This window comes from Brevibacterium sp. LS14 (assembly GCF_012027885.1).
Classification (GTDB): domain Bacteria; phylum Actinomycetota; class Actinomycetes; order Actinomycetales; family Brevibacteriaceae; genus Brevibacterium; species Brevibacterium casei.
Genome location: NZ_SJXG01000031.1, coordinates 1 through 115,343 on the forward strand (window position 1 = coordinate 1; position 115,343 = coordinate 115,343).

The window sequence follows — 115,343 nt, forward strand, 5'->3', positions numbered from 1 at the left end:
TCCATCCTCGGAGGGCCTCGACCCCTATCCAGCGACCGACGCGCCCAACCCGACTACACTCTCAGCTGCGAAGAGCCGGAAAACTGTCGCTCGGCGAGATCAATTCGCTGGAGGAATTGCAAAAGAGTTTCGCTGAGAATGCGGTCCCGCTGACACTCGAGGAGACGACTGCTGCGAACTACCAGGAGTTCCTGGCCAATCGCAGAGCCACGATGGCCGAGTATATTCGCGACTACTACTTTTCACTTTGACAATGTGAGTTGCGACGCCGAGCGTCCGATCTCGTCAGCGTTCGACGACGACTCCGTCGGCATCGGCGAAGACCATCGCTCCGGGACGGATCGTCGCCCCGCCGAACTCGACGACGATGTCCTGCTCTCCGTCGCCGGTCTTCCCGCTCTTGCGCGGATTGCTCGCCAGGGCCTTGACGCCGAGGTCGAGGGTGGCGAGGACCTCGCGGTCGCGGACGGCGCCGTTGATGACGACGCCGACCCACCCGTTGCCCAGGGCGAGTTCGGCGATCATGTCGCCCATGAGCGCGGTTGCGATCGATCCGCCGCCGTCGACGACGAGGACGGAGCCGTCGCCCGGGCCCGAGAGGACCGACTTCACCAGCGCGTTGTCCTCGAAGCAGCGGACGGTGCGGGCCGGCCCCGAGAACGCGACCTTGTCTCCGAAGTCGATGAAGTTGAGCGCGATGGAATGGAGTTCGGGACCTCGTTCGTCCCAAAGGTCGGCGGTCGAGACGGTCACATGTCCTCCACAGTCATTCGGCGGCGCGGGCGGTCTGCTCATTGCTCACGAGCTCCCAGACGTGATCGTCGGGATCGTGGATGTAGGCGGTGTGCGAGCCGTCGAGGTCGACCGGCGGGTCGGCGCGACCTCCGGCGGCTGCCGCCCGCTGGGCGACGTCATCGACCTCGCCGGGGGAGGTGATCGCGCACGAGACGATGACCGCACCGGGAGCGGGGACGGCCGCGGTGCCGACACCCGCACGGTCGAGGTAGGTGCGGTACTCCGCCTCGGCGATGAGGAAGAGGGAGAGGTGGGGGAGTTCGAAAGCGACGATGATGTCGTCGGCGTCGGAAGGCTCGAGGTCGAAGCACTCCCGGTAGAAGCGCAGAGAGCGATCGAGGTCGGCGGCGGGCAGGCAGACGACGACGGCAGCGGGTCTCATGCCAGCACCGTAGCACGGGACCGAACCCCCTCACAGGGGCCCGGCGTGATTGGCCCAGGTCCCGGCGTTGTCGATAGAGTAGAGGGGTGCCTTCTTCCGTTTCGACCCTCCGGCAGTCCGTCCGCGACGCCGTTTTCCCGAAGTCGAAGCTCATGACGACTCTGTCGAACGGCACGAACGGGTGGATGAGTTCCTGGGGGACGAACGCCCACGGTGAGATCGCCGGCTGCCCGCCGCCGCGCCGCTGACACGCGGATCCGCCCTCTCGGGGTGGATCGACGCGCCCGCGCGCCCTCATCCCATCTCTGCGAAAGCGACCTCACCGATGTCTTCGGCCACCCCTGATTCCTCTGCTCCTGCTCGTTCCCTCCGCCAGACGATCGCCCGTGTGCTCAAGCACGACGCCGTCGGCGGCATCCTCCTGCTCGCTGCGACCGCAGCCGCGATCGTCCTTGCGAACTCCCCGGCGGCCGACTGGTACGAGAGCCTCCGCTCGACGAAATTCGGCCCCGAGTCCCTCAAGCTCAACCTCTCGGTGAACAGCTGGGCTTCGGACGGGCTGCTCGCGATCTTCTTCTTCGTCGTCGGCCTCGAACTCAAAGAGGAGTTCGTCGCCGGCAGGCTGCGCGACCCGAGGACCGCGGCGATCCCGGTGGCCGCTGCCATCGGCGGTGTCGCCGTGCCCTCGCTGCTCTACGTGCTCGTCAACCTCGATTCGGGCGGCGGTGCACTCAACGGCTGGGCGATCCCCGCGGCCACGGACATCGCGTTCGCCGTGGCGATCATCGCGATGGTCGGCAGATTCCTGCCGCCCGCGCTGCGGACCTTCCTCCTCACCCTCGCCGTCGTCGACGATCTCCTCGCCATCGCCATCATCGCGGTCTTCTACACCGACGATCTGGCATGGGCCCCGCTCGGCCTCGCGCTGCTTCCGCTGCTCGCGTTCGGCTTCGCCGTGCAGCGGGGGATCCACGCGTGGTGGATCCTCATGCCGCTCGCGTTCGCGACCTGGACCCTCGTCCATGCCTCCGGCATCCATGCGACGATCGCCGGCGTCCTCCTCGGATTCACCGTGCCGGTGGCAGCGAAGGCGCGTCGCGGGAAGGTGCGCCGCGGGAAGGCGGCTGAGCGCGGATTCCACGCCCATGACGGCATCCACGGCGCCGAGGGGCACGGGCCAGCCGCCCGCTTCGCCGATGCCTGGAGCATCCCCTCCGCGGTGATCGCGGTGCCGATCTTCGCGTTCTTCGCCGCCGGGGTCGACGTCGGCGGACTCTCGGGCCTCGCCGAATCACTGGTGAGCCCGGTCGCCGTCGGGATCATCCTCGGGCTCGTCCTTGGCAAGCCGGTCGGCATCGCGGTCTCGGCCTTCGTCGTCACGCGGATCCGAGGATTCTCCCTCGACCCCACGTTCCGGTGGGTCGACCTCATCGGCGTTTCGTGCCTGGCCGGAGTCGGCTTCACCGTGTCCCTGCTCATCGGCGATCTCAGCTTCGGCGAAGGCGACGACCGCGCGCAGATCGTCAAGGTCGGTGTGCTCTGCGGCTCCCTTCTCGCCGCGCTCATCGGGGCCGTCTGGCTCGCCGTGCGCAACCGGCACTACCGTCTGGCCGGTCGCACCCACGATCTCGTCCGCGACGGCGGCATGACGCGCTCGTCCGCCTGAGGGCGACGGTGCCCTCGCGGAGGTGACCGGTCACCGGTCGCCTCCGCCGACGGCGTGTCGGGCGCCGATTCCCGAATCGGCCAGGCTTCCTGTATCCGAATCCGTTCTCACCGGGCAAAATGGAGATGACACACTCATCACCGATGGAGGCACGCGATCATGTCCGAGACTTCCGAACCCGCAGACGAGCCCACCGAGACCACCGGCCCCACGGCCGAGGAGCTCGACGCCCAAGCCGCCGACCGCGCTCACCAGGACGAGCTCGTCGAGGAATGGGGAGACGAGTCGTTCCCTGCCAGTGACCCGCCGGAGAACTACTGATCCGATGAGCCGCTCTCGTCGTCGGACGGGGGCGGCTCTGTCTTTCGGGCCGAGCCGGAAACCGGGCCGGTCTCGTCGTCGAGGCGGCTGGGCGGGCGGCGGCGCACCGTCACCGACCACCGGCCGGCGGCGTCGAGGGCATTCGTCACCCGTGCCCCCACTCCCGGGCGAGGGCGAACTCGATGAGGGCCTCCACCCGTGCGGGCAGGGTGATGCCTGAGGGCCAGATGACCTCGACGCCGACCGGCTCGACCGCCGGCTCGATCTCCTTGATCACCAGGGGGTAGCCCTCATAGCTGGCGGGATTGCGCAGGCGCTGGACGAGCACTCCATAACCGAGCCCGCGACCGACGAGCGTGCGCACGACCTCGTAGCTCGTCGTCCGGTGCCGCACCTTCGGCTGGAGGCCGCGGTCATGGAACATCGAGAGCGTGTGCTGGCTCGACGGGGGCGAGTCGAGGAGGATCATGTCGCGCTCGACGAGGTCCTCGAGGCGCACCGTCTCCCGGTCGGCGAACGGATCGTCGGCGGCGAGGACGACATGGGCGGGGAGGTCGAAGAGGCGTACGTGGTTGGGGGTGCCGGGGATGAGCGTCTCGTAGACGAAGGCGACGTCGATCTCACCCGATTCGAGACGTCCCGCGAGGCGGTCCTGCGTGGTCTCGACGATCTCGAGGCCCACCCGCGGGTGCTGGTCGCCGAACTCGGCGAGGAGGACGGGGAGGATCACCGGCGCCAGGGTCGGATAGCAGCCGATCGTCACCGGCCCCGCGAGTTCGCCGTCGGTGGTCGTGAGTTCGCGCTGCAGTTCGTTCGCCTCGGCGATGAGGGTCTGCGCGCGGGCGACGACCTGCTTTCCTGCGGCCGTGAGGACGAGTCCCTGCGCCTTCCTCCGCACGCACAGATGGGATTGGAGCTGATGCTCGAGCGCGGTGATGGCGTCCGAGATCGCCGAGGAGGAGACATGGAGTTCCGCCGCTGCGGCTGAGATCGTGCCCAGGCGGGCTGCCGTGACGAGGTAGGAGAGCTGGCGCAGGCTGAAGTTGGGGACGAGGTCTGCATGCATATTCGACTTTTCCGAACTAGTAATGCGATTAATTCCGCTTTTCCTTTTCTTCCATTCTCCACATACTGGTCTGTGAACGCCATCACAGATCTCGAAGATGAGGGGGAGACAACGATGACTTCTCAGCTCCACGCCGACGCGCCGCAGACCGCGGACCAGGTTCCGGTCGCCGATTGGGTGACGATCCCCGACCTCTACGCGGACCCGTTCCCCATCTACGAACGACTGCGCGCCGAAGGCGGAGTCCACTGGGTGCCGTCGGTCAACCGCTACCTCATCACCAGCTATGAAGCGGTCAGCGAGACCGAGCACGACCAGGAGGTCTACTCGGCCAACGAGAAGGACTCACTGCAGATCCGTGCGATGGGCCACTCGATGCTCCGCCGTGACGATCCCGAGCACTATGCGCAGCGCCGCGCCTGGCAGCCCGTCCTCAAGCCGGGCTACGTCAAGCGGATCTGGACGAAGATGTATCGCGAGGTCGCCGAGGACCTCCTCGCGAAGCTCATCGAGAAGGGTCCGGGATCGGACCTCATCTGGGACTTCGCCGCCCCGTACGCCGCCGAGACGCTGCGGCGGATGATCGGGCTCTACAACGTCGGCCAGGAGGACATGCAGCGCTGGTCCCAGACGCTCATCGACGGCGTCGGCAACTACTCCGACGACCCCGTCGTCTGGGCGAAGGCCGAGCGGTCCTTCAACGAGGTCGACCTCGCCCTCGACGAGATGCTCGACCACCACCTCACCCACCGCGACGACTCCCTCCTCTCCGGGCTGCTCTCGATGCCCGGGGACAGGATGCCGATCGAGCAGATCCGAGCGAACATCAAGATGACGATCGGCGGGGGACTCAACGAACCCCGCGACGCCCTCGGAGTCGCAGCCCTGGCGATGTTCGAACACCCCGAACAGCGGGCCGCGGCCATGGCCAACCCTGCTCTGTGGGCGACGGTCTTCGAGGAGACCATCCGGTGGATCGCCCCCATCGGCATGTACTCCCGCCAGGTCACCCGCGACACGGTCCTCGCCGGCACCCCTCTGCCGGCGGGTGCAAAGCTCGGCATCTGCGTGCTCTCAGCCAACCGCGATGAGACCGTCTGGGCCGAGGCCGAGAAGTTCAACATCCATCGCGAGGTCAAGCCCCACCTCGCCTTCAGCAAGGGCGTCCACGTCTGCCTCGGCAACTGGGCGGCCCGAGCCGAGATCGCCGACGTCGCCCTGCCGCTGCTCTTCAACAGCCTGAAGGGCCTCGAGATCGACACCACGCAGGAGACGACAATCGGCGGATGGGTCTTCCGCGGCATGCTCACGCTGCCGGTGACGTGGACCGGGGCCACAGCCGGACCCGACTACGGTGCCGCCGTCACCGGGGGGACCACCTCGGCGGGGGAGTCGGGCACTGACCGCGGACCCGGACCCAAGGTCGCCGTCGTCGGCTCCGGACCGTCGGGCTGCTTCTCCGCGAAGGAGATCCTCCGTCAGGTTCCCGGCAGCTCCGTCGACGTCTTCGACCGACTTCCCGTACCGTACGGACTGCTGCGCTACGGTGTCGCCGCCGACCACCAGGGCACGAAGTCCGTGTCCACGCAGTTCGACCGACTCTTCGCCGACCCCCGGGCCCGCTTCATCGGCAACACCGAACTCGGCCGCGACATCTCGATGGACGACCTCAGGTCGAACTACGATGCCGTCGTCCTCGCCAGCGGACTCTCCCACGACCGCGACCTCGCGGTGCCCGGAGCCGACCTCGACCGGGTCTATCGGGCAGGCACCCTCACCCGGATCCTCAACGGTCACCCCGACGAGGCGGCCGCTCCTGCCGTGACCCTCGGCTCGCGTGTCGCCATCGTCGGCCAGGGCAACGTCGCCGTCGACATCGTCCGCCTCCTCACCAGTCAGGACGAGACACTCGAGGGCAGCGACCTCGACGACCGCGTCTACCGGCCGCTGCGCGCCGACATCTCCCGCCTCGACGTCATCGGCAGGTCGGGGCCGAGCGCGGCGAAGTTCGATCCGGTGATGATCCGCGAACTCGCCCGCGTCCGCGGACTCCGACACGTCCTCCACGGTGTCGACCTCGAGACCACCGCCCCGGGCAAGGACGCGAAGTTCGACGCGCTGCGCGACCTCCTCGATCCCGCGATCGACGGCCATGCCTCCGGTGCATCGATCGAGGTCCACTGGTGGTTCACCGCCGTTCCGGAAGCGATCACCGGAACCGACGGCGCGGTGTCCGGCATCGACATCGACGTCGCCGGGGAAGCCGTCCACCTCGAGGTCGATTCGGTGATCACAGCGATCGGCTTCGTCCGCGACACGGCCACCGTCGCCCGCCAGGGCATCTGCCCGGTCTCGCCGATCCCCGGCGACGGACGGATCAGCGATGGTCTCTTCGCGATCGGCTGGCTCAAGGGCAACGGCCGCGGCACGATCCCCGACCAGCGCACCGAGGCGAAGACGCTCGCGGCGTCGATGGCCGCCGAGGTCAACGCCGGGACGATCTCGACCGGCGCTGCGGGGCTCGACCCCGGTGCGCAGTCCACGGACTTCGACGGCTGGCGTCGCATCGACCTCCGCGAGCGCCTCGGCGCGGGTGTCGGGCGCTGCCGGTCGAAGATCACCGACCGACAGGAACTGCTCTCCGCCGCGCGGGATGAGAGCCTCGACGCGCAGCTCGAGACCTCCTCGGGCAGCGTCGGCCACGACCTTGCCCCCGACGTTCCGCTGACGATCCTCTTCGGCACCGAGTCGGGCAATGCGGAGCTCGTCTCCGAGGAGCTAGGGGCGTTCATCGGAGAGCGCGACGACCTCGTCATCGCCGACCTCGCGACGCTCAGCCCCGCCGACCTCGACCCGAACCGCTTCCACCTCGTCGTGTGCTCGACCTACGGCGACGGGGAGGTCCCGAGCTCGGCGAGGGAGTTCTACGCCCAGCTGCAGGAGGGCGACGTCGACCTCACCGGGGTGCGGTTCGCGGTGTTCGGGATGGGCGATGCGAGCTATACGAAGACGTACTCGCGCGGCAGCGAGCTCCTCACCGAGGCCCTCGAGGCCCGAGGCGCGACTCGGGTGGGCGAGTACGGTCGCCACGATGCCAGCGGCACCGTCCCCGCGGGGGAGGCCGCATGCGAATGGGCGGAAGGAGTGCTCTCGAATCTGACGACAGAACACTCTCCTGCCTGACCCGCGCCACGGGCAGGGCTCACTCCACGACCGCGTTCCACGAGCCCTGCCCGCCGGCGCTGTGCTCCACTCCACGGCCACAGCACTGCAATCACGATCGAACAAGGACGTTCTCATGACTGTCACTCACGGAACCACGCCGCAGGCGAAGCGGACTCAGCGGAAGGTCGCCTTCGCCACCGTCATCGGCACGACGATCGAGTGGTACGACTACTTCACGTACTCGACCGCCGCTGCCCTCGTCTTCGCCCAGCTCTACTTCGCGCCCGCCGGCGAGGCGGGCGCCCAGATGCTCTCCTTCGCGACGATCGGCATCTCGTTCCTCTTCCGGCCCCTCGGCGCGTTCCTCGCCGGGCACTTCGGTGACCGGCTCGGGCGCCGTTTCATCCTCGTCGTCACGCTTGTGACGATGGGTGTGGCGACCGCGCTCATCGGCCTCATCCCCACCTATGCGGCCATCGGCGTCGCCGCTCCGATCATCCTCATCCTGCTCCGCATCATCCAGGGGCTGTCCGCGGGCGGCGAATGGGGCGGTGCCGCGCTGCTCGCCGTAGAACACGCCGAGGTGACCCGGCGCGGCCGAGCCGGGTGCTACCCGCAGCTCGGCGTGCCCTTGGGCATGCTGCTCTCCTCGGGCGTCATCGCGCTCATGACCGGCGTCATCTCGCCCGGGGATGCGTTCCTCGAATGGGGATGGAGGATTCCGTTCCTCCTCTCCGTCGTCCTCATCGGCGTCGGCTACTGGGTGCGCCGCACGGTCGAGGACACGCCGGTGTTCCAGGAGATCCAGGAGGAGTCGGCCAAGCGCAAGGCGCCGATCCTCGTCCTCTTCAAGAAGCACCTTCCCCTCGTCATCGTTGCGGCCCTCATCTTCGCCGGCAACAACGCGAGCGGCTACATGACGACCGGCGGCTTCGTCACGAAGTACGCGACCGACCCCGTCGGCTTCGCCCCCATCGATGTGCTCCTGGCGATCACCTTCGGGTCGTTCGTGTGGCTGCTCTCGACGGCCGTCTCGGGTTACCTCGCCGACGCCATCGGGCGGGTGAAGACCTACGTCTTGGGCTTCATCATCCTCATCGTCGCCGCGTTCCCGCTGTTCTGGCTCATCAACACCGGCAACCTCGGGCTCATGTACCTTGCGCTCGGTGTCTTCTCCATCGGGCTCGGCCTCTCGTACGGGCCGCAGGCGGCCCTCTACGTCGAGCTGTTCCCCGCCTCGATCCGCTTCAGCGGCGTCGCGATCTCCTATGCCCTCGGTGCGGTCATCGGCGGAGCGTTCGCCCCGACGATCGCTCAGGCTCTGCTCGAGGCGACCGGGACGACCGCTTCGGTGTCGCTCTACCTCGTCATCATGGCCGGCATCTCGCTGTTCGCCGTCTCCCTGGTCAAGGACCGGCGCGGCATCGATCTGTCAGTGAACAACGAAGACGCCCAGACTGTGGGGGTGTGGCGCCGGGGCTGACCTCGCCGAGGCGGCCGTCGGACATCGACGGTCGCCTCGCCGGTCAGTTCGGAGGCCTCGTCGGTGCCCTGGGCCGGTTGCTCGGGGCATCGATCCGTGCGCAGAATCAACGACTTGCGTGTCGCCAGTCGGGGGTCCGCGCCATGACGAGGAATCAGGGGCCTGCTGCCGGCGGAGGGGCTCAGCCGGTCGACGGCGGTCGCATCGCCGGCAGCTGAGCGCGTTCGACGATGACGGCGATGTGGACGCGGTTGCTCGTGTCGAGCTTGATGTTGATCCGATTGAGATGCGTCTTCACGGTCGCCTGACTCATGAACATCGTGTCGGCGATCTCCTGGTTCGACAGGCCCTGCGCGACGTAGACGGCGATCTCGAGCTCACGTTCGGTGAGGTCGGCGAGCAGCTCCTCGGCTTCGCGCTGCATCGTGCGCGCTGAGCGGGACGTGGCGTTTCCGATCAGTCGTCTGAGGGCGACAGGGGAGACGAACGGCTCATCGGCGTGGACTCTGCGGATCGCCTCGGCGAGGGCGGAGGGGCCGATGTCCTTGACGAGGTATCCGGCGGCTCCGGCCTCCAGAGCGCGATAGAGGTAATCGTCGCTGTCGAAGCTCGTGAGCGCGACGACCTTGGGCGGGCGGACGCTGTTGGTGAGCCGTTCGATCGCCTCGATCCCGCCGATGCCGGGCATCCGGATGTCCATGAGGACGATGTCGGGGAAGTGGAGGGCGACCTGGTCGAGGGCGTCCTCACCGCTGAGCGCCGACCCGACCGTCTCGATGTCGTCCGTCGTGCTGAGGATCCCCTTGATCCCGGTGACGACCATCGGGTCGTCGTCGACGACGATGACGCGGATGGGATCGGCGGTCTGGGTCATGGACGACAGACTACCGGAGGGTGATGACACCGGTGACGACTGCGGTATCAGGCCGGGTCGGTCGGTTTCAGCCTCGGCGGGGGAAGGGCGGGAGGATCACCTCGACGACGAAGTCGCCGTCACGAATACCGATGTGCGCCTCGCCGTCGAGCATGACGGCCCGCTCGCGGATGCCCTCGAGGCCGGATCCCGAACCGGACGTGGACAGTGGACGGCTCGCCGGGGCACCGCCGCGGGAGAACGGCGGGGCCGACGGCCGGGCAGGAAGCACCTCGGCGCCGGTGTCGCGATGGCCGTGACGCGGACTCGGCACAGGCGCGGGATTGACGATGATGAGATGGCCCCCGCGGTCGGCGGAGACCGAGACCTCGACCGTCACAGGCGCTCCGGGGGCGTGCTTCATCGCGTTCGTCAGGGACTCCTGGACGATCCGGTACACAGCTCGGTCGAAGCTCGTCGATGCGCTCTCGACGTCCTGGATGATGATCGAGGGGCGCACGATCGTGCCGGTGGCCTGCACCGACGTGATGAGCTGGGGGATCGAGCGCATCGAGGCCAGGCTCGGGGGAGTCGACTGCTCCTTGTGCGGGCCGGCGCCGGCCAGCGTGCCCTCACGGACTCCGCCGACGAGCTCGCGCAGATCCTCGAGGGAGGCGTGCGCCTCCTGCCGAAGCGCCGAGGCGGTCGACGCGACATCGGCGCCGTCCTTGCTGCCGAGTTCGAGGGCACCGCTGTGGAGGGAGATGACGGAGAGGCGGTGGGAGAGCGTGTCGTGGAGTTCGCGCGCGAGCAGTTCGCGTTCGGACTGGCGCGCGAGTTCGGCCGAGAGCGATTCGTTGCGCTGTGCCTCTCGATCCGCGCGGGCTTCGACCGCTCTCATCCGCTGGGTGCGCCGGATGAGATACCCCAGTCCGAGGCTGAGACCGAGAGCTATGGTGCCGATGCCGATGGTCACGACGTTGACGGCGAGGACGGTGTCTTCCGGAGGTGTGGGGAGCGCGGGATTGCCCGGCTGCACCGCTGAGGAGATGACGAAGAAGCTGAACGGATTGAGTGCCGTCGGGGAAAGGCAGTGTCGCACTATCGAACCGATGACGACGACGGAGCCGGTCACTGCGGCGATGACCGCACTGCGGCGGGACCCCCGGATGATGAGGTGGAACAGTCCGATGAGCATGAGGAGGCAGTCTCCCCACGCCAGTGCCGGGACGAGCCCGACGAGGAAGGGCACCCACGGCCATCTGCGGCGCATGAACACGGTGCCCCACATCGGCAGGAGCAGGATGACGAGGAGGACGCCGATGACGCTGAGAATGCCGTCGCCGAATGCCAGTGTGTTCGCCGTCAGAGCCATCATCGAGGTGAGATAGCCGGAGACGAAGATGACGATCCCGATGAGGATGCTCCCGGTGATCCGCAGCCAGCGCGGGGTCGAGCCGCGCCGACCCGACGCCGAGTGGGTCGCCGATCGGCCGTGCTCAGCCGCCGACCGACTGGTCACGTTGCCTGCAGGAGGCGACCACTGGAGCTGCTGTCCGCTCGTCGCCGCGGGACCGTGCCCCATGGGTGTCGACTGGACGGGATGGCGGGGAGGTCGCGGAGGGATGTTGAGCGCAGGTCGGCGCACGTCCGAACCGTGGCGGCCCGGGGGTGCGCCGTCGCGATCATGCGGCAGCATGCTGCCGGGGTGCTGAGGAGCGCGCGGAGCCCGGGCCGGCTGCGGCGACTGAGCCGGCTGCGGCCGGTGCTGCTCCGGCGGGGGTGGTTGACCTGACACGGATGAATCGTATCGGCAGGGTCTGACACGCGTAGTCCACCGATCGGGTGAAGAGCATCAACCGATCGGCTCGCCTGTTCGATCCGATGGGCGGACGCGCAATCCTGAGAATTCCCCGAGGCTGAACGGGTCAGAATTATTCGCCCCTGCAAGGAGCATCATGTCGAATCCGCCCGACCCATATCCCCAGCAGTCCGGTCCTCAGCAGAACTCTCCCCAGCCGCCCGGTCCCCAGCATCCGGCAGGTCCCCAGCCATCAGGTCAGACTCAGTGGTCGCCGCAGTACGCGGCACCGCAGTACGCCGGTCAGCCGCAGCCCGGTCAGCCTCAGCCCGGTCAGCCTCCCCAGTGGGGCCTGCAGCCGCCGGCCGGCCCCGGCGGCTATCCGGGAATGCACCCGGGGCAGAAGCCTCCGAAGCAGAAGAAGCCCCTGCTCAAGCGCTGGTGGTTCTGGCTCCTCGTCGTCCTCGTCGTCATCATCTTCTTCAGTGCGATCTCCGGAGGCGGCGGAGACGAGACCGAGGACACAGGCTCGACCTCGTCGCAGGGTGGCTCCGACGGTGGTGCGGCAGAGGAGCAGGACACCGGTGTGAAGCCTGCGGAGGACAAGCCCGCCGAAGAGAAGGCCGAGGCCGCCCCCGAGTACGGCATCGGCGATGCCGTCACCGCCGATGGGTGGGAGATCACCGTGAACAAGGTCGAGGACGGAGTCTCGAGCGTCGGTTCGGAGTATCTGAACACTGAGGCGCAGGGCCAGTTCGTCACGGTCTCCCTGTCGGTGAAGAACACTAAGAGCTCACCCGAGTACTTCTTCGAGGACAACATCAAACTCGGTGACGACAAGGGCAACACGTACTCCTCTGACTCGGAGGCGGGCATCTACGCCGACGAGGACTCGATCCTCTTCCTCGAGGAGATCAACCCGGGCAACACCGCTGAGGGCGTGCTCGTCTTCGACGTCCCTGAGGACGTCACCCCGGACCGACTCACCTTCGAAGGCGGCATCTTCTCCGATCCCGTGGAGATCTCGCTCAAGTAGTCAGGCGGATCGGCTGCCGTGGGAGCTCGCAGTGGTGCCCGGTCCGATCGGGCCGGGCACTGCTGTTCTCCGTCGGTTCTCAACGGTGACAATCTGACCCGTGGTGAGGGCAGCTGTGCTCACGCCCCCAGTTCCACGCCACGATCGGTGACCTCCCTGGCCGCCCCGAGTGTCTGACCGAGGAAGCCGCGGCCGAAGAGCCTGACATGGGCGAGCAGAGCGAAGAGGTTGTGGGCCGGAAGGTCCGCGCGCCACGATTCGGGCATCGGATGGACTGTTTCGTACCCGGCGAAGATCTCGTCGAGGAACGGAGTGCCGAAGAGCGCGAGCATCGCGAGATCCTCGAGACGGTGCCCACCGTGGGCCGCCGGGTCGATGAGCGTCCCGCCGGCCGGCGTCCACATGAGGTTGCCCGACCAGAGGTCGCCGTGGACTCGAGAGGGGGATTCCGCGCCGGAGCCGGCGATGCCGTCGAAGGCTCCTGTCCCGACTGCTGTGATCGCCGAGGCGACCGTGGCATTCTCCTCGGGCGTGAGCTGATCGGCGATGTCGTCGGCCACCGGCTGCAGGCGCTGGTCCACCCAGAAGTCGGAGAACGACGACGTCGGCTTCACCGGCACCTCGAAGGGGGAGTCCAGGGGTCCGAACCATGCGGGTTCCGCCGGTGCCCACCCGAACGCCGGTGCGCCGGAGTCATGGAGGTGGGCGAGTCTGCGTCCGAACTCCGCAGCAGCCTCGGGGCTGGGCGGGACGGAGGTGAGCCGTTCGAGCCGGAGGACGTCCTCACCGACGTTGATGACGTCGACGACAGGGATGACCTCGGGTGCGGAGAGCCACTTCAGGCCGGCCGCCTCGGCGGCGAAGAACCCGTGCGGGGCACCTGAACGCTGTTTGAGGAAATCACTCATGGCCCCAGGCTAACGGGACGTGCCGGACGACCTGCACGGGTCCGGGTAGTCTGGCTGAATGTCCTACGCTGGCATCGATCTGGCTGCCGATCCTCGGCGCACAGGCGTCGCCGTCATCAGCTCGGGATCGCCGATCCGCGTTGAGTCCGTGATCGTCGGCGCTGACGACGACGATGTTCTCCACGTCATCGACTCAGCCGAGAAGGCCGGGGTCGACGTGCCCGTAGGCTGGCCAGACCCCTTCGTGCAACTGATCAGCGACCATGCCGAGCACGGACTTACGGTACCGTCCTCGACGGGTCCCGACTGGCGTCGGAACCTCGCAATGAGGACGACCGACATCAAGGTTCGTGAGCGAACCGGCCGAGTTCCGCTGAGCGTGTCGACGGATCGCATCGCCTACCCGGCTCTTCGCTGGGTCGGAATCGAAGCACGCCTGCGCGCGGAGGGAGTCGACGCAGCCAGGGACGGCTCCGGTCGGGTCTGCGAAGTCTACCCGGCAGCAGCACTGAGCTGCTGGACCCTGCCGAGCAGAGGATACAAGGGGACGGGCAGTGAGCATCGTCGCACGGAGATCGTCGATCGACTTTCTGTGTTGTTTCCCGAACTCTCATGGAACGGCCACGACCATGAGTGCATCCGCGATGACAACGCCCTTGATGCCGTCGTGTCGGCCCTCATGGCACGAGCCGTCGCGACCGGCAAGGCTGTGGGGCCACCGGAGGGTATCAGCGAAATCGTCCGCCGAGAGGGCTGGATCTGGCTGCCGATGCCGTGACAGTCGTCCGGTACCGCGCTCTCATCCTCTCGGCCCGGTGCCCAACTGCTCCCGCGCCGCCGCCAGATGCTCCTCATCGTCCGTCTCGAGCGCGAAGAGTCCGAGGTCGACGGCCGCCGTCGAGAACAGGTGCGCGCAGTGTTCGGCGAGCTTCGGCCACACCTTCCCGCCGTTCTCGACGTAGCGGTCGACCGTGAGGTCGAAGGCCTCCGGCGACACGCTGGCCTGGTGGAAGGCGAAATCGCGGGCGGGGTCGCCGACGGCCGCCGTCGTCCAATCGAGGAGTCCGAGGATCGTCGGGCCCTCCATGACCTGGTGTGCGGGATAGATCTCACCGTGAGTCACGGTCGTCCACGTCGGCCAGTACCGGTCGTCGGCGAGCCAGGCCCTCCACCTGTCGAGGAGTTCTTGCGAGACCTCGAACTCGGCGGCGACGGCGGCGATCTCCTCGCGTTTGCGGGCCCTCACCTCGGCGGGGGATTCGATGGGGATGCCGGAATCGGCCACGATCTCCTCATCGACGGCGTGGAGTTCGGCGAGGACGTCGCCGAGGGAGCGTGCATAGTCCGCGGATTCGAGGTCGAAATGCCACCGAGGCTGTCCCGCGTCATCGATCGACAGCCCCGGAGAACCCGGGAGCAGGGGATAGGCGATGAGGTCATCGGTGTGGATCTTCCAATCCGGGACCGAGAAGCTCAGCTCAGGGCCGATGGCAGCGAGCAGGCGTCCTTCGACGCGGGCGCGGTCGGCGGCATCCGAACGGCGGGGGATCCGCATCACCCACGAACGGCCGTCGGCCGCCTCGGCGATGGCGACACGGAAGTCGAGGCCGAGTTCGCTGACGACGATCGTCGACGGGTCGATCTCGAGGCCGTGGGCGGCGGCCAGGTCGCTGATGGGGATGGTGGGGGCGGGGCTGGGGTGCATCCCACCACTGTCGCTGACCCGCGACACGAAGTACAGCAGACTGGCGGAAAGATGCCTGGCTGTGACGAAGTTGTGTCATACGGCAAGACATATTCGCAAATACACTTGCCGGTATGGAGGTGCCGTGCAACGATGAGAGGAGCACCGATGTAGTAGTCGAGCCGGCCGAAGAGGGTCGACCGCACTGAAAGGAATTGGGCGCATGAATGGATCCACCATCCTCTGGATCGTCGTCGCAGCTGTCGTCGTCATCGTCGCCATCATCGTCATCGTCGCGGTGAGCCGGAGGGCGGCGGCGAAGAAGCGCGAAGCTCAGCGTCAGGAGGCAGCGCAGATCCGCCAGAATGTCGCCGAGTCCAGCCCGCGCACCGAGGCCTACGAAGCTGAAGCCGGAACCGCCCGCTCCCGCGCCGACCAGGCATACGCGGAGGCCGAGGCGAAGGCGGCGGAGGCCCGTCAGCGCGAAGCCGAGGCACAGGAGGCCGCGGCCAAGGCCGAGCAGTACGACGTCTCGGCCAGCCACCTCGAACAGTCCGCAGAGAAGTCGCGGCTCGAGCAGGAGCGCGACCTCCGCCGCGCCGACGAGCTCGACCCCGATGTCGATGAGCGCACAGGAGAGCGCAGGACCGACCGCGACGCCGACGCTCGCGACTGGGACGTCGATGACCGCGATCAGGACGGTCGCAATCTCAATGACCGCGACGGCCGCGGCTGGGACGACCAGAGCACCCGTGACCGGGACGGCCGCGGCTGGGATGACCAGAGCACCCGTGACCGGGACGGCCGCGGCTGGGATGACCAGAGCACCCGTGACCGGGACGGCCGCGGCTGGGACGACCAGAGCACCCGTGACCGCGACGGCCGCGGCTGGGACGATCGTGATCAGGACGGCCGCGACGGACGCGGCTGGGGCGACCGCGATCGCGACGGCCGCGGCGTCGGAGCTGCCGGTGTGAGCGATCGCGACGACCAGTACGACCGCGACGCGGGCGGTGCCGGCAGGTACGACCGCAACGCCGGTTACGGCAGCACCGACGGCCTCGCCGCCGACGGCGTCGATGGTCGTGATCCCCGCGCAGCACAGGGCGTCGGATCCGATCGTTACGATGGCCGCGACCCGCGCGGTGCCGACCCGTACGAGTCGAACCGATACACCGGTGATCAGGACCCCGACCGCCGGTTCGCCCCGAATCAGGGCGATGTCAACGGAGACGGACGGTACGCCGGGCACCAGGGCGACCCGAACCAGGCCGACCCGTACGCGGCCGACCCGGACCAGGGCGACCTGAACGCAGTCGACCCGACCCGTCCGCGCCGTCTCGACCCGAATCAGCCCGACGTCGACGGCCGCAACCCGAACGCCCCCAGGCACTGAGACCCCCGCGCACCACAACGAAAGGAAGTCATCATGCTCGCCACAATCCTCTGGATCATCGCCGCGATCCTCGTCATCTCAGGAATCTTCGCCATCTTCCGGAAGCAGATCCTCTGGGGTGTCATCCTCATCGTCGTCGGACTCCTTGTCGGACCGGGTGGGGTGAGCATCTTCGCCTAGCCGGGCCCTCCGCTCACGGCGCCCCGATTCCCCTCGGATCGGGGCGCCGTGCTGTGAGCGCGACACCGATGAGCAGCTCCCACGCGATGATCGCGTAGAACCCGATCCGCTCCCACACCCCGTCGGCGAGGATCGTGCCCGCCACCACCCGCACGTCGATCTCGAGCATGACGATCCCGAGGAATCCGACGACTCCGAGCGCGATGCTCACCGCGCCGAGGCGGACGTCGGTGGAGGTCCGCCCGCGACGGCGGAGAAGTGCTGCGCCGGCGACGATCACCGCTGCCTGACCGCCGAGAAGCGCGAGCCCGGCGCCGAGGAGGTGGACCCACCCGAGCCCGGCCGCGATGGTCGCCTGACCGCCATGGACGGCGGCGATGACGACCATCCCGAGCCCATGGACGAGCGCGAAGACGACGAACACACGACCCAGCGGCTGTCGGGAACTGCGGACGGCGAGCACCGCCCCGAGCGCGAAGAGCACGCCCTGGACGCCGAAGCCGAGCGTCATCACCGGCCAGAGCGGGGAGTCGATGCGGCGACCGGCGAGGACCTCGACATCGGGGACGCCGAGGTCGCTGACGTAGTTGACCGCGTACGAATAGTTCGGGAAGGCCGACGCTGCGGCCGCCTCGGCGAGGAGATAGACCAGACCCGCCCCCGCCCAGCAGATTCCGGCGATCCGCAGTTGGCGTTCCGGCACAAGGAGACTTTCCCTCATGCCGACCATGGTAGACCTGCCGGCGCGCCCCTATCGTGTGGCTGCGGCCAGGGTCTCCGGATCCGCCGAGGCGGTCGGACGACTGCGCCCTGTCGCCGTCATCATCGCCGTCCGCAGGGCTGCCGCCGGATCCACCGGGCGGACTGCGCAGTTCCACGCGATGATCCGGTCGGGTCGGACGAGGAGGGCGCCGGAGTCCGTGAGGTCGCTGATCGCCGCCCACCGGTGGAGGACGTCGTTGCACTCACCGCCCATGCTCACCTGCGCGGTGCGCAGGGAGACTTCGAGCTCGCCGGCGACCGTCTCGGCAGCCTCTGCCCAGCCGGAGTCGTCGTGGCCGGTGATGAGCGTCCACCCGCCGGAGCCGACGAGATCGAGCGTCGAGAGCCGCTGCCGGTCGCGATCGACCCAGGCGTGGGGCAGCGGCGACCCGGGTCGGGTCGAGGGTACGTGGTCGAGGTCAGGGTCGGGAGCTGCGGCTGAGGAACGAGCCCCCGCCGAGGCGGTCGTTGGCTCGGAGTCGGACCGGCCCCGTTCATCGTCGTCGGCTTCGGCGGGCACGATGCCATCGGAGACGTAATACTGGCCGAGTTCGATGCCGAGGGCGTTGAACTGGTAGTTCTGCAGTTCGACGGCTTCGATGAGCTCGCGGCGCCGAGCCGGGTCGTCGAAAAGTCCGTTGAGGCTCGCCCACCCCTCCTCGGCGGTCTGACCCGGCGCGAAGCCGAGCGCCTGCGCGATCGGTCCCATGTCGACGACGCTCTTCATCGCCCGGTCGACGACGCGCCGCCCGACGGGCTGACGCTCCTGACTGTAGGTCTCGAGCAGTCCCATCTCGGCCTCCCCGCGCAGCTCCGCCGAGAGCTTCCACCCGAGGTTGTACGCGTCCTGGATCGAGGTGTTCGTTCCCAGGCCGTTGGCCGGCGGGTGCCGGTGGGCGGCGTCGCCGGCGAGGAAGGCCCGGCCCTTCCGGTACTCGTCGGCGACGACGTGGTTGATCTGCCACTTCGAGACCTGCTTGATGCTCACCTCGACGTCGGGGTCGCCGATCGTCGACTGGGCGAGCGCGACGAGCGCCTCGTCGCTCGTGTCAGGTTCGCCCTCGGCGGGGTCGTACATGCACAGGAGGACCCACTCGGTGAAGGGCCTGACGTTGATCCACGTCCCCGAGCCCACCCAGTAGTCGTTGCCCGGCTGCGCCATCCAGTAGAGGGTGCCGGGCCGGTAGTCGCAGTACTGCGTGAGGTCGGCGTCGAGCCAGATATTCAGCGCCGCGCCGAGCCCCGACTCCCCGGTGAAGGAGAAGTCGAACTCCTCGGCGACCGTCGAGCGACCGCCGTCGGCGCCGACGATGTACTGCGCGAGGATGAGCGACTCCTCCCCGGTGTCGCGGTTGCGCACGGTCGCCTCGACGCCCTCGGGCGTCTCGACCGCGGAGACGAGCTCCGTGGAGAACCGCAGGTCGGCCCCGAAACTGCGGGCCGCCTCGGCGATGACGGGTTCGAGGATGTGCTGAGGGATGTTGCACATCGCGCTGGGACTGGCGATCTCGTAGTCACCCGAGCGGGCGCTGCCGGTGCCCCACGTCTCGAGACGGGCGATCTCCTGCCCGGCGAAGCTCGTCGCCCAGACGTTGTTGCGCATGAACGCGTTCGGGGTGGCCACGGCGATGACGTCGTCCTCGATGCCGAGATCGCGGAAGACCTCCATCGTGCGCTGGTTGGTGATGTGCGCCCGGGGCGAGTGCGCGGTCGTCGGATAGCGGGTGATGGTGATCGCGTCGATGCCGTCGCGGGCGAGGATCGCCGCGAGCGTGAGTCCGGTCGGGCCGGCCCCGACGACGAGGACATCGGTGCGGGAGGGAGCGGGAGGAGGGGTCATTGCTCGTTCTCCTTCGGACGAGAATGCGGACGGGGCGACCGCCTCGGCGAGGGCGGGACACCGTCGCGCCGATTCGGTATAATTAATCATGATGAATTTGTGGCTTCAAGAGTGCCCGGTCAGGGACCGTGATGTCAAGCACGTCGGGTAACCTCGTGCCAGGCACTGTCGAGCAGAGGGGAGAAGGACGATGACGAGCGAGACCAGAGCCCTGACGACCTCGCCGGTGGACAGGGCCGTCGCGCTGGTCTCGGACCGCGCGAGTCGCCTCGAGCCGGGACAGCGACTGGGGACGAAGGGCGCCCTCCAGGTCGAGTGCGGCGTCTCGAAGGGGACATTCAACGAGGCCCTGCGCCTGCTCCAGCATCGGGGGATCATCACCCTGCGCCCCGGGCCCGGAGGCGGACTCTTCGCCGCCGAGCCGACGCCGATGGCCAGACTGGGCAACTCGCTGCTCGCCCTCGACGCCGACTCGACGACCGTCGAGGACGCGATGCGGGTGCGCGACTCGCTCGAACCCCTGCTCGCCTCAGATGCCGTCGACCACGGCTCGCTCAAGGACGTCCGGGATCTCTGGGAGCACATCGGGCAGATGCGCGCTGCCGTCGAGGCCGAGGACGCCAACCGGTTCCTCGAGGCGAACTGGGGACTGCACCGGCGCATCGCCGAGATCACTCCGAACCAGTTGCTGCGCTCGATCTACCTCAACCTCATGGCGATCATCGACGACCACACGCTCGACGTCCTGCCCGTCGCCGACACTCCGCTCGAGTCATTCATCGCCGAGCGCCTGCAGCTGCACATCGACATCGTCGAGGCCATCGAGGCCCGCGACCATGACCGAACCGCCGAGCTCATGCGGGTGCACGCGGGAGGCTGAGCGCCACCGCACCGGGCGCACCGGTCGCGACCGGGGCCGACCAGCGGTCCTGACCGGGGCTGAAGGCGGACCGGGACGGACCCCTCGATAGACTGGCTGGCATGTCGAGGATCTCCTGTCCGACCCTCTCCACTCGGGTCGTCACCGCCGCCGAGGCGGCCGCGTACATCACCGACGGCGACCGCGTCGCCATGAGCGGGTTCACCGGCTCCGGCTACCCCAAGGCCGTGCCCGGCGCGCTCGCCGAGCACGCGCGGGCCGAGCATGGCGCCGGGCGCGACTTCCGCGTCGAACTGTGGACCGGGGCATCGACGGCACCGGAGCTCGACGGGGTCCTCGCCGAGGCGGGGGCGGTGAGCAAGCGCCTTCCCTTCCAATCCGACCCGGCGATGCGGCAGTCGATCAACGACGGGAAGACCGAGTACATCGACACCCACCTCAGCCATTCCGCGCAGCAGGCGTGGTTCGGCTTCTACGGCAACCTCGACGTCGCCGTCGTCGAGGTCGCAGCGATCCTGCCCGGCGGTCTGCTCGTGCCCGGCAGCTCTGTGGGCAACTCGAAGACGTGGCTCGACCTCGCCGACAAGGTCATCCTCGAGGTCAACTCGTGGCACCCGCGTGCGTATGAGGGATTCCACGACGTCTACTACGGCACGAGGCGACCGCCCGAGCGCCTGCCGATCCAGCTGCTCGAGCCCATGCAGCGCATCGGCGATCCGTATCTGCGGGTCGACCCGGCCAAGGTCGTCGCCGTCGTCGAGACGCACAGCCCGGACCGGAACCTCCCGTTCAAGCCCGTCGACGAGGACTCGAAGGCGATCGCCGCCCACCTCGTCGACTTCCTCCGCCATGAGATCCGCGCCGACCGTCTGCCGCCCTCCCTGCTGCCGCTGCAGTCGGGGGTCGGCAATGTCGCCAACGCCGTCATGGCCGATCTCGCCGACAGCGAGTTCGAGGGGATGCGCGCCTACACCGAAGTGATCCAGGACGGGATGCTCGATCTCATCGACTCCGGCAAGCTCACCTCGGTCTCGGCGACGGCGTTCTCGCTCTCGGCCGAGCGGGCGGCGGACTTCAACGCGAACATCGAGGCGTACAAGGGACGGATCCTCCTGCGCACCCAGGAGATGTCGAACCATCCCGAAGCCGTCCGCCGCCTCGGCGTGGTGGCGATCAACGGGATGGTCGAGGCCGACATCTACGGCAACGTCAACTCGACCCACGTCATGGGGTCGTCGATCATCAACGGCATCGGCGGGTCCGGGGACTTCGCCCGGAACTCCTACCTCAACTTCTTCGTCTCGAACTCGCTGGCCAAGGGCGGGGCGATCTCCTCGATCGTGCCGTTCGCCAGCCACATCGACCACACCGAGCACGACACGCAGATCCTCGTCACCGAGCAGGGACTCGCGGACCTGCGCGGCATCTCCCCGGTGGCCAGGGCGAGGCGAATCATCGCGAACTGCGCCCACCCGGACTACCGCGACCGGCTCGAGGACTACCTCGAGCGGGCGATCGCAGCGAACCCGCACGGGAGGCACACGCCGCACCTCCTCGGCGAGGCCCTGTCGTGGCACGAGAGGTTCCAGGCGACCGGGCACATGTGAGTGCGCCTGGACGGGGATGCCGGGCGAGCGGGGTCGCCGTGTTTGGCATCGCCTCGGCGGGAGTCGCTTCGAAGGGGGACCGGGAACCCTCCACTCTGTAATACTGCGCCGCAAACCTGTCCACCATGGATAGTGCGGATGGGACGAGCGTCACTAGAGTGTCTGAGCAGGCCGGACCGAAGAAGGGTGCCTGAAGACCATGACAGAGAAGTCGAACCAGCCGGACTCCGCTTCCCGCGGAGCTGCTTCCGATCCCGCGACCCCGGCGAGCACCACCCCCTCGGTGAGTGCCACAATCTCGGCGGGCACCACCGCCGACCTCACAGATGAGGCCCTCACCCCGACGGTCGACGCCGTCACGCAGGCGGCCGTCGCAATCGTCGAGGCTTTCGCAGCGACCGACACCGATGCGTACTTCGCCGGTTTCGCCGAGGACGCCTCCTTCATCTTCCACCCCGAGGACCACCGCCTGAACTCCCGAGCCGAGTACGAAGAGACGTGGCAAGGCTGGCTCGCCGACGGTTGGTCGGTCGTCTCGTGCGCCTCGTCCGACCCGCTCGTCCAGACGTTCCCCGGCGGTGCGGTCTTCTCCCACACCGTCGATACGACAGTCGAGACCGGGAGCGGCCGGGAGTCGTATCGGGAACGGGAGAGCATCGTCTTCCGCCACCTCGGCGAGGGTCATCTCATCGCGATCCACGAGCACCTGTCCACGGTCCCGGGCGACGACGGATCGGCCTCCGCTGACTCGGTCACCTCCGACGGCCAGGGCAGGGCAGCCTCGGCGAGGTCGGGCGACGCACCCGGCACCGAGGCGGTCGGTCGATGAACTGGTACCGCAGACTCGAGGAGAAGGTCGGATCCGACACCGACAGTTCGCAGGTGGTGCGGGGGCGGCTGAGCACGGGTCGGATGTTCATGATCTGGCTGGCGGCGAACCTCGTGGTCACGACGATGCTCACGGGCACGCTCTTCGTCCCCGGCATCGACTACGGGACCGCGATCGTCGTCATCGTCGCGGGGACGGTGACGGGGACTGTCGTGCTCGTCCTCGTCGGCAACATCGGCACGCGTACGGGACTGGCGACGATGGCGATCACCAGGGGAGCGTTCGGCCCTACTGGCAGCTACCTGCCGGTCGCGGCGAACGTCGTCATCCTCATGGGATGGAGCTGGGTGCAGGCGATGCTTGCCGGCATCAGCGTCAACTACGTCGTCGAGCAGACGACGGGATTCTCGAACCCCATCCTCTTCTCCGTCCTCTGTCAGGCGCTCGTCGTCGGGCTCGCGATCCTCGGTCACGAGGGGATCGAGAAGGCCGAGCCGTGGTTCGCCCTCCTCATCCTCCTCGTCATGGCCTACGTCTTCGCCACGGCCTTCATCGGCCACGCGCCCAGTGAATACGTCTCCATCCCCGCAGATGAGAGCCTCGGATTCACCCCCGTGCTCGCACTCGACATCGTCATCGCCACGGCGATCTCGTGGACGGTGCTCTCCGGCGACCTCAACCGGCTCGCCGGCAGTCAGAGGGCCGGGATCGTCGGTTCCGGCCTCGGCTACATCACCTCGACCGTGCTCGCGATGCTGCTCGGGCTCACGGCGTTCAGCTTCATCATCCTCGATGGAGGCACCGCCGAGCCCTTCGACCCCACCGCACTCGCCGACCGCTTCGGCTGGCCGCTCGCGATCGTCATCTTCCTCTCTGTGATGGCGACGAACACGATGGTCGTCTACGGCATGGTCAACTCCGTGCTCGGCGCGAAGAGCGGGTCGCGGTTGCGCTTCCTGCCCGTCGCCCTCGTCCTCGGACTGATCTCGATCGTCGGATCGACGTGGCTCGCGCTGCTCGACCAGTACACCGACTTCCTCACGATGATCGGCGCGTTCTTCGTCCCCGTGTTCGCGATCCTCATCGCCGACCACTACATCATCAAGCGCGGCGTCTACACGAGCGACATCCTCCGCGACGATGGCGGGATCTACTCCTACGTCCGCGGAATCAACTGGGCAGCCGTCATCGTGTGGATCATCGGAGCGCTCGCCTCCTACCTTCTCACCTATGTGTGGCCGAGTCCGCTGGGAGCGACGATCCCGTCCTTCGTCATCTCGTTCCTCCTCTATCTCGGGCTGTCGTGGTCGACGCGTTCCCGTTTCGCCGAGGCGGCCGACCGCTGACATTCGGCGTGTGCCCGTCCGCGGGGTGGGGTTCCTTGGGCGGGTGGACGTGCGGCGGTGGAGTTCCGCTGGTGGGTGATGCGCCGAGGTAGGGGTTCGTGGGCGGACAATGTGTGGAGGTGGGGGTTCGTCGGCCGGCGATGGCCGAGGTGGGGGTTCGTCGGCCGGCGATGGCCGAGGTGGGGTTCCGTGGGTCGGCGATGGCCGTTGCTGCCGCTGGAGCATCAGTCGGGTGGAGGCGGATCCCGGTAGCCCTGTACTCGGCCGCCCTCGACCCCGGGAGCTTTCGACCCCGGGAGTGAGGCGGTGCTGCAGCGGGGTAGGGAGGCGGCGCTGGAGCGGTGCCCCGGCAGCCCTGAGCTTCGGTGACCGTGGTTCCCGGCAGTGGGGCGCTGTTCGGTGATGTGGCCCAGAACCCCAGCAGTGGGACAGTGCTGGGGCGGTGCAGTGACGCAGTGCTGGGGCGGTGCGTCCAGGCAGCCGTGAACTTCAGTGACCCGGCAGTGCCGGATCACGGCGGTGCGTGCTGAAACTGCGATGCTCGATCTTATGTCAGTGCCGACTGCAACAATGGGTGACATGGAACAGCAGCAGGGATCGGATGGACTGAAAATACTTGAGAGTATTTTTCAATCAGGTATTCACATTGTCTGTTCGAATCAGTTATTATTGACGTACTAGGAAGTTCGATGCGATCAGCACTTCTCGACAAAGGCGTCCGAGGCAGGTGAACCACCGTGAAAGGCATCCCGTCAGGAAACGGGCAGTCTGCGAACAGCGCAGCGGCCTCACCTCGTGATGCCCGTCTCGGCAGCGGACCTGCCGGTGGTGACGAGGGCGCGGAGCACGGCTCGCACACCCGTTCTCAGACGACCGTCCGCCTCGATTCGAGCTCGAGTGCGCTCGCTGTGATCTCAGCGGAATCAGACCAGGTGCAGCTCAAGGTCCTCGAAGCGACCGCCGGCCTCACCCTTGAACGAGCTGTCCGTGCGTGGGGCAATGCCGTTCCCGACGGCGACTCGCCGTTCCGGATCGCGACCATCGCCGCCTCTGTCGCGCGCAGTCTCGAGCGTGACGGCCGCGGCGAGAGTGACAATGAGGATAGCGGTCAGGAAGACGGCAGCGTTGACGAGGGCATTGTCGGACCTGCAGTTATCGATCAGGGTGCTGACGGCGACTGTATCGACGGCGTGGGCAACTGTACCTCCCCACGCGATTCCCAGTGCGAGCCTGCTACAGGTGACCTTCTCAATTCGACTGTCGACACTGTGTCGACGTTCACCTTGTCGTCGAACCGCTTAGCCTCCTCATCGGACGGCGCTGCTTCCTCGTCGGACAGTGTTAGAGCGTCCTCGGACCGCTCCACTATGTCGTCGGGCCGTCCCCCTGTACCTGCCCCGCCTGATTCTCGCCGTGACCCTTTCGGCCCCTGCGCGGACCCCGAATGTCTGGTGTGTACAGGTAAGGCCTCCCCGCCTGCGGCATCCACCGAGCTTGTCATCATCCGTCAGTCGCCGACCGAGTTGCTCTCATTTGATGCCGACTTCAGCGCACAGTGGTCGCTGCTCGCATCGATGCAGACGGAGACGATCGCGAGCGCAGCCTGTGAGATGCAGGATGGTCGAGAATCGGATAGTCCTGGAGCATCGGCGGGCACTGACGCGGACGCCGAATGCGAGAGCGACGGTGAAGCCCAGACCGACAGTGATCGCCTCGACTTCCCGGACTTCGGCCTCGACACGGACATGTCGGTCTGGATCAGCGACAACGTGCCCGCCGAGGATGTCGCTGAGACCGCCTCGATCCTTGGCCTGTCTATCGCCAAGACCTACCGTCACTTGGGCATCGCGATGACGATCATCCACGGACTGCCGCGTTTCGCTGACCGCGTCCGGGCAGGCGAGTTCACCATGGCTCATGTCCAGGCGGCTGCCGACCTCTGCCGAACCGTAGCCTTCAGGTATCTTCCCCGGATCGACGAACATCTCGCCGAACGACGCGCAGACGTGACCTGCGACCGGCTGCGCACGGCGCTGCGCAAATTCATCACAGTGCTCCAGCCGGCCGAGGACCGGTCGAAGACGGCCGCCGAACGCCGCCGCGTCGACTTCCAGACTTACAAGAACGGATCGGCGTGCCTGTCACTCATCGGTCCCACGGATGAGCTCTACGCCTGCTACCGACGAGTCGAAGCAATGGCGCGGGCAGTGCGAGCACGTCGTGGGGCTGCATTCGACCTGCCACCTGGTGTGGAGATCGCCGATGAGCGTTCGATCCAGGCTCTCGAGTACGACATCCTGTCCCGGCCTCAGCCCAGACTCTGCATCCGAGTGCGATCGATCGATCCGGTCACCGGGGTGCAAACCGAACGCGAAGAGCCGCTCCTCGATGACGAGGGAAATCTGCTCTTCGACATCGACTCCGACGGAGCCATCGTCATGCACGACGGGCAGGTGGCCGCCATCGGCGCCGGAGGCGATGGGAGCCTCCGCGCCGCCGCATCTGGCGTCGCTGGGGATGCGGTCGGAACTGACGACTCACGGTGGGGGAGCGCATTCTCAGCCTCCCCGCTCAACGGTTCGCGGATCATCGACAGCAGGGTCGTCATCGCGATGCCCACGCATCACTGGTGGCTCTACTGGCAGGCCGGCGTGGTCGTCACCGTTCCGTTCCTCACCGTCTGCGGTGAGTCGGATCTTCCGGGCGTTCTCCCCGAAGGATCGCCGATTCCGGCTGAGACCGCTCGACGTATCGCCGGCTACAGCTCGACGATGACGAGGATCCTCACCGATCCCGCCACCGGCACTCCACTTGATGCGAAAGCGACGACGTACCGGATTCCGAACAACGTCCGCAGGACACTCATCTCCAAATGGGCAGTCTGCTCCGTTCCCGGGTGCACTCGCAAAGCGGTCACCTCGGAGATCGATCACATCATTCCGTTCTTCCACCTCGATCCGCTCAAAGGCGGGCTGACGAGGTTCGGCAACCTCCACCCACTGTGCAAACGCCACCACGCCATCAAGACGGCCGACCGGTTCCGCGTGCGCATGCTCGACACGGGAACCGTCGAATACGAGTTCCGACACGGAGTCACAACCCGATCCCGGGCACCAGACCAGCCGATCGATGTCGCCCACGCATTGGAGTTCAGTGAACTGTGCGGCCTCAGCCCCGGCGAAGTAACGATTCCCGAACATCTGATTCCACCAGCCAAGGACACGGTCGAAGTCCCACCTGATGAGGACGCCGTGCGTGAGCGGGATGACGCGATCCGTCGTGCTGAAGAGGCGGCGGAGCGTGACCGGCTCCTTGCAGAGTGCATCGCGCGATCGATCGAAGTTCGACGACGGAAGAGGCTGTCGGACTGCCTCGACTGGCCGAACGTCACTCACCAGGCGTGCCTGCCGCCCGGATCGGATCCGGTGACGATGAAGAGACTGATGCCTGGGAAACGGGAATCGGCATACTCCATCTGGCGGCGGAGGGACGAGGCCGGAGACGAGTGGACGGAGCCGCTCGACCCGTTCTGGGAAAGCTCGCGAGCATGGACGGCGGCCTGCGTGCAATGGGACCACGACGAAGACGACCCGCCGCCGTTCTGATACCTCGGGGGACCGGTTCTCTCACACATCTCGGGAACCGTTTCGGGTACACGGCCGCGACCTCACCTCAGTTCATCGACACTCACGTCAGATGATCGAACTCCCCGGAGACCCACCTGGCATACCGGTCCGCCGATGACTGCACTGCATCGTAAGCGCCGGCCGGGATGGTCTGCCCGAAGTTGCCGTACATCCTGTCGAAGTCGAGATCGGCCACCGAGGCGGCGATCCTCCTGACGACCGCGCCGGAGAGCGGAAGGTAGTTGGGGAAGCTCCGCATGAATGTCACCCACCCCGATCGCGCGACTGGGCCGATCGAATCGCCGCTGAGCATCACTCCGTGGCCGTCGTGACCGGGCCACAATGCGATTGCGCTGCCGGGGAAATGACCGCCGACTCTGCGCAGCAGGATCTCCGGGAGGGGAGTGGCATCGGCGTCGAAGTAGGTCATCGCCGGGCCATGCCGCTGTACCCACTCCGAATCTGCCTCGCAGACATAGACCGGGGCATCGTCGAACGCCGCACTCCACGCCAGCTGCATGCCGAACATGTGCGGATGACTCGGTGCGATCGCGGCGATCCCACCGAGTTCCCGAATCGCGGAGACCGCCTCGTCGTCGATGAAGGGCGGAACGTCGAAGAGCAAATTGCCGTGGTCGGTCGCAGCCAGATAGCACGTCTGGCCGATGCCCAAACGGGGCTCGATCCGCAGAGCATGAAGCCCCGGTTCGCGCTCCTCGATGACAACCCTGTGGCCCTCGTCCGCGAGGTGCGATCGGCTCACCCATTCCTGACCCGATGATGGCACCCATTGCCGTTCGTCATCGCAGATCGGGCATATCGGCGGGGGAGTGGGGCCGGTCTCCACGCCACAGTTGCGGCAGATCAGGACATCAGCGAGGCGGTGGTTGTCGCCTCCGGAATGGCCGCTGACTCCGTCCTGTCGGCTCCCGGCATCGCTGTGACGGCGCCCCTCACCGCTGCGAGGTCTCCTGGCATCGTCTCGACGAAAGGAGCGGTCGGCTCTGCTGCCGTTGGCGCTGTTCGGGGGAGTCGTCATCGTCATCCTTTCTCGCAACCCAGCCTACGACCTCTCCGCTTCGAGTCGACGGGAACTCAGGCAGCCGACGTCTGGAAATTCGTCAGCGTTGGGGAGCTTGTCGGCGTTTCGAGGCCTGCCCAGAGTCTTGAAGCCAGTCGGCTTCTGGGAATCTGCCACCGTCTCAAAACGAAACGTTGTGTTGCGTAAAGAGATTCGGACGTGAGAGGCTCCGATCATGACGCAGCCCACAACGAAGGGGCGGCCGCTCGACGCCGAGCTCACCGCCAGAGTGCTCGCCGCCGTGCGCGCGGAAGTCGAGGCGAACGGGCTGACGAACCTGCGCATCGAGCAGCTTGCCTCGACACTCGGGTGCGGCAAGACCGCGATCTACCGGCGTTGGCCGACCAAGCCCGAGCTCGTCGCCGCAGCGATCCTTGAGACGTTCGACCTCGGCGAGCAACCAGATACGGGAGACGTCGTCGAGGACCTCGTCGCTCACGCGTGGCAGAACGTCGAGAACGTCCGCCGCTCACACGATGCCCGCGCCCGCGGCAACGGACTCCTGCTCGCAATGTTCGACATGGACGTCATCCCGCTCATCTCAGAGGGCTTCATAGAGCGACGACACGCGATGGGCACGGCGATCCTCGACCGCGCAGTCGACCGCGGGGAGATCGGCCCCGACCTCGATCACGATCTCATCCTCGACGCTCTCGCCGGTATCACCCTCTTCCGGCTGACGCTCCGACCCGGCAGGCCACAGGGCACCGACGATGAGGTCAAGGACACCTACCGCACGTTGGTGAGATCGCTCGTCGGAGCCACCGGCGCGCGGGCCCGGACCACCGACCCCTGACCATCACGACTCGACCTGCGATCACGACTGCACGACCGACGAAAGGACACCATGGCCGCGGCACTCGTCCCACCCATTGTTCCCGGTGACGACCGACTCCTCCTGCGCAGAGCCACCCTCATCGACGGGACCGGGGGACCGCCGCTTCCCGACGCCGAGCTCGAGATCGCCGACGGGCGCATCGTCTACGCCGGTCCGCGCCGGGCCGACGACGAGCAGCGGCCTCCGGCCGCACGCATCATCGACCTCACAGGCAGGACGATCCTGCCCGGCTTCATCGACGCCCACGTCCACCTCGGGCTCTCGATCGAGGACCAGGCGGCCGATGCCGCACGCTTCGATTCCGAACGCACCCTGCGCACCGCGCTCAACGCCCGCCGGACGCTCATGGCGGGAGTGACGACGGCGCGCGACCTCGGCGGCATCGACCGCGGAATCCGCGATGCGATCAGCGCCGGGCTCATCCACGGGCCCCGTCTGCACATCGCCGTCTCAGCGCTCTCACCCACCGGCGGGCACACCGACTTCACCCTGCCCAACGGACGCGAAGTCCCGATGCCGATGCCCGTCCACCCGATCATCGACACCGACGACGACGTCCGCCGCACCGTACGCCTCCTCATCCGCGGGGGTGCCGATGTCATCAAGGTGTGCACGACGGGCGGCGTCTCGAGCCCCTCGGACACTCCCGACGACCTCGGCGTCCCCGAGGAGCACGTCCGACTCATCGTCGCCGAGACCGCCAAACGCGCAGGCCAGCCGGTTGCCGCTCACGCTCAAGGCCCGGAGGGGATCAAGGCGGCGATCCGCGGGGGAGTGCGCTCGGTCGAACACGGCTACGGCATCGACGACGAGGGCATCGACCTCATGCTCGAACACGGGACCTTCCTCGTCCCCACCCTGAGCAGCGCACTGCGCGTACCCGACCCCGCCCTGGTGCCCGACTACCTGTACGAGAAGAAGGTGACCTGGTCGGCGATCGCCCGGGAACGCCTCGCCGCCGCCTTCGCCGCCGGCGTCCGCGTGGCACTCGGCACCGACTCCGGTGTCTGCCCCCACGGTGAGAACCTCCGCGAACCCGTCCACGCCGTCGAACTCGGTCTCACTCCGATGGAGGCGATCGTCGCTGGCACGAAGAACGCAGCCGCGCTGCTCCGCCTCGACGACGACCTCGGCACAGTGGAGTCGGGCAAGCTCGCCGACCTCCTCGTCGTCGACTTCGATCCGCTCACGGACATCACCCCGCTCGCCGACCCTGACAACGTCACCGCCATCGTCCAGGGTGGTGCCGTCGTCAAGGACAGCGCCGGGTGGTTCGGCGACGAACCTTCCCGCCCGCTCCTCGCCGGATGACCGACGCACCCCGCCGACCGGCACCGAACAGAACCGATGACCACCCACATCACCGCAGAAGGGACCACGAAACCATGACGATCGACTTCACCACCGAAGCCGCCGCCCTGAGCACCGAGCTCATCGAGCTCCGCCGCGACCTCCACCGCAACCCCGAACTCGGACTCGACCTGCCCCGCACCCAGCGCGCCATCCTCGACGCCCTCGAGGGACTGCCGCTCGAGATCACGACGGGCACGGGGCTGACCTCGGTCATTGCCGTCCTCCGCGGCGGACGGCCGGGCCCGACGATCCTGCTCCGCGGCGACATGGACGCCCTTCCCGTCGTCGAGACGACCGGCCTCGACTACGCCTCGACCAACGGGAACATGCACGCGTGCGGTCATGACCTCCACGTCTCCGGCCTCGTCGGAGCCGCGAAGCTCCTGTCCGCGCACCAGGACGAGCTCGCCGGAACCGTCGCATTCATGTTCCAGCCCGGCGAGGAGGGCCTCGGCGGCGCAAAGGACATGATCGACGAGGGCATGTTCGACACCATCGGATCGACCCCCGACGCCGCCTACGCGATCCACGTCGCCCCCGGTGAGCCCGGCACCTTCGTCACCCGACCGGGCACGATCATGGCCGGAGCGAACACCTTCCACCTGACCATGCACGGCAAAGGCGGGCACAGTTCGCGTCCGCAGGACGCCGTCGACCCCATCCGGCCTCTCCTCGAGTTCGGGCAGGCCATCTATTCGATGGTCACCGGATCGTTCAGCGTCTTCGACCCCATCGTCGCCGAGGTGACCCAGCTCAACGCCGGATCCGCCGTCAACATCATCCCTGGGACCGCCTCCCTGGCGATGTCCGTGCGCACGCTCTCCGCCGAGACGACGAAGCGTTTTCCGGAGCTCGCCACGCGACTGGCCGAATCGATCGCCGCCGCCCATCGCTGCACCGCCGAGGTGGTGTGGAACGAGCAGTACCCGGTGACCGTCAACGATGCTGCCGAGGCCGCTTTCACCGTTGAAACCCTGCAGAAGGCCTTCGGGCCCGACCGCGTGGTCGAAGCTCCCGATCCGGTCATGGGCTCGGAGGACTTCTCGTATGTCCTCGAGGAGGTGCCGGGTGCCTTCGTCTTCCTCTTCGTCACCCCCGATGGCGTCGACCCCGAGACGGCGGCGGTCAATCACTCGCCCGAGGTCCTCTTCGACGATGCCCACCTTCCCGACCAGGCAGCGGCTCTGGCGACGCTCGCATGGGAGAGGTCTCTGCGCGCCTGAGCAGTCCCCGGAGTCGGAGTCGGCTCAGAACGGGTCGCCGTCGGAATCGACGGAGTGGACACGGTCCTCGCGCATGCTCACCTTGTCCACCCCGTCGAGCTCCATGATCATCGGGATGAGCATGTGCAGGGGGCGCTTGCCGTCGAACTTCACATCGATGCGCACCATCGTCACCCCGTCCTCGTCCTCGAACCGCTGGGAGTCGAGGATCGTGTTCTTGAATCCCATCGAGCTCGCGACGGCGAGGATCTCTCGGAGGATCCCACCGCCGTCACGGTAGACGATGCGCAGGAGCTTCCCGTGATCACTGTCGGGGATCCTGCGGATGAGCGGGGCGACGACGAAGAGCGTGAGGAGGTGGAGTGCCGTGAGCATCGTCGCGAGCCCGAGCATTCCCGCCCCGCACGCCATGCCGACGGCAGCAGCCACCCAGATCGTCGCCGCCGTCGTCAGCCCGCGGACCATGTTCCGGCCTTTGAAGATCACACCGGCGCCGAGGAAGCCGATGCCAGAGACGATCTGCGCGGCGATCCGCGAGGGGTCGAGCTGGACGTCGCTGTCGAGGACACCGGAGAAACCGTAGGCGGAGACGAGCGTGAACGCGCACGTGCCGATGCCGACGAGCACATGCGTCCGGTAGCCCGCGCTCTTCTGCCGGAACTGGCGTTCGAAGCCGATGAGCGAACAGAGCACGAAGCTCGCCAGCAGCAGCACTGCCTCGGTGAGCGCGGTCGGTCCCAGGAAATCGGTGTAGGAGCCCATGATGGAACTCACCTTAGTCCTGCACCGCTCGGTTCGGAACGCCGGACGAGCAGAGACGGCAGCCCGACCCTGCACTGCGCAGGATCGGGCTGCCGTCTCCGTGCCTCAGAGTTACGGTGCCTCCTGAGCCCCGGCCAGCGCTTGGCTCAGGCCTGTGGGGCCAACGTCCGGTCGAGAGCCTTCGCCGCGGTCTCAAGCTTGTCAGCGTAGCTCTGGACGATCTCCGGGGCATCGACGAGGCGACCGTCCGCGCCGTACGACTCGCGGGGAAGGGTGATCTCGACGTTGTCGGCGACGAGGTCGACCCCGATGAATTCGAGCACCGAGCGCAGCTGCGCCCCGGACATCCCGCCCCCGTGCCCGCCATAGCTGACGATGAGTGCTGGCTTGTCCCGCCATTCGGCGAAGAGGTAGTCGATCGCGTTCTTCAGCGACGCCGGATAGCCGCCGTTGTACTGCGGGGTGACGAAGACGATTCCGTCCGCTTCGGAGACGATCTCTGCCCAGGCCTTCGTATGGGCGTTCTGGTAGTTGCCGAGAGCCGGCATCGCCGGCTCATCGAGCATCGGCAGCCTGAGGTCGGCGAGGTCGACGATCTCGACGCGGGCGCCGGTGGCGTCGGCGATGACCTCGGATACGGCGGCCGCGATCTGGTCACCGACGCGGACCGGTCGCATGCTGCCGACGACGATGCGGATGAGTGGGGCGGAATCGTTCACTGTGGGGGTGTCCTTTCGGAGGGGGTGGAGGTGGTGCTCAGGGGGAGGGACGAGGGGCTGGACCGTCGGAACCTCAGTCGCAGCCCTCAGGGCCGCACACTGCACCGTCGGGCGCTTCGGCACCGTCGGACGCATCGGCGGCTGTGGAGCCGGCACCGGACAGGACGGTGAGCGTGGAGCTCTCCTCCCATGCGGTGTCGAGGGCGCGGGAGAACGTCTCCGACTGCTGGGCCCCGGAGATCCCGTACTTGCGGTCGATGACGAAGAACGGCACCCCGTTGGCGCCGAGCGCGCGGGCCTCGGCGATGTCGGCCTCGACAGCGCGGGTGTACTCTGCCGATTCGAGGACACGGCGGGTCTCGGAGGGATCGATTCCCAGACTCTCTCCCACCTCGGCGAGGTAGTCGATGCTGCCGATGTCACGACCGGTCTCGAAGTGACCGGACATGAGGGCCTCCTCGGCCTCGGCCATGACGCCGTGGGTCTGCGCGAAGTGGAGGAAGCGGTGAGCCGTGAAGCTGTTGGCGACGACGACGGAGTCGAAGTCGTACGACAGACCCTCACCTTCGGCCTGCTCGCTCACCTGCGCGAACATCTGCTTGACGGCCTCCGGGGGCATGCCCTTCGTGCGGCTGAGGTAGTCGGCCTCTGACTCCTCGACGTGATCGGGAAGGGTGGGGTCGAGCTGGAAGCTGCGCCACCGGACCTCGACCTCGTCCCTGTGGGCGAATCCCTCCAATGCGGTCTCGAAGCGTCGCTTGCCGATGTAGCACCACGGACACGCGATGTCCGACCAGATCTCAATTTTCATGACACTTTCAACTACCGGTCAGCGCGCGTTATTCCCCGGGCGAACAGCTGTGAGCGCGGTCGCCGCCGATCGGTCGGCGGCGCTCAGGTGTCGGGTGTGGTCAGCGGCCGGTTGGGGTCAGGGGCCGGTGGGATGGAAGTCCGGGGCTCAGAAGAGGGCGGCCTGAAGCTGCGGGAGGCCTTCCGCGCCGATGGCGATCGAGGACGTCCCGGTTGCGGACCGGTCACCCCTGGTGCCGAGCGCCCCGCGCTCGCCGTAGTCCTCGTCCCTCGACCCGCGCAGGCCGTAGCGGTCGATGAGCGGATCGATCCGTGCGCGCAGCCACGTCCGGTACTCCTTCGAGGCATACGGCGAGTTCGCATACATCCGTCGGTAGCGGGGGAGGAGCTCGGGATGTTCGCGCCCGAGCCACTCGAAGAACCACTCCCTGGCGCCGGGCCGCAGGTGCAGGGCACCGTAGACGACCCGGTGTGCCCCGGCCTCGCTGATCGCCCGCAGGGCCGCATCGAGGTGCTCGCGCGAGTCGGTGAGCTTCGGCAGGACGGGCATGATGAAGACCGTCACCCGGAAGCCGAGGTCGGCTGCCGTACGCACGGTCGCGAGCCTCGCCGTCGTCGTCGGCGTACCCGGCTCGATGGCCTGCTGCAGGGTGTCGTCGTGGACGGCGATCGACATGCCGATCTCGACGGGGACATCTTCGGCGGCGCGGGCGAGCAGAGGGAGGTCTCGCCGGAGCAGGGTGCCCTTCGTGAGGATGGAGAGGGGCGTCGCATGGTCGGCCAGGGCCGTGATGATGCCGGGCATGAGACCGTAGCGACCCTCGGCCCGCTGGTAGGGGTCGGTGTTCGTGCCCAGGGCCACGAGCTCGCGCGACCACTTCGGCTTGGCCACCTCGGCTGCGAGGACCTCCGGTACGTTGACCTTGACGATGACCTCGCGGTCGAAGTCCTCACCCGCGTCGAGGTCGAGGTAGCGGTGGGTGCTCCGCGCGAAGCAGTAGACGCACGCGTGGGAGCACCCGCGGTAGGGGTTGATCGTCCACGAAAAGGGCATCCCGCTCGACTTCGGCACCCGGTTGAGCGCCGACTTCGCGAGGACCTCGTGGAAGGTCATCCCCGCGAACTCCGGAGTGCGCACGCTGCGGACGAGCCCCTTGACTCCGAAGAGCCCGGCCACCTTCTCCTGCTCGTTCCACCGCATGCCAGCATTCGAACACGTGTTCGAGTCCGTGTCAAGGGGGCTGTCCGCCGGGGTGCTCGCCCGTGGGGGTGCGGGCGCGCCCACCTTGCGCCCTTCGCTCACCATTCGGACAAATGGAATGCCAAAAATCCAGACTCGTCGCGAGCGCCGTGACGGCCATCCGCCCAGGTGCGGACCGTCGGGAGCCATGCTTGCGGTCTGATTTCTCGAAGACGAAAGCCTCTTTCTTCATTGCGGAAGAACTGTGACCCACGTTACGCTGAACCGGTCAGCAATCATCACCATGACCCTGTGGATCCTCGTTTGGTATTCCAGTGTTGTGCCGTCTCGGATGCGAGTACCCCATGGCGACGACAGTGACCTCCGACCAGCCGAATCCCGAGCGCCTCGGGCCGAGCCCCGAGCAACTGGCGGCCCACCGGATCAGCCCGCGGTTCTACAATGCCGACCTCGCTCCCTGTAAGAAGGAAAGCCGCAGCTGGACGGCCTACAGCGTCTTCTCCCTCTGGACGAACGACGTCCACTCGCTCGGCAACTACGGCTTCGCGCTCGGACTCTTCGCCCTCGGCCTCGGTGCGTGGCAGATCCTCGTCGCCCTTCTCGTCGGCGCCGCCCTCCTCTTCATCCTCCTCACCCTCTCGGGAATCATGGGACACAAGACCGGGGTGCCCTACCCGGTGATGAGCCGCATCGCCTTCGGCATCCACGGCGCCCAGCTCGCCGCCTCGGTGCGCGGAATCGTCGCGATCGCATGGTTCGGCATCCAGACCTACCTCGCCGCGAACGTCCTCAATGTCCTGCTGCTCACGTTCCTGCCGGGTCTGCAGTCATGGGCCGAGGTCGAATTCCTCGGACTCAGCGGCCTCGGCTGGTTCTCCTTCACCCTGCTCTGGATCGTCCAGGTCATCATCGTCAGCTACGGCATGGAGATGATCCGCAGGTACGAGGCGATCGCGGGACCGATCATCCTCCTCACCTTCGTCTCCCTGGCCGTGTGGATGCTCGTCAGGGTCGACTTCCGGATCTCGTGGTCGATCGACGATCCGCTCACCGGGTGGGAGATGTGGGTGCAGATCCTCGGCGGCGGCGCGCTGTGGGTGGCAATCTACGGCACCTTCGTCCTCAACTTCTCCGACTTCACCCGCTCGGCGAAGACCCGCGGCTCGATCGTCGTCGGCAACTTCTGGGGCATCCCCATCAACATGCTCGTCTTCGGCCTCGTCGTCATCTCGCTCGCCGGCGCGCAGTACACGATCGACGGCACCGTCATCACCTCACCCGCCGACATTGTCCAGGCGATCGGCAGTCCGATCCTCCTCGCGCTGGCCTCGCTGTCCCTGCTCATCCTCACCGTCGCAGTCAACCTCATGGCGAACTTCGTCGCCCCGACCTACGCCCTGACGAACCTCTTCCCGCGTCATCTCAACTTCCGCAGCGCCGCGATCATCTCGGCGATCATCGGCTTCGCCATCCTCCCGTGGAACCTCTACGACTCACCTGTCGTCATCGTCTACTTCCTCGGCGGCCTCGGTGCCCTGCTCGGACCGCTCTTCGGCATCATCATGGTCGACTACTGGCTCGTGCGGAAGACGAAGGTCAACGTCCCCCAGCTCTACACCGAGGCGAACGACGGCGAGTACTTCTACCACCACGGGGTCAACTGGCGGGCGATCGGCGCGTTCATCCCCGCGTCCCTCATCGCGCTCATCCTCGCCCTCGTGCCGGCCTTCTCCTCGGTCTCGGAGTTCTCGTGGTTCCTGGGCGCCGGGCTTGCCGCCGTCATCTACTTCGTCATCGCCCGCCGCGACTTCACCTTCCGCGAGGTCGACGGCGAGGAGATCGCCGTCCCGACCGCACACTGACCCGCACACACCCACCTGACCTGGAGAGACCCATGAGAATCCTCGTCGTCAACGTCAACACGACCGCGTCGATGACCGACGGGATCGCCCGAGCGGCACGGGAGGCCGCCTCGGCGGACACGGAGATCATCGGCCTGACCCCGAGCTTCGGCCCCGAATCCTGCGAAGGCAACGTCGAAAGCCACCTCGCGGCACTCGGCGTCATGGACGCCGTGCTCGGATACGACGGTGAGTACGACGCTGTCATCCAGGCCGGCTACGGCGAGCACGGCAGAGAAGCCCTGCAGGAGCTCCTCGACGTCCCCGTCGTCGACATCACCGAGGCGGGTGCGACGCTGGCGATGCTGCTGGGCCGCCGATACTCCGTCGTCACCACCCTCGACCGCACGGTCCCGCTCATCGAGGATCGGCTTCTGCTCGCCGGGCTCGACCGGCACTGCGCCTCCGTGCGCTCCTCGGGGATGGCCGTCCTCGACCTCGAGGCCGATCCCGACCGGGCCGTCGACGCGATCGCGGGTGAGGCCGCCGAGGCGGTCGATCGTGACCGTGCCGAGGTCATCGTCCTCGGGTGCGGGGGTATGGCCGACCTCGCCGAGGTGATCGTCGACCGCTGCTCGGTCCCCGTCGTCGACGGTGTCGCCGCCGCCGTCAGGCTCGCCGAGTCCCTCGTCGGCCTCGGACTCTCGACCTCGAAGGTGCGCACGTTCGCGCCGGCGCGACCGAAGCGGATGACCGGGTGGCCGTTCGCTCGGGGTGCGCAGGAGGCGAGTGCGGCGCAGGAGGCGAGTGCGGCGACAGACGCCGGGCCGCGGTCCGATGACGCAGGTTCAGCGGCGACGGACCGACCCGCGACGGCTGACCCGGCCGTCAGGACGCATCCGGCCGCCGGCTGAGCGCGTCGTCTCCCTCAGCCCTCGGCCTTCGCGTCCTCGGTTTCCGCCGTCTTGCCTTCGTGGGCGAGGCGCTCCCGGTGCTTGTCATGCTGCTGGCGGCTCGTGCTCAGATGGTGGGTCGCGAGCTCGCGGACCCGGTCGACGTCGCGGTGGGCGATCGCGTCGAAGAGCTCGGCATGTTCGGTGGCGACGACGTCGAGCTCGTCATGCTGGCTCAGCTGCCAGCGCATCCGCGAGTCGAGGAGCTGCCCGACCTCGACGAGGAGCCGGTTGCCGGAGAGCTCCGTGACGATCGAGTGGAAGGCGGCGGCGCTCCGGTGCGCACCGACCGCATCCCCGGCCTCGGCCTGCCGTCGACCCGCCTCCATCGTCGCCTCGAGTGAGGCGAGTCCCTCCCGCGTGTGCCGTTGGGCCGCGAGTTCGAAGGCGAGGAGATCGAAGGCCTGACGCACCTCGGCGAGGTCGGCGACATCGCTGGGAGAGAACTCGCGCACTGTCGCCCACGTGTTCGGACGGTGGGCGACGAGCCCCTCCGAGGCGAGCTGCTTGAGGGCTTCGCGGACCGGGACACGGCTGACTCCGAGTTCGGAGGCGAGATTGCGCTCGACGAGGCGGCTGCCGGGCGCGCGCACCCCGTCGATGATCTCGTCGCGGAGGATCTCCGTCACCCGCACGGTCTCCGACCTAGGGCTGTCATTGTTCTTCACGTCGTCATTCTCCCACTCCGAGCGCCGAGGCTGCAGGGCGCAGGTCGGCCGGCCAGGCCCGACCTGCGCAGACCCGGCCGGCGCAGATCTGACCCCGCTCAGCGGCGGATCGCCCGGCCGAGGGTGTCGAGGCCGACCGAGCCGAGGCCCAGGGCCTTCGTGTGGAAGGCCTTGAGGTCGAAGTCGTCGCCGGCCTCGGCCTTCGCCTCGTCGCGGAACTGCTCCCACAGGCGCTGCCCGATCTTGTAGCTCGGGGCCTGTCCCGGCCAGCCGAGGTAGCGGTCGAGTTCGAAGGCGAGGAAGCTGCGGTCCATCGCGACGTTGTCGGTGAGGAACTGCCACGCCTTCTCCCGGTCCCATGTGCCCCCGCCGAGGCTCTCCGGGGCTTCAAGGCCGAGGTGGAAGCCGATGTCGAGGACGACGCGGGCGGCCCGCAGGCGCTGCGAGTCGAGCATGCCCAGGTAGTCGGCCGGGTCGTCGAGGTAGCCGAGGTCGGCCATGAGCCGCTCCGCGTAGAGCGCCCAGCCCTCGCCGTGTCCGGACACCCAGCACATGAGCCGGCGCCAGCGGTTGAGGGTATCGGAGACGTAGGTGGCCTGCCCGACCTGGAGGTGATGGCCGGGGACGCCCTCGTGGTAGACGGTCGTCTTCTCCTGCCAGGTTGCGAACTCGGTGACGCCCTCGGGCACCGACCACCACATCCGACCGGGACGGGAGAAGTCGTCGGTGGGCCCCGTGTAGTAGATGCCGCCGGTCGACGACGGGGCGATCATCGCCTCGATCGTGCCCACGGGTTCGGGGATGTCGAAGTGGGTCTTCCCGAGCTCGGCGATCGCCTCGTCGGCGACCCCCTGCATCCATTCGCGCAGCGCGTCCTTGCCGTGCAGGATGCGCTCCGGATCGGCGTCGAGCGCCTTCATCACGTCGAAGAGGTCGGTGCCGGGCATGATCTCCTCGGCGATCCGGCGCTGTTCGGCGTCGATGCGCTCGAGCTCCGCAAGTCCCCACCGGTAGGTCTCGTCGAAGTCGACCTCGGCGCCGAGGAAGTTCCGCGAGTGCAGGGCGTAGGCCTCCCTGCCGCATGCCTCGTTCTCCGGTGCCGCCGGCAGCAGCTCGGATCCGAGGAAATCGGCGAGGTCGGCGTACGCCTGTCGGACTCCATCGGCATGGGCGGCGAGGTCGTTGCGCAGCTGCGGGGACACCTCGGCGACATCATCGGCACCGGCGATGAGGGTGAGGAACGTCGAGTCGTCCCCGGCGAGATCGCGGGCCTGGTCGATGACCTTCTCAATCTGGATCCGGGCCGCCACCTGACCGCGGCTCTTGGCGAGCGCGAGTGACTCCTGGTATCCGGCCAGCGATGCGGGCACGGCGGCCAGGGTCGTGTCGATCGTCTCCCAGTCAGCCACCGTCGCGGTCGGCAGGAGGTCGAAGGTGTCGCGGACGTGCTGGACGGGGGAGGCGATGACGTTGAGGTCGGCGTGCTGGAAGCCCGCCTCGTAGTAGTCACGGGCGACGCCGAGGCGCTCGCGCATCGCATCGAGGGTGACCCGGTCGACGTCGTCGAGGTCGGCGCTCGCCTCCACCTCGTCGAGGCGGCGCAGCGTCTCGACATTGAGGTCGTTGAGCGCGGCGAGGCCGGCGGGGGAGAGGTCGTCGAAGCCCTTGCCTCCTTCGAGCCCGAGGTAGAGGGCGAGGGAGGGGGAGAGGGCGAGGGAGCGGTCGACGAAGTCCTCAGCGACGGCGTCGACGGCGGAAGGGGTTCTCTTTTCGGTCATGACCTCACCCTATATGAGCTGACGCACACCTCATGGCTCCGGTCACAGGCCATGAGGAGAGGCACATGGGCACAGTGCGGACATCGCATCCTGGGAGTTCGCTGAAGCTATAGCCTTGGATGGTCCCGCCGCCCGGCGGGACGCGGACGGCTGAGGGAAGAGAGACGGATCGGACGTGGCACGAGCACAGCTGTGGACCAAGGACTTCGTCGTCGGCGTCGGCCTCAACCTCGCGATGTCCATGGTCTTCTACCTGCTCATGACATCGATGGCCGGGTACGCGGTCGCCCGCTTCTCCGCCGGCCAGGCCGCCGCCGGATTCGCCTCGTCCGGTTTCATCGTCGGCGCCGTCATCGCCCGCATCCTCACCGGCAAGTACCTCGACTTCATCGGCCGCCGGACCCTGCTCGTCATCTCCATGGCCGTCTTCGTCCTCGCCTCGCTCGCGTACATCGCCGCCGACAGCCTCGTCCTCCTCATCGTCATCCGCCTCATCCACGGCGTCGCGTTCGGAGCCGGGAACACGGCGATCATGACGGCCATCCAGTCGATCATCCCCGCCTCCCGCCGAGGTGAGGGCACCGGCTACTTCGGCACGGCGACGACGGTGTCGACGGCCCTCGGGCCCTACCTCGGCGTCGTCCTGCCCCAGCGCTGGGACTTCGGGGTGCTCTTCCTCGCCTCGGCGCTCATGTCGCTCATCGCCCTCATCCTCTGCTTCCTCCTGCGCCTGCCGAAGCAGGAGCTCACTCCCGAGCAGCGGGCCGCCAAGTGGCACCTCCACCCCCGCACGCTCGTCGACCGCGACGGTCTGCGCATCGGGCTGATCATGCTCATCGCCGGCACCGCCTACGCCGCCGCCCTCGTCTTCCTCGCCGGGTACGCGGCCGAGAACGGAGTGCCCGCCGCCGCCTCGATGTTCTTCGTCGCCTTCGCCGCAGCCTCCCTCGTCGCCCGCCTCTTCGTCGGCCGGATCCAGGACGTCTACGGCGACAACGTCGTCATCTATCCGGTCCTCGCCCTCAACGCCGCCGGCAACCTCTTCATCGCCCTGTGGCCGACGATGACCGGCATCGTCATCGCCGGCGTCCTCGTCGGACTCGGCTTCGGCTCGCTCATGCCCAGCGCCCAGACGATCACAGTCAAGTCCGTCGAGATGGCCAGGGTGCCGGTGGCGACCTCGTCGTTCTTCCTCCTCCTCGACGTCGGATCCGGGATCGGGCCGATCATCCTCGGCGCCCTCATGCCGCTCACCGGCGGTCGGGGGATGTTCCTCCTCTGTGCCGGACTCGTCGTCGTCGCGATGGGCGTCTACTCCATCGTCCACGGCCGCGGCCGGGGCGGACGCCCGGGACGAGAATTCATCGGCTGACGGGCGCGCCTGCGCTCGGACGGGCGTCGGACCTCGGCCGCCAGACCGTGGTGCGGACGGCGGGTGACCCGAGGTCGGGACCCGAGTAGCCTGAGAAGAGCCCACCGACCGTCCGCCGCAGGAGGATCGCGATGAGACTCGCACTCGCCCAGATCAACACGACGACCGACGTCGCGGCCAACCTCGAGAAGGTCCGCGACTACACCCGCCGGGCCGCCGAGGCCGACGCTGACGTCGTCGTCTTCCCCGAGGCGACGATGTCCGCGTTCGGGCGCGGCCTGCGCGAGATCGCCGAGACCGAGGCGCAGGGCTGGCGCGAGGCGCTTACCGTGCTGGCCGCCGATGCCGATACCACCGTCATCGCCGGGGAGTTCGCCGTCTCCGGCGGCAAGGTCGTCAACCTGCTCGCCGTCTACGCCCCCGACGGCACCCGCACCGAGTATGCGAAGATCCACCTCTACGATGCCTTCGGGTTCAAGGAGTCCGACACCGTCGCAGCCGGTGAGGAACCGGCCGTCGTCGACCTGGGCGGAGAGGCCGTGGGGATCGCGATCTGCTACGACATCCGCTTCCCCAAGCTCTTCGCCGAACTCAGCCGCCGAGGCGCTCGCCTCGCCATCGTCTCCGCATCGTGGGGTGCGGGGCCGGGGAAGGTCGAGCAGTGGGAGCTGCTCGCTCGAGCCCGGGCGATTGACTCGAACATGTTCGTCGTCGCCCTCGGCCAGGCCGATCCCGAAGTCAGCGGGGTCGACGTGCCCCCGAAGGGCCCCACGGGAGTCGGCCACAGCCTCGTCGCCGACCCGTACGGGCACGTCGTCGTCTCCCTCGGCGGGGAGGAGACGCTCGAGATCGTCGAGATCGACCTCGGTCTCGCCGATGAGGCCGCCGAGGCGGTTCCCGTCCTCGTGAACGCGAAGCTCGGCTACTGACGTCAGTTGCCGCGGGGCTGAGACGGGATTGAGATGAAAATGCACGGAGTGCAATAATGTCGGCATGTCTTCAGCAGCCGACGTGACCGCAGCCGACCGGCCGGAGGGCCTGCGCGAGCGGAAGAAGCGCGAACGCGGGCGGGCGCTGCGCCGAGCCACGCTCGAGCTCACCCTCGAGAGCGGTTACGCCGATGTGACGATCGAGGCGATCTGCGAACGCGCAGGAGTCTCCCGGCGGACCTTCTTCAACTACTTCGCGAACAAAGAGGAGGCGCTGCTCGGGCGCTCCGACACCGTCTTCGACGACGAGGACCAGCCGGTCATCGCCGAGTTCGAGGCGGGCGGACCGACGGGGGACATGGTCGCCGACCTCGAGGGACTCCTCGCCGCAGTCGTCCGCAGCCGGCTGCGCCGCCGCGAGGAGATGCACCAGTACCACCGGGTCCTCCAGCAGGAGCCTCAGCTCATGCAGCTGCAGATGTCGCGGATGGGCAACAACGAGCGCCTGTTCCGCGAGATGATCCAGCGCCGCCTCGACGCGACGGCAGCCGACGGGTCGGCAGAGTCTGACGTCACGGGCACGCGCGACTCAGCGACCGCCTCGGCGACGGAAGGGGCGAGTGCCGCGGTCGACTCAGCCGGGGACCCAACGACCGCCTCGGCGGGGGAGGGGACCCCGAACGGCTGCCCCGAGGACTGGCCTGCGGTCTCCTACCGGGCCGAGGTGCTCGCGGCGGTGGCGATGATGGCGATCAAGGCGACGTTCATGCGGCTGCGCCGCGACGAGGGCGAACCGGACCCCATCATTGACGAGCTCTTCGCGGAATTGCGGGCGATCTTCACCGCCGGTACCGACTGAGCGCCCGCCGACCGGCCTCAGCGACCGAGCGGCTGCGTCCAGGTCTGGGGCAGGCGACGGCGGACGTTGCGCCGGGGCGCATTGAACCCGGCGCGGTCGTGCTTCGTCGTCTCGACCTGGGCGAGCGCTTCGGCCTGGTGGGCGGCGTAGGCGAGAGCGACCTGGCGGATCGCGACGACCGCGGCGACTGCGGCCGCACTGGCCATCTCATCGCTGACCGGCTGACCGTCGTCGGCGCGGACCACGGCGCGGTCCTCGACCGAAGTCACCGGCGTCCCAGTGCTCGCCTCGGACACGGCACCGTCGCTCGGTGCCGTGCTCTGCTCGGCGGTCTGCGTCGAATCCTCGCTCATAGGGGGATGTTACCGTGCTTGCGCGCGGGAGCGTCGACGTGCTTGTTCTTCAGCGCCCGCAGCGAGCGGACGATGCGGGCCCGCGTCTCGCTCGGCTTGATGACCGCGTCGATGTAGCCCTCCTCGGCGGCGAGGTACGGGTTGAGCAGAGCGTCCTCGTAGTCCTGGATGAGCTCGTCGCGCAGCGCATCGACGTCCTCACCGGCCTCCTCGGCGGCCTTGAGCTTGCGCCGGTAGACGATGTTCGCCGCCCCCTGGGCACCCATGACGGCGATCTGCGCCGAGGGCCACGCGAGGTTGATGTCCGCACCGAGCTGCTTCGACCCCATGACGCAGTACGCTCCGCCGTAGGCCTTGCGGGTGATGAGCGTGATGAGGGGGACGGTCGCCTCGCCGTAGGCGTAGATGAGCTTCGCGCCGCGGCGGATGATGCCGCCGAGCTCCTGGTCGGTGCCCGGCAGGAAGCCGGGGACGTCGACGAAGGTGAGGATCGGGATGTTGAAGGCGTCGCAGAGGCGGACGAAGCGGGCGGCCTTCTCGGACGCGTCGATGTCCAGGGTGCCGGCGAGCTGCATCGGCTGGTTGGCGATGACGCCGACGCTCACGCCCTCGACACGACCGAATCCGGTGACGACGTTGGGGGCGAAGAGCTCGGAGACCTGGAGGAACTCGCCGTCGTCGAGGACCGTGGTGACGACGTCGAGGATGTCGTAGGGCTGGGAGGGCGAATCCGGCATGAGCGCATCGAGCGCTTCGTCCTCGGGGGTGAGCTCGAGGTCGGATTCGAAGACGTCGGCGTCGGCCGGGTCGAGGTTGTTCTGCGGGAGGAACGACAGCAGGTCGTGGACGTAGTTGAGGGCGTCCTCCTCGTCGCTGGCGAGGTAGTGGGCGTTGCCCGAGACCGTGTTGTTCGTCCGGCCGCCGCCGAGCTCTTCGTGGCCGACCTCCTCACCGGTGACGGTCCTGATGACGTCCGGGCCGGTGATGTACATGTGGCTGATCTTGTCGACCATGATCGTCACGTCGGTGAGCGCCGGCGAGTAGACGGCGCCGCCGGCCGAGGGGCCCATGATGAGCGAGATCTGCGGGATGACTCCCGAGGAGGCGACGTTGAGGCGGAAGATCTCGGCGAAGAGCGCGATCGAACCGACGCCCTCCTGGATGCGGGCGCCGCCGGAGTCGTTGATGCCGATGATCGGGCAGCCGAGTTTGAGCGCGAGCTTCTGGACCTTGACGATCTTGCGGCCGTTCGCCTCGGCCAGCGACCCGCCGAGCACCGTGAAGTCGTGGGCGAAGACGGCGACGGTCTTCCCGTCGATCGTGCCCAGACCGCAGACCACGCCGTCACCGTCAGGGCGGTTCGCACTCATCCCGAACTGGGTGTTGTGGTGGCGGGCGAACTCGTCGATCTCCTGGAACGATCCCTCGTCGAGGAGCTGGTCGATGCGCTCCCGGGCGGTCTGCTTGCCGCGCTTGTGCTGGTTCTCCACCGACTTCTCGTTGCCGGTGTGGGCGGCGTCGCGACGCTCGAGGAAGGCGTCGATGCGCTCGGCGGTGGTGCGTGGGGTTTCCGTCATGCCCCCACCTTATCGAGGGCGCACGAGTTCATTGTGCACTCCCACCAAAAGAATCTAGAGTGGACTGGTGACCAGCCAACACGCGCCTTTCCTCGTCGACGTCCGCTCGCTGCGCGCCCGCGCCGAGGCCGCCGGGCTCGACCTTCCCCTCGTCGTCTGGGACGAGTCCTGTTCGTCGACGAACGACGAACTCGCCGCCCTGGTCCGCAAGCCCGAGCACCTCGATCCCCACCCCGCCGAGGCGGTCGGCCATCCCGTCCGCGACGTCGCCGGCGCTGTCGTCGGCAGCGGCGCGGACCGGTCCGAGCTGCCGGTGTTCACCGTCCTCGGCACCGACTTTCAGAGCGCCGGCCATGGTCGACTCGGACGGACGTGGACGGTGCCGCCGCGGAAGTCGCTGACGTTCTCGATCCTCCTCGCGCCCCGCACCGGGGTTGAGTCCTGGGGCTGGATTCCGCTGCTCACCGGGGAGGCCGTTCGCCGGGCCGTCGCCGAGGCGGGGGTTCCCGCCGTCCTCAAGTGGCCCAACGACGTCCTCACGGCAGACGGGAAGAAGCTGTGCGGGATCCTCGCGCGCATCGAGATGATCGACTCGGGTCCGCGCATCGTCCTGGGAATGGGGATCAACACCCGGCTCGCGGCTGAAGACCTCGTGCGGGAAGACGCGAGTTCGCTGGCGATCGAGCTCGGTCAGCCGGATTCAGAGATCGATCATGAAGCGTTGCTAATGTCGATCCTCAGCACGCTCATTCCTGCCCTGAGGGAGATCGACGAGTATGGTGACGAGGACTTCAGCCGGAGCCGGACCGCGGAGAAGGTGCGCGAGGGAATGGTGACGCTGGGGACACGGGTCAAGGTCGAACGGCCCGACGGCAGCCACCTCATCGGGACGGCCACCGGGCTCGACCCGTCCGGGGACCTCATCATCGACGACCGGACCACTGTGAGCGCCGGCGACGTCCACCATCTGCGACCGGCCCTTGGGACCGACACCTCTGCTGCCGGGACGACCGCGAGATGATGAGTGAGGACACCCGGCAGGCCGCCGTGCCCGCGGACGATGTCGAGCACCGTCGGAACGACGAGAGTGCGCGGGAGCACGCCTCGCGAGACGCTGCGGGACAGGACGCGCCGGTCAACCGTGGTCCGGCGGACAGCGCTGCCGGGGGCAGTGCCACGGCGGGCAACGACGCGGAGGGCGCGCCGACACAGGACACGTCGACGGGTGCTCCTGCGCAGGATGCGGTTGCACAGGCCGGTTCGGCAGACAGTGCCTCTGCGGGCACGAGTGAACAGGACGCCTCGGGGCATCCCGGTCCAGTGCTCTCAACCCCAGGACACGGCGCGTCGAGGGTTGAGGGCGTGACCCACGGCGGACCGCAGGACGTCGACTCTGCACACAGCGGATCGGCGCACGGGGGCCCGGGTGACGCCAGCGCAGACGACGCCACCGGCGCCGATATCGCCGACGCCGGTTCCGGCGACGGTGCCGCTTCCCGATCTGATGACACCGCCTCCCGTTCTGATGACACCGTCTCACGCGGCACTGACACGACCCGCCGGCGAGCGAAGATCGATGACAGCGAACTGACGGCCACCTCGGCGATGCCGGTCATCACCGCGAACATGCTCAACGGACACCCGGCATCCGTCGACGACGGTGCCTCAGGCAGGCCCGACCGGGCCGACGACTTCTCCGAGGGACTGCACGAGGACCCGCGCACCTCGGCGATCGACATCGTCGACGATGACGACGACGATCCGGTCTACGAGACGCGGACGGCGGCCGAGCGGCTCGAGGAGATCCTCCTCGACGGTAAGCGCGTGCTCGATCGCCGGGAGGCGGCGAAGCTCGGCGGGATCTCGACGGTGTCGGCGCGGAAGATGTGGCGGGCGCTGGGGATGGCGCAGACGGATGCGCACGACAAGGCGTACACGGTCAGCGATGCGCACGCGCTGCGGATGTGGGCGAAGCCCGTCGCGGACGGACTCATCGACCAGGAGACCGCGCTGTCGCTGGCGCGTGCGATCGGGCAGACGACGGACCGCCTCGTCGTGTGGCAGATGGAGACGATCGTCGAATACCTCACCGAGGAGAAGGGCCTGAGCGAACCCGAGGCCCGTCGGGAGGCACTCGAGGTCATCGAGGACCTCATCGACCCGTTGCAGAAGATGCTCACGTACTCGTGGCGGCGCAACCTCGCCGAGGTGATGGGGCGGCTCAACGTCAACGTCTCCGACGGGTTGGCGATGGACAACCGGCAGGGCTGGTACGACTCGTCGATGCCGCTGGCCCGGGCCGTCGGCTTCATCGACCTCGTCTCGTACACGCGGCTGTCGCAGAAGATGGAGCCGAGGCAGCTGGCGAACATGGTCCAGGAGTTCCAGGGCATCTGCTACAACATCGTCGCCACCGGCGGCGGGCGCATCATCAAGACCGTCGGCGACGAGGTGTTCTTCGCGGCCGAGACCCCGCTGGCCGGCGCGGAGATCGCGATGTCGCTCATGGAGCGCGTCACCGCGGCCGCCGATCTGCCGCAGGCACGGGTCGGGTTCGTGTGGGGGCGGGTGCTCTCGCGCCTCGGCGACATCTTCGGCTCGAGCGTCAACCTGGCAGCGCGGCTGACCGCCGTCGCCGAGCCGGGAACGATCTTCACCGACGAGGAGACCGCGCGGGTGCTCTCGACCTCCGACGCCTACGTCTTCGAACCGCGCGGCTCGCTCACTCTCCAGGGACTCGGCGAGACCGGGATCTGCCGGATGGAGCGCGGCACCGCGGCACGGATGAAGCTCGACCTCGACGACGAGTCGTAGGCGCGGCGGCGCGGCGAGGGGCGGACGCTGCGGCGGGGCGATGCTGCGGCTTTCTTACCCCGCACCCTTGGCGCCGGAGCCTCCCCTTGGCGGAGAGCAATTCGCATCCCGCCCACTCAGCGCATCCCGCCCTCTTAGCCCCAAAACCTCCCGTTGCACGGGGTGGATTAGGCGCCGCGGGTGCGGGTTGCGGAGCGATCGGGATGACGTGGCGTCCGGGGTGCGACACGACGCTACGGGTAGGACGTGCTGCGGCGGGAACGTACGCGCGTTCCCGCACGTGTCCGCCGTCAGAACAGCGCTGAGTCGTCGCCGTCGTCCTCATCGTCTTCGTCGTGGGAGACGATGACGCCGTTGTCCGTGTCGATGCGGGCGCGCGAGATCGCCTCGCGGGCGTCGTCGGCATCGAGGTCGAGACCGTCGAGGCTCGTCGCGAGCCCGCCGGAACCGGCCGCCTGAGGCGAACCGCTGCCCGAAGCACCGCTGTCGCCTCGAACGCTATCGCCGGAGCGTCCGCTGCCCGCCGACGAGTCCCCGGAGCCATCGACGTCCCCACCGCCGGTGCCACCGCCGCCGGTGACGTCCTCGCCCGGTTCGCGAAGGCGGGGGAGCGTGCCGATGACGTCGATCTTGGACTCGAGCGGGGACCCCGTCCCGTCACGGCGCGACATCTCACCGGGCAGCGTGCGTGCACCTCCGGCCTGCGCCGCCGCCTGCGGGGAGTCGCCGACCCAGGCGAGCGAGAGCTCGGTCTCGCCCTTGAGGAACTTGTGGGCGCGCACACCCGAGGTGGCCCGTCCCTTCGTGGGGAACTCGACGAACTCGCTCACCTTGATCGACGAGGACGGCGCACCGTAGAAGTTCTCGCCGCTGGCGATCGTCACGACCGACAGCGACATCTCCTCATCGGGTTCGCGGGGGACGGCCCCGAAGAAGATCGCCTTCGCCTCGGCGCCGAGCTTGATGCCGGCGACCCCCGAGGCGTTCCATCCCTGGGCCCGCAGGCCTGCGGCGTCGAAGGCGAGCAGCTGCGCGGCCGAGGTGACGAAGACGGCGAGCGAGGCGTCGATGTCGCGGGGCTGAGCGACGCCGATGACGGTGTCCTTGCCCTTGAGGGCGATCGCGTCCCACTCCGACTTGTTCGGACGGCCCGCCACGGACACGCGCTTGACGACGCCCTCGGCTGTGCCGAGGAGGAACTCGCGCTCGAGGTCGATGAGCCCGATGACCTTCTCGTTCTTCTCGAGCGCCGCGTACTCGGCGACCTTCACCCCGCCGGCGACGTTGGGCCGCGAGGCACCGGGCGGCAGCGCGGGAAGGTCGACGACGTCGATGAGGTGGAGGGTGCCGGTCGAGGTCAGCGCCCCGACCTTGCCCTGAGTCGTCGCGACCACCTCGGAGACGAGGGCGTCGTGGCTCGCGCGTTTGCCCGAGCGGGCGAGCACCGCGGCATCCGAGGTGCGGGCGATCCGACCGGAGGTCGAGAGGAGCACGCGGGTCGGTGCATCGGCGATCCGCAGGTTCTCCGGGGCCTTCTTCCCCTTCGCCGTGAGCTCCTTCATCGCCCCTTCGATGAGGACGGTCCGGCGGGGCGTGCCGATGATCTCCGCGGTCGCCTCGAGTTCGGAGGCGACGAGCTCGCGCAGCTTCGCCTCGTCGGCGAGGAGGCTCTCGAGGTAGTCGATGCGCTCCTTGAGCTCGTCGCGCTCGGCTTCGAGTTCGAGACGCGAGAACTTCGTCAGCCGCCGCAGCTGCAGGTCGAGGATGTAGGTGGCCTGGAGCTCCGAGAGGTCGAAGACGTCCATGAGCCTCGTCCGCGCGGTCGCGGCGTCATCGGAGGAGCGGATGAGCTGGATGACCTCATCGATGTCGAGGATCGCGATGAGCAGACCCTCGACGAGGTGGAGGCGGTCCTTGGCCTTGCGCAGCTGGAAGACCGTGCGCCGGCGCACGACGTCGATGCGGTGGGTGAGGTAGACGGTGAGGAGCTCGCGCAGCCCGAGGGTGCGCGGCTGGCCCTCGACGAGGCAGACGTTGTTGATCCCGAAGGACTCCTCGAGCGGGGTCTGCCGGTAGAGCTCGGCGAGGACCGCCTCCGGGTTGAAGCCGTTCTTGATCCCGATGACGAGCCGCAGGCCGTTCTTCCGGTCCGAGTAGTCGTCGATCGAGGCGATGCCGGTGAGCTTCTTCGCCCCGACGGCGTCCTTGACCTTCGCGACGACCTTCTCCGGTCCCACGAGGTAGGGCAGCTCGGTGACGACGATGCCCTTGCGCCTGGCGTTGATGTTCTCGATTGAGACCGTCGCCCGGGTCCGGAAGGTTCCGCGGCCGGTCTCGTAGGCCTCCCGGACGCCGTCGAGGCCGATGATCCGCCCGCCTGTGGGCAGGTCGGGTCCCGGGATGAAGCGCATGAGCTCGGCGAGATCGGCGTCGGGATTGCGGATGAGGTGGCTGCACGCGGCGATGACCTCGCCCGGGTTGTGCGGGGCCATGTTCGTCGCCATGCCCACGGCGATGCCCGAGGCCCCGTTGATGAGGAGGTTGGGGAACGCGGCGGGCAGGACGTCGGGCTGGGTGAGCGTGTTGTCGTAGTTGGGGACGAAGTCGACGACCTCTTCGTCGAGGCCGGCGATCATCTGCATCGACGCCGTGGTCAGCCTCGCCTCGGTGTAGCGGGGGGCGGCGGGTCCGTCGTCGAGGGAGCCGAAGTTGCCGTGGCCGTCGACGAGGGGGACCCGCATGATGAAGTCCTGGCTGAGCCGCACGAGCGCGTCATAGATCGCGGAGTCGCCGTGCGGGTGGAGCTTGCCCATGACGTCACCGACGATGCGCGAGGACTTGACGTGGCCGCGGTCGGGCCGCAGCCCCATGTCGCCCATCTGGTAGACGATGCGCCTCTGCACCGGCTTGAGGCCGTCACGGGCGTCGGGCAGAGCTCTCGAATAGATGACCGAGTAGGCGTACTCGAGGTAGGAACTCTCCATCTCCGCCGAGACGTCGACATCGATGACTCTGCCTTCGGTCATGGAACTCCTGTCACACACTCGCGTCCGCTGTCCCTCAGCGGCGGCACCCGTCGATTCTAGCGTTCGAATCGTGTTCCCAGGCCCACCTCGGGGTCTCGTGTCGCTTCCGCCCCGCCGAGGCGGTGGTCAGGGGCACCGTGGACGGGAGAGTCCTGCTACGAGCGCGGGAGGTCGTTCATCCACTTCGAGAGTTCGCCGATGTAGGCCTCGACGTGCTCACGGGAGGGCGAACCGGACATGAGCTCGGCGATCATCATGCCGAGCACCGAGCTGGTGATGCGGCGGGCGAGGTCGGCGTCGATGCCGCAGAGGTTCATGACGAACGAGTCGACGGTCGCCATGTTCGACCGCTTCGCCGCGAGCGCCTCCGCCGGCAGCGCGGGGTCGAGGCTGAGCATGACGGAGGTGTAGAAGCGGTCGCGGTCGGTGGTGAGCAGATCGAAGCACAGTCCGACGGCGGCATCGGCGAGCGGGGTGCCGCCGGCCGCCGTGTTCTCGACGAGCCGGTCGAACTGACGGGCGTTGAGTTCGCCGATCCGTTCGAGGATCCCGGTGACGAGGGCGTCGCGGGTGCGGTAGACGTTGGATGTCGAGCCCACCGGCAGCTCTGCCATGGCGTCGACGGCGCGGTGCGTGAGCCCGCGGACTCCCTGCTCGGCGACGACGGCGATCGCGGAATCCGTGACGACATCTTTGCGTGAGATCAATGCTCTCTGCCTCGCTCTCGTGGGCGCTCCTGCAGCGCAGGAGTGCCTGCTGACGGTGAATGACCACTGGGGGTCACGGACAGCGGCCGGGTCCGGCCGCGGGGTTTTGGGCACAAATGCATAACTATTCATGCTCGAACGGATACAGACACTACATGTTCGCTCGGGGGATTGGTATATGACTCGCCAAACTGCCAGTCGGTTCCCACCAATCGGGTCGCCCGCGCCCATGAGCAGGCGTTTCGACCCGAACAGCGGCACTGTCGTCGCACCGGACGATCCCTGTCGGCCAGGTGGCGGCCCGGCGGTCCGACGCGGACCCCTGCACCTCCGACGATACCCGAGGTGCGCCGCAGACGTCGGATGTCTCGGCGGAGCCCTCAGCTGAGCAGGCGCCGCGTCGTGTCGATCCGGGTGGCGTCGGCGAGCAGGGAGATGCGGACGTCGAGGATGTAGCTCGTCGTCTCGGTCGCGACGATCGGATGCATCTCGATGTCGAGGAGCTGCGGGTGGCGCTCGACGAGGACGGAGAGGCGTTCGAGGACGTCGATGAGGGGGTCGATGTCGACCGGAGGCAGCCCGCGATAGCCGAACAGCCTCGGCGAGGACTTGATCGCCCGGATCATCTCCCCGGCGTCCTTGTCGGTCAGCGGTGCGACCCGGTGCTCGACGTCGCCGAGGAGCTCGGTCGTGTCCCCGGCCAGGGAGAACGAGAGCATCGGGCCGAGCAGGCGGTCCTCGCCGGCGCGGATGACGCAGGGCACGCCGGGTGGGGCCATGGCCTGGACGTCGATGAGCGGCTCCTCGTCCGAGGGCAGGGAGGCGATGAGGTCCTGGATCGCGGTGAAGTCCTCGGTGAGCTCCTCGGGGGTGTCGATGTTCAGCCGCACACCGCCGAGCTCCATCCGATGGCGCAGCGACTTCGTCACGGCCTTGAGCGCGACCGGGTAGCCGATCGTCTCCGCGGCCTGCAGTCCTTCGGCGACCGAGGCGGCCGTGATGTACGGGACGGTCTCGATCCCGTAGCAGGCCAGCAGCTCCCGCGCGCGCTCTCGGGAGAGGACGACGGGACAGCCGGGGGCGGCGCCGGTGAGCGCCTCATCGACGATCTCGCGCACGCCCTTGTCGTCGAGGTCCTCGATCTCGAGGAAGCGGCCGTGGTCGGCAGAGCGCCAGCGGGCGTAGTCGGTGGCGCGCGCGAGCGCCCACACTGCGTCCTCGGGTCCCAAGTAGCTCGGCACCGTGTGGGTGACGCGTCTGCCCTCGGAGTCGGTGAGGAAGCTCGTGAGCTCGTCCTGGACGCCGTGGATGCCGAGGAAGCACGCTACGGTCGTCTTCGCGGACCGTGCGGCGGCCTCGGCGAGACGGGCGGCGATCTCGTTCTCCTCGGCCCCGGCCGAAGGGGTGAAGGTGACGATGACGGAGTCGATGTCGTCGCGGTCGTACATCGCCTCGAGTGCCTCCCCGAAGGTCTCGGCATCGACCTCGGGATGGAGGGAGACGACGGCGGATTCGACGGTGAGCCCCTCGGCCCGGGCGCGCTGGACGATGAGCGTCGACAGCGCCGCCGAGTTGCCGATGACACCCACCCGGCGCCCGGCCGGCAGCGGCTGGGTCGAGAAGACCTGGGCTAAGTCGAAAAGCTGGTGGACGGTGTCGGCACGGACCACGCCCGCCTGACCGAGCACCTGGTCGAGGGCGTGCGGGGCGAGCGAGGAGGTGCGCACGACGTGCCCGGGCGGCAGCTCGCGCCCCGTGACATCGGACTTGACGACGATGACGGGTTTGACCCGGGAGACGCGGCGGGCGATGCGGGAGAACTTCCGCGGATTGCCGATCGATTCGAGGTAGAGGCCGACGGTGTGCGTGGCCGGGTCCTCCTCCCAGTACTGGAGGAGGTCGTTGCCGGAGAGGTCGGCGCGGTTGCCCGCGGAGACGAACGTCGAGATGCCCAGGCCCCGGTTCTTCGCCGTCGCGAGCAGCGCGGTGCCGAGCGCCCCCGACTGGCTGAAGAGCCCGAGCGTGCCCGGTTCGGGGAGGAACGGGGCGAGCGAGGCGTTGAGCCGGACATCGGGGGCCTCATTGACGATCCCGAACGAGTTCGGTCCGATGAGCCGCATCCCGTACGCCCGGGAGGTCGCGACGACCTGCCGCTGCAGCTCGGCGCCGGCGCGTCCGGTCTCGGCGAAGCCCGAGGAGATGACGAGGACGGCCTTGGCGCCGTGGGCTGCGCACTCCTGGACCACCTCGGTGACGGAGTCGGCGGGCACCGCGATGACGGCGAGGTCGGCGGTGCCCGGCAGATCGCCGAGGCTGGGGTACGCGGGCACGCCCGCGACCTGGTCCGCTTCGGGGTGGACGACCCAGAGCTCGCCGGTGAAATGGGCGGAGACGATGTTGCGGATGAGGAGGTTGCCCGTCGAGTTCCGCTTCCGGCTCGCCCCGATGACGACGACCGAGGAGGGATGGAGGACGGTGCGCACGCTCTTCGCCTCGGCGCGGTGCTCGCGGGTGGCCTGGACCTCGATCGACCGTGCCGTCGGGTCGATGTCGAAGGTCACGGCGACGACCCCGTCGTCGAAGCCGCGACTGACCTCGTAGCCGGCGGCTTGGAAGACCTGGAGCATCGAGCGGTTCTGGGGGAGCACCTCGGCGGTGAACTTCCGCAGGCCCGACTCCCGAGCGGCCGCGGCGAGGTGCTCGAGGAGGATCGAGCCGATCCCGCGCCCCTGGTGGGCGTCGGCGATGTTGAACGCGACCTCCGCCGAGGTGGGGGAGATCCTGTCGTAGCGACCGACCCCGATGATGTCGTCGCCGATCGTCATCACCAGCGCCACCCGGTCGTGATGGTCGACGTTGACGAAGCGGTCGAGGTCGCGCTGGGGCAGCTTGGGCAGGGGCGCGAAGAAGCGCAGATAGATCGACTCCGGCGACTGCGCCTCGTGCATGCGCGCGAGCGCATCGGCGTCGGAGGGCACGATCGGGCGCAGATGGGCGGTGCCGCCGTCACGGAGGACGACATCGGCTTCCCACCCTGCAGGATAGTCTTCCATGCCTCAAGCATAGGCGGGCCGCGGACTCGGCACAGGCGGCGAGTACGGCACAATGGAGTCCATGGCATTACCCGAAGTCCTCGTCCGCGACCTCCAGTCGGCCGGATACTATCCGCAGCTCACCCAGGGCATCCTCGCCGACTCCCTCTTCGGCGAGCCGGTGCTCAGCCACTTCGTCCACATCGACACGCACGTCGACATCGAGTCGATCCACCGTCATGTCACCGCCTTCGTCCTCACGGAGACGAGGCTGCTGCTCGCCCACGTCGACGACGACCCGGTAGCGGCTCCCGGCGGCAGGGCCCGGGCGGTGACGAGCAGCGAGGACATCGAACTCGAACGCCTCGGCACCGTCATGGTCGGGCGCACCTTCACCGACCCCGCCTCCTACACTCCCGGCGATGCTCCCGTCGAGGTCTCGCTCACCCTCTCGTGGGGTGCCGCCCGCCGCATCGAGGCCTTCCCCGAGACGTGCGGGGACCCCGACTGCATGGGCGATCACGGCTACGGCGGGTCGACGTTCGCCGAGGACGTCGTCCTCCGCGTCTCCGCCGAAGCCGAAGGGCAGGCGGCCGTCGACCGGATCGCGGCCTTCGCCGACCGGCTGCGTCAGGCCGTCTTCCACGCCCGCCTCCGAGCGCGTCGCTGATGACCACCCCCGACACCGACGGCGTCGACCTCTCGACCCTGCTCGGTCCTCCCGACTATGCGGGGCCGCTGCTCTCCGACGTCGTCCCCGCCGCGTCGCTCGCCCTCGGTGCCGGTCACATCCTCGATGAGACCGCCGGCAGGCGGGCCGAGGGGCTCGGCCTCGACCGGGAGGCGCGCACCGTCGTCGTCGTCCTCGTCGACGGGCTCGGCGAGGAGCTGCTCAGCCGCAACAGCGGCTACACCCCCTTCTTCCGGTCGCTCGCCTCGACCAGGCGGCCGATCTCGACGGGATTCCCATCGACGACGGCGAACTCCCTGTCCTCGCTCGCCACCGGTCGTCTGCCCGGAGCCCACGGAGTCGTCGGCTATCGTCTGCTCGACCCCGCCCGCGACGCCGTGTTCAACCAGCTCACGTGGGATCTCGACGTCGACCCGCTCACGTGGGTGCCCGATGCGACGCTCTTCGAACGCCTCGAGGGCGCCGGCGTCGACGTCGTCAGCCTCGGCGAGGCGAAGTTCGCCGGGCGCGGCCTCAACCGCGCCTCCCTGCGCGGGGGACGCTTCCGTGCGTCGAAGACGCTCGAGGAGCGCACCGCGCAGGCGCTGGCCGAAGTCAGGGCGCCGGGCACCCGGCTAGTCTACCTCTACTGGGGCAACCTCGACAAGACCGGGCACGTGAGCGGATCGAACTCGGCGAACTGGAGCGAGGAGCTCGAACGCATCGACGGCGCGCTCTCCCGCCTCGCCCAGGACCTGCCCCACGACTCGGCGCTCGTCGTCACCGCCGACCACGGCATGGTCGACATCGACCATGATCGTCGCCTCGACCTCGTCGACGCCCCCGACCTCAAGGCGGGGCTGCGCCACCTCGGCGGGGAGCCCAGGGCCCTCCATCTCTACGCGCAGCTCGGAGCCGAGGCCGACGTCGCGGCCGCCTGGACCGAGACCCTGGGCGACCGGGCCCTCGTCCTCCCGCGCGCCGAGGCGATCGCCCGCGGCTACTTCGGCCCCGTCGATCCGCGGGTGCTCGGCCGCATCGGCGACGTCATCGCCGTGTGCACCGACGGCTTCGCCGTCGTCGACTCGCAGACCGAGTCCGCCTCGGCGCTCGCCCTCATCGGACACCACGGAGCGACGACGGACGCCGAACTGCGGATCCCGCTCCTCGTGGTGTGAGCGCTGCCTTCCGGGGGAGTGCGACCGCGACGGTCACCGCTGTCACCGTCGGGCGGGGACGTCGACGCACGGCTCGTCGACCGAGGACCCGCCGACGACGACCTCCCGCCTCGGCGAGGATGTGCCGGGGACGCGGAAGAGCACGCGGGAGTACATGACGTAACGGAAGACGTTGCCCAGCAGCACGCCGACGACGTTGCCGGAGATGTTGTCGGCCAGCGGCGAGGTCAGGCCCATGACGTAGTGGCTGATGATCAGGCACAGTCCGGCGATGCCGAGGCCTGCGGCGTTGACGGCGAAGAAGCCGATGGCCTCGCGCCACGGTCGGCTCGTGCGGCCGTCGCGGAACGTCCAGTGCCTCGAACCCAGCCAGCTCACCGTCGTCGCCGCGGCGACCGAGACGACCTTGGGGATGAGCGGGCCGATGTCGGTGGTGAAGAGGACGAGGTTGAAGACGGCGAGGTCGACGAGGAACGCGAGGGCCCCGACAGCGGTGAACTTCGCGAGGCGGGAGAGCTCGGCGCGGGTGCGGCCCACGGTGCCCTCCTGTCCCCTGACGCGCGGCTTCGACGAAGTCCATCGTACGACAGCGCCGATGTGGCCCGGCTGGGAGCCGCCGCTAGGATGGGTGCGTGACTTTTCCAACCATCGGCGTCATCGGCGGAGGCCAGCTGGCCCGCATGCTCGCCCCCGCAGCAGAGGCCCTCGGAGTGCGCTTCGCCGTCCTCGCAGAGACCGCCGATTCCCCGGCGGCCCAGGTCATCCACGACGTCGTCGTCGGCGACTACACGGACTTTGCGACGCTCAAGGCCTTCGCCGAGACCGTCGACGTCCTCACCTTCGACCACGAGCACGTCCCGCCCGAGCACCTCGAGGCCCTCGTCGCCGCCGGACACGCGGTCCGGCCCGGCCCGCAGGCCCTCATCTTCGCCCAGGACAAGATCCTCATGCGCCGGCGCATGGACGAGCTCGGACTGCCCAACCCGCGGTGGGCGGAGATCACCTCGACCGCCGATGCCGAGGCGTTCGCCGCCGAGGTCGGGTATCCGTTCATCGCCAAGACCCCGCGCGGGGGCTACGACGGCAAGGGCGTGCGTGTCATCACCGATTCCGCCGAGGTGGCCGACTGGCTGAGCGATGTCCCCGTCCTCCTCGCCGAGGAGAAGGTCGACTTCACCCGGGAGCTCGCCGTCATGGTCGGACGGTCCCCGATGGGCCAGACCGCCGTGTGGCCGGTCGTCGAGACCTGGCAGCAGGACGGGGTGTGCAAGGAGGCCATCGCCCCGGCCCCGGGACTGCCGGAGGAGAAGGCGCGCGCCATCACCGAGGCGGTCCTCACCGTCGCCGGCGCCCTCGACGTCACCGGGGTGATGGCGATGGAGATGTTCGAGACCCCTGAGGGCTTCCTCATCAACGAATTCGCCATGCGCCCGCACAACACCGGTCACTGGACCCAGGACGGGTCGGTGACGAGCCAGTTCGAGCAGCACCTGCGCGCCGTCCTCGACCTGCCCCTCGGCAGCCCCGAGGCCCGCGAGGACGTCTCGGTCATGGTCAACATCCTCGGCGCCGAGCACGAGGACCTCTACCGGCCCTACCTCCACGTCATGGCCCACGATCCCGCGGTCAAGGTCCACCTCTACGGCAAGGGCGTGCGCCCGGGCCGCAAGGTCGGCCACGTCAACGCGTACGGCTCCGATCGTGAGCTCGTCCTCGCCCGGGCCAGGCATGCCGCGGACTTCATCGCCGGCGTCGACCCGAACCCCCATCCCGAGATGCCCGCGCCCGCGGGAGTCCCCGCGACCGCACCCGCACGCTCCGGCGCTGCGGACCCCGACGAAAGGGCCTGACATGGCAGCTGCAGAAGAGACGAGCACCGGGGCAGCCGCCTCGGCGAGGCCCCCGGTCGGGATCGTCATGGGATCCGACTCGGACTGGCCGACGATGCGGGAGGCCGCCGAGGCGCTGAGCGAACTCGGCATCGACTCCACCGCCGAGGTGGTCTCCGCCCACCGGATGCCCGAGGACATGGTCGAGTGGGCGAAGACCGCCGCCGACCGGGGACTGCGGGTGATCATCGCCGGGGCAGGGGGAGCGGCCCACCTGCCGGGCATGATCGCCTCGATGACGTCCCTGCCGGTCATCGGCGTGCCCGTGCCGCTGAAGTACCTCGACGGGATGGACTCTCTGCTCTCGATCGTCCAGATGCCCGGCGGCGTGCCCGTGGCCACGGTCTCGATCGGCGGAGCGAAGAACGCGGGCCTGCTCGCCGCCCGCATCCTCGGCGCCGGGACCGACGAGGAGGCGGCGCGGATCCGCTCCCGCCTCGACGAGCATCGGGCCCGTCTGCGTCAGGTCGCCCTCGACAAAGGGGCGGCACTCGGGCAATAATTGTTGACTGAACGATCGATCAGTCAAAGGAGCACGATGTTCGACCTCTACCAGCCCAGTGAAGAGCACGAAGAGATCCGCCAGGCGGTGCGTGACGTCGTCGAGAAGCGGATCACCCCCTTCGCCGCCGAGGTCGACGCCGAATCCCGGTACCCCCAGGAAGCCCACGACGCGCTCGTCGAGACCGACTTCTTCGCCGCGCACATCCCCGAGGAGTACGGGGGAGTCGGGGCCGACGCCCTGGCCGTGGCGATCATCATCGAGGAGGTCGCCCGCGGCTGTGCGTCCTCCTCCCTCATCCCTGCCGTCAACAAGCTCGGGAGCATGCCCGTCCAGCTCGGGGGAGACGCGGCGATCAAGGAGAAGTACCTCGCCCCCGTCGCCCGCGGAGAGGCCGGCTTCTCCTACGGACTCTCCGAACGCGAAGCCGGCTCCGACACCGCTTCGATGAAGACCCGCGCGACCCGTGACGGGGACGACTGGATCCTCAACGGGGTGAAGACCTGGATCACGAACGCCGGGGTCTCCGAGTACTACACGGTCATGGCCGTCACCGACCCCGACGGGGCCCGGGGCCGCAACATCTCCGCCTTCGTCGTCGAGAAGTCCGACGAGGGGTTCACCTTCGGGGAGAAGGAGCGCAAGCTCGGCATCAAGGGATCGCCCACGCGCGAACTCCTCTTCGACAACGTCCGCCTGCCCGGGGACCGGATCGTCGGCGAACCCGGCGAGGGTCTCAAGATCGCGCTGCGCACCCTCGACCACACGCGTGTGACGATCGCCGCGCAGGCCGTCGGCATCGCGCAGGGGGCGCTTGACTACGCGCTGAACTACGTCAAGGAGCGCCAGCAGTTCGGCAAGCGCATCGCCGACTTCCAGGCCATCCAGTTCATGCTCGCCGACATGGGCATGAAGCTCGAGGCCGCCCGCCAGCTCACCTACACCGCGGCGGCGAAGAGCGAACGCGGTGACGCCGACCTCACGTACTTCGGAGCCGCGGCGAAGGCCTTCGCCTCCGATGCCGCGATGGAGATCACCACCGACGCCGTCCAGCTCCTCGGCGGTGCCGGCTACGTCGTCGACCACCCCGTCGAGCGGATGATGCGCGATGCGAAGATCACGCAGATCTACGAGGGCACGAACCAGATCCAGCGCCTCGTCATGGGCCGCCAGCTGCTCGGCTGAAGCCTCCGGCGACTCCACGGCCGTTCCCACCGCATTCGCGGCGGGAACGGCCGTCTGCGTGTCCGGGGGCAGAGGTGTGGGGGAGAACACGGTGTGATCGGCGACATGCGAGGCGCGCAGGTGCGGGCTTCGGCCTCTGCCACGCGCCACAATGGAGGGACACAGAGGACTCGGACGTTGGTTTGGCACGATTGATGCCTGGGCGTCGGTGCGCCCGAAGTCAGTCAGCGAGCAAGAGGCAGAGGTGAGGCAGTGGCCGAGACGAAGTACATCGACCCGATCCGCTTCCCGTCGTACGCCTCACAGCCGACCAGGGACCTGCGGGCGTGGCTGCTGCTCCTCGTCTCCGTCCTCCTTCCCGGTGGCGTCCAGCTGCTCTTCCGTGCCCGCCGGTGGGCGAAGATCTCGCTGTCGATTACGGCGATCAGCTGGCTGCTCGTCATCATCGCCGTCGTCGCCATCCTCATCAATCGCACGTTCGCGTTCACGATCGGCACGAACCCCTACATCCTCACCTTCCTCACCATCTGGGTGCCGGTCGTCGGGCTCAACTGGGTCGTCTGCCTCTTCGACACCGTCCGCCGCATCCGCCTGGTCACCCTGTCGAAGAAGGCGCGCACTCGATTCCTCGGCGCGTTCTGCGCCCTCCTCCTCGTCGTCGTCGGACCGCTGGCGTGGGGCACGAACATCCTCAACAGCCAGCGCGGGCTCGTCAGCGACCTCTTCGCCTCGGGCAAGGCCGCGAAACCCGTCGACGGGCGCTACAACATCCTTCTCCTCGGCTCGGACGCCGGCAAGGGCCGCACGGGCATCCGACCCGATTCGCTCTCCCTCGTCTCGATCGACGCCGAGACCGGCAAGACCGTCATCATCGGACTGCCGCGCAATATGCAGAACGTCCCCTTCCCCGAGGATTCGCCGCTCAACGCCGTCTACCCGCAGGGCTTCAACTGCGGCAGCGAATGCCTCCTCAATGCCGTGTTCCAGCAGGGTGAGAAGTACAAGGAGAAGTTCCCCGACCCGAAGCGCGCCGGGGAGCAGGCGACGATGGACGCCGTCTCAGCGGTCACCGGCCTCGAGGTCCAGTACTACGCCATGGTCAACCTCAAGGGCTTCGAGAACCTCATCGACTCCCTCGGTGGGATCACCCTGGTCTCGGGCAAGCGGGTGCCGATCTCCTCGAAGGTGAATAAGGCCACGGGCAAGCACGGCCCGGTCAAGGGCTGGATCGAACCGGGCAAGCAGAAGCTCGACGGCTACCACGCGCTCTGGTTCGCCCGCTCCCGCGAGTTCTCCAGCGACTACGAGCGGATGATCCGCCAGCGCTGCGTCCAGGAGGCCATGGTCAAGCAGCTCGACCCGGCGACCGTGCTCACGCGGTACCAGGACATCGCCGCGGCCACCCCCGGAGCGGTGTCGACGGACATTCCGTCCTCGCAGGTCGACATGTTCGTCGACCTTGCCCTCAAGGTGAAGAGTCAGAAGATCGAGTCGCTTGACCTCACTCCGCCGCGCGTGACACCATCACAACCGGACTTCGCCGAGGCGCGACGCCTCGTTGCGAACGCGATCGAGAAAGCCTCCACGGACGCTGAGAAGCAGGACAGCGCCCTCTCGGCGTCGACAGGCGTCGCTGCGGGCGTCTCCGCCGGTATGGACACCGGCGTCCGCGTCGACGCCTCCGCCGGTCGCGAACTCGCCGCCTCGGCCAGCCCTGACAAGGGCGGAGACGAGGATGCGCGCGCCATCTGCTACGTCCCGTAAAGGGTGCGGACGAGGGGCGGATCCGCGGTCGAGGATGACCGGAGAAGGACCCCGCGAAAAAACTTTCGCTCGGTGTGTCGCTTGAGAACACTGGGAACCACACCGGTGTAATTATGTTCATTCGTTATTTGGCTAGTCTGACACGCCGGAAATGTGTAACAATTTTGAGATGTTGGGGTTGCCCACCGTACTGCCGACGGTGAAGCCGACCCCGAGGCCCGAACTTCCCTGACTTCCTCGAAAAGGCTGTAACGATGAAATACATACTGCCCACTGTCGCGGGCTGCGCTTCAGTCGCTCTCGTCGGCACCTTAGCGGTCACGGCTCCGACTGCCTTTGCTGCAACCGTCGAGCCGGAAGTGACCCAACAGGCGCTCAAGGTGAGCGAGGACGGACTCAACGTCCCCGGCGCACGCGACTCCAGCGATTCCGCTGCCTCCGTCGCCAACCAGAGCGCGTCGAGCAACCTTCCCAACGTCTTCAAGTCGCAGACGGCACTCGCCGCCACCCAGGTGCCCGCCACGGTCGGCACCGGTGCGCAGGCGGCGACGGCAGCCGTCACCCCCACCTCGGCGGGGCTGACCTCACCTGAGGGCTCGAGCGAAACCCCGGCCCCGGCCGAGGCCGAGCAGGGCGAGAAGACCGAGGAGACTGCACCTGCCGAGGGCACGGCCCCCACCGACGGGTCGACCCCGACGGAGAAGGCCGACGACGACGGCGATATCTCCGGGTCGGTCCGTCAGCAGACCGAGGACGGCGTCAACATCGCCCTCATCTCCGATGTCCTCGACGTTCCGTCGAAGAACCCCAGCCTCGTCGGGGTCACCTTCTCGAACGCACCGTCGAGCATCCGCATCCAGGTCCGCGTCAAGAGCGACTCCGGTTGGGGGAACTGGCAGACGCTCGACGAGGAGAAGCAGGAGGAGGCGAAGAACGAGGGCTCCGAACCCTTCACGGTCAACCGTGCGGCAGGCGTCCAGATGCGCATCCTCGGCGAGAAGGCTCCCAGCGATGCCGAACTCGTCCTCGTCGACCCGAAGCGCTCGTCCGCGGACGCCGAGGCGGTCGCCGAGAACGCACCCGTGCAGATCGACCCGCAGAGCGCACAGCCGGCCACCGACGGTGACTCCGCTGCGACCGAGACCGGTGCGGGCAGCGCCGGCGACGCCGCCGAGGCGACGACCGTCTCCGCCGGCGGAGCGGCGACCGTGACGACGCAGAACTACGTCCCCGGCTCGTCCTCGGTGTCCACCGTCGCGAAGTCGGCGAAGGTCCCGCGGCCCGACATCGCCTCCCGCAAGTCGTGGGGCGCCAAGCCCTACAAGGGCAGCCCTGACTACGCGAGCGGCATCAAGCAGGCCGTCGTCCACCACACCTCGGGATCGAACAGCTACTCCGCCGAGGACGTGCCGGCGATCATCCGCGGCATCCAGTCCTTCCACCAGAAGGGACGCGGCTGGTCCGACATCGGATACAACGTCGTCGCCGACAAGTACGGCCGCCTGTGGCAGGCCCGCGACGGCAAGCTCGAGAAGGCCGTCATCGGCGCCCACGTCGCCGGACACAACTCCGGCACGTTCGGCATCTCGGTGCTCGGCACGTACAACGGCTCGGCCCCGCCGAAGAAGACCCGTGACGCTGTGGCCGCCGCCATCGCGTGGAAGTTCTCGCTCAACGGGCTGACCGCGAGCAAGTCGACCCTCGTCGGCCACCGCGACCTCGGCAGCACCGACTGCCCGGGCGATGCGTTCTACGCGAAGCTCGGAGAGATCCGCAGCACCGTCAACTCGATCCTCAAGTCCGGCGACCTGCCCTCGGACGAGAAGACCGAGTCGCCCAAGCCCAAGCCGAAGCCGAAGACCGCGATCGAGGACTACGCGGAGAAGAACAACCTCGGCAAGGCCACGAGCGGTGAGTTCGATGTCAAGGGCATCGCAGGCGCCAAGGGACGCAACTACGAGAAGGGCGTCGTCTACTGGTCCAAGAAGACCGGCGCCTACCACGTCAAGGGCGCCATCCGGGGAGCGTTCAGCGGCGATGTCGTCCAGACGATCGGACTGCCGACGGGCAATGAGCGCGGCGGGCTGAAGAACGGGGGAGCGTACCAGACCTTCTCCAAGGGCTCGATCCACTGGTCGCCCAAGACCGGGGCGAGGTACACGACCGGCGTGCTCCAGGGCTACTGGAAGGCCAAGGGGTACGAGCGCGGGCACCTCGGCTACCCCAAGTCGAACCCCACCTACAAGGACGGCCGCGGGGAGCAGCTGTTCGAAGGGGCGAAGCTCGTCTGGGCCGAGGGCTACGGCACGACGGAGTTCTCTCCCAACGGGACCATCTCGGGTGGAGTCGTCGATGAGAATGCCTCGGGCGACAGCTCCCCTCCGGGAGACAGCGCCGCCGATGGCGGTTCGGGTGCAGACTCCGGGGAAGGTGCTGCAGCCGGCAACGACGACAAGGATTCGAAGGACAACAAGGACTCCAAGAACAACAAGGACTCCAAGGACGACAAGGGATCGAAGGATTCCAAGGATTCCAAGGACGACAAGGGATCGAAGGACTCCAAGGACGGCAAGAAGGACAAGCCGTCCAAGGAGGAGAAGATCCAGGCGCAGCGCAACGCCATCATCAAGGACGCGAAGTCCTACCTCGGGGTCAAGTACGTCTGGGGCGGCACCACGCCGAAGGGATGGGACTGCTCGGGCTTCACCCAGTACGTCTACGGCAAGAACGGCATCAAGCTGCCGCGCACGACGAGTCAGCAGCGCAACGCCGGCAAGGTCATCTCGATCAAGGACGCCAAGCCCGGCGACCTCATCTGGATCCCCGGTCACATCGGAATCATCTCGGAGACCAAGGGCCAGATGTACGATGCCGGCTCGACCCGGACGAACACCGCCAAGCGCAGCTACGAGTGGATGCTCGGCCGCGGCGCCAAGGTCATCCGCGTCGTCGGCTGAGGCTCAGCCGCCGGGAAGTCAGTGAAGCGGGCCCCGCAGCACGATCGTGCTGCGGGGCCCGCTCGCATCCACCCACGGTGACTCTCGTCCATTGCGCACCGGCACCTCACGACTGCTCGGGCCAGGATGAGGCAGTCCGACGGCTGGGGCGGCCGACCACCTCGGCGGGGCCACGGGGCCGCGTCGGCGGGGCGCGGGTGACGGGCCGACCACCTCGGCGGGGAACTGCCACAGCACCTGAGACGAACCCCCTTGCCGGCAACCTGTCCTGTGGTGAACTCTTGATGTACAGGACTGAACAGGAGATGAAGTCACAGCGTCTTCGCCGGAAAGCGGGGCGGGCGCACGCTACGGTTGAGTGATAGGCACCAGCGGGCGAGAGAAAGGGGCGGAGCCTGTGCGACGGCTGACCAACACGGTGAAGAACTTCGACTGGGGAACCCCGGACGCGATCCCCGCGATCCTCGGCACCGTCCCGGACGGAACGCCGTGCGCGGAGCTGTGGCTCGGTGCGCATCCGCTCAGCCCGTCCCGCCTCGAACTCGCCGCCGGCAGCGGTCGGCACGCATCGTCGGGCTACGGGCGGGTCGGCTCGAGTTCGTCGGTCGACGTCCGGGCGGAAGGGCGGACCGACCTCGGACCCAACCTCATCGAATACATCGCCGGCGATCCCGAAGGCCTGCTGGGACGGGACTCGCTCGAGACCTTCGGCCCGCGCCTGCCGTTCCTCCTCAAGGTCCTCTCGGCCGAGCGTGCGCTTTCGATCCAGGTCCACCCCACCCCTGCCCAGGCCGCAGAGGGCTTCGCGCGCGAAGAGGAGACGGGTCCCGACCTCGACGCGCCCGACCGCAACTACAAGGACGCCTCTGCCAAGCCCGAGCTCATCTACGCGCTCACCGAATTCCACGCCCTCTCCGGGTTCCGTCCCCGTAAAGCTGTGCGGGCGACGTTCGAACGCTTCCTCTCGCTGTCGCTGAGCGTCTCCGCGCTCGACTTCCTCGGGGATATCCTCTCCTCCCTCAAGGGACTGAGCGAGACCAAAGCGTTTGCCCGGACGGTCGAGCGTCTCCTCGGCGACGGGCGGGCGCCGCAGCTCGTCACCGAGATCGCCGACCAGGACTTCGCGACGCCGCCGCGCGGCCACGCCTCGCAGATCGGCACCGCCGTCGACCCGATGCAGACGTTCCGCGAACTCGTCGCCGACTACCCGGGCGACCCCGGGGTGCTCGTGGCCCTCATGCTCTGCCGCGTCCACCTCCAGCCCGGAGAGGCGCTGGCCATGGACTCGGGAATCCTCCACGCCTACCTCGGCGGCACCGGCATCGAGATCATGGCCTCGAGTGACAACGTGCTCCGTGGGGGACTGACGACCAAGCACGTCGACATCCCCGAGCTCACGCGCATCGCCTCGTTCGCTGCGAGCGCACCGACGCTGCTCGAACCCGACCGCGACGGCGTGCTCACCGGCGCGACCGAGGACTTCGCCCTCCAGGCGCTGCGCTGCCCCCGACTCAAGCGCATCGAGCGCCGAGGCGCGGCGATCGCCCTGTGCACCTCCGGCACCATCACCCTGACCTCGGTCGGCGCGTCGACGACGCTGACCCGCGGCCAGAGCGTGTTCATCGGCGCGAACGAGCCCGCGGTCACCGCCGACGGGCACGGCGACCTCTTCGTCGCGACCACAGGCCTCGACCCGGCGCTGCCCTTCGCCTGAGCAGCGTCCCTCTCGTCTGAGCATCGTTCGCTCAGCGCCCCAGCGGTTCGCGGCCGGTCCAGCGCGCATCCCTCACCCCAAGCGTCTCGTCCTACGTGTGCGAGGGGAGGATCTGCGGCTGCGAGTGCGGTGTATGCGACTGCCGGTTGTCTGTGACGCTCCCGGGATGCGTCGCGCCTTCGGGTGAGGATTGCGCGTGCGGGGATGAATTGCGCGCGTGGGGATGATGATCGCCCAAAGGTAGGAATTGCGCGCAGGTGGATGTTTCGCGCCTACAGGGATGTCTCGCGGCACCACCCGAGCTGAGCCTCTGCACAGAAACGAGTCGAGGACGCTCAGTGTCGATTCTGCAATCAGAAATCGACACTGAGCGTCCTCGAAACGGCGTAGGGGACCAGCGCCGCTCAGCCGCAGCGCCGCTCAGCCGCAGCGCCGCTCAGCCGCGCGGGCTCAGACGTTGGGGACGTCGACGGTGGGGATCTCGCCGTCGACGATCACCTCGGCGCCGGTCTTCTCCTTGACCTCCTCGACGGTGACTCCGGGGGCGAGCTCGACGAGGGTGAAGGCGTTCCCGCTGACGTCGAGCACGGCGAGGTCGGTGATGATGCGCTCGACGACGCCTTTGCCGGTCAGCGGCAGGTCGCAGACCTCGAGGAGCTTGTGGGAGCCGTCCTTGGCGACGTGGTCCATGACGACGATGACGCGCTTGGCACCGTGGACCAAGTCCATCGCCCCGCCCATGCCCTTGACCATCTTGCCCGGGATCATCCAGTTGGCGATGTCGCCGTTGACGGCGACCTGCATCGCGCCGAGGATCGCCGCGTCGATCTTGCCGCCGCGGATCATCCCGAAGCTCGCCGCCGAATCGAAGTACGAGGCGCCGGGCAGCATCGTCACGGTCTCCTTGCCCGCGTTGATGAGATCGGGGTCGACTTCGTCCTCGGTCGGGTAGGGTCCGACGCCGAGGAGGCCGTTCTCCGACTGGAGGACGAGGTGGACGTCGTCGGGAACGTAGTTCGGCACAAGTGTGGGCATGCCGATGCCGAGGTTGACGTAGCTGCCGTCGGCGAGCTCCTGCGCCGCACGCGCGGCCATCTGGTTGCGGGTCAGTGACATAGGGGCTCTCCTCAGGCGCTTTCAGGGGTGGGGCGCAGGGTGCGCTTCTCGATCGGCTTGTCGGCGACCTGCTCGGGGGTGAGCGGGACGACCCGGTGGACGAAGACGCCGGGGACGTGGACCTGGTCCGGGTCGATCTCACCGGGTTCGACGAGCTTCTCGACCTCGGCGATCGTGATCCGTCCCGCCTGCGCGGCCGGGGGATTGAAGTTGCGGGCCGAGGAGTGGAAGACGAGATTGCCGTGCCGATCGCCGATCGCCGCCCGCACGAGTGCGTAGTCGGGGGCGAGCGACTCCTCGAGGACGTACTGCTGCTCCTCCCCGAACGTGTCGAAGACGCGCGTGTCCTTGGCCGGGGACTCCTTGATGACGTTGCCCTCGGAGTCGTACTTCCACGGCATGCCGCCCTCGGCGACCTGGGTGCCGGCGCCGGTGACCGTGTAGAAGGCGGGGATCCCCGCGCCCCCGGCCCGCAGCTTCTCCGCGAGCGTGCCCTGCGGGGTGAGCTCGACCTCGAGCTCACCGGAGAGGTACTGCCGGGCGAACTCCTTGTTCTCCCCGACGTAGGAGGCGATGATCCGGCGCAGCCGGTGATCGGCGAGGAGGACGCCGAGTCCGCGGCCGTCGACGCCCGCGTTGTTGGAGATCACCTCGAGGTCGGTCGTTCCCTGGTCCCGGATCGCGCGGATGAGGAATTCGGGGACTCCGACGACCCCGAAACCGCCCACGGCGATCGACGATCCATCGGCAATATCGGCCACCGCTTCTGCGGGCGTGTCAACTACTTTGTCCATGAGCCCAGTCTGCCACGGACCTCCCCGAGGGTTCCCGCGAGGTCCGTGATGTGGGCCTCATCCACGCCTGTGGCCAGGAGCGTCTCACCCCCGCCGAGGAGGTGGCCGAGGAACTCCGGCCACTGCCCGGCCAGCGGGGTCGAGTGGGAGACGAGGATCCCCGCGGGCCGACCGGTCCCCGCCTCCTCGGCCTCGGCCCAGGCGACCTCCGTCGGCTCGGCACCGGGGCCGGCGACGACGAGGACGCCGGAGCGGTCGAGCCGCCTCGAGGTCACGTCGGGGTAGGCGCGGATCGCGGAGTTGACGTCGATGAGATCGGCGTCGACGGGGGTGCTCAGGGCCAGCGCGGGAGGGTTGAAGACGAAGATCTCCTCCGCCGAGGCGATCGCCGGGTCCGATTCGACGCCCGCGGCGACGAAGGCGTGGAAGTCCCCATCGGGCACGATCGCCGGGTCGATCGCCGGCGGTCCCTCGGCGGCCTCCTGGTTGCCGGCTGCCTGGCCGGGCCCGCCGAGGACGACACGGCCGCCGCCGAGGAGCACGCTGAGGATCGCGACGAGCTCACGCCAGTGGAGACCGGCCGGCGAGGGGACGAAAAGCGTGAAGTCGGGACCGAGGTCGTAGTCGCCGAAGAGGCCGACTCCCTTGTGGACCCAGTTGGCGATGACCGGGCCGGTGAGGTCGAGGCGGTCGTATTCGGGGCCGCGCCAGAGGAGGACGGGACCGCCGGTGCGGCTGAGGCGGGAGAGGACCACGGAACCTGCTTTCGTCGCTGGGAGGGACTGTGTCGCTGGGAGGGACTGTGTCGGGGGCTCAGGGAGTGAGGAGTCCGATGTCGATGATCACGCCGCGGGGGAAGGCTCCGAGCTCCCCGTCGGCCCACTGCCACTTCGTCGTCGCCGAGAGGTCCTCGGCGAAGAGCGCGGTGTGCAACCGTTCGACGAGGGAGCCGAGTCCGACCATCGCCTCGAGGATCGGCGGCCCGTCGGCCTGCGTCACCGCCGGGGAGTCCGAGGGGCTCATGACGATCCGCGACCCCGAGCCCTCGATGCGCATCCGCCACGCCGCGTGTCCAGGCGTCCGGGAGATCCCGCCGCGGACGACGCGCACGGCCCGTGAGACCCGCTCGAGGATGTCGTCGCCGCCGTCGCCGGCCGCTGGGCGCCCGGGCACGGTCTCGACCCCGAGACCCCGTTGGATCGCCTCGACGTGGCCGTAGCGGAACCAGTCCTCGGCGCGGTCGCGGCACAGTGCGCTCGCACCGTCGCCGCCGTTGTCGAGATAGCCGCCGGCTCCGCGCACGAGCGCCATCGGCAGACCCCTGGCCGCCCCCTTGACGAGGTCGGCGGCCGCGGCGATCTCGTCGGCGACGGCGCGCACGGTCACCGACTGCAGCCGTCCGTCGTCATCGGGCAGACCGCGCTGGTCGTCGAGGCCCGAGAAGCCGGAGAGGCCCAGCGCGATGTCGCCGACGCCCACCCGCCACGGCCGCGAGGTCGTGTCGGAGACGACGACCCCGATGCGCACGGCGAAGGCCTCCTCGACACGCGAGCGCAGCTCGTCGGCCGAGCGGTCGGCATCGAGCGGGTGGAGGACGACGTCGCCTCCGGAGTTCGACTGGTCGAGGCCGGCAGCGGCCTGGACGGTGCCCGCTCGGGTCCGCACCACCTGGACGGTCGTGCCCGAGGCGTAGCTGCGCTCGGCGACGAGGTGGGTCGAGGAGCGGGCGACGAGCTCCTCGAACTCGGTGCGGTCGGCCACGCTCGCCAGCCGTCCGGCCGCCTTCGAGACGACCTTCGAGGCGATGACGAGGATGTCACCGTCCTTGAGGTCGATGCGGTTGCGGCGCAGGCTGGTGACGAGGATCGCCGCGAGGTCCGATCCCGGGCGGATGTCCTCGTCGACCGGCGGGGCGTAGACCGTGAGCAGTCTGTCGTTCATGCCCGCCCTCGCTCCGGTTCCGTGGCTCATCCCTCCATATTCCCATCCCTGCCGAACGAATCCGAAATTCTCACAGAATCCCCGTCGCGACACCACGGATAGTGGGGCGGGGGCCTCACCGCACCATATGTTGTGTCGGGGGCGCGTGTGCATGTGAAGGTGTGTTCGAATACGGTCACCGGGGCCGCCCCGATACTCCAAGAGGGCTTGACTCGACAGTAATGACACGCGTGTAATTTATACCTAAGGGGAACGCGCTTAGCACGAATTCTCGGATTCGGAAGGCACAACACGCTGAGCGTGAGAAAGGGGAACATCGTGCAGAGCGCACAGAGAAAGAGGCTCGAACAGGAGGAGCACTCCGCGATACCGGGAGTGACCTCCCGCAGCGCCGGCGACTGGTTCGTCGAACCCGGCGCCAGGACACCGGACACGCTGCCGGACCCGCTGGCCATCGACCCGAACGATCTCACACCGCTTCCCGTCGACGATACCGCAGTGTCACCGCTGTCGCTGCTCCTCGGCGCCGCCGGAGACGGAGAGCTCTCGTGGCAGGACCAGGCGCTGTGCGCCCAGACCGATCCCGAGGCCTTCTTCCCGGAGAAGGGCGGCTCGACACGTGAGGCCAAGCGGGTCTGCGAGTCCTGCGAGGTCCGCTCCGAATGCCTCGAGTACGCCCTGGCCAACGACGAACGGTTTGGGATCTGGGGCGGCATGTCCGAGCGCGAACGCCGCCGACTCAAGAAGCGAGTCGTGTGAGGCCTGCTGTCACTGTCGTCGTCTCCGGCGACGACTCCCGCCGTGCCGAGCTCGAGACGGCTCTGCACCGGATCCACCCCGAGATCCCCGTCGTCGATCTCGGGGGACTCACCGTCACCGAGGCGCTCGCCCTGCCGGCCGTCTCGGGCAGCGAGTACCTGTGGTTCCTCACTCCTGACTCCCGGCCCGAGCCGGGCTGCCTCGACGAACTCGTCGAGGCGATCAGCGCCACCGAATCGATCGCCGCCGTCGGCCCCAAGCTCATGGCGTCGGACCGGATCGTCTCCGCGGGCGTGACGACCACCTCGGCGGGGGAGCGGGTCAACCCCGTGGGCACCGGCGAGGTCGACCAGGGCCAGCGCGACGGCGTCGGCGAGACCCTCGCCCTCGACCTGCCCGGCATGCTCATCGCCACCGCCGAACTCTCCCGGGTCGGGGCGCCGAGTCGGGTGCTCGGCCCCGCCTACCGCGGGATCGAATTCTCGCGCCGCTTCCGCGACCTCGGCAAACGCGTCGTCGTCGCCCCCCGTGCCCGGCTCGAGGTCTCCGCCGCCGAGGCGGCCCAACTCGGGTCCTCTGCCCGCCCGCCGCGCTCGTCGGGCCAGATCCGCTCCGAACAGCGGTACCGTCTCAGCCTCGCTCGTCCCGGTCTGCCGGCGCTCGTCCTCGGCCTCGCGCTCACCCGGATCGGCCGTGCCCTCCTCGCCCTCCTCGGCAACGACCCGCGCACCGCCCGCTGGCACTTCTCCGCGCTCCTCGGCCTGCCCTCCGATGTCCGCGCGACCGGACGTCTGCGGAGGGCGAACGGCAAGCGCGGTCGCCTCGGCAGGCGGGCGAACAGCGCGCACCTCTCGGCGCTCTACGCCGACCCCGACGAGCTCGCCGTCCAACGCCGCAGCATGGTCGAGGGCACCGCCTCCGGCGTCGGCGTCGACGACGTGCGCGACGAGGCCGATCTCCACCAGGTCGGCGACACCGAAGAGGCCATCGACTCGTTCTCCCGCCTCGAGGTGAGCGGGGGAGCCGGCATCTTCACCCACCCGCTCACGTACCTCATCCTCGTCTCCGGCGTGCTCTCCGGCATCGTCTCGCACCGCCTCTTCGGTCCCGGCCACCTCGTCGGCGGCGCGCTCGGCTCGACCGACGTCGGCTACGGCGAGCTCATCGCCCGCCTCCTCGGAGGCAGGCTCGACGTCGGCACCGGGACAGACGTCCCCGCCGATCCGCTCCAGCTCGTCCTCGCCGTCCTCGGTCTGCCCTTCCTCGGCGACCTCGACCTCACGGTCCGCGTGCTCATCCTGCTCGCCCCCGTCGGCGCCGCGATCGCCGCCTACGCCGCAGCCGGAATGCTCGTCCACGGTCGCTGGGTGCGGGGACTCGCAGGTCTCCTCTGGGTCACAGCCCCGCTCTTCCTCACCGGACTGTCCGCCGGTCGCCTCGGCGTCATCGTCGTCTGGATCGCCGCCCCGCTCTTCGTCATCGCTCTCACCCGCAGCCTGCGCACCGGGTCGGTCTCCGCCGCCGCAGGAGCCGGTCTCCTCCTCTTCGTCCTCATCGCCGGCAGCCCGCTCCTGCTCGTCATCGGCCTCGTGCTCACCGTCGTCCTCCTCGCCACCCGGCAGGGGCTGCGCCACCTCTGGCTGCTCGCCCCCACGCTCGTGCTCGCATGGCCGTGGCTCCTCGGCGTCATCACCGAGCCGGGCACCCTGCTCGTCACGCCGGGCCAGACGCTCGCCCCGGGCGCGCCACCGACCTACCTGCTCGCCGTCGGCTTCCCCGCCCCGCTCGACCTGGGCTGGCTCGGTGCCGCGGCCGACGCCCTCGGCCTGAGCTCGGCTGCTGCGGCGACCGTGGGGCTGTGGGCTCCGGCCGTCGTCGTGCCCATGCTCGTCCTCGCCTTCCTCACGCTCATCGAGGCACGCATCCCCCTGCCGGTCCTCACGTGGACAGTCGGGCTCTACCTCGCCGGGCTCGCCCTGGCCACCCTTCAGGTCCACCTCCCCGCGCAGGTCGGGCCCTTCGCCCTCATCGGGTCCTACCCTGCGGCCGGTCTGACGCTGACGAGCCTCGGGGCCATCGCCCTGCTCGCCCTCGGCGCCGACCGTCTCGCCGCCGGCTCCCGGGGGCGGTCACGGGCGCCGATGCGCGTGCTCACCGGACTCGTCGTCCTCGCCGCCCTCGGCTTCGCGATGCTCGGCGTCGGACCCGCCTTCACCTCCAACGACACCGTCGCCACCGCCGAGCACGGGACCGTCCCGGCCCTGGCCGCCGACCGCGGGGCCGGAGACACCGAGGCCCGCACCCTGCGCCTCGACGCCGTCGACGGCGAGGTCATCGCCACCCTCATCTCAACCGCGGACGGCACCGTTCTCGGCACCTCGACGGTGCTCTCCGCCGAGGCGGTCGGCGGTCCTCCGTGGCAGCGTCGCCCGTTGCCGATCGGCGAGGACAAGGTCCTCATCGCCCAGGCCGCGGCTGCCCTGTCCGCCGACGACGCCGGTGACGTCCGCGACCTCCTCGGCCGCCTCGGCGTCGACTTCGTCCTCGTCGGTTCGGGAGAGGACGGACTGCGCAGCTCCGTGGCCGCAGCCACCGGACTCGTCGAGGTCGGTCCGACCGAGACGGGCACCCTCTGGCAGGTCGACAAGCCCTACAGCGGACGCTTCCTCATCGCCGAGCCCGACGGGACGCTGTCCACCGCACCGATCGTCGACGGACGGATCGAGGTCCCGGCGGGCGCCGAGGGACGCACGCTCATCGTCGCTGAGAACGCCCCCGACCTCGAGGCCGCCATCGGCGATCAAAACCTGCCGCGGCCGGCCGAGCCGAGCGCGGCATGGGATGCGGAGTTCTCGCTGCCCGCCGCCGGGGGCACCGTCGACCTCGACGAGGGATCTCCGCTGGTCAGCGCCGGTGTCATCGCCGGATGGGTGCTCGGTCTCGTCTGCCTCATCGTCGCCCTGCCGATCGGCACCCGCCGCACGGGAGACCACCGCCCGCGGGCGGGCGGTCGAGGAGGCGAGGCCCGCTCGGCCGGCTCGAGCGATCGGGACGGGCAGACGCGCGACGGGCAGACGCGCGACGGCGAGGCGCACGAGGAAGAGGCGCACGACGGGGGGACTCTGTCACAGGCGGAGACTGACGGCACCGACACCGGCCGAGCAGGCGACCCCGACGCAGCCGAGACCGCGGACTCCTCGGATGCCGGGCGGCCCGCCGACTCGGAGAAGCGGCCGAACCGCAGCGCTGCCACCCACTCGCGGACACTGACGAGGGAGAGGCCATGAAGCTCAGCCGCAGCATCGTCACCTTCGCGGCGATCGCCGTTCCCGGCGTCATCGTCGCCACCACCTCGTTCCTCGCCCCGATCACCTCGGGCACCCTCGACCGCAGCCCCGAGCAGGTGCGGATGCCCACGGCCGACACCAGGGTGATCTGCCCGGGACCCCTGCTCACCGACAAGGCCGCTGAAGGCACCGATGCGGAGTTCGTCGACGACTCGAACGTGAGCACCCGCGTCCTCGCCGCCTCGGCGCCGATCAGCGCCGCCGACGGCTCGGTCTCGGCCGCCCGACTGCGGGTCGCCGACCTCGGGGGCGGCCCGGACTTCGACCAGCCCGCCTCGGCGGGATTCGTCTCCGGCGACGACCCGGTGGCGGGCACGAAGATCGTCACCGGCTTCGCACGCCCGGGAGCACCCGCATTGACGACGGCTCTCGAGACCGTCGAAGGCACCTCGGGCGACCTCACGGGCCTGGCGACGCTCACGTGTGCGGAACCGGCCTCGAACTTCCGGATCCTCGCCGGCTCCGGCCAGCCGGGCTCGAACTCGCAGCTGCTGCTGAGCAACCCCGGCTCCGCGCCCGTCCAGGCCCGCGTGCAGATGATGACGGCCGCCGGCGCCCGGGGAGAGCCGACGGAGCTGAGCATCCGCGCCGGATCCCAGCGGGCCGTGCGCCTGGCCGGGCTCGCCGCCGGGGCCGAGGAGCTCGCCGTCGACGTCTCCGTCGACGGGGGAGTGCTCGCCGGCTCCGTCCAGGAGACGAAGCTCGACGGCCTCACCCCGCAGGGCATCGACCTCGCCGCCGCAGGGGCCGGGGCGGACTCCGAACAGGTCCTCACCGGCATGAGCGGCAAGAGCGTGCGGGTGCGCGTGGCGAACCCGAGCGACGACCTCGCCGAGGTCGACCTCAAGGCCTACGGTCCCGACGGGGGGATCGACCTCCCGCGCTCCTCGCTCACCGTCGTCGCCCAGGGTGTGGCCGAAGCCGATCTCGGGGAGCTCGACGCCGCGAGCATCGTCGTCTCCTCGGACCGGACCGTCCAGGCCTCGGGGATCGTCGCGACGAACGACGACGGAGGCAAGGGGGACTTCGCGACGCTGAGCGCGACCGACGACCTCGCCGAGACCCAGCTCATGGCCCTGCCGCGCACGGGTTCGGCAGAGCTCTTCCTCTCACCTGGACAGGGTCAGGTGCAGGTGGCGGGGATGCGCGACGACGGTTCCCTCACCGACTCGCGCACCGTCGACCTCGAGGAGTCGACGACGACGAGACTCAACCCGGCCGAGATCTCCCCGGATGCCGTCCGCGCCCTCGTCATCGGGGCAGCGAACGCCACCGGCACGGTGACCGGCGGTGTGCATGCGAGCCTCCTCGTCACCTCGGACACCGGGGTCTCGGCGGTCATGCCCGCGCCCGCCCCCGCCGGCGTCGCCTACCGCGACATCCGGCTCCGCTGACGCGGTCCGCTCACGCTCCGCGGAGCAGGTCGACCTGATCGGCGAGCACCTCGGCGATGAGGCTCTCCCTGCTGCCGCCGAGGCTGTGGTACTCGATCGGGCGACGGTAGAGGACGATGTGGGTCCGCCGGTGCGGGGTCGCAGGGAACACCCGCCCGAAGCTCGGCTCGTCCGACCCCGCCGGAGGCACCGCGTCGACGGCAAGGACGACGTCGGCGAGCAGCTCAGGGTCCCTGGCCCGGTGTCGGGCGAACTCCTCGGCGGCGAGGCGGGCGAAGCTCTGCGCCCGCGTCTCGCGTGCAGGCACGTCGGCGCGGTGGAGCGGGGAGCGCAGTCCCCGGCCGTGGCGGTCCCGTCTGCGGCGCGTGCTCATAGCCCGTCATTCTACCGAGGCGATCCCATCGGCTCGCACCCGGCGGCGCCTGCCCGGAACGGACGGGGCCAGCGTGTAGAGTTCAGTACTGTGTCAGCCTTGCGTACGTGCTCGAAAGTCAGCTGCTCGCGCAGCGCCACCGCGACCATGACCTATGTCCACGCGGACGCCTGCGTCGTCATCGGTCCCCTCGCCCGGCGTGCCGAACCCGGCGCCCACGACCTGTGCGCCGACCACGCCGCGAGGCTCACCCCGCCGGTGGACTGGCAGCTCATCCGCATCGGGACGGGTGAGGAACCGCCCGAGCGCACCCACGACGACCTCCTCGCGATCGCCGACGCCGTCCGCGAAGCGGCGGGAACGACGACACCGCGCCCCGAAGGTCCGACCCCTGTCGACGAGCCCGCCCCCGCCGGCCGCAAGCACGGCCACCTGCGCATCATCGGCCCCTGAGCCACTCCGCGCACGAACCGAAGGACCCCCATGTCAGGTGAGACCCTCTCCGCCTCCCGTTCCCGCGCCCTCGACACCGCCGTCGGCGCCTACGACATCCGGGGACGGATCCCCGACCAGCTCGACGACGACGTCCTCTTCGCCCTCGGCTGGGCGACCGCCTCGGCGATGGGGGAGATCCACGGCAGCGGCGAGGTCGTCATCGGACACGACATGCGCCCGAGCTCCCCGGGCTTCGCCCGCTCCTTCGCCGCCGGAGTCGGGGCCGCGGGATCGCGGGCCGTGCTGTTGGGCCTGTGCTCGACCGACCAGCTCTACTTCGCCTCCGGGATCTTCGACCTGCCCGGGGCGATGATCACCGCGAGCCACAACCCCGCCGACTACAACGGGATCAAGATCTGCGCCCCCGGCGCCGGCGGGGTGAGCCTCGAGACCGGACTCGGCCGCATCCGCGACCTCGCCCCGAACGCCCCCGACCCTGCGGTGGGGACCCCGGCGGTCTCCGTCGACGAATCCGCGGCCGCCTCGGTGCGCACCCGGTACGCGCAGCGCATCCGCGAGCTCACCCGCCTCGACGAGGTCGCGGACCTCACCGTCGTCGTCGACGCCGGAAACGGCATGGCCGGGCGCCTCATCGGCGAGGTCTTCGGCACCGACGCCGGGCTGCCGGCGACCCGACTCGAGATCATCGGGCTCTACACGGAACTCGACGGGACGTTCCCCAACCACGAGGCCAACCCGCTCAAGCCGGAGAACCTCGTCGACGTCCAGGCCGCCGTGCGCGAGCACGGCGCCGACCTGGGGCTCGCCTTCGACGGCGACGCCGACCGCTGCTTCTTCATCGATGAGACCGGGGCGACGATGTCGGCCTCGGCGGTCGGCGCCCTCGTCTCCGAACGGGAGATCGCCCGCGCCCGAGCGGCGGGTCGCGACGAACCCACGGTCATCCACAACCTCATCACCTCCCGCAGCGTGCCCGAGGCGATCACCGCCGCCGGGGGCCGCGCGGTGCGCTCGAAGGTGGGCCACTCGGGGATCAAGACCCTCATGCGCGAGGAGGGTGCGGTCTTCGCGTGCGAGCACTCCGCGCACTTCTACTTCGAGGAGTTCTACGGCGCGGACTCCGGCATGCTCGCCGCATGCCACCTCATCGCCGCCCTCGCCGAGGCCGACGGGCTCGCCTCCCGTCTCGTCGCCGCCTACGACACCTACCGGCAGTCCGGGGAGATCAACTTCACCGTCGCCGACCCCGACGCCGTGCTCGAAGCCTTTGCCGCCGCCGCGCCCCGGTTCGCCCCTGAGCTCGTCGAGGACCTCGACGGGATCAGCCTGCAGGGCCGCGACTGGTGGGTCAACCTGCGCAAGTCGAACACCGAACCCCTGGTCCGGCTCAACGTCGAGGCCCCCGACGACGCCCGGATGCGCGAGCTCACCGCCCGCGCCACCGACATCGTCGAAGGCCGCGTCGCCTGACCGCTGCCCCCAACGTCCCGAAATCCCAAGGAGGACCCGTGCTCGCACCCACCGACTTCAAGGTCGCCGATCTCTCCCTCGCCGAGGCGGGACGCCATCAGATCCGGCTCGCCGAACGCGAGATGCCCGGCCTCATGGCGCTGCGCGAGGAGTACTCCGCCTCCGCCCCGCTGGCCGGGGCGAGGATCTCAGGCAGCCTCCACATGACCGTGCAGACGGCCGTGCTCATCGAGACCCTCGTGGCCCTCGGCGCCGAGGTCCGCTGGGCCAGCTGCAACATCTTCTCCACCCAGGATGAGGCCGCGGCCGCCGTCGTCGTCGGCGACGGCACCCCGGAGGCGCCGTCCGGGGTCCCGGTCTTCGCATGGAAGGGCGAGAGCCTCGAGGAGTACTGGTGGGCGGCCGACCGGATCTTCGACTTCGCCGAAGGACCCACCCTCATCCTCGACGACGGCGGGGATGCGACGATGTACGTCCTCGAAGGTGCGGCCGCCGAAGCCGCCGGCCGCGTCCCCACCGCCGGGGAGGACGCCCCCGAGGAGTATCGGGCCTTCCTCGCCCAGCTCGAGACGGCGATGACCGCGGCTCCCGGCCGCTTCACCCGCCTGGCCGAGGGCATCCAGGGCGTGAGCGAGGAGACGACGACAGGTGTCAACCGCCTCTACCGCCTCGCCGAGGCGGGACGCCTGCCGTTCCCCGCGATCAACGTCAACGACTCGGTGACGAAGTCGAAGTTCGACAACCGCTACGGCATCCGCCATTCCCTGCCCGACGGCCTCAACCGGGCCACCGACGTCCTCATCGGCGGCAAGATCGCCGTCGTCGTCGGCTACGGGGACGTCGGCAAGGGCGCGGCCGAAGCGCTGCGCGGTCAGGGGGCGCGCGTCATCGTCACCGAGATCGACCCGATCTGCGCACTCCAGGCGACGATGGACGGCTACCAGGTGGCTCTCCTGCCCGACGTCGCCGAGGTCGCCGACATCGTCATCACGACGACCGGCAACACCCGCGTCGTCGACGTCGACGTCCTCCGCAGCCTCAAACCGGGAGCGATCGTCGGCAACGTCGGCCACTTCGACGACGAGATCGACCTTGCCGGCCTGCGTCGCGTCGACGGGGTGAGCGTCGTCGAGATCAAACCGCAGGTCCACGAATGGACCATCCCCGTGCCGACGGAGGCCGGACTCGGACGGGAGACGACGCAGATCCTCGTCCTTTCCGAGGGTCGGCTGCTCAACCTCGGCAACGCCACCGGGCATCCCTCGTTCGTCATGAGCGCCTCGTTCTCCAACCAGGTCCTCGCTCAGATCGAGCTGTGGACCCGAGGGTCGGACTACGACGATGCGGTGCACCGGCTGTCGAAGGAGCTCGACGAAAAGGTCGCCCGGCTCCATCTGCCCGCGCTCGGGGCGCAGCTGAGCGAGCTGACGAAGGAGCAGGCCGAGTACATCGGCGTCGACGTCGCCGGGCCGTACAAGCCCGACCACTACCGGTACTGAGCGCCGCTACCGCTGCCGGTCGGCGCTCAGCCGCAGGCCGTGCGGCAGCCGGTCGACCCCGGCGCGGAAGGACTCGGCCTGCGCACCTCGGCGGTGGGCCCTGTCCCGGTCGGTCACGCGCTGGCGGGCGACGACGGCGGCGAGGAACTGCTCGGGCAGCGTCCCTTCGGGTGGAGCCGGGGCGACGTAGGGGTTAAGCTCGGTCGCGAGCTCGATCGCCCGCTGCCAGCGTGACTCGTGGCCGAGCCCGGGGGCGACGGCGAGGAACTGGACGATCCGGCGGCGCAGGCCGGCCGGCACCGCGGAGACGTCGGTCTCCGCAAGCCAGGGGACGAGCTGCGGGGCGACGTGCGTGTGCACCGGAGGAGGGGGAGTCGCGCGTTCGCTCACCGCGATGGTGCCGGCCATGTAGTCGCCGAGGCGCTTCGTCTGCGGGGACACGAGTCCCGAGAGTGCGGCGATCCCACCGCCGGTCCCGATGACCTCGAACTGCCAGAGCAGGGCGCGGACGAAGGAGTGCCGGAGGCGGACCGCCCCACCGTCGTCACGGACGATCCGCAGGCCGAGGATGAGCTTGCCGAGCGACCTCCCGCGGGTGAGGACCTCGACGAGGAGGGGGAGGAGGACGAAGACGGCGACCGTCATCATCGTCATCACCGCGGTGAGGAGCAGCCCGTTGAGCGACCGGAGCTGGAGGAGCAGCCAGAACGTCGCGACGAGCAGTCCGATGTTGACCAGCGTGTAGGCGACGGCGTCGATGAGGCAGCTGAGCGCGCGGGCGGCCAGCGCCGCGGGCTGGACGCTGAGTTCGACGGCCTCGCCTGTCACCAGAGTGCTCACACCACCATCCTGGCACACCTGCTCCACGGCGGCCCGATGCCGGGGCGGCATCGTCTAGGGTGGAGGCATGGATCCCAACCTGCTCGCCGAGATGCACGGGGACCAGTGGAGGGAGCTGTCGGCCCTGGCCAAGCGCAACCGGCTCGATCCGGCGCAGGCTGAGCGGTTCCTCGTCCTCTACCGGGCGGCGTCGAAGGACCTCTCGCAGATCATGACGGTGGCCCCGGACTCCCTCGAGGCCGCGCGGCTCTCGACGATCGTCCACCGGGCGCGCACCCACCTCTCCTCCGTCCCCGCCGGCGGGCTCTCGGGACTCAGCCGCTTCTTCGTCGTCGCCCTGCCGCTGTCGCTCTACCGGCTGCGCTGGGACTTCGTCGCCGTCGCGGTCTTCTTCCTCTCGGTCTCCGTGCTCTCCGGGGTATGGGCGGGCACTCACCCCGAAGTGCTCGAGACCTTCGGCGACCGCGCCTCCCGGCAGCAGTTCGCCGAACACGACTTCGTCGAGTACTACAAGGAGAACCCGAACGGCTTCTTCGCCGTGGGCGTGTGGACGAACAACGCGTGGATCGCCGTCCAGTTCGTCCTCCTCGGCGTCACCGGCGTCTTCGTCGTCCAGGGGCTCGTCCTCAACGCCGTCAACGTCGGCTTCTCGGCAGCGATGATGTTCGAGTTCGATCGGGGAGCGGACTTCTTCCTCTACATCCTCCCGCACGGCATCCCGGAGATCAGCTGCATCCTGCTCGCCGCGGCCGCCGGTCTCCGGCTCTTCTTCGCGTGGGTGATCCCGGGCCCGCAGCTGCGGCGGACGAAGCTCGCAACCGAGGCCCGCTCCCTGCTCGTCGTCGCCGGCGGACTCGTCATCATGCTCTTCCTCTCCGGCCTCATCGAGGGCTTCGTCACCCCGAACCCGCTCCCACCGCTGGTCAAGATCGCCATCGGCATCGCCTACACGGCCGCCGTCGTCGTCTACGCTGCCGTCCTCGGCAGGCGGTCCTCCCGCGCACAGCTGTCGGCCGACCTCGACGCCCACGAAGCCGGTTACCAGATCGTCGCGACCGACCGCTGAGCTCAGAGCCTCCCGCTCGTCTTCAGCCGGATGTAGAGGTCGGCCAGGGCCCCGGGGAGATCGTCGGGGACCGCGGCCACGGAGTCGACGCCGAGGCCGCGCAGTCGCGAGCGCACAGCCCGGACGGTGAGGATCTCGGTGGCGGCGGCCGCGGCGGTGTAGACCTCGCTCGCATCGCCGCGACGGGCGCTGAGATCGTCGAGCTCGGGATCGCTCACGGCGGCGACGACGACCCGGTGCCGGGCCATGAGGGCGGGCAGCACGGGCAGGATCTCCTCGGCCACGGTCGCCTCGTCGAGGGCGGTGACGAGGACGACGAGCGCACGCTGCCGGGTCGATGAGAGCACGGCCGAGGCGATCTGCTCCCAGTTGGCGTCATAGAGCTCAGGGTCGACGGGGGTGAGCGCCACGGAGAGGTCGTGGACGGGATCGTGGGCGCGGTGGCTCGACGCTGTGGCCCGCACCCGAGCGTCGGCGACGATGACGTCGACGCGATCACCGGCCCCGGCGGCAAGCGCCGTGAGCAGCAGGGCCGATTCGAGGGCGGCGTCGAAGACCGTGCCCTCTCCACTGCGCCTGGCCGCGAGCCGCGAGGAGTCGACGACGATGACGACGCGGCGATCGCGCTCGGGTCGCCACGTCTTGACGACGAGGTCCTGGGCGCGGGCGCTGGCCCGCCAGTCGATCGAGCGGACGTCGTCGCCGTCGACGTAGTCGCGCAGCGAATCGAACTCGGTGCCCATGCCGCGGATCATCACCGCCGAGCGGCCGTCGAGCTCGCGCAGCTTCTGCTGCTTCGAGGGCAGCTCCCGGCGGGAGACGAAGGGCGGGAGGACGCGGACCGTCGCCGGGACGTCGACGCTCCTCTGCCGGGCGATGAGCCCGAGGACGCTCGTCGTGCGCAGGGTGACCCGGTCGGCTGCCAGAGCCCCGCGCCGCCTCGGCGAGAGCACCGTGGTGATCTCACGGGTCCCGTGCGGGGGCAGGGTGAGGCGGGTCCTCGTCTCGTGCGCACCCGCACTCGGGGGCCACGCATCGCGCACGCGCAGCCGGATCGGCCGATCGGAGTCGTTGACGAGGGTGAGCGTCGACCGGGTGTCGTCGCCGAGGCGGACCATCGGACCCGGGGTCCGCTGCAGGCGCACGAGCGCCGGCGAGGGCGCTGCGAACCGGTCGATGACGGCGAGGACGACGATGACACCGGCGGTGATCGCCAGGCTCTGCCAGCCGGGGGCGAGCATGACCGGGACGATCCCTGAGACCGTGAGGAGGAGCAGGCGCGGGGTCATTCAGCGGGGCACATCGGTCGTCGCGACGATCGAGTCGAGGACGTGGGAGACGCTCAGGCCGTCCATCTGCGCCTCGGGACGGAGGATGACCCGGTGGCCGAGCGTCATCGGGACGAGGAACTTCACATCGTCGGGGGTGACGTAGTCGCGCCCGCCCAGCCACGCGAACGCCCGGGCGGCGGCGAGCATCCGCGTCGCCCCGCGCGGGGAGACGCCGAGGGCCAGCGACGGCGCCTCCCGGGTGGCCCGGGCGAGGTCGACGATGTAGGAGATGATCTCCGGGGCGATGTGGACGCCGGCGATCGCCGAGCGGGCCCGGGCGATCATCGCGGCGTCGAGGACGGGCCTCAGCCCTGCGGCCGTGAGCTGGGAGGCGTCGAAGCCGCGGGCATGGCGGTCGAGGATCTCGTACTCGAAGTCGCGATCGGGCAGGGTGAGGACGAGCTTGAAGAGGAACCGGTCGAGCTGGGCTTCGGGCAGCGGGTACGTGCCCTCGTACTCGAGCGGGTTCTGTGTGGCGGCGACGAGGAACGGCTCGGGAAGGCTGCGGGAGCGCCCGCCGACGGAGACCTGGTGCTCCTCCATCGCCTCGAGCAGTGCCGACTGCGTCTTCGGCGGGGTGCGGTTGATCTCGTCGGCGATGAGGACGTTGGTGAACACTGGGCCGGGACGGAACTCGAAGTCGGACGCCGAGGCATCCCAGACGAGGGAGCCGGTGACGTCGGAGGGCATGAGGTCGGGGGTGAACTGGATGCGGGTGTGGTCGAGGTCGACAGCAGTGGCGAAGCTGCGCACGAGGAGGGTCTTCGCGACGCCGGGCACACCTTCGAGGAGGACGTGGCCCTGGCACAGGAGCGCGAGGAGCAGTCCGGTGACCGCATCGTCCTGCCCGACGACGGCCTTCCCGATCTCCGCGCGCACAGCGGCGAAGGCCGCCCGCAGCGGGTCGGGGTCGCCGCCCTGCCCGGGAGCTGCGTCTCCGGCGGGGGAACGCGGGGTCGCCTCGGCGGGAGGCATCGGAGGCCGGGCGGGTGCCGGGGGAGCCTGGTCGTGCGGGTGAGGGCCTGTGGTCATGGGATCTCGCTTTCGATGGTGCTGATGAGGTCGACGAGGGCGGTGAGCTCGCGGTCGTCGGCAGGGACCGCGGTGACGAACACCGTTCTCAGCTGCGTGGGGTCGCGTCCGGTGGTCGCGCTCATCCGGGCGAGGATCTCCTCCCGCCCGGCCTCCGAGCTCAGTGCCAGTCGGCGCGCGATGCGCAGCAGGGCGGCGGTGCGCAGGGCGTGGAGGGCGCCGAGGCGGTCGCCGCTGCGTTCGGCCAGTGCGGCACGACCGTGGACGGTCTCGACGGCGGGGACGACGACGGGGAGGCGTTCGACGGCGAGCGGGCCGAAGCGGCGGCCGGCGACGAGGAGGACGACGATGAGGCAGGGCAGCATCCATACGGTGCCGGCGATGAACCAGTCCGGCACGTAGTCGAGCGTCGACGGCGGAGCGTCCCCGGAGGCGTCCGGGCGCGGGTAGTAGACGACGAGGCGGTCGGTCTGCGAGAGCGTCGAGAGGGCAAGCGCCGCGTTGCCGTCCTCGGTGATCGTCCCGTTGCTCACCCATGCGGGGTTGCCGAGGACGGTGACGGGGAACCGGCCGCCGTCGTCGACGACGAGCTGACCCGCAGGACTCGTCTGCTCGTCGACGCCCGGACCGGTGAAGGGATAGCACACGGTGGCGCCGTCGACCGGCTCGTAGCGGGTCTGCCCGGTGCTCACCTCGCCGGCGGCACGGGCCGCGGGCAGCGGGCAGTCGGGCGGGGAGGTCGCATCGGGCTGGGCGAGCGGGTCGGAGTCGGCGTCGGCGGCGAGGCGCGCGGTGAAGCGTGCGACCGCGACGCCTGGGTCGACGAGAACGAGCCGGTTGCCCTGGGAGGCCAGCGCCGAGGGGAGGCCGTCGACGTCGCCCCGGGAGAGTCCCTCGGCGCCGGTGAGGATGAGCAGCGTCGTACCCGGCACGGCGCTGGCCTCCCGGGCCTCCTGGGCGTCCTCTGTCGTGCTCACCTGCGTGCCGTGGTCGCGCAGCGTCTCGATGAGCGCCTTCGTGCCGTCGCGCTGCGTCGAATCGAAGTGGAGGGGGTCGGCTGGCTGTCCGTCGTCGCCGAGGAGCATCGTGACGATGACGGTGAGGAGGACGACGGCGACGCCGACGATCCACACCCCGGCCGAGCGCATCCGGGTCCGCAGACCCACGGTGGGGGCGTTGTGGGTGCCGCGGGCGGCGACGTCGAGGGAGGCGCTCATCGCAGCGCTCCCGTCTGTGGGCCCGCGGGGAGGCGGGAGAGAGCGGCGTCGAGGCTGACGAACTGTGCGAAGAGCGCGCGCAGTTCGTCGTCCGAACGCTGCGGTGCCGACTCCTCGCCGAAGACGAGGTCGTTGAAGACCTCGGCGACCCGGTCGAGGTCCTCCGCACGGGAGGGGACGGCCCGGCCTGCGGTGCGGGCGAGTTCGCTCGCGGTGGCCGCGTCGTCGAGGTCGACGACGCCGCGCAGCGCAAGGACGGCGAAGATCGCGCGTGCCTGGTCGGCGACGGCGGTGCGGAGGTCCCCGCGGTCCGCTGCGGCCTGCGCGCTCTGTCGCCACGGCTGCGGCTGCGGGGCGGCGACGACGGCGTCGAAGGCGCTCACGGGCACCTGCACCCGGCGCAGGCCGAGGCGCCGGACCCGCCAGACGATGAGGACGACGATCGCTGCGAGGGCGAGGACGACGAGGAGGAGGAGCCACGGGGAGTTCCCGCTAAGAGCGGCGGAGACGAGCCCGGAGAGCATGTCGTCGACCCAGCGGCCGAGTCGTTCGAGCGGGGTGAGGTCGGTCGCGGAGTACTCGTCGCGGCGCAGCTCCTCCTCGAGCCACCTCCGCCCGGTGTCGCGGTCGACGGGGGCGGCGGCGAGGACGGCGGCAGTGTTCATGCGCTGCGCTCCTCCTCACCGCGGATGAGGACGAGGTCGTAGCCCTCGCCGCGCATCCTGGCATCGAAGTAGCACGCGCACACGAGGCACGAGAAGTAGCCGAAGAGGACAGCCGAGGAGATCGTCGTCAGGGCGAGCACGACTGCCCCGACGACGATGCCGATCGCGGTCATCACCGCGACGTCGCCCTCGGCGGCGGCGAGGCCGATGACGGCGAGGGTGGTGACGACGAGGAGGAACGGGCTGAGGATGAGCTGGATGAGCTGGTTGGAGAGGACGTAGCCGAGACCGAGCTGACCGAGCAGGCGCCAGAGGCCGCGACCGGTGAGCCGCCATGACCGGGCCACGGCCGCGGGCACGCGCAGCCCCTCGGCGCCGATGGCCGTGCCGACGAGTGCGAGGCGGAGGTTGACCCAGACGACCGCGCAGACCCAGAGGAGGAGGGAGAGGACGCCGACGACGACGGCGGGCACGGTCGCCTCGGCGAGGCTGAGCAGGGTCGCGGGGACGAGGAGGACGAGGAGGAGTCCGAGGTCGATGCCGGTGATGAGTCCGGCGGCGAGGACGAGACGCCACCGCCGGCCGCGCAGCGCCCGCCATGATTCGGCCAACCCCATCCGCCTCGCCCCGAAGGAGGCCTCAGCGGCGGGGACGGTGAGCCCGGCGAGGAAGTGGACGAGGCCGAGGCTGAGGAGGCTGAAGACGAACGACCCGAGCTGGGCGAGGAGGGAGAACCCGGAGAGCGCCTCGTCGTTGCCCATGAGGTCGCGGAGGAAGGGGAGGAAGGTGAGGGCGAGACCGGTGCCGACTGCGGTGAGCAGGAGGGTCCAGAGGCTGAGCACGATGAGCGGGGCGCCGATCGCCGGTCCGGGGGCGAAGCGGAGCAGGCGGAAGCCGGAGTCGAGGACCTCGAAGAACGTCAGGGGCCGCTTCGCGAGGATCCCTCGCCTCAGCGGCGGTGACCACGGCTGCGGACCGGGAGCGGGACCGCGGGTCTGCCACCGGCCCGTATGCCAGTTGACCTGCGAAGTCCATGCGTTCGTGCGTCCCATCACCCTCAATCCTGCCATGGAAGTCAGGGGGAGAGTGTCATGGTCGAAACTTCACCGGACTTTGGGCGACAATAGGGGTATGAACGCGCGTATCCTCGTAGTTGATGATGACACGGCCCTGGCCGAGATGATCGGAATCGTGCTCAAGAGCGAGGGCTTCGAGCCCTTCTTCTGCGCGACCGGCGACCAGGCCTTCGACGAGTTCCAGAAGGTGGGACCCGATCTCGTCCTCCTCGACCTCATGCTCCCGGGCAAGGACGGACTCGAAGTGTGCCGTGAGATCCGCGAGGTCTCGTCCGTCCCCATCATCATGCTCACCGCGAAGTCCGACACCGTCGACGTCGTCCTCGGACTCGAATCCGGTGCCGACGACTACGTGCCCAAGCCGTTCAAGCCCAAGGAGCTCATCGCACGCGTGCGCGCGCGCCTGCGGATCTCCGAACCCCAGGCCCCCGAACTGCTCACCGTCGGCGATGTCGTCGTCGACGTCGCCGGCCACACCGTGACCAAGGGCGGGGCGCCGATCTCGCTCACCCCGCTCGAGTTCGACCTCCTCGTCGCGCTCGCTCGCAAGCCGTGGCAGGTGTTCTCCCGGGAGACCCTGCTCGAGGAGGTCTGGGGATACCGGCACGCGGCGGACACCCGCCTCGTCAACGTCCACGTGCAGCGTCTGCGCTCGAAGATCGAACGTGACCCGGAGAAGCCGGACATCATCGTCACGGTGCGCGGCGTCGGATACAAGGCAGGCCGAGCCGCGTGAAACCCTCCTCCGCCGTGCGCGGAGCCCTCCGCACCACCGCTGAGAGTCTGAAGACGTTCTGGGAGTTCGTCCGCAGGTCCTTCAGCTATTCCCTCCAGGTCCGCATCGTCGTCCTCACCATCATCCTCACCTCGGTGGCGATCTTCGGCGTCGGGACGTACATGTCCCAGCAGATCTCCCGCGGACTCTTCGACACCCGACTCGACTCGCTCTCCGGGCAGGCGTCGAACATCGTCTCCGAGCTGCGCAGCGTCGCCCCCGCCGACGGGCAGGCGATCACCCAGGAGAACCTCTCAGCGCAGCTGTCGTCGATCTACAACCGGTCGACCGGGTCCGTCTACGCGCTCTCGCTCGAGCCGAAGGACCCGAACTCCGCGTTCTCGACGATCAGCGCGGGCATGGACTCCTCCGCAGGCTCCGTGTCGGCGATGCCCGTCAGCGACGATCTCCAGGCGGCCATCGGACAGGCCCCTACCGATGACATGCTCTACCAGTCGGTGAGTCTGCCCGGCGATGCGGGACCGGGCCTGCTCATCACCCAGGAGCTGACGATCCCCGGTGCGGGGCAGTTCCAGCTCTACTACCTGGGCGACCTCCGCGAGCAGCAGAACACGCTCGACTTCGTCCAGCGCTCGATGCTCGTCGCCGCCCTCGTCCTCGTCGTCCTCGTCGGCGCGGTCGCGTGGATCGTCACCCGGCTCGTCGTCACCCCCGTGCGCACCGGCGCCGAGGTGGCCAGGCTCATCGCCGACGGCGACCTCGACGAGCGGATGCCCGTCCACGGCAACGACGAGATCGCCGTGCTCGGGGAGAGCTTCAACGACATGGCCGACACCCTCCAGCACCAGATCCAGCAGATGGAACGGCTGTCCGTGCTTCAGCGGCAGTTCGTCTCCGACGTCTCCCACGAGCTGCGCACGCCGCTCGCGACGATCCGCGCGGCCGCGGACCTCATCTACGATGCCCGCGACGACCTCGACCCGGTCACCGCCCGCAGTGCCGAGCTGCTCAACTCGCAGGCCGAGCGCTTCGACAGCCTGCTCTCGGACCTGCTCGAGATCTCCCGCTACGATGCCGGCGCCGCCGCCCTCGTCGCCAAACCCGTCGACGTCTGCGCGATCGTCACCTCGGTCATCGAGAACGTCTCGATGGTCGCCGACCAGATGTCGACGCACATCGTCGTCCACGCCCCCTCGTCGCCGGTGATGGCCGAGATCGACCGCGTGCGCATCACCCGGATCATCCGCAACCTCGTCGTCAACGCCATCGAGCACGGCGAGGGCAAGCCGATCGACGTCTACGTCGCCTCGAACGCCGAGGCGGTGGCGGTGAGCGTGCGCGACCACGGCGTGGGCATGAACGAGGAGCAGGTCGAGCACGTCTTCGACCGGTTCTGGCGGGCCGACCCCGCGCGCAAGCGGACCCTGGGCGGTTCGGGCCTCGGCCTGGCGATCTCGCTCGAGGACGCGCACCTCCACAACGGCTGGCTCCAGGTGTGGGGCAACCCGGGGGAGGGGTCGTGCTTCCGGCTGACGATCCCCCGGCGACCGGACCAGGAGATCACCTCCTCGCCGCTGCCTCTGCCGCCGCGCGACGCCCAGATCCGCGGTGCCGCGCTCGTCGCCGGGCCGCTGTCATCCGACGGTTCGGTGCGGATCCAGACCGGATCGATCCCGATCGTCGTCGAGACCGAACCCGACGCGGACGCTGCGCCGGAGAGGTCGGGCGGTCGCACCGCGCAGGCAGCGCCCGCTGCCGCCGCAACCGCCCCGGAGCAGTCGGGGGCACGGCACGCGGCGGCACAGCAGCCGGCGACGGCAGCGACCGGCACGGTCGAGGAACCGCCCGCGGAGACACAGGAGGGACGCCCATGACGACGACCGGACACCTGCGGCGACTCGCCGCCATCGTCCTCGCTGTGCTGCTCGGGCTCGTGCTCTCGGCGTGCTCGTCGATCCCGACGAGCTCACCCGTCGGGCACCTCGAGGCCCGATCGAACGACCCCGGCGCCGACAGCGCGCGCATCCCCGACGGGCCGAAACCCGGCGACAGCGTCGGTGAGATCGTCCGCGGCTTCCTCGCCGCGGGTGCCGGAACCGGCAACAACTTCGCCGTCGCGAAGTCGTTCCTCACCGAGGCCGAGGCCCAGGAGTGGAATCCGCTCGCCTCCGTCTCCGTGCTCCCCGGCGACACGGACATCGACTCCCTCAACTACGAGGTGACCTCGGATCAGAAGACGCTGACGATGTCCGCCCCCGTCGTCGGCATCGTCGATTCCTCAGGGGTCTTCTCCTCGGCGACGCCGAACACGCGGTCGAACCTCGAGTTCTCCCTCCGGCAGGAGAACGGGGAGTGGCGGATCTCCTCGGCGCCCAACGGACTCCTCGTCTCCCGCACGACGTTCCGCACGATCTTCCTCAACTACTCGCTCGAGTTCTTCACCTCCGACTTCTCCTATCTCGTGCCCGACTCGCGGTGGTTCCTCCGCTCCTCGTCGACGCCGACGGCGATCATCAACGAACTCCTCGCCGGTCCCGCCCCCTACCTCGCCGGCGCCGTCGTCACAGCGGCTCCCGACGGGGCGAAGCTCGCCGACTCGAACGTCGTGACCATCGAGAGCGGAGTCGCCCGAGTCTCGCTCGGCAACCTCACCCCGGCACCGACGGACAGGGAGAAGGGGCTCATCCGCCAGCAGATCTCCTCCACCCTCAAAGCGATCCCCTCGATCTCGAGCGTCGAGCTGAGCATCGGCGGTCAGGTCGTCTCGGAGAGCCTGCAGCCGAAGACCGACTCCTCGGTCCAGGTCGACGGACCGCCGGTCGTCATCGCCGAGAACCGGATCTCCCGGATCTCGGGCACGACCGTGGCGAGGGTGGAGAACAGTCCGGACCTCAAGGGCGCCGAGGCGAGCGACCCGGCCGTGTCCTTCGACGACTCGATCTACTCCTACCTCTCCGAGGGCGGGAAGAACCTCCGCCGTCTCAAAGCCGATTCGTCCGAAGCGCGCACCGTGCTCAGCGGTGAGTCGCTCGAGGGCCCGAGCATCGACCGCTTCAACACGATCTGGACGGGGGAGCGGAAGAACAAGGGCGAGATCATCGCCGTCGGCCGCGACGACGAGGTCTACCGGGTGTCCGCGGACTTCCTCTCCGGTCGGGACCTGCTCGACCTCGAGGTCTCCCGCGACGGCACACGGCTCGCGGTGCTCAGCCGGCAGGGCAGCGAGCCCGCGCGCATCGACGTCGTCGGCATTCCCCGCGACCGGGCGGGCAACCCGTCGTCCGCGCTCGCCGACGCCCCGCTCCAGGTCGGCTCGTACTTCACGGAGATCAGGGACATCTCCTGGGCGGGCTCGACCTCGCTCGCCGCACTCGCCCAGCTGCCGGGGGAGACCGTCCAGCCCTACCGCGTCGGCGTCTCCGGACCACCCGAGCAGCTCGGACAGCTGCCCGGCGGCGGGGACCGCATCGCCGCCGGAGAGGACGGTCGATCGATCCTCGTCACGAGCAGCGCGGGGGAGATCTACTCGTACAACTCCAACGCGTGGCAGAAGCTCATCGACGTCACCGCCAAGGATCCCGCCTACCCCGGCTGAGGACGGACATGGGTCTGCTCAGCGAGCTCTCCGAACTCTTCCTGCCGCGGCGCTGCGCGGGATGCGGGCGGGAGACCGTCTCGCTGTGCACGACGTGCCTCCAGCTCCTCGGCGGGATCCCGCGGGCGATGGAGACGCGGTACGCCACGTTGCCCGTCGTCGGGGTCTCGGAATACAATTCGCGCCTGTCCCACATGGTGGTCAATTTCAAGGACAATGGGCGGCGCGACATCCTCGACCCCCTCGCGCTCGGCCTCGCCCGTTCGATCGTCGCGGCCCTCGACCTCGTCGGCCACTCCGGCGGCCCGGTGCGCGTCGTGCCCGCCCCGAGCTCGGAGCAGGCGAAGCGGCGTCGCGGCGGGTCGCACACCGCAGTCCTCGCGCGCCGCGCGGCAGCGCTCTCACCGGAGCTCTCGCTCGTCGTCGCCGACGTCCTCGTCGCGAGGCGACGACACGATCAGGTCGGACTCGGCGCCCACGCCCGGGCGGAGAATGCCCGGCAGTCGCAATTCCTCATTCCCGACTACGCCGCCGAGATCGGCCGGGAAATGCCGACGACGCTGCTCGTCGACGATTTCTCGACCACCGGCGCAACCTTGGCCGAAAGCACACGCGTCTTGACATCGGTGCAGGTCAGGCCCACTGCAGCCGCGGTCATCGGGCTCGGCCGTGGGGGCACTCGATTTGTCTCTCCCTTTACTGTATAACGGTGTTTACCCATCCAAGGGAATGGGATCGGATTCCTCCGAAGAACGAGTCGCTAAGGACCCATCATGGACATTGTTGTCACCGGACGCCAACTGACCATCTCCGACAGCTTTCGCGCGCACATCGAAGACAAGATCGCCAAGGTCGAGCAGCTCGCACCGAGGGCGCAGCGTGTCGAGGTCCACGTCGCTCACGACAAGAACACGCGGCAGCCGGAGACGAGTGAGCGGGTCGAGCTCACCGTCGTGGCGAAGGGTCCGGTGATCCGCGCCGAGGCGATGGCCAGTGACAAGTACGCCGCCCTCGACCTCGCCTGGGCGAAGCTCGTCGAACGACTCCGACGGGCCAGAGACCGGAACAAGGTGTCCCGTGCCGGCCATCACCGCAAGGAGTCGACCGCTGAGGCGCTCGCGAAGATGCCCGTGGCCGACCCGATCGTCCCCACGGACGGTGGGACGGAGTCCGCCGAGACCGACGCGGCCGCAGGCCCCGATCGGACGAACGGACGGATCAAGGCCGAGGGCGACTCCCCAGTCGTCCTTCGTGAGAAGTCGTTCGCTGCCGCCCCGATCGGCATCGAGGAGGCGCTCAACCGGATGGAGCTCGTCGGACACGACTTCTACCTCTTCATCGACGAGGCCTCGCAGAAGCCCTCGGTCGTCTACCGCCGCAAGGGCTGGAGCTACGGCGTCATCGCCCTCGATGAGGAGCTCGCCCCGGAAGAGGCGCTGACGGACTGAGACGCCGTGCCTGCGCGCTCGGGCGCGCCGGCACCGACTGCGAGTCGGCGCACGGACAGGGCGGCCGTCCCCACGGGGATGGCCGCCCTTCGGCTGTCAGTGCGCGGACGCGGGAGCGCTCTCGGTCCTGCCGCGACCCCACGTGACGAGGCGCCAGAGGCGCTCGAGCGGGCCCTGAGAGAAGACGCGCAGCCACAGCGCGGAGACGACGATCTGGAGGGCGAGGATCCCGGCGCAGACGACGAGTCCGGCGAGGTAGCCGCCCTGGTCGTCGAACGCGGCGAGGTCGGGGACGAGGAAGCGGACGCCGACGAGGAGGAGGGTTGCGCCGATGTAGTTGCTCAGCGCCATCCGACCCAGCGGGGCGAGCACGGGGGTGAGGACCGCCTCGGCGGGGGTGCGCATGAGGAGCATGATGCCGGTGACGAAGCTCAGAGCCATCGTCATGCCGAGTGAGGCGTTGATCCACTGGTCGATCTGCCGGGTCTGGAAGTCCGTGAGGAGGAAGCCTGCGACCGTGACGGCGGCGGCCAGGCCACCGATGAGGGCGAGGAGACCGGGGCGCGCCAGGCTGCGGCGGACGAGGTCGGTGTAGCCGGTGGCGAAGCCGACGAGGAAGAGTCCCGGGATGATGGCCATACCGCCGCCGGTCGCGACGCCGGCGAGAAGGAGGAGCGCACCGACGGAGGCCGTCACCGGCGCGAGCAGGCGGGCGGGGATCCACGTCGAGGGCAGGAGGACGACGAGCGCGGCGATCGCATAAGGCAGAAGCGCTTCGCCGGGCTGCAGGAGCATGTGGAGGGCGCCGAGGACGCCGAGGAAGAGGAATCGGCGCAGCAGCGCGAGGCGAGGGCGGGGGCTGCGACGGCTGGCCGAGAGCCACATGATGCCGAAGCCGATGCCGAAGAGGAACGAGAAGATCGGGAAGAAGCGGTTCTGGACGAGGTCCTGACTGAGTGCGTAGAGCGGGAGGACCTCGCCGTCGGCGGTGACGGAGCTGAGCCCGAAGAGCGGCGGCAGGTTGACGAGGATGATCCCGCACAGGGCGAAGCCGCGCAGGACATCGAGGGCGGCGATGCGGCGGGGGCGCCGCGTCGGGGCGGCAGTGACGTCGTGGGATGAGAGTGTCATCGGTTCTGAGTTCATGGGATCCATCCTCGTCGGCGCCGAGGCGGATTCGATCGGCCGCGTGGCCGGAGGCACTCAGCCGTTCGGCTGATTCATCGCTCCCGACTCCCACATCGCAGCGGCGATCTCGACCCGGTTGCGCGCCCCCAGCTGCGCCTGGATGTTCGCCAGATGCGTCTTGACGGTGCCGAGAGAGATGAAGAGCTCGGCCCCGATCTCCTGATTCGTCCGTCCGGTCGCAACGAGGCGGGCGACCTCGGCCTCGCGGTCGCTCAGCCGCGCGACCCGGTCGTCGTGGGCAGGGGCCGACCCCGTGCGACGGCTGAGCAGGTCGAGGGTGAGCGAGGGGGAGATGAGGGCGTCGCCGGCGGCCGCGGCACGGACCCCGGCGAGCAGCAGGTCGGGGCCGGCGTCCTTGAGGAGGAAGCCGCTGGCGCCGCCGGCGAGTGCGGAGTCGACGTAGTCCTCGTCGTCGAAGGTCGTCACCATGATGACCTTCGCCAGCGGGGTGAGCCGGGGGAGGGCTGCGAGTCCGTCGAGGCGGGGCATGCGGATGTCGAGGAGGATGACATCGGGAGCCTCGGACTTCGCCAGACCGATCGCCTCGACCCCGTCGGCGGCCTGGCCGACGACGGTCATCTCCGGATCGGCGTCGAGGATGAGCGTGAAGCCCATCCGCACCATCTCCTGGTCGTCGACGACGAGGACTCTGATCATGGGCGGTCTCCGCTCTCGGGGGTGTGGGGGCGGGCATGTGCGGACGGGGTGCCGCCGGGCGAGAGGGTGCCGCCGGACGGAGGGGCTGCGGCGAGCGGGAGTCGGGCGCGCAACCGCCAGGCACCGTCGATCGGCCCGGCGGTGAGGTCCCCGCCGAGGTCCTCGACCCGGGTCCGCAGACCGTGCAGACCGGTCCCGCCGCCGCGGCCGATGCCGCCGAGGCCTCCGGTGCTCTCAACGGTGAGGGCGACGGCGTCGGGAGAGCTCGCGATCGTCATGGACACGTGCGCCCCCCGGGCCCGCGTGCCGACGGACGTTCGTCAGAGCCTCGACGAGGACGCGGTCGAGCGTCGCCCACACGGCGGTCGGCACGGGCGCGGGGAGGTCGATGCCGCTCTGCGTCGAGGCGTCGTCGCTCGAGCGCCTCGGGTCCCGCAGCGGTCGGCGCGGTCGGTGCCGTCGGTGCCGCGGCGGCGGTGCCGGCCGGGGAGGCGACGAGGGAGCGGATCTCCTCGAGGGCACGCGACCCCGATTCCTCGATGCGCCCGAGCGCTGCCCGCAGCACGGACGGATCCTCGGCGCGCGAGGCGGCCTGGGCGAGGACGACGATCCCGGTGACCTCGTGGGCGACGAGGTCGTGGAGGTCGGTGGCCATGCGACGGCGCTCCGCCTCGGCGGCGGTGGCCTGGCGCTGATGGAGGGAACGGTCGAACATCCGCATGAGCAGACCCAGAGCCAGTGCCGCGACGACGAGCGTCGAGGCACCGAAGGCGAAGGTGAGGCCGTCGCCGGGGATGAGACCGGGAACGACGACCGCGGTGAGGGCGAGGACGGTGAGGAGGGCCACCGACAGCGGGTCGGTGAAGCGGCGGGAGAGGTGTGCGAGGGCGACGAGCGAGAGCCAGAGCACTGTGAGGCTGAGCAGCTGGGAGACGGCGACGACGCCGGCTGCGACGATGAGTGCTGCGGCAGCGAGGCGGAGGAAGGCGGGACGCGGTGCGGCGGCGCGCTGCCCGAGCCAGAGCGCGGGCAGCGCGACCGTGACGGCGACGAGGTTGCCGACGAGGATCGGCCAGCCTCCGTCCGATGTGACATCGAGGAGGAGGGTGAGCGGCAGCGGCGCGATCCACAGCCAGGGCAGGACGGTCTTCATCGCGTCCCAGTCTAGTCGCCGCGGCTGACTCATCCGCAGAGGTTCGCGGCGTATTCGAGCTCGGCGGCGACCCCGGCCTCGTTGGCGAACACGCCCCGGAGTGCGACGTCGCGCGGGAGCCTGAGCTCACCCATGGGTCGGCCGTCGGCGAAGACCGTGAGCGTGCCGTCGGCGGCGGTTCCCGAGAACGTCACCGGGGTGCCGTCGATGCGCGCGCGATCCGAGAAGGACCCGTCCGATTCGGTGATCGGGGCGGCATCCTGCGAGGGGTAGGCGAAGGTGACGAAGCGGCGGACGCGCTCGGCGCTGCCGTCCTTGAGCTCCTGGATGAGCAGCTGGTCCTTCGTCATGCCCGGCTGCGGGGCGATGTCGACGTAGGTGAGCTCCGCCCGGTCCGACATCGCGGAGAGGATGTAGGGGCGGCCGCGGACGTCCATCGCCGTCGGGGAGAGATCGCAGGCGCCGAGGTAGTCCTCGACCTGTGCCTCGAGCTGGGCCTTCGACCGGTACTCCCAGAGGAAGAGCGCGCCGATGCCGACGGCGAAGACGGAGAGGGTGGCGGTGAGGGCGATGACGACCTTCTTCATGGTGATGTCCTGTTCTGTGCAGTTGTCCGCTTGGGTCTCCCATCCTTCCCGGCAGGAAGCCCTCTCACCTCGGCCGTTCGGCCGATCCGCCTCAGCCGTTCGGTCATCGCTCGCCCCTGGCTCTCGATGCCCGCCGGACCGGTGCGCTCACAAGAGTGCCGAGACCGCCGTGTCGGTGCCGTGGCCTAGGGTGGGCCCATGCAGCGAATGTCTCTCGCAGCGGCGCGGAGGACCGCGATCGCCGCCACCGGCCTCGACCGTCCGCGACCGGAGCAGGTCACCGCCCGTCATCTCAAGGCGACGTTCGCCCGGATGGGGCTGGCGCAGATCGACTCCGTCGCCCGGGTCGTGCGCTCCCACTACCTTCCCTTCTACTCCCGGCTCGGACCCTACGAGCGCGCCCGTCTCGACCGTCTGCTCTACCGTGCGCCGCGGATGGGCGTGGAGTACTGGGCGCACGCCGCGGCGTTCGTCCCCCCGGAGACCTGGCGGCACTTCGACCGCAGCCGCGCCGAATGGTGGCGCAACGACTACGGGCAGCGCGACCCGCAGACCGGAGAGGAGTTCCGCCGCCTGCAGTCAGCACTCCTCGACGCACTGGCAGCGGGTCCGCAGACCGCGCGCACCGCCGCCGAGCTCGTCGACCACGAGATCCCCGAACGCCACCGCGGCCACTGGGGCTGGAATCCGAGTCAGGTGAAGATGGCGCTCGAGGCCCTGTTCGCGGCGGGAGCAGTGAGCGCGGCCGGACGCAACGACCACTTCGAACGCCTCTACGCCCTGCCCCGCGACGTCAGCCCCCTGCTCGGGGAGACTCCGCTGTCCTACGGCACGGACGCCGACCCCGAGCTCGGTCTGCGCACATCGGACGCGGCGCGCCGACGGGGGATCTCGGGCAGGGACAACGACGTCCTCGCGCTCACCCGGATCGCCGCCCGCGCCCTCGGGGTCGCCCGACCCGACTGTCTGGCCGACTACTTCCGCCAGCTGCAGGCCCCGACCGATGCGGCCATCGAGGTCCTCCTCGCCACGGGGGAGCTCGTCGAGGTCGACGTCGAGGGCACTCCGGCGCTCAAGTGGCACGCGGCGAGGACTCCGCGCACCGTCGCGGCGCGGGCGCTGCTCGCCCCCTTCGACCCCCTCGTCTTCTACCGACGGCGCATCGAATGGCTCTTCGGCTTCCACTACCGGATCGAGATCTACACCCCGGCCGCGAAGCGGGTCCACGGATACTACGTCCTGCCCTTCCTCCTCGGCGATCGGCTCGTCGGACGCGTCGACCTCCACCGCGATCGGGCGGCCGGGGTCCTCCGCGCCCACCGGGTGACCTGGGAGCCCGGCGAGGAGCACTGCGACGAGCTCGTGGCGGAGCTTTCGGCGATGGGGAGGTGGCTCGGGGCGGACGCACTGGATGTGGCGGGCACTCACGTGCCATTAAGCTAGGGACTATACAGTCGTTCGAGTTGTCGTCAGGCGTCCAGCGCCGTTTAGGAGAGAAGTGGCTAATATCCTCGAGAAGCTTCTGCGCACCGGTGAGGGCCGCACGCTCAAGAAGCTCCGCCGGTACACGGACGCGATCAATGCGCTGTCCGACGAGTTCGGCGAGATGTCCGACGCCGAGCTGCGCGAGGAGACCGACCGCTTCCGCAAGCGCGTTGAGGACGGCGAATCACTCGACTCGCTGCTGCCGGAGGCCTTCGCCGCGGTGCGCGAGGCCTCGGGCCGGACACTGGGCATGCGGCACTTCGACGTCCAGCTCATGGGCGGAGCCGCACTCCACCTCGGCAACATCGCCGAGATGAAGACCGGTGAGGGCAAAACGCTCGTGGCCACGGCCCCCGCCTACCTCAACGCGCTCACCGGCGGCGGCGTCCACATCATCACCGTCAACGACTACCTCGCGACCTACCAGTCGGAGCTCATGGGCCGCGTCTTCCGCTTCCTCGGGATGGAGACGGGCTGCATCCAGGCGAACATGCCCGCCGACGAGCGACGGAAGCAGTACGCCGCGGACATCACCTACGGCACGAACAACGAGTTCGGCTTCGACTACCTCCGCGACAACATGGCGTGGTCGGCCGAGGAGCTCGTCCAGCGCGGCCATTCCTTCGCCATCGTCGATGAGGTCGACTCGATCCTCATCGACGAGGCCCGCACCCCGCTCATCATCTCCGGCCCCGCCGAGGGCGACGCGAACCGATGGTATGAGGAGTTCGCCAAGGTCGTCGGCCGCCTCAAGGCCGACCGGGACTACGAGGTCGACGAGAAGAAGCGCACCGTCGGCGTCCTCGAACCCGGCATCGAGCGCGTCGAGGACTACCTCGGCATCGGCAACCTCTACGACGCGGAGAACACTCCGCTCATCAGCTTCCTCAACAACGCCATCCGCGCCAAGGAGCTGTTCAAGAAGGACAAGGACTACGTCCTCCTCGACGGCGAGGTCCTCATCGTCGACGAGCACACCGGACGTGTGCTCAAGGGGCGGCGCTACAACGAGGGCCTGCACCAGGCGATCGAGGCCAAGGAGAAGGTCAAGGTCCAGGCCGAGAACCAGACCCTGGCGACGATCACGCTGCAGAACTACTTCCGGCTCTACGACAAGCTCTCGGGCATGACCGGCACCGCCGAGACCGAGGCCGCGGAGTTCATGTCGACCTACAAGCTCGGCGTCGTCCCCATCCCGACGAACAAGCCGATGCAGCGCGTCGACCAGCCGGACTTCGTCTACAAGAACGAAGTCGCGAAGTTCGACGCCGTCGTCGACGACATCGTCCAACGCCATGAGACCGGTCAGCCGGTGCTCGTGGGCACGACGAGCGTCGAGAAGAGCGAGTACCTCTCGAAGCACCTCGCCAAGCGCGGGGTGCGCCACGAGGTCCTCAACGCCAAGAACCACGCGCGTGAGGCGGCGATCGTCGCGCTGGCCGGCCGGAAGGGCGCGGTCACTGTGGCGACGAACATGGCTGGCCGCGGCACCGACATCATGCTCGGCGGCAACGCCGAGTTCATCGCCGTGTCCGAGATGGAGAAGCGCGGGCTCGACCCCGTCGACGACGCCGAGGAGTACGAGGCGCAGTGGCAGGAGGTCCTCGCCGAGGCGGAGGAGAAGGTCGAGGCGGAGGCCGCAGAGGTCGTCGAACTCGGCGGACTCTACGTCCTCGGCACCGAACGCCACGAGTCGCGGCGCATCGACAACCAGCTGCGCGGCCGTTCGGGACGCCAGGGGGATCCGGGCGAGAGCCGGTTCTACCTCTCGCTCACCGACGACCTCATGCGCCTGTTCGGTTCGGGAGCGGCGGAGCGGATCATGGCCACGGCCAATGTCCCCGATGACGTTCCGCTCGAATCGAAGATGGTCACCCGCGCCATCCTCTCGGCCCAGACGCAGATCGAGCAGCGCAACGCCGAACAGCGCAAGAACGTGCTCAAGTACGACGACGTCCTCAACCGGCAGCGCACCGTCATCTACGACGAGCGGCGGAAGGTGCTCGACGGTGAGGATCTCGCCGACCAGGTCGCGAGCTTCCGCGAGCAGGTCATCGACGCCTACGTCCAGGCGGCGACGACCGGACCCGTCGAGGAGTGGAAGGTCGACGAGCTCTTCGAGGCCCTCGGCAAGATCTACACCCCCTCGATCACCGAGGAGGACCTCGCCGAGGAGGTCGGAGGACTGGGCAACCTCACGAAGAACCGCCTGAATGCGGAGATCCAGTCCGACATCGAGGTCTTCTACGCCCAGCGGGAGGAGGAGCTCGGCGAGGAGGCGACCCGTGAACTCGAGCGCCGCGTCGTCCTCTCGGTCATCGACCGTCGCTGGCGCGAGCACCTCTACGAGATGGACTACCTCAAGAACGGCATCGGGCTGCGGGCGATGGCCCAGCGCGATCCCCTCGTCGAATACCAGCGCGAGGGCTTCGAGATGTTCACGACCATGCAGGACGGGATCAAGGAGGACGTCGTCCGCCTCACCGACACCCTGCAGGTGACCGTCAACCGCCAGGAAGGCAGCGGCGGGGAGGACGACGAGGTCGAGGTCGATGCGGCGGAGCTGCGCCACACGACCCCGAAGATGCAGCTCTCGGCGCCTTCCGAGGACGGCGGCACCGCGGTCTCCGAGGACTCCTCCGATTCCGACGAAACACCGCAGCCGGCCAACCGCGCGCAGCGCCGGGCGAAGAAGAAGGCCAAGCGCTGAGACTGCGCTGAGTCCGATGATCGCCCCGAGAGCCGTCTCGGGGCGATCGTCACATCGTCTCCAGAGCCGTCATCGTCCACCGGTTCGCGATGAGCTCGAGGCGGACCGCGACAGCCCGGAACCGAGACTGGGTGCGGACCATGACCGTCGCTTCGGCGACGGTCGCGTGGACGCGGCAGACCCGCACCCGTTCCGCCTGCAGTGTGCGTGCGGCGCCGTGGTCGCGGACCGTGGAGACCGGGGCGATCTCCGCACGCAGCCGCGCGCGCCGGTCGATCTTCGCGAGCAGTTCCGCATCGACCCAGCGGCCGATCGACTCGCTCCTCCGCACTCCGGCGAAGATCTCGAGACAGGCGACGGCCAGCGACGTCGCCGTTGCGGCGATGCGGTCGGCGTCGTCGGCGATCGGTTCGACGGGTGTCGTCGGCGGTCGCGGGACGGATGCCCTGTGCGCGGCGCGGCGAGGACGGCTGAGGACGAGAGGGGCGGTCATGAGCGGATGACCAATCGCTGTCCGGGCATGATGAGATCGGGGTCGGGCCCGATCGCCTCCCGGTTGTCCGCGTAGATGTCAGCGACGAGTTCGGCCTGCGAGTCGCCCGCCCCGATGAGCCCGCCCGCGATCGACCACAGGCTCTCACCGGCAGTGACGACGTGCGTGCGCGGGGAATCGGATCCATCGCGGTCATCGGCCTCGTCCGCATCGTCAGCGGTCCCGTCGCCGTCGGAGGCCTCGGGCCCGTCGGGTGGGTCCGTCGGGGGTGGGGGATCGCCGAGGCGATCGTCATCGTCCGGGCCGGTCGTCGGCCATCCCGGATCCCGCGGGTCCGCGGGGATCGTCGGCCACCCCGGATCGGGTGCTCGGTCGGGGTCGAGGGCTGCGGTCGCAGACACCGCCTCGGCGCTCGGATCACGGACCCGGTCGGCAGCGGAGCCGGTCACCGCGGTGCCGGTGACTGCGACGGCGGCGAGGATGGTCGATCCGAGCAGGCGCGGCGCCCAGCGCAGTGCGAGCGCCGAGACCCACGAGCGCACTCGGCCGTGCGGGAGGATCCGCAGCGCGAGACCGAGCAGGGAGATGAGGCCGAGCCGGGCGAACGCAGCGGCGGCCGTGGTGACGAGCACGAGGATGACGAGGTCGCTCGCTCCGAGCGGCCGCTCGAGCAGGACCCACAGGGACACCGACGACCCGAGCAGAGCGAGCCAGGTGATGGCACAGAGCGCAAGAAGAAACATGTCGAACATCCTTGATAGGTGATGTTCGACTATATTGACGTTTGATGAAGTTTGATGTCAACAGTCCCGGGATAACTACTCCGCTGTAGTTTCGTCGTCGGCTCTTGCGCGGTGCGACCGCCTCGGGCAAGCTTCACCGTATGGATGAGCGCATCGATGCCTTCCTCTACGACCTCGAAGCCATGCACGCATGGCAGCAGCGTCACGCCCGTCGGGGCGAACTCGCCGATGAGCTCGCCTCCCATGCCGCCGAGCGCACGCTCCTCGAGCGTCTGCGCGGAGCGCTCGGACACGAGATCCGGGTCTCGACCGACAGCCGCGAGATCACGGGGAGGCTGACGTCCCTCGGGGCGGGGATCATCGTCCTCACCGCCGCTGAGACGACGATCGTCTCACTGGCCGGCGTGTTCGAACTCCGAGTCGGCACCCGCAGGCATCGTCGGGATGAGGACGTCCTCGAGCGCCTCGGCATGGCCTCGGCTCTGCGTCGGCTCGCGGCGATGCACGAGGAGATCGCCATCGAACTCAGGGCCTCCCGCGGAACGGTCCGCGGGCACCTCGAGATGGTCGCCGCCGACTACGCCGAGATCGCCGGGCGGATCGTCCCGCTCGCACGCATCGCGGCGGTGCAGACGAAGGTGAACCCCTTTGCCTAGCGCGCGGCGGACGGGATCGATGAGCAGGCGGCCGAGCGGTCTGCGCGACGCGCGTGCGGCAGAGGCGCGGCGGAGCCCGGTGGGCCGTCTGACCGCACGGTCACTCGGAGCCGACCGACGGTCAGTCGTCGATGAGGCCGGCCTTGATCTCGTGCTCGGTCCTCTCGTACATCCGCTGGATGTAGGCCTCGATCTCGGCCTTCTCGACGCGCCACTGCCCGCGGCCGCCGACCTTGATGGCGCGGAGATCGCCGGTGCGCACGAGGGCACGGGCCTGAGCGATCGAGACATTGAGCAGCTCGGCCACATCGGTGAGCGGCAGGAAGCGGTTTTCGACGACCATGAGGGTTCTCCCAAGTTCCACGCGACGACTGATTTTACCGAAATCATTGCTTTGACCTCGTTTGGTGTTCGATACTATCACTCACAAGCAGTTCCTGTCATGGAAAATTCTGCCGAATCGGAGATGCAATGGAGCTCTCGAGACGCTTTCGCCCTCCCCGCTGGACCGATGCGCGCCTGCTCGTCGGTGCCGTCCTCGTCATCGCGGCGATCGTCGCGACCTATCTCCTCGTCGGGGCTGCGACGGCGACGACCAGGGTCTGGGCGAGTGCGGCGGCACTCGTCCCCGGTCAGGCGGTGAGCGCCGACGACCTCGTCGTCGCCGAGGTCAACCTCGCCGACGTCGGGGAGAAGTACCTTTCAGCAGAGACCGCGCTGCCTGCGGATACGAGCGTGCGCACGGTCATCGCCCCCGGCGAACTCGTCCCGGCCTCGGCGGTGGCGCCGATGGCCGAACTCGAGGGTCGGATCGTCGCGATCGACGTGCCCGGCTCGGTGCCCTCCGTCGTCGACACCGGCAGCCTCGTCGATGTGTGGGCACAGCCCGACTCCTCAGGGCTCGATGAGGCCGAGGCCGAACCGGAACAGCTCGTCAGCGCGGCCCCGGTCGCCCACATCACCCGAGACGTCGGCAGCTTCGGAGTCGGCGACGGGGCGCGGATCGAGGTGTTCGTCCCCACCGAGGCGCTGGCGCAGGTGCTGGCCGCACTCGACGGCGGCAGCGTCCTCTCCGTGGTCGGGGCGCCCGGAGCGGTGGGAGCGCCATGACCCAGGTGCTCCTCGCCGTCGACTTCGAATTCGACCTCATCCTCTTCGAACTCCTCAGCGACCTCGACGACGTCGACGTCGTCGCCCGACCCGCCGACGAGATCGAACTCCTCGCCCTGTGCCGCACCGGTGCCGCCGACATCGCGATCGTCGGGGAGTACTTCCCGGGTCTCGACGCGGAGGTCGTCGCCCAGATCGCTGCGACGGGCACGAAGGTGCTCGGCGTCGGCGCGGACACGGCAGCGCTCGGGCGTCTCGGCATCACCGCCTCCGTGCCGGCGACCGCCGATGAGGCCACCGTCGCCCGCGCGCTCGACGACGTCACCCGCAGCGCCATCGTCCCTCCCCGGCCGACGACTCCGCCGGGTCGGGCCCGGGCTGCCGGTCGGATCGTCACCGTGTGGGGGACCGGGTCGTCTCCCGGACGCACCCTCACGGCCGTCAACCTCGGCGATCATGCGGCCCGACGCGGGCACCGCTGCGTCATCGTCGATGCCGACACGGTGGGCGCGATGGTGGCGACGACGCTGGGCCTGACCGAGGAGTCCTCCCACCTGGCGAGCCTGTGCCGACTCACCGCGGAGAAGTCGCCGCCCACCGAGGTCGCAGCGGTGCCGCACGCCGTCGTCCGCGATGACCTCCACGTCGTCACGGGACTCACGCGACCCGAGCGCTGGCCGGAGGTGCGCGGTGCCGTGCTCCGGTCCGTCCTCACCGACCTCGCGGGACTCTACGACCTCGTCATCGTCGACGTCTCCGATCGGATCGACCCCGACGACGAGTTCGCCGATCCCTTCTACGACCGCCACTGCGCGACCCGGGCCGCCCTCGAGGCCGCCGACACCGTCGTCGTCCTCGCCGCAGGAGACCCCATCGGTCTGCAGAAGCTCGTGCGCCTCCTCGGCACCGACCGGGCCGAGGAGGTGCGGGAGCGGATGCGGATCGGAATCACGAAGGTGCGTGCCTCGGCGGTCGGGGCGCCCGCCCAGCGGCGGATCAGCGAAGCACTCGAACGGTTCGCCGGGCGGGCTCCCGACTTCGTCCTCAGCGACGACCGGGCGACGGTCGACGCCGCCCTGCTGGCGGGGCGGACGCTGCTCGAGGCGAATCCGCGGTCGGTGCTCTCCCGGGAGATCGGGGAGGCCGCCGCACTCCTGCTGCCGGCCCGCAGGCGGGTGCGCAGGCGCGAGCGTCTGCGCACACCCTAGGATGGGGGCATGGCCGTTCGCTGCTACATTCCCACGACCCTGGCCGCACTCGGCGCAGGTCTCACGGCGACGATCGCCGTCGCCCCGGATGCGACGGTCTCCGGGCTGCGCGCCGACGACATCGAGGAACGCGAGTTCGCCGCGATGGGCATCGCCGCCGCCCTGGCTGCCGTCGACGCACTCGGCGCCCAGCCGCCATCGCCGCGCGTCGTCGTCGCCTACGACGCGCCCGCCGCGGCGGCTCGTCAGCCGCTCGCCGAGGGCTTCGACCTCCTCACCCTCGAGGGAGTCGACATGGATGCGGTGGCGAGCTTCCACCTCGACGAGGCCGAGGTCTGGGACGAGGCACTGAGTGCCGGTGACATCGGGTCAGCCGAGGACCGCCTCGGCGAGTCCGATCTCCTCTGGTACGACCGCAGCGAACTCGACGACCTCCTGGGCGCCCGCGGCTGAGCCCACACAGCTGCGGGCGGGGCGCCTCAGCGCTCGGCGAGCCGCTCGAGCCGCTCCCTGAGCCGGGCCTCGAGGATGGGGACGAGGGCCTGCTCGATCATCGGACCGAAGAGCGGAACCGAGGAGCTGATCTCCGCCCGGATCGTCAGCGCCGTCCCCGTGCCCTGCGCGGTCAGGGAGATGAGGGCGTCGATCTCGACGGGCACGCCGGCCGCCCGGGCGGTCATCCTCACCTCAGCCGCGTCCCCGATGACGTCGCCGGGGACCATGTAGATCTCGACGAGCTCCGCTCCCGAGGGCAGCTGTGCGGCCAGCGTCGGCGGCAGCTCCCCTGCCGGAACCGCAGTCCGCACCGTCACCTCGGTGTCGGGATCGACCCGCTTGGTGCTCGCCTCCGAGCCGAGCGCCTCCCACGTCGCGGCATCGGCGAGGAGGGCGAGGAAATCGGTGAGTCCGATCGTGTAGTCGTGGCTGAGTGTGAGAGTTCGCATGGTCCCAGTCTGCCAGCAGGTCAGGCTCCCATCACGGCACGCTGACCGGCGTGCCTTTGTCGCCGATTGGGCATAGTGTTGGGGATGCCGGCCCGCAGACGAGCCGGCGACAATAATTGTGCGCTGATCGTAGAGGTGTAAAGGTGTCTCAGGTCTCATATTCGGACATTGCTGGAGAGTGGAGGAAGCAGAAGGGGCAGGGCGCCCCCGAGAATTTCATCGAAGCGTACTACCCCCGGTTCGAGCCGGGCACCGCCGAGGCTGGGGCGGAGGCTCTCGCGGCGGCGGCAGCGACCCACTACGCACTCGGCATCGACTATGACGGCACCACTCCCGCCATTCGGATCTACAACCCGTCGGTCGACTCACCGGAGTTCCTCGACAACCACACCGTGATCGCCATGGTGCTGCCCGACATGCCGCACCTCGTCTCGTCGATCGTCTCCGACCTCGCCGCGAGCGGGCGTGCCATCCGCCTCGTCCACCACCCGATCATCGCCGTCGACGGCCGCGGAGGCGACCTCACCGTGCTCTCACCCGCCGAGGCGCCCGCCGTCTCCGCGGACACCGCAGGCCTGCCGGTCATCAGCGAGGACGCCGCCGAGGCGGACGCCGACCACCCCGAACAGCAGTCGTGGATCCGGCTCGAGATCGACCGTCTCCCCGAGGAGGACTTCGCGGCCCTCGAGGATCAGCTGCGCAGCGTCCTCGACTACGTCGCCGCCGCCGCGCAGGACGCCACCGCGATGGCCGAGAAGGCGAAGTCGATCGCCGCCGAACTCCATGCCAAGCCGCCGCGTCCGGAGCTCGCCTCCGAGGCCGAAGCCGCCGCCGAGCTGCTCACCTGGCTCGACGGCCACTTCACGTTCCTCGGCTACCGCGAGTACGACTACCGCCACGACGCGGAGGCAAGCAGCCTCGAACCGATCGAGCACACGTCTCTGGGGATCTCGGCCCTGCGTCCGCTCGCGAAGTCCCCGCTGTCGAACGCCGTGGCCGAGAAGGCGCTCGAACCGCACGTCCTCGTGCTCACGAAGGCGAACTCGCGCTCCCGCGTCATCCGCGGATCGTTCATGGACTACATCGGGGTGAAGACCTTCGACGAGACCGGCGAGATCGTCGGCGAACGCCGCTTCGTCGGCGTGTTCAAGCCCGAGTTCTACAACGACAGCGTCCTCAACATCCCGGTCATCAACCGCAAGGTGCGCAAGATCCTCTCCGCGAGCGGGTTCCCCACCGGCTCGCACTCGGCCAACGAACTCCTCGGCATCCTCGAGACCTACCCGCGCGATGACCTCATGCACGAGGACACGCAGGACATCTTCGACGTCGTCATGCAGATCGTCGACATGCAGGAGCGCCGCCAGTCGCGCGTCTTCGTCCGCACCGACCCCTACCAGCGCTTCGTCTCCGTCATCCTCTACATGCCCCGCGACCTCTACGACACCGCGGCACGCGTGCGCGTCCAGGAGGTCCTGCGCCAGTTCTACAACGCCGAGAGCGTCGACTTCGACGTCCTCCTCACCGAGTCGGCGCTGGCCCGCATCCACTTCGTCGCCCGCGTCGCCCGCGACGCCGAACTGCCCCAGATCGATCCGGAGACCGTCGAGAAGCGCATCGTCGCCGCGGTGCGCTCGTGGTCCGAGGACGTCCACGCGTTCCTCGCTCCCGCCGAACGCGGGGACAGCGGGACGGCCCTGGCCCGTGCCGACCTGTGGTCGCGCTCCTTCCCGCCTGGATACGGGGAGTACCACACACCCGCCGACGCCGTCGCCGACGTCGCCCGCTTCGAGGCGATCGAATCCGGTGAGGGTCCGGCGGTGCGCCTCTACCGCCCCAACGACGTCGACGACGCGCCGATCCGCCTCGCCCTCTACCGCGACGGACGCGTGGGCCTGTCCGAGGTGCTGCCCTACCTCACGGCCTTCGGCGCGACCGTGCTCGACGAGCGGCCCTACGAGCTCGACCTCGCCGACGGCACCCATCGCTACATCTACGACTTCGGTCTGCGGTTCGACCGCGACCTCGACGACGCTGACTTCGACCGGGTCGCCGAGGCCTTCATCGCCGGGTGGGAGGGCCGCAAGGAGGCCGGAGTCTTCGACCGCCTCGTCGTCGCGGGACTCGACTGGCAGCACGTGACGATCATCCGGGCGCTGGGGAAGTACCTGCGCCAGGCCGGGTTCACCTACTCCGACGCCTATGTCGGCGAGGTCTACAGCGACAACCCGGAGATCTCCCGCCTCCTCGTCGACTACTTCTTCGCGAAGTTCGATCCGGACGCCGACGACGCCGGGCGCGACGCGGAGATGGCGAGGCTCGACGAAGCGATCGAGACCGCTCTCGGCGACGTCGCGAGCCTCGACGCCGACCGTGTGCTGCGGTCCTCCCTCGAGCTCCTGCGGGCCACCCTGCGGACGAACTACTTCCAGAACGCCTCGGGCGAGCTGCCGACGGCGCTCGTGCTCAAGATCCGTCCGACCGAGCTCAGCTTCGTCCCGAAGCCGAAGCCGGCGCTGGAGATGTGGGTGTACTCCCCGCAGGTCGAGGGCGTGCACCTGCGCTTCGGCACCGTCGCCCGCGGCGGCCTGCGCTGGTCGGACCGGCGAGACGACTTCCGCACCGAGGTCCTCGGCCTCGTCAAGGCACAGATGGTCAAGAACGCCCTCATCGTGCCCACGGGCGCCAAGGGCGGATTCTTCCCCAAGCAGCTGCCTCCGATGAGCGACAGGGATGCGTGGATGGCCGCAGGCCAGGCCGCCTACGAGGTCTTCATCGAAAGCCTCCTCGAAGTCGCCGACAACCTCGTCTACGCCTCCGACGGCACCCAGCAGGTCGTCCATCCCGACCGCGTCGTGCGCCATGACGGTGACGACTACTACCTCGTCGTCGCCGCCGACAAGGGCACCGCCCGCTTCTCCGACGTCGCCAACGCGATCGCCGAGCGCCGCGGCTTCTGGCTCGGCGATGCCTTCGCCTCCGGCGGTTCGGTCGGCTACGACCACAAGAAGATGGCGATCACCTCCCGCGGTGCGTGGAAGTCCGTCGAACGCCACTTCCGCGAGCTCGGCGTCAACACCGACGTCGACGACTTCACCGTCGTCGGCATCGGCGATATGAGCGGGGACGTCTTCGGCAACGGCATGCTCCGCAGCGAGCACATCCGCCTCGTCGCCGCCTTCGACCACCGCGACATCTTCATCGACCCGAACCCGGACGCCGCAGCGAGCTTCGTCGAGCGCCGTCGCCTCTTCGACCTGCCGCGCTCGAGCTGGCAGGATTACGACCGCGATCTCATCTCCGCAGGCGGCGGGGTCTACTCGCGGTCGGCGAAGTCGATCGACCTCAGCCCCGAGGCCGCCGCCGCCATCGGCGTCGAGCCCGGCAAGCGGAGCCCTGCCGAGCTCATGTCCGAGATCCTCGCCGCGCCGGTCGACCTGCTCTACAACGGCGGCATCGGCACGTACATCAAGTCCTCGGACGAGAGCCACGCCGACGTCGGCGACAAGTCGAACGACGCCATCCGGATCAACGGCGACGAGGTCAGGGCACGGGTCATCGGCGAGGGCGGCAACCTCGGCGTGACCCAGCTCGGACGCGTCGAAGCGGCACTGAACGGGGTCGCGATCAACACCGACGCCGTCGACAACTCCGCCGGCGTCGACAGCTCCGACCACGAGGTCAACATCAAGCTGCTGCTGCGCACCCTCCTGCAGAAGGGGGCGTTCGCCGCCGAGGACCGCGAGAAGGTGCTGCTCTCCTTCACCGACGACGTCGCCGAACGGGTGCTCGCGAACAACTACTCGCAGAACGTCCTCCTCGGCGAGGCCAGGTCGCAGACGGAGGCGATGTCGGGCACCTACGGCCGCATGCTCGCCTACCTCGAGAAGCACGCCGACCTCGACCGCCAGGTCGAGTTCCTGCCCAATGCCGAGGAGCTTGCGAAGCGCGAGTTCAGCTCGTACGTCTCCCCGGAGCTCGCGGTGCTGCTCGCGTACGCGAAGATGCACGCCGCCGATGAGATCCTCGACAGCGTCGTGCCCGATGAGGCCTGGATGCAGCGGGAGCTCGCAGGCTACTTCCCCGACGCTCTCGTCGAGCAGTACGGGGAGCTCATCCCCGAGCACCCGCTGCATCGGGAGATCGCCACGGCGAAGCTCGTCAACCGCATGGTCGACCGCGGCGGACTCACCTACGTCTACCGGATGCTCGAGGAGACTCCTGCCTCGGTGCCGCAGATCGCACGCGTCTTCGTCGTCGTCTCCGAGATCTTCGGCCTCGACGACTTCTTCGACGCGATCACCGCGCTCGACAACCAGGTGCCGACCGAGGTCCAGGTCCGGCTCCAGCACGACTACGTGCGGCTGCTCGACCGGTCCTCGCGCTGGCTCGTCCAGCAGGCCCCGGACACCCTCGACGTCGATTCGGGCATCGAGAACTACGGCAAGGTCGTCGCCGCCCTGCGCTCGCGTGTGCCCGACCTCGTCGACGGCTTCGACGCCGAGGCGATGCAGGCCAAGGCACAGGGCTACATCGACGACGGTGTGCCCGAGGAGCTCGCATGGCGCGCGGCTGCTCTGCTCGACGAGTTCGCCCTCCTCGACATCACCCAGCTCGCAGCGCGGACCAACGAGTCCGCCGAGGATGTCGCCGAGGTGTACTACGCCGTCAACGACATGTTCTCGGGTTCGCAGGTGCTCGCGCTCATCGGAGACCTCGACCGCTCCGACCGCTGGTCGGCGCTGGCCCGCGGTTCCCTGCGCGACGACTTCTACTCCGCGATCCTCTCGGTCGCCGGCTCCGTCATCGCGGCCACGGACTCGCCGATCTCGGGCAGCCCCGACGAACGTGCGAAGCAGCGGCTGAGCGAATGGCTCGAACGCAACGAGACGGTCGCCGCCCGCGTGCTCGAGACCATCGAGACCGTCCTCGCGCTGGAGACCGTCACGCAGGCGCCCCTGTCGGTGCTCCTGCGCATGATGCGCGGTGTGGTGCGGTCCTCGGCCTGGGAGTCCGAGCACAGCGCCTGATGATAGCGTTCGTCTCAGCGGGCTCGGGGTCGGACCCCGAGCCCGCTGACGATTCGCCGGACCGCTGACGAGGACCACCGAGAGGGACACCGTGCTCAACGAACAGCTCGCCGCCGAAGGCATCACCGACGAGGCCGATGTCGAGTACCTCCACCTCCTCGTGGGGGACTGGCAACTCATCGCCGATCTCTCCTTCGCCGACCTCGTGCTCTGGGTACCCTCGGCATCCGGGGCGTACACGGTCGTCGCGCATGCGCGGCCGACCACGGGCCCGACGCTGTTCAACCGGGACCTCCTCGGTGCTCGGGCGACGGGTCTGGAGAAGGACCTCCTCGGCGCCGCGGTGCGGTCGGGGGAGCTCGTGACCGAGGTCGCACCGGCGAAGTGCCTCGGCGTGGGCGTGGGCACCGAGGAGACCGAGGTGTGTGCGGAGGCGGTGCCGCTGGTCCGCCACGGGGAGACGATCGCGATCCTCGTCCGCTACTCGGAAGATCTGCGCCGGCGGGGTTCGTCACGTCTGGAGAAGCACTACCGTGAGGCAGCGATGGCTCTGCTCACGATGATCGCGCAGGGGGCGTTCCCCGACCGTGAGGCGCCGAGCGGAGTCCGCCACGGCGAACCGCGGGTCGGTGACGGCATCTTCGTCCTCGACCGTGACTCACGCGTCCAGTACGCCTCCCCGAACGCGGTCTCGCTCATGCACCGTCTCGGGCACGGGGGCGAGATCGAGGGCGCTTACCTCGCCGAGGTGGTCTCGACTCTGAGCACGGAGCTCCGACAGGTCGACGAGACGCTGCCGCTCGTGCTCACCGGCCGCGCGCCCTGGCGCACCGAGCTCGAGGTCGGGCGCACAAGCGTGTCGCTGCGGGCGATCCCGCTCACCGACGACGGGCAGCGGACCGGGGCGATCGTGCTCGCCCGCGACGTCTCGGAGATCAGGCGGCGCAAGCGCGAGCTGCTCTCCCGCGACGCGATGATCAAGGAGATGCACCATCGGGTGAAGAACAACCTGCAGACGGTCTCCGCGCTGCTGCGCCTGCAGACGAGGCGCATCGACAACCCTGCCGCGAAGGCTGCGCTGTCGGAGGCGATGCGGAGGGTCTCGATCATCGCCGTCGTCCACGATGTGCTCAGTCAGGGAGTGGAATCGGAGGTCGACTTCGACGAGGTCGTCGACAAGGGGCTTCGGCTCACCCCGGAGCTGACGAGTCCGCTCGTCCAGGTCAGCCTCCAGCGACGCGGCAGCTTCGGGACGATCTCCTCAGCCGATGCGACCTCCCTGGCGCTGGCCATCACCGAGCTCATCACCAACGCCATCGAGCATGGCTTCCCGCTCGAGAAGCAGGAGAGCCTCGGACCGGGGGAGACCCTCGAAGGGCACGTGTGGGTCATCCCCGAACGCGACGGGGACCACCTCCATGTCACGATCGCCGACGACGGGGTCGGACTCGGTGACGCGCAGAGCCCGGGCAACGGTCTGGGCACGCAGATCGTGCGGACTCTCGTCTCCGCGGACCTCGCCGGTTCGATCCAGTGGCGGGAGCGCGACGGCGGCGGCACCGAGGCGATCCTCGACGTGCCGCTGCGTCCCGACTCGTACGACTGAGCACGCGCAGGCCCGAATCATCCACTCATGGGCCGTCCTGCACCGAGCGCCCGCTGCGCCATCCCGCACCCGTAGCGCAGAATCATCCACGTGCACGGGGAGGTTGTGTCGCTGCGCCGCTGAGGTGCTGGGCTGCGCGTGCGGTGTGGCGCTGCGGGTATGTCGTGGCGCCACGCGTGCGATGTGCAGACGCGCGTGCGGTGTGGCGCGAAGAGTGCGATGTGCTCGGGCGGTTGTGCCATCGCGGAAGGCGTGCGGACATGACAGAGTCCCCAGCTCCGATCACGGTGATCGTGGTCGGAGCAGGGGACTCTGACGGGGAACCAGGGGTGCGGCGAACGCGTGTGACGCGCTGTCAGCCTGCGCGGCGTGCCCGGGCGGCACGACGCTTGAGCGCGCGGCGCTCGTCTTCACTCAGTCCGCCCCAGACACCCGCATCCTGTCCGGATTCGAGAGCCCACTGGAGGCAGGTCTCGGCCACTTCGCAGCGACGGCACACAGTCTTGGCCTCTTCGATCTGAAGCAGGGCCGGTCCCGTGTTCCCGATGGGGAAGAACAGTTCCGGATCCTCATTGAGGCACGCTGCACGATGTCGCCAATCCATGGTGACCTTTCGACGGAGATGAGTGAAACTTGGTGTGCGCGCACGTCAAGAGCGGCGCGCAAACTCTCACAGTCAAGGTTCACATACCCGTTTTGGGCGCACAAGAGTCTGGCAGTGTGAAGTTTCTGACAAATATTCTGCCCATTCTCCTGCTATGGGGTCCTTGACGCAAATCCGTCCATCACGCGTCTCACTCTGCAGAAGCCGGGTGTCCTCGAAGTGAATGGACCCCGCCGAACACATGAAGTCCAGGGCCCATGCGTCACGTCCAAGTTCAGGACCGCGAATGTGCAGTCGAGGGCCCCGAATGTGCAGTCCAGGACCCCAAGCGTGAAGCCCCGCGGCCCGGAACCGGGAGCAGGTTCCGATCCGCAGGACGCCGCCGACCGCGACCCCGGGCGTGAGTAGACTGGCAGCGGCGGCGTCCGCAGCGCCGCGCTCACATCGCCGGCTCTCACGAAGCTGTGAGGCCCAGCGATGCGGACGGCGAGCGCACAGAACGCCCGAACGTGGACGAGAGAACCGATGGAGGACTCATGACGGATTCGCAGGCACGCATCATCTCGGTCGGAGGGCACACCCCGCAGATCGATCCCGGAGCATTCGTCGCCGCGGGGGCCACCCTCGTCGGCGACGTCCGCGTGGAGCGGGGCGCCGGAATCTTCTACGGCTGCGTGCTCCGGGCCGAGAAGGCGCCGATCACGATCGGCGAGGACTCGAACGTCCAGGACAACACCGTCATGCACACCGACGAGGGCAAACCCGTCGTCATCGGCCGCCGCGTGTCGATCGGCCACCAGGCCCTCGTCCACGGCGCGCGAGTCGACGATGACGTCCTCATCGGCATGCACGCGACCGTCCTCAACGACGCGCACATCGGCACGGAGTCCCTCATCGCCGCCGGCACCGTCGTGCTCGAGGGCACCGACATCCCGCCCCGCTCGCTCGTCGCCGGCGTCCCCGGCAAGGTGCGCCGGGAGATGACCGACGACGCGGTCGAGAAGGTCCGGGCGAACGCGCAGTCCTACGTCACCCTCTCCGCCCTCCACCGTGACACCGCCGAGGTCGTCGACATCGCCGAGGCGACCGCGGCGGCAGCTGCGACCGACGCCGAGGGGACCGAGGCCTGAACTTCACCGCGCGGGTGCTCGTCGGCACCGCCCAGGAGCACCCGGAGTGCTCATTCGCCCAGGCCTCGGCGATTTGAGAGGATTGAGCCGTGAACGAAGAATTTGAATCCGCAGCAGATCGCGTCGTCGTCATCGGCGGAGGCCCCGGCGGCTACGAAGCCGCTCTCGCCGCCGCCCAGCTCGGCGCCGACGTCATGCTCATCGAACGCAATCGCTGCGGCGGCGCCGCCGTCGTCACCGACGTCGTGCCCTCGAAGTCCCTCATCGCCACGGCGGAGATGATGGACGAGATCACGCGCTCGGCGAGCCTCGGCATCCGGATCACCGCCGCCGACGACGACCACGAAGAGACCCCCGACCACGACCGAGTGGTCGCGGACCTCAAAGCCGTCAATGAGCGCATCCTCTCCCTCGCCGACGCTCAGGCCGACGACATCCACGACGGGCTCATCCGCGCCGGCGTCAAGGTCATCAAGGGCAGCGCGAAGCTCGTCGACCGCGAC

The 115,343-nt window shown here is 69.0% G+C and carries 98 protein-coding genes (1 of these 98 running past the window's edge); 55 read left to right on the forward strand and 43 right to left on the reverse strand.

Annotation, left to right across the window (positions count from 1 at the left end; genetic code table 11):
• Positions 1 to 251, forward strand: a 251-nt coding sequence (locus EZE58_RS17185; protein ID WP_205772074.1) for a hypothetical protein, incomplete at its 5' end; no start/stop codon positions are given.
• A 34-nt stretch (positions 252 to 285) separates the two neighbouring features.
• Here EZE58_RS17185 and rraA read toward each other — a convergent pair.
• Both rraA and EZE58_RS02860 read right to left on the reverse strand, forming a co-directional pair.
• On the reverse strand, positions 286 to 795 hold the full coding sequence (gene rraA, locus EZE58_RS02855) for a ribonuclease E activity regulator RraA (protein ID WP_167559775.1): 510 nt from the start codon (positions 793 to 795) through the stop codon (positions 286 to 288).
• Positions 767 to 1,177: a VOC family protein gene (locus EZE58_RS02860; RefSeq protein ID WP_063250576.1), complete on the reverse strand. Its 411-nt coding sequence runs from the start codon at positions 1,175 to 1,177 to the stop codon at positions 767 to 769. Before EZE58_RS02860 ends, rraA begins: the two co-directional genes overlap by 29 nt.
• Positions 1,178 to 1,263: 86 nt before the next feature.
• Between EZE58_RS02860 and EZE58_RS02865 the strand changes: the two genes are divergently transcribed.
• The 3 genes from EZE58_RS02865 (at position 1,264) to EZE58_RS02875 (ending at position 3,164) form a co-directional block, all read left to right on the forward strand.
• Positions 1,264 to 1,425, forward strand: a complete 162-nt coding sequence (locus tag EZE58_RS02865) for a hypothetical protein (protein ID WP_162909073.1) — start codon at positions 1,264 to 1,266, stop codon at positions 1,423 to 1,425.
• A 140-nt stretch (positions 1,426 to 1,565) separates the two neighbouring features.
• Positions 1,566 to 2,843 carry a Na+/H+ antiporter NhaA gene (nhaA, locus tag EZE58_RS02870; RefSeq protein WP_222125952.1) on the forward strand — a complete coding sequence of 426 codons (1,278 nt, stop codon included), beginning with the start codon at positions 1,566 to 1,568 and terminating at the stop codon, positions 2,841 to 2,843.
• A 159-nt stretch (positions 2,844 to 3,002) separates the two neighbouring features.
• Complete coding sequence (locus EZE58_RS02875) at positions 3,003 to 3,164, forward strand: hypothetical protein (RefSeq protein WP_162909074.1); 162 nt, start codon at positions 3,003 to 3,005, stop codon at positions 3,162 to 3,164.
• A gap of 145 nt (positions 3,165 to 3,309) precedes the next feature.
• On the opposite strand, the gene EZE58_RS02880 is transcribed toward EZE58_RS02875, so the two are convergent.
• Positions 3,310 to 4,230: a LysR family transcriptional regulator gene (locus EZE58_RS02880; protein WP_119296607.1), complete on the reverse strand. Its 921-nt coding sequence runs from the start codon at positions 4,228 to 4,230 to the stop codon at positions 3,310 to 3,312.
• A gap of 114 nt (positions 4,231 to 4,344) precedes the next feature.
• Here EZE58_RS02880 and EZE58_RS02885 point away from each other — a divergent pair, with 114 nt between their 5' ends.
• A complete protein-coding gene (locus EZE58_RS02885; RefSeq protein WP_131248385.1) occupies positions 4,345 to 7,413 on the forward strand; it encodes a cytochrome P450 in 3,069 nt (1,022 codons plus the stop codon).
• Positions 7,414 to 7,528: 115 nt separating this feature from the next.
• The gene (locus EZE58_RS02890; protein ID WP_063250580.1) at positions 7,529 to 8,878 is read left to right on the forward strand and encodes an MFS transporter; all 1,350 of its coding nucleotides are present in this window, start codon (positions 7,529 to 7,531) and stop codon (positions 8,876 to 8,878) included.
• A 181-nt stretch (positions 8,879 to 9,059) separates the two neighbouring features.
• Here the strand turns inward: EZE58_RS02890 and EZE58_RS02895 are convergent, their stop codons facing one another.
• Positions 9,060 to 9,752: a response regulator transcription factor gene (locus EZE58_RS02895; protein WP_009374749.1), complete on the reverse strand. Its 693-nt coding sequence runs from the start codon at positions 9,750 to 9,752 to the stop codon at positions 9,060 to 9,062.
• A gap of 67 nt (positions 9,753 to 9,819) precedes the next feature.
• Positions 9,820 to 11,316: a histidine kinase gene (locus tag EZE58_RS02900; protein WP_009374750.1), complete on the reverse strand. Its 1,497-nt coding sequence runs from the start codon at positions 11,314 to 11,316 to the stop codon at positions 9,820 to 9,822.
• A gap of 373 nt (positions 11,317 to 11,689) precedes the next feature.
• Between EZE58_RS02900 and EZE58_RS02905 the strand changes: the two genes are divergently transcribed.
• On the forward strand, positions 11,690 to 12,568 hold the full coding sequence (locus EZE58_RS02905) for a DUF4352 domain-containing protein (RefSeq protein ID WP_227007308.1): 879 nt from the start codon (positions 11,690 to 11,692) through the stop codon (positions 12,566 to 12,568).
• A gap of 119 nt (positions 12,569 to 12,687) precedes the next feature.
• Here the strand turns inward: EZE58_RS02905 and EZE58_RS02910 are convergent, their stop codons facing one another.
• Positions 12,688 to 13,476, reverse strand: a complete 789-nt coding sequence (locus EZE58_RS02910; RefSeq protein ID WP_009374752.1) for a fructosamine kinase family protein — start codon at positions 13,474 to 13,476, stop codon at positions 12,688 to 12,690.
• A 58-nt stretch (positions 13,477 to 13,534) separates the two neighbouring features.
• Here EZE58_RS02910 and EZE58_RS02915 point away from each other — a divergent pair, with 58 nt between their 5' ends.
• The gene (locus EZE58_RS02915; RefSeq protein ID WP_009374753.1) at positions 13,535 to 14,254 is read left to right on the forward strand and encodes a DUF429 domain-containing protein; all 720 of its coding nucleotides are present in this window, start codon (positions 13,535 to 13,537) and stop codon (positions 14,252 to 14,254) included.
• Positions 14,255 to 14,275: 21 nt separating this feature from the next.
• On the opposite strand, the gene EZE58_RS02920 is transcribed toward EZE58_RS02915, so the two are convergent.
• Positions 14,276 to 15,181, reverse strand: a complete 906-nt coding sequence (locus tag EZE58_RS02920; RefSeq protein WP_009374754.1) for a macrolide 2'-phosphotransferase — start codon at positions 15,179 to 15,181, stop codon at positions 14,276 to 14,278.
• Between the two features lie 202 nt (positions 15,182 to 15,383).
• Here EZE58_RS02920 and EZE58_RS02925 point away from each other — a divergent pair, with 202 nt between their 5' ends.
• Both EZE58_RS02925 and EZE58_RS02930 read left to right on the forward strand, forming a co-directional pair.
• Positions 15,384 to 16,556: an ifapsoriasin-like protein gene (locus EZE58_RS02925; protein WP_009374755.1), complete on the forward strand. Its 1,173-nt coding sequence runs from the start codon at positions 15,384 to 15,386 to the stop codon at positions 16,554 to 16,556.
• A gap of 33 nt (positions 16,557 to 16,589) precedes the next feature.
• A complete protein-coding gene (locus EZE58_RS02930; protein ID WP_009374756.1) occupies positions 16,590 to 16,736 on the forward strand; it encodes a GPGG-motif small membrane protein in 147 nt (48 codons plus the stop codon).
• Positions 16,737 to 16,749: 13 nt separating this feature from the next.
• Here the strand turns inward: EZE58_RS02930 and EZE58_RS02935 are convergent, their stop codons facing one another.
• Both EZE58_RS02935 and EZE58_RS02940 read right to left on the reverse strand, forming a co-directional pair.
• A complete protein-coding gene (locus EZE58_RS02935; RefSeq protein WP_205772075.1) occupies positions 16,750 to 17,457 on the reverse strand; it encodes a DUF998 domain-containing protein in 708 nt (235 codons plus the stop codon).
• 30 nt (positions 17,458 to 17,487) lie between these two features.
• The gene (locus EZE58_RS02940; RefSeq protein WP_009374758.1) at positions 17,488 to 19,338 is read right to left on the reverse strand and encodes an FAD-dependent monooxygenase; all 1,851 of its coding nucleotides are present in this window, start codon (positions 19,336 to 19,338) and stop codon (positions 17,488 to 17,490) included.
• A 190-nt stretch (positions 19,339 to 19,528) separates the two neighbouring features.
• Between EZE58_RS02940 and EZE58_RS02945 the strand changes: the two genes are divergently transcribed.
• From EZE58_RS02945 to EZE58_RS02965, 5 genes are all read left to right on the forward strand, one after another.
• On the forward strand, positions 19,529 to 20,218 hold the full coding sequence (locus EZE58_RS02945; RefSeq protein ID WP_009374762.1) for an FCD domain-containing protein: 690 nt from the start codon (positions 19,529 to 19,531) through the stop codon (positions 20,216 to 20,218).
• A gap of 101 nt (positions 20,219 to 20,319) precedes the next feature.
• Complete coding sequence (locus EZE58_RS02950; protein ID WP_144587946.1) at positions 20,320 to 21,825, forward strand: acetyl-CoA hydrolase/transferase family protein; 1,506 nt, start codon at positions 20,320 to 20,322, stop codon at positions 21,823 to 21,825.
• Between the two features lie 199 nt (positions 21,826 to 22,024).
• The gene (locus EZE58_RS02955) at positions 22,025 to 22,654 is read left to right on the forward strand and encodes a nuclear transport factor 2 family protein (RefSeq protein WP_144587944.1); all 630 of its coding nucleotides are present in this window, start codon (positions 22,025 to 22,027) and stop codon (positions 22,652 to 22,654) included.
• A complete protein-coding gene (locus EZE58_RS02960) occupies positions 22,651 to 24,000 on the forward strand; it encodes a cytosine permease (protein WP_144587942.1) in 1,350 nt (449 codons plus the stop codon). The genes EZE58_RS02955 and EZE58_RS02960 overlap by 4 nt, the downstream gene beginning before the upstream one ends.
• Positions 24,001 to 24,932: 932 nt before the next feature.
• Positions 24,933 to 27,605, forward strand: coding sequence for an HNH endonuclease signature motif containing protein (locus EZE58_RS02965; protein ID WP_144658369.1), 2,673 nt, complete (start codon positions 24,933 to 24,935; stop codon positions 27,603 to 27,605).
• An 82-nt stretch (positions 27,606 to 27,687) separates the two neighbouring features.
• Here EZE58_RS02965 and EZE58_RS02970 read toward each other — a convergent pair whose 3' ends face one another.
• A complete protein-coding gene (locus tag EZE58_RS02970; RefSeq protein ID WP_179952588.1) occupies positions 27,688 to 28,389 on the reverse strand; it encodes a hydrolase in 702 nt (233 codons plus the stop codon).
• A 493-nt stretch (positions 28,390 to 28,882) separates the two neighbouring features.
• On the opposite strand from EZE58_RS02970, the gene EZE58_RS02975 reads away from it, so the two are divergent.
• From EZE58_RS02975 to EZE58_RS02985, 3 genes are all read left to right on the forward strand, one after another.
• Positions 28,883 to 29,503, forward strand: coding sequence for a TetR-like C-terminal domain-containing protein (locus EZE58_RS02975; RefSeq protein WP_167559777.1), 621 nt, complete (start codon positions 28,883 to 28,885; stop codon positions 29,501 to 29,503).
• A 51-nt stretch (positions 29,504 to 29,554) separates the two neighbouring features.
• Positions 29,555 to 30,856, forward strand: coding sequence for an amidohydrolase family protein (locus tag EZE58_RS02980; RefSeq protein WP_179952587.1), 1,302 nt, complete (start codon positions 29,555 to 29,557; stop codon positions 30,854 to 30,856).
• Between the two features lie 74 nt (positions 30,857 to 30,930).
• On the forward strand, positions 30,931 to 32,121 hold the full coding sequence (locus tag EZE58_RS02985) for a M20 family metallopeptidase (RefSeq protein ID WP_119296568.1): 1,191 nt from the start codon (positions 30,931 to 30,933) through the stop codon (positions 32,119 to 32,121).
• A 24-nt stretch (positions 32,122 to 32,145) separates the two neighbouring features.
• Here the strand turns inward: EZE58_RS02985 and EZE58_RS02990 are convergent, their stop codons facing one another.
• From EZE58_RS02990 to EZE58_RS03005, 4 genes are all read right to left on the reverse strand, one after another.
• Positions 32,146 to 32,883, reverse strand: a complete 738-nt coding sequence (locus EZE58_RS02990; protein ID WP_119296567.1) for an MgtC/SapB family protein — start codon at positions 32,881 to 32,883, stop codon at positions 32,146 to 32,148.
• 146 nt (positions 32,884 to 33,029) lie between these two features.
• Positions 33,030 to 33,602 (reverse strand): NAD(P)H-dependent oxidoreductase, encoded by a 573-nt coding sequence (locus EZE58_RS02995; RefSeq protein WP_119296566.1) that lies wholly within the window; start codon positions 33,600 to 33,602, stop codon positions 33,030 to 33,032.
• A gap of 73 nt (positions 33,603 to 33,675) precedes the next feature.
• Positions 33,676 to 34,413: a DsbA family oxidoreductase gene (locus EZE58_RS03000; RefSeq protein ID WP_119296565.1), complete on the reverse strand. Its 738-nt coding sequence runs from the start codon at positions 34,411 to 34,413 to the stop codon at positions 33,676 to 33,678.
• A 147-nt stretch (positions 34,414 to 34,560) separates the two neighbouring features.
• A complete protein-coding gene (locus EZE58_RS03005; protein ID WP_201671318.1) occupies positions 34,561 to 35,613 on the reverse strand; it encodes an Rv2578c family radical SAM protein in 1,053 nt (350 codons plus the stop codon).
• 344 nt (positions 35,614 to 35,957) lie between these two features.
• Here EZE58_RS03005 and EZE58_RS03010 point away from each other — a divergent pair, with 344 nt between their 5' ends.
• Both EZE58_RS03010 and EZE58_RS03015 read left to right on the forward strand, forming a co-directional pair.
• Positions 35,958 to 37,475, forward strand: a complete 1,518-nt coding sequence (locus EZE58_RS03010) for an NCS1 family nucleobase:cation symporter-1 (protein WP_167559779.1) — start codon at positions 35,958 to 35,960, stop codon at positions 37,473 to 37,475.
• A gap of 32 nt (positions 37,476 to 37,507) precedes the next feature.
• The gene (locus EZE58_RS03015) at positions 37,508 to 38,368 is read left to right on the forward strand and encodes an aspartate/glutamate racemase family protein (protein WP_119296564.1); all 861 of its coding nucleotides are present in this window, start codon (positions 37,508 to 37,510) and stop codon (positions 38,366 to 38,368) included.
• Between the two features lie 14 nt (positions 38,369 to 38,382).
• On the opposite strand, the gene EZE58_RS03020 is transcribed toward EZE58_RS03015, so the two are convergent.
• Together EZE58_RS03020 and EZE58_RS03025 are read right to left on the reverse strand one after the other, a co-directional pair.
• Complete coding sequence (locus EZE58_RS03020; protein WP_063249452.1) at positions 38,383 to 39,075, reverse strand: GntR family transcriptional regulator; 693 nt, start codon at positions 39,073 to 39,075, stop codon at positions 38,383 to 38,385.
• 98 nt (positions 39,076 to 39,173) lie between these two features.
• Positions 39,174 to 40,853 carry a DUF885 domain-containing protein gene (locus EZE58_RS03025; protein WP_167559781.1) on the reverse strand — a complete coding sequence of 560 codons (1,680 nt, stop codon included), beginning with the start codon at positions 40,851 to 40,853 and terminating at the stop codon, positions 39,174 to 39,176.
• Positions 40,854 to 41,028: 175 nt separating this feature from the next.
• Here EZE58_RS03025 and EZE58_RS03030 point away from each other — a divergent pair, with 175 nt between their 5' ends.
• From EZE58_RS03030 to EZE58_RS03040, 3 genes are all read left to right on the forward strand, one after another.
• The gene (locus EZE58_RS03030) at positions 41,029 to 42,225 is read left to right on the forward strand and encodes an MFS transporter (RefSeq protein ID WP_063249449.1); all 1,197 of its coding nucleotides are present in this window, start codon (positions 41,029 to 41,031) and stop codon (positions 42,223 to 42,225) included.
• A 131-nt stretch (positions 42,226 to 42,356) separates the two neighbouring features.
• The gene (locus tag EZE58_RS03035; RefSeq protein ID WP_119296562.1) at positions 42,357 to 43,154 is read left to right on the forward strand and encodes a carbon-nitrogen hydrolase family protein; all 798 of its coding nucleotides are present in this window, start codon (positions 42,357 to 42,359) and stop codon (positions 43,152 to 43,154) included.
• 64 nt (positions 43,155 to 43,218) lie between these two features.
• Entirely contained in the window at positions 43,219 to 44,013 is a 795-nt protein-coding gene (locus tag EZE58_RS03040; protein WP_167559782.1) for a TetR/AcrR family transcriptional regulator, read from the forward strand.
• A gap of 17 nt (positions 44,014 to 44,030) precedes the next feature.
• Here EZE58_RS03040 and EZE58_RS03045 read toward each other — a convergent pair whose 3' ends face one another.
• Positions 44,031 to 44,366 carry a hypothetical protein gene (locus tag EZE58_RS03045; RefSeq protein WP_009374804.1) on the reverse strand — a complete coding sequence of 112 codons (336 nt, stop codon included), beginning with the start codon at positions 44,364 to 44,366 and terminating at the stop codon, positions 44,031 to 44,033.
• Positions 44,363 to 45,943, reverse strand: a complete 1,581-nt coding sequence (locus EZE58_RS03050) for an acyl-CoA carboxylase subunit beta (RefSeq protein WP_009374805.1) — start codon at positions 45,941 to 45,943, stop codon at positions 44,363 to 44,365. Before EZE58_RS03050 ends, EZE58_RS03045 begins: the two co-directional genes overlap by 4 nt.
• 67 nt (positions 45,944 to 46,010) lie before the next feature.
• On the opposite strand from EZE58_RS03050, the gene EZE58_RS03055 reads away from it, so the two are divergent.
• Positions 46,011 to 46,964 carry a biotin--[acetyl-CoA-carboxylase] ligase gene (locus tag EZE58_RS03055; RefSeq protein ID WP_167559783.1) on the forward strand — a complete coding sequence of 318 codons (954 nt, stop codon included), beginning with the start codon at positions 46,011 to 46,013 and terminating at the stop codon, positions 46,962 to 46,964.
• Positions 46,965 to 47,305: 341 nt separating this feature from the next.
• Positions 47,306 to 48,757, forward strand: coding sequence for an adenylate/guanylate cyclase domain-containing protein (locus tag EZE58_RS03060; protein ID WP_236586888.1), 1,452 nt, complete (start codon positions 47,306 to 47,308; stop codon positions 48,755 to 48,757).
• Positions 48,758 to 49,047: 290 nt separating this feature from the next.
• Here the strand turns inward: EZE58_RS03060 and EZE58_RS03065 are convergent, their stop codons facing one another.
• From EZE58_RS03065 to EZE58_RS03075, 3 genes are all read right to left on the reverse strand, one after another.
• Positions 49,048 to 51,783, reverse strand: coding sequence for a DNA topoisomerase IV subunit A (locus EZE58_RS03065; RefSeq protein WP_009374808.1), 2,736 nt, complete (start codon positions 51,781 to 51,783; stop codon positions 49,048 to 49,050).
• A gap of 155 nt (positions 51,784 to 51,938) precedes the next feature.
• Entirely contained in the window at positions 51,939 to 52,490 is a 552-nt protein-coding gene (locus EZE58_RS03070; protein WP_009374809.1) for a hypothetical protein, read from the reverse strand.
• 380 nt (positions 52,491 to 52,870) lie between these two features.
• Positions 52,871 to 55,543 (reverse strand): bifunctional GNAT family N-acetyltransferase/acetate--CoA ligase family protein, encoded by a 2,673-nt coding sequence (locus tag EZE58_RS03075; RefSeq protein ID WP_009374810.1) that lies wholly within the window; start codon positions 55,541 to 55,543, stop codon positions 52,871 to 52,873.
• Positions 55,544 to 55,604: 61 nt separating this feature from the next.
• Here EZE58_RS03075 and EZE58_RS03080 point away from each other — a divergent pair, with 61 nt between their 5' ends.
• Both EZE58_RS03080 and EZE58_RS03085 read left to right on the forward strand, forming a co-directional pair.
• Entirely contained in the window at positions 55,605 to 56,192 is a 588-nt protein-coding gene (locus EZE58_RS03080) for a DUF5998 family protein (protein WP_009374811.1), read from the forward strand.
• Positions 56,192 to 57,370, forward strand: coding sequence for a nucleotide pyrophosphatase/phosphodiesterase family protein (locus EZE58_RS03085; protein ID WP_009374812.1), 1,179 nt, complete (start codon positions 56,192 to 56,194; stop codon positions 57,368 to 57,370). The genes EZE58_RS03080 and EZE58_RS03085 overlap by 1 nt, the downstream gene beginning before the upstream one ends.
• A gap of 42 nt (positions 57,371 to 57,412) precedes the next feature.
• On the opposite strand, the gene EZE58_RS03090 is transcribed toward EZE58_RS03085, so the two are convergent.
• Positions 57,413 to 57,907 (reverse strand): GtrA family protein, encoded by a 495-nt coding sequence (locus tag EZE58_RS03090; RefSeq protein WP_009374813.1) that lies wholly within the window; start codon positions 57,905 to 57,907, stop codon positions 57,413 to 57,415.
• A 95-nt stretch (positions 57,908 to 58,002) separates the two neighbouring features.
• Here EZE58_RS03090 and EZE58_RS03095 point away from each other — a divergent pair, with 95 nt between their 5' ends.
• The 6 genes from EZE58_RS03095 (at position 58,003) to manA (ending at position 67,381) form a co-directional block, all read left to right on the forward strand.
• Positions 58,003 to 59,220, forward strand: a complete 1,218-nt coding sequence (locus tag EZE58_RS03095; protein ID WP_311200328.1) for a 5-(carboxyamino)imidazole ribonucleotide synthase — start codon at positions 58,003 to 58,005, stop codon at positions 59,218 to 59,220.
• 1 nt (position 59,221) lies between these two features.
• Positions 59,222 to 59,761 carry a 5-(carboxyamino)imidazole ribonucleotide mutase gene (gene purE / locus EZE58_RS03100; protein ID WP_009374815.1) on the forward strand — a complete coding sequence of 180 codons (540 nt, stop codon included), beginning with the start codon at positions 59,222 to 59,224 and terminating at the stop codon, positions 59,759 to 59,761.
• A gap of 36 nt (positions 59,762 to 59,797) precedes the next feature.
• Entirely contained in the window at positions 59,798 to 60,946 is a 1,149-nt protein-coding gene (locus EZE58_RS03105) for an acyl-CoA dehydrogenase family protein (RefSeq protein WP_009374816.1), read from the forward strand.
• 252 nt (positions 60,947 to 61,198) lie between these two features.
• On the forward strand, positions 61,199 to 62,710 hold the full coding sequence (locus EZE58_RS03110; RefSeq protein WP_009374817.1) for an LCP family protein: 1,512 nt from the start codon (positions 61,199 to 61,201) through the stop codon (positions 62,708 to 62,710).
• Between the two features lie 359 nt (positions 62,711 to 63,069).
• Complete coding sequence (locus EZE58_RS03115) at positions 63,070 to 65,667, forward strand: NlpC/P60 family protein (RefSeq protein ID WP_009374818.1); 2,598 nt, start codon at positions 63,070 to 63,072, stop codon at positions 65,665 to 65,667.
• Positions 65,668 to 66,064: 397 nt separating this feature from the next.
• Positions 66,065 to 67,381: a mannose-6-phosphate isomerase, class I gene (gene manA, locus EZE58_RS03120; RefSeq protein WP_009374819.1), complete on the forward strand. Its 1,317-nt coding sequence runs from the start codon at positions 66,065 to 66,067 to the stop codon at positions 67,379 to 67,381.
• A gap of 450 nt (positions 67,382 to 67,831) precedes the next feature.
• Here manA and EZE58_RS03125 read toward each other — a convergent pair whose 3' ends face one another.
• Genes EZE58_RS03125 through EZE58_RS03140 form a run of 4 tightly spaced genes read right to left on the reverse strand, consistent with a single transcriptional unit; the run spans position 67,832 to position 71,232 of the window.
• Entirely contained in the window at positions 67,832 to 68,497 is a 666-nt protein-coding gene (locus EZE58_RS03125; RefSeq protein WP_009374820.1) for a CoA transferase subunit B, read from the reverse strand.
• An 11-nt stretch (positions 68,498 to 68,508) separates the two neighbouring features.
• Entirely contained in the window at positions 68,509 to 69,291 is a 783-nt protein-coding gene (locus tag EZE58_RS03130) for a CoA transferase subunit A (protein ID WP_040340918.1), read from the reverse strand.
• Positions 69,279 to 70,046: a hypothetical protein gene (locus tag EZE58_RS03135; protein ID WP_009374822.1), complete on the reverse strand. Its 768-nt coding sequence runs from the start codon at positions 70,044 to 70,046 to the stop codon at positions 69,279 to 69,281. The genes EZE58_RS03130 and EZE58_RS03135 overlap by 13 nt, the downstream gene beginning before the upstream one ends.
• Before the next feature lie 58 nt (positions 70,047 to 70,104).
• On the reverse strand, positions 70,105 to 71,232 hold the full coding sequence (locus EZE58_RS03140; RefSeq protein WP_231882192.1) for a coenzyme F420-0:L-glutamate ligase: 1,128 nt from the start codon (positions 71,230 to 71,232) through the stop codon (positions 70,105 to 70,107).
• Between the two features lie 498 nt (positions 71,233 to 71,730).
• Here EZE58_RS03140 and EZE58_RS03145 point away from each other — a divergent pair, with 498 nt between their 5' ends.
• From EZE58_RS03145 to EZE58_RS03155, 3 genes are read left to right on the forward strand one after another with little or no spacing between them, the layout of a single operon-like run.
• Entirely contained in the window at positions 71,731 to 71,991 is a 261-nt protein-coding gene (locus EZE58_RS03145) for a WhiB family transcriptional regulator (RefSeq protein ID WP_040341092.1), read from the forward strand.
• The gene (locus EZE58_RS03150) at positions 71,988 to 75,278 is read left to right on the forward strand and encodes a hypothetical protein (RefSeq protein ID WP_063249435.1); all 3,291 of its coding nucleotides are present in this window, start codon (positions 71,988 to 71,990) and stop codon (positions 75,276 to 75,278) included. The genes EZE58_RS03145 and EZE58_RS03150 overlap by 4 nt, the downstream gene beginning before the upstream one ends.
• Positions 75,275 to 76,732 (forward strand): DUF5719 family protein, encoded by a 1,458-nt coding sequence (locus EZE58_RS03155; RefSeq protein WP_009374827.1) that lies wholly within the window; start codon positions 75,275 to 75,277, stop codon positions 76,730 to 76,732. The genes EZE58_RS03150 and EZE58_RS03155 overlap by 4 nt, the downstream gene beginning before the upstream one ends.
• A 10-nt stretch (positions 76,733 to 76,742) precedes the next feature.
• Here EZE58_RS03155 and EZE58_RS03160 read toward each other — a convergent pair whose 3' ends face one another.
• Positions 76,743 to 77,105: a metallopeptidase family protein gene (locus EZE58_RS03160; RefSeq protein ID WP_009374829.1), complete on the reverse strand. Its 363-nt coding sequence runs from the start codon at positions 77,103 to 77,105 to the stop codon at positions 76,743 to 76,745.
• Between the two features lie 90 nt (positions 77,106 to 77,195).
• Here EZE58_RS03160 and EZE58_RS03165 point away from each other — a divergent pair, with 90 nt between their 5' ends.
• The 3 genes from EZE58_RS03165 to ahcY are packed head-to-tail and all read left to right on the forward strand — an operon-like array spanning position 77,196 to position 80,530.
• The gene (locus EZE58_RS03165; RefSeq protein WP_081590930.1) at positions 77,196 to 77,558 is read left to right on the forward strand and encodes a DUF3499 family protein; all 363 of its coding nucleotides are present in this window, start codon (positions 77,196 to 77,198) and stop codon (positions 77,556 to 77,558) included.
• 30 nt (positions 77,559 to 77,588) lie between these two features.
• The gene (gene manB, locus EZE58_RS03170; RefSeq protein WP_063249431.1) at positions 77,589 to 79,031 is read left to right on the forward strand and encodes a hypothetical protein; all 1,443 of its coding nucleotides are present in this window, start codon (positions 77,589 to 77,591) and stop codon (positions 79,029 to 79,031) included.
• Positions 79,032 to 79,069: 38 nt separating this feature from the next.
• On the forward strand, positions 79,070 to 80,530 hold the full coding sequence (gene ahcY / locus EZE58_RS03175) for an adenosylhomocysteinase (protein ID WP_101624565.1): 1,461 nt from the start codon (positions 79,070 to 79,072) through the stop codon (positions 80,528 to 80,530).
• 6 nt (positions 80,531 to 80,536) lie between these two features.
• Here ahcY and EZE58_RS03180 read toward each other — a convergent pair whose 3' ends face one another.
• Positions 80,537 to 81,370, reverse strand: coding sequence for an RDD family protein (locus EZE58_RS03180; RefSeq protein WP_063249429.1), 834 nt, complete (start codon positions 81,368 to 81,370; stop codon positions 80,537 to 80,539).
• A 67-nt stretch (positions 81,371 to 81,437) separates the two neighbouring features.
• Between EZE58_RS03180 and EZE58_RS03185 the strand changes: the two genes are divergently transcribed.
• A complete protein-coding gene (locus tag EZE58_RS03185; RefSeq protein WP_063249427.1) occupies positions 81,438 to 82,436 on the forward strand; it encodes a stage II sporulation protein M in 999 nt (332 codons plus the stop codon).
• Between the two features lie 2 nt (positions 82,437 to 82,438).
• Here EZE58_RS03185 and EZE58_RS03190 read toward each other — a convergent pair whose 3' ends face one another.
• Genes EZE58_RS03190 through EZE58_RS03210 form a run of 5 tightly spaced genes read right to left on the reverse strand, consistent with a single transcriptional unit; the run spans position 82,439 to position 87,733 of the window.
• Positions 82,439 to 83,725, reverse strand: coding sequence for a DUF58 domain-containing protein (locus tag EZE58_RS03190; RefSeq protein WP_063249426.1), 1,287 nt, complete (start codon positions 83,723 to 83,725; stop codon positions 82,439 to 82,441).
• The gene (locus EZE58_RS03195) at positions 83,726 to 84,799 is read right to left on the reverse strand and encodes a MoxR family ATPase (RefSeq protein ID WP_009374843.1); all 1,074 of its coding nucleotides are present in this window, start codon (positions 84,797 to 84,799) and stop codon (positions 83,726 to 83,728) included. It lies immediately after the preceding gene.
• A complete protein-coding gene (locus EZE58_RS03200; protein WP_167559785.1) occupies positions 84,796 to 86,016 on the reverse strand; it encodes a DUF4350 domain-containing protein in 1,221 nt (406 codons plus the stop codon). Before EZE58_RS03200 ends, EZE58_RS03195 begins: the two co-directional genes overlap by 4 nt.
• Entirely contained in the window at positions 86,013 to 86,681 is a 669-nt protein-coding gene (locus EZE58_RS03205; RefSeq protein WP_009374847.1) for a DUF4129 domain-containing protein, read from the reverse strand. The genes EZE58_RS03200 and EZE58_RS03205 overlap by 4 nt, the downstream gene beginning before the upstream one ends.
• Positions 86,678 to 87,733 carry a hypothetical protein gene (locus tag EZE58_RS03210; RefSeq protein WP_131248369.1) on the reverse strand — a complete coding sequence of 352 codons (1,056 nt, stop codon included), beginning with the start codon at positions 87,731 to 87,733 and terminating at the stop codon, positions 86,678 to 86,680. The genes EZE58_RS03205 and EZE58_RS03210 overlap by 4 nt, the downstream gene beginning before the upstream one ends.
• 79 nt (positions 87,734 to 87,812) lie before the next feature.
• On the opposite strand from EZE58_RS03210, the gene mtrA reads away from it, so the two are divergent.
• The 5 genes from mtrA (at position 87,813) to raiA (ending at position 93,536) form a co-directional block, all read left to right on the forward strand.
• Positions 87,813 to 88,493, forward strand: coding sequence for an MtrAB system response regulator MtrA (gene mtrA, locus EZE58_RS03215; protein WP_009374854.1), 681 nt, complete (start codon positions 87,813 to 87,815; stop codon positions 88,491 to 88,493).
• Entirely contained in the window at positions 88,490 to 90,367 is a 1,878-nt protein-coding gene (gene mtrB, locus EZE58_RS03220) for an MtrAB system histidine kinase MtrB (RefSeq protein ID WP_131248368.1), read from the forward strand. Before mtrA ends, mtrB begins: the two co-directional genes overlap by 4 nt.
• Positions 90,364 to 92,088, forward strand: a complete 1,725-nt coding sequence (locus tag EZE58_RS03225; RefSeq protein ID WP_009374856.1) for an LpqB family beta-propeller domain-containing protein — start codon at positions 90,364 to 90,366, stop codon at positions 92,086 to 92,088. Before mtrB ends, EZE58_RS03225 begins: the two co-directional genes overlap by 4 nt.
• 8 nt (positions 92,089 to 92,096) lie before the next feature.
• Entirely contained in the window at positions 92,097 to 92,795 is a 699-nt protein-coding gene (locus EZE58_RS03230) for a ComF family protein (RefSeq protein ID WP_095375709.1), read from the forward strand.
• A gap of 66 nt (positions 92,796 to 92,861) precedes the next feature.
• Positions 92,862 to 93,536, forward strand: coding sequence for a ribosome-associated translation inhibitor RaiA (raiA, locus tag EZE58_RS03235; protein WP_009374858.1), 675 nt, complete (start codon positions 92,862 to 92,864; stop codon positions 93,534 to 93,536).
• Positions 93,537 to 93,632: 96 nt separating this feature from the next.
• Here raiA and EZE58_RS03240 read toward each other — a convergent pair whose 3' ends face one another.
• The 5 genes from EZE58_RS03240 to EZE58_RS03260 all read right to left on the reverse strand — a co-directional run bounded on the left by EZE58_RS03240 (position 93,633) and on the right by EZE58_RS03260 (position 97,121).
• Positions 93,633 to 94,667 (reverse strand): DUF418 domain-containing protein, encoded by a 1,035-nt coding sequence (locus EZE58_RS03240; RefSeq protein ID WP_240941100.1) that lies wholly within the window; start codon positions 94,665 to 94,667, stop codon positions 93,633 to 93,635.
• A gap of 72 nt (positions 94,668 to 94,739) precedes the next feature.
• Positions 94,740 to 95,381, reverse strand: coding sequence for a response regulator transcription factor (locus EZE58_RS03245; protein ID WP_009374860.1), 642 nt, complete (start codon positions 95,379 to 95,381; stop codon positions 94,740 to 94,742).
• On the reverse strand, positions 95,378 to 95,665 hold the full coding sequence (locus EZE58_RS03250; RefSeq protein ID WP_167559787.1) for a hypothetical protein: 288 nt from the start codon (positions 95,663 to 95,665) through the stop codon (positions 95,378 to 95,380). Before EZE58_RS03250 ends, EZE58_RS03245 begins: the two co-directional genes overlap by 4 nt.
• Positions 95,656 to 96,534, reverse strand: coding sequence for a histidine kinase (locus EZE58_RS03255; RefSeq protein ID WP_167559789.1), 879 nt, complete (start codon positions 96,532 to 96,534; stop codon positions 95,656 to 95,658). Before EZE58_RS03255 ends, EZE58_RS03250 begins: the two co-directional genes overlap by 10 nt.
• 29 nt (positions 96,535 to 96,563) lie before the next feature.
• Positions 96,564 to 97,121 (reverse strand): hypothetical protein, encoded by a 558-nt coding sequence (locus EZE58_RS03260; RefSeq protein ID WP_009374862.1) that lies wholly within the window; start codon positions 97,119 to 97,121, stop codon positions 96,564 to 96,566.
• A gap of 198 nt (positions 97,122 to 97,319) precedes the next feature.
• On the opposite strand from EZE58_RS03260, the gene EZE58_RS03265 reads away from it, so the two are divergent.
• Both EZE58_RS03265 and secA read left to right on the forward strand, forming a co-directional pair.
• On the forward strand, positions 97,320 to 98,564 hold the full coding sequence (locus EZE58_RS03265) for a crosslink repair DNA glycosylase YcaQ family protein (protein ID WP_040340922.1): 1,245 nt from the start codon (positions 97,320 to 97,322) through the stop codon (positions 98,562 to 98,564).
• Positions 98,565 to 98,619: 55 nt separating this feature from the next.
• Positions 98,620 to 101,316: a preprotein translocase subunit SecA gene (gene secA / locus EZE58_RS03270; protein ID WP_009374864.1), complete on the forward strand. Its 2,697-nt coding sequence runs from the start codon at positions 98,620 to 98,622 to the stop codon at positions 101,314 to 101,316.
• A gap of 49 nt (positions 101,317 to 101,365) precedes the next feature.
• Here the strand turns inward: secA and EZE58_RS03275 are convergent, their stop codons facing one another.
• Together EZE58_RS03275 and EZE58_RS03280 are read right to left on the reverse strand one after the other, a co-directional pair.
• The gene (locus EZE58_RS03275; protein WP_119296548.1) at positions 101,366 to 101,809 is read right to left on the reverse strand and encodes an Rv3235 family protein; all 444 of its coding nucleotides are present in this window, start codon (positions 101,807 to 101,809) and stop codon (positions 101,366 to 101,368) included.
• On the reverse strand, positions 101,806 to 102,552 hold the full coding sequence (locus EZE58_RS03280; RefSeq protein WP_119296547.1) for a LysM domain-containing protein: 747 nt from the start codon (positions 102,550 to 102,552) through the stop codon (positions 101,806 to 101,808). Before EZE58_RS03280 ends, EZE58_RS03275 begins: the two co-directional genes overlap by 4 nt.
• A 140-nt stretch (positions 102,553 to 102,692) precedes the next feature.
• On the opposite strand from EZE58_RS03280, the gene EZE58_RS03285 reads away from it, so the two are divergent.
• On the forward strand, positions 102,693 to 103,208 hold the full coding sequence (locus EZE58_RS03285; protein WP_131248367.1) for a hypothetical protein: 516 nt from the start codon (positions 102,693 to 102,695) through the stop codon (positions 103,206 to 103,208).
• Between the two features lie 121 nt (positions 103,209 to 103,329).
• Here the strand turns inward: EZE58_RS03285 and EZE58_RS03290 are convergent, their stop codons facing one another.
• Entirely contained in the window at positions 103,330 to 103,551 is a 222-nt protein-coding gene (locus EZE58_RS03290; protein ID WP_009374868.1) for a helix-turn-helix domain-containing protein, read from the reverse strand.
• 128 nt (positions 103,552 to 103,679) lie between these two features.
• On the opposite strand from EZE58_RS03290, the gene EZE58_RS03295 reads away from it, so the two are divergent.
• Genes EZE58_RS03295 through EZE58_RS03305 form a run of 3 tightly spaced genes read left to right on the forward strand, consistent with a single transcriptional unit; the run spans position 103,680 to position 105,979 of the window.
• Positions 103,680 to 104,318, forward strand: coding sequence for a hypothetical protein (locus EZE58_RS03295; RefSeq protein ID WP_009374869.1), 639 nt, complete (start codon positions 103,680 to 103,682; stop codon positions 104,316 to 104,318).
• Positions 104,315 to 105,526: a MinD/ParA family protein gene (locus EZE58_RS03300; protein ID WP_009374870.1), complete on the forward strand. Its 1,212-nt coding sequence runs from the start codon at positions 104,315 to 104,317 to the stop codon at positions 105,524 to 105,526. Before EZE58_RS03295 ends, EZE58_RS03300 begins: the two co-directional genes overlap by 4 nt.
• Positions 105,527 to 105,535: 9 nt before the next feature.
• A complete protein-coding gene (locus EZE58_RS03305; protein WP_009374871.1) occupies positions 105,536 to 105,979 on the forward strand; it encodes a hypothetical protein in 444 nt (147 codons plus the stop codon).
• A 26-nt stretch (positions 105,980 to 106,005) separates the two neighbouring features.
• On the opposite strand, the gene EZE58_RS03310 is transcribed toward EZE58_RS03305, so the two are convergent.
• On the reverse strand, positions 106,006 to 106,470 hold the full coding sequence (locus EZE58_RS03310; protein WP_009374872.1) for a DUF2505 domain-containing protein: 465 nt from the start codon (positions 106,468 to 106,470) through the stop codon (positions 106,006 to 106,008).
• A 143-nt stretch (positions 106,471 to 106,613) separates the two neighbouring features.
• Between EZE58_RS03310 and EZE58_RS03315 the strand changes: the two genes are divergently transcribed.
• Together EZE58_RS03315 and EZE58_RS03320 are read left to right on the forward strand one after the other, a co-directional pair.
• Positions 106,614 to 111,500, forward strand: a complete 4,887-nt coding sequence (locus EZE58_RS03315; protein ID WP_063249417.1) for an NAD-glutamate dehydrogenase — start codon at positions 106,614 to 106,616, stop codon at positions 111,498 to 111,500.
• Between the two features lie 91 nt (positions 111,501 to 111,591).
• The gene (locus tag EZE58_RS03320; protein WP_009374874.1) at positions 111,592 to 113,106 is read left to right on the forward strand and encodes a PAS domain-containing sensor histidine kinase; all 1,515 of its coding nucleotides are present in this window, start codon (positions 111,592 to 111,594) and stop codon (positions 113,104 to 113,106) included.
• Between the two features lie 355 nt (positions 113,107 to 113,461).
• Here EZE58_RS03320 and EZE58_RS03325 read toward each other — a convergent pair whose 3' ends face one another.
• Positions 113,462 to 113,710: a WhiB family transcriptional regulator gene (locus tag EZE58_RS03325; protein WP_009374875.1), complete on the reverse strand. Its 249-nt coding sequence runs from the start codon at positions 113,708 to 113,710 to the stop codon at positions 113,462 to 113,464.
• A gap of 536 nt (positions 113,711 to 114,246) precedes the next feature.
• Here EZE58_RS03325 and EZE58_RS03330 point away from each other — a divergent pair.
• Both EZE58_RS03330 and EZE58_RS03335 read left to right on the forward strand, forming a co-directional pair.
• A complete protein-coding gene (locus tag EZE58_RS03330; protein ID WP_009374876.1) occupies positions 114,247 to 114,840 on the forward strand; it encodes a gamma carbonic anhydrase family protein in 594 nt (197 codons plus the stop codon).
• Positions 114,841 to 114,929: 89 nt separating this feature from the next.
• A protein-coding gene (locus EZE58_RS03335; RefSeq protein ID WP_167559791.1) for an NAD(P)H-quinone dehydrogenase crosses the window boundary here: on the forward strand, positions 114,930 to 115,343 show its 5' portion. 1,020 nt of this gene lie beyond the right edge of the window; only the first 414 of its 1,434 coding nucleotides appear in the window; the start codon lies at positions 114,930 to 114,932; its stop codon lies off the right edge, out of view.

Coding starts and splice junctions, on each gene's coding strand:
- rraA (WP_167559775.1), bottom strand. CDS start 795: ATGAGCAGACCGCCCGCGCCGCCGAATGACTGTGGAGGACATGTGACC.
- EZE58_RS02860 (WP_063250576.1), bottom strand. CDS start 1,177: ATGAGACCCGCTGCCGTCGTCGTCTGCCTGCCCGCCGCCGACCTCGAT.
- EZE58_RS02875 (WP_162909074.1), top strand. CDS start 3,003: ATGTCCGAGACTTCCGAACCCGCAGACGAGCCCACCGAGACCACCGGC.
- EZE58_RS02880 (WP_119296607.1), bottom strand. CDS start 4,230: ATGCATGCAGACCTCGTCCCCAACTTCAGCCTGCGCCAGCTCTCCTAC.
- EZE58_RS02885 (WP_131248385.1), top strand. CDS start 4,345: ATGACTTCTCAGCTCCACGCCGACGCGCCGCAGACCGCGGACCAGGTT.
- EZE58_RS02890 (WP_063250580.1), top strand. CDS start 7,529: ATGACTGTCACTCACGGAACCACGCCGCAGGCGAAGCGGACTCAGCGG.
- EZE58_RS02895 (WP_009374749.1), bottom strand. CDS start 9,752: ATGACCCAGACCGCCGATCCCATCCGCGTCATCGTCGTCGACGACGAC.
- EZE58_RS02900 (WP_009374750.1), bottom strand. CDS start 11,316: ATGGGGCACGGTCCCGCGGCGACGAGCGGACAGCAGCTCCAGTGGTCG.
- EZE58_RS02905 (WP_227007308.1), top strand. CDS start 11,690: ATGTCGAATCCGCCCGACCCATATCCCCAGCAGTCCGGTCCTCAGCAG.
- EZE58_RS02910 (WP_009374752.1), bottom strand. CDS start 13,476: ATGAGTGATTTCCTCAAACAGCGTTCAGGTGCCCCGCACGGGTTCTTC.
- EZE58_RS02915 (WP_009374753.1), top strand. CDS start 13,535: ATGTCCTACGCTGGCATCGATCTGGCTGCCGATCCTCGGCGCACAGGC.
- EZE58_RS02920 (WP_009374754.1), bottom strand. CDS start 15,181: ATGCACCCCAGCCCCGCCCCCACCATCCCCATCAGCGACCTGGCCGCC.
- EZE58_RS02925 (WP_009374755.1), top strand. CDS start 15,384: ATGAATGGATCCACCATCCTCTGGATCGTCGTCGCAGCTGTCGTCGTC.
- EZE58_RS02930 (WP_009374756.1), top strand. CDS start 16,590: ATGCTCGCCACAATCCTCTGGATCATCGCCGCGATCCTCGTCATCTCA.
- EZE58_RS02935 (WP_205772075.1), bottom strand. CDS start 17,457: ATGAGGGAAAGTCTCCTTGTGCCGGAACGCCAACTGCGGATCGCCGGA.
- EZE58_RS02940 (WP_009374758.1), bottom strand. CDS start 19,338: ATGACCCCTCCTCCCGCTCCCTCCCGCACCGATGTCCTCGTCGTCGGG.
- EZE58_RS02945 (WP_009374762.1), top strand. CDS start 19,529: ATGACGAGCGAGACCAGAGCCCTGACGACCTCGCCGGTGGACAGGGCC.
- EZE58_RS02950 (WP_144587946.1), top strand. CDS start 20,320: ATGTCGAGGATCTCCTGTCCGACCCTCTCCACTCGGGTCGTCACCGCC.
- EZE58_RS02955 (WP_144587944.1), top strand. CDS start 22,025: ATGACAGAGAAGTCGAACCAGCCGGACTCCGCTTCCCGCGGAGCTGCT.
- EZE58_RS02960 (WP_144587942.1), top strand. CDS start 22,651: ATGAACTGGTACCGCAGACTCGAGGAGAAGGTCGGATCCGACACCGAC.
- EZE58_RS02975 (WP_167559777.1), top strand. CDS start 28,883: ATGACGCAGCCCACAACGAAGGGGCGGCCGCTCGACGCCGAGCTCACC.
- EZE58_RS02980 (WP_179952587.1), top strand. CDS start 29,555: ATGGCCGCGGCACTCGTCCCACCCATTGTTCCCGGTGACGACCGACTC.
- EZE58_RS02985 (WP_119296568.1), top strand. CDS start 30,931: ATGACGATCGACTTCACCACCGAAGCCGCCGCCCTGAGCACCGAGCTC.
- EZE58_RS02990 (WP_119296567.1), bottom strand. CDS start 32,883: ATGGGCTCCTACACCGATTTCCTGGGACCGACCGCGCTCACCGAGGCA.
- EZE58_RS03000 (WP_119296565.1), bottom strand. CDS start 34,413: ATGAAAATTGAGATCTGGTCGGACATCGCGTGTCCGTGGTGCTACATC.
- EZE58_RS03005 (WP_201671318.1), bottom strand. CDS start 35,613: ATGCGGTGGAACGAGCAGGAGAAGGTGGCCGGGCTCTTCGGAGTCAAG.
- EZE58_RS03010 (WP_167559779.1), top strand. CDS start 35,958: ATGGCGACGACAGTGACCTCCGACCAGCCGAATCCCGAGCGCCTCGGG.
- EZE58_RS03015 (WP_119296564.1), top strand. CDS start 37,508: ATGAGAATCCTCGTCGTCAACGTCAACACGACCGCGTCGATGACCGAC.
- EZE58_RS03025 (WP_167559781.1), bottom strand. CDS start 40,853: ATGACCGAAAAGAGAACCCCTTCCGCCGTCGACGCCGTCGCTGAGGAC.
- EZE58_RS03035 (WP_119296562.1), top strand. CDS start 42,357: ATGAGACTCGCACTCGCCCAGATCAACACGACGACCGACGTCGCGGCC.
- EZE58_RS03040 (WP_167559782.1), top strand. CDS start 43,219: ATGTCTTCAGCAGCCGACGTGACCGCAGCCGACCGGCCGGAGGGCCTG.
- EZE58_RS03045 (WP_009374804.1), bottom strand. CDS start 44,366: ATGAGCGAGGATTCGACGCAGACCGCCGAGCAGAGCACGGCACCGAGC.
- EZE58_RS03050 (WP_009374805.1), bottom strand. CDS start 45,943: ATGACGGAAACCCCACGCACCACCGCCGAGCGCATCGACGCCTTCCTC.
- EZE58_RS03065 (WP_009374808.1), bottom strand. CDS start 51,783: ATGACCGAAGGCAGAGTCATCGATGTCGACGTCTCGGCGGAGATGGAG.
- EZE58_RS03075 (WP_009374810.1), bottom strand. CDS start 55,543: ATGGAAGACTATCCTGCAGGGTGGGAAGCCGATGTCGTCCTCCGTGAC.
- EZE58_RS03080 (WP_009374811.1), top strand. CDS start 55,605: ATGGCATTACCCGAAGTCCTCGTCCGCGACCTCCAGTCGGCCGGATAC.
- EZE58_RS03085 (WP_009374812.1), top strand. CDS start 56,192: ATGACCACCCCCGACACCGACGGCGTCGACCTCTCGACCCTGCTCGGT.
- purE (WP_009374815.1), top strand. CDS start 59,222: ATGGCAGCTGCAGAAGAGACGAGCACCGGGGCAGCCGCCTCGGCGAGG.
- EZE58_RS03105 (WP_009374816.1), top strand. CDS start 59,798: ATGTTCGACCTCTACCAGCCCAGTGAAGAGCACGAAGAGATCCGCCAG.
- EZE58_RS03125 (WP_009374820.1), bottom strand. CDS start 68,497: ATGTCACTGACCCGCAACCAGATGGCCGCGCGTGCGGCGCAGGAGCTC.
- EZE58_RS03130 (WP_040340918.1), bottom strand. CDS start 69,291: ATGGACAAAGTAGTTGACACGCCCGCAGAAGCGGTGGCCGATATTGCC.
- EZE58_RS03140 (WP_231882192.1), bottom strand. CDS start 71,232: ATGAACGACAGACTGCTCACGGTCTACGCCCCGCCGGTCGACGAGGAC.
- EZE58_RS03155 (WP_009374827.1), top strand. CDS start 75,275: ATGAAGCTCAGCCGCAGCATCGTCACCTTCGCGGCGATCGCCGTTCCC.
- EZE58_RS03160 (WP_009374829.1), bottom strand. CDS start 77,105: ATGAGCACGCGCCGCAGACGGGACCGCCACGGCCGGGGACTGCGCTCC.
- manB (WP_063249431.1), top strand. CDS start 77,589: ATGTCAGGTGAGACCCTCTCCGCCTCCCGTTCCCGCGCCCTCGACACC.
- EZE58_RS03185 (WP_063249427.1), top strand. CDS start 81,438: ATGGATCCCAACCTGCTCGCCGAGATGCACGGGGACCAGTGGAGGGAG.
- EZE58_RS03190 (WP_063249426.1), bottom strand. CDS start 83,725: ATGACCCCGCGCCTGCTCCTCCTCACGGTCTCAGGGATCGTCCCGGTC.
- EZE58_RS03195 (WP_009374843.1), bottom strand. CDS start 84,799: ATGACCACAGGCCCTCACCCGCACGACCAGGCTCCCCCGGCACCCGCC.
- EZE58_RS03200 (WP_167559785.1), bottom strand. CDS start 86,016: ATGAGCGCCTCCCTCGACGTCGCCGCCCGCGGCACCCACAACGCCCCC.
- EZE58_RS03205 (WP_009374847.1), bottom strand. CDS start 86,681: ATGAACACTGCCGCCGTCCTCGCCGCCGCCCCCGTCGACCGCGACACC.
- EZE58_RS03210 (WP_131248369.1), bottom strand. CDS start 87,733: ATGGGACGCACGAACGCATGGACTTCGCAGGTCAACTGGCATACGGGC.
- mtrA (WP_009374854.1), top strand. CDS start 87,813: ATGAACGCGCGTATCCTCGTAGTTGATGATGACACGGCCCTGGCCGAG.
- EZE58_RS03225 (WP_009374856.1), top strand. CDS start 90,364: ATGACGACGACCGGACACCTGCGGCGACTCGCCGCCATCGTCCTCGCT.
- EZE58_RS03230 (WP_095375709.1), top strand. CDS start 92,097: ATGGGTCTGCTCAGCGAGCTCTCCGAACTCTTCCTGCCGCGGCGCTGC.
- raiA (WP_009374858.1), top strand. CDS start 92,862: ATGGACATTGTTGTCACCGGACGCCAACTGACCATCTCCGACAGCTTT.
- EZE58_RS03240 (WP_240941100.1), bottom strand. CDS start 94,667: ATGACACTCTCATCCCACGACGTCACTGCCGCCCCGACGCGGCGCCCC.
- EZE58_RS03245 (WP_009374860.1), bottom strand. CDS start 95,381: ATGATCAGAGTCCTCGTCGTCGACGACCAGGAGATGGTGCGGATGGGC.
- EZE58_RS03255 (WP_167559789.1), bottom strand. CDS start 96,534: ATGAAGACCGTCCTGCCCTGGCTGTGGATCGCGCCGCTGCCGCTCACC.
- EZE58_RS03260 (WP_009374862.1), bottom strand. CDS start 97,121: ATGAAGAAGGTCGTCATCGCCCTCACCGCCACCCTCTCCGTCTTCGCC.
- EZE58_RS03265 (WP_040340922.1), top strand. CDS start 97,320: ATGCAGCGAATGTCTCTCGCAGCGGCGCGGAGGACCGCGATCGCCGCC.
- EZE58_RS03275 (WP_119296548.1), bottom strand. CDS start 101,809: ATGACCGCCCCTCTCGTCCTCAGCCGTCCTCGCCGCGCCGCGCACAGG.
- EZE58_RS03280 (WP_119296547.1), bottom strand. CDS start 102,552: ATGTTTCTTCTTGCGCTCTGTGCCATCACCTGGCTCGCTCTGCTCGGG.
- EZE58_RS03285 (WP_131248367.1), top strand. CDS start 102,693: ATGGATGAGCGCATCGATGCCTTCCTCTACGACCTCGAAGCCATGCAC.
- EZE58_RS03290 (WP_009374868.1), bottom strand. CDS start 103,551: ATGGTCGTCGAAAACCGCTTCCTGCCGCTCACCGATGTGGCCGAGCTG.
- EZE58_RS03295 (WP_009374869.1), top strand. CDS start 103,680: ATGGAGCTCTCGAGACGCTTTCGCCCTCCCCGCTGGACCGATGCGCGC.
- EZE58_RS03300 (WP_009374870.1), top strand. CDS start 104,315: ATGACCCAGGTGCTCCTCGCCGTCGACTTCGAATTCGACCTCATCCTC.
- EZE58_RS03305 (WP_009374871.1), top strand. CDS start 105,536: ATGGCCGTTCGCTGCTACATTCCCACGACCCTGGCCGCACTCGGCGCA.
- EZE58_RS03310 (WP_009374872.1), bottom strand. CDS start 106,470: ATGCGAACTCTCACACTCAGCCACGACTACACGATCGGACTCACCGAT.
- EZE58_RS03325 (WP_009374875.1), bottom strand. CDS start 113,710: ATGGATTGGCGACATCGTGCAGCGTGCCTCAATGAGGATCCGGAACTG.
- EZE58_RS03330 (WP_009374876.1), top strand. CDS start 114,247: ATGACGGATTCGCAGGCACGCATCATCTCGGTCGGAGGGCACACCCCG.